The sequence below is a fragment of the Solibacillus sp. R5-41 genome (assembly GCF_002736105.1).
Classification (GTDB): Bacteria; Bacillota; Bacilli; order Bacillales_A; family Planococcaceae; genus Solibacillus.
This window is the reverse complement of sequence record NZ_CP024123.1, coordinates 297,672-413,014: the sequence shown is the minus strand read 5'-3', so window position 1 is coordinate 413,014 and position 115,343 is coordinate 297,672. Positions and strand designations below refer to the sequence as shown.

The following is a 115,343-nucleotide window of genomic DNA, read 5'->3' as shown; positions in this document are numbered from 1 at the left end:
TCCCCTAGTTGCATTGCAAGCGGAGCAAGAGAGAAAATAATCATAACTGGTAAACTAGCGAGAGACGCTTCCATAACCGTTTTTGTATATAATCCACAAATAATCCCCACTCCAATGTAAAAAACAGTTGATACGGCTAACGCCGCTACAAGCACTGGAATGTTTTCTGGTGTATAGCCTACTAAAAACATAGAGAACCCTAAAATAAATGCCGTTATTATAAAAACTAATACACTTTTGCCAAGTAAAATATCGGCGATTGACGCTGGAGACATCATTAAGCTACGTAAAGTATTGCGCTCCTTTTCTTCTGCAATTAAGCAAGCCTGCATATAGGCCGTTACCATTGAAAATGTCATATTAATCGGGAAGATATATGTCTGTATCGAATTGCTTCCACTTTTCCCATAAACTAACGCAAGGACCAGAGGAACTAACATGACAGATGAAACAGCAAAATTCCTTGAAAATTCCTTATAGTCCTTCATGAAAATGGCTTGAATTCGTTTAATTGAAATGTTCATTATAAGTCACTCCCAGTTAATTGTACGAAAATATCACCTAGTGATGGTTCGTTTGTGTTAATTCGCTCTACTTGTTGCGCACTCATCCAATTGAATAATCGTTGTGCGTCTTCTTGACCATTAAGTAAAACATGTTTCTCTCCATCGGTTAATTCAACAGTGAAGGAATTATCACTATATTTCTTTTTCAGCATCGCTGGATCCCCGATTTCTTGAATTTCACCTTTATGCAAAAACGCAACCCGGTCACATAGCGTTTCCGCTTCCGACATATCATGCGTAGTTAAAAAAATTGTCGTACCAAGTTCATTAAGCTTTCGCAACCCTTTATAAATATGCTGTGTATTTACAGGGTCTAATGCAGATGTTGGTTCGTCTAAAAATAATAATTGTGGTTTATGCATAATCGTACGCGCCAAAATTACTCGCTGTGTCATCCCTTTAGATAGGTTATTCACTTTTTTCTTGCGCTCATTTTGTAAATTAACAAATTGCAGTGCTTCATCAATTGCACTTTTTGGTAGCCCGTATAAGTTACAATACAGTAATAAGTTTTCTTCTATAGATAAACGTCCGTATAGTCCACTATTATCTGTAAGTATGCCAATCTTCTGCTTGTTTTTCACTTGATTCATGTCCGCTGCATTTTGTTGAAATACGGAAGCTTTCCCAGATGAATGCGTTAGCTGCGCAGTTAAGATTTTGATTGTCGTTGTTTTCCCTGAGCCACTTGGGCCAAGAAAGCCGAATATTTCCCCTTTCTCAACAGAAAAGGAAACGTCCTTTAACGCTTCTTCCTTCCCGAACTTCATTTGCAAATTTTGTACATCAATAATTTTTGACATGTGCATGCCCTCCTTCAATTTAGTTGTTACGTTAAATTTAAAGGTATTTCATAAAATGCGCATTATATTTCGGGTGAATGGTTGTGTTTTCATGTTGTATAGCGTTATTTCCTGATGAATGGTACCGATTATTCCCCAGGAAATAGATCATATTCCGACAATATCCTTTAATTCTGTGAGCTTATTTCTAGAAATTGGCACTTCAGCTTTCGCAAAGCCTTGCAAGGATAGGCTGTAACTATTACGTGTCCACGAAATTATTTCCCTTACCTTTTGTAAATTGACAATATAAGAGCGATGGCATCTAAAAAATCCAAATGGTTTTAAGCGATTTTCTAAGTCATTTAATGTCAATGTGCAAGGAAAGGACTCTCCTCCCACATAAACAAACACATCCCCTTCTATACTTTCTATATAATCGATTTCTGGCGGGTTAAAGAGGATAATTTTTTCATCTTTCTTTATTGGAATTTTTTCAATTTTTAATTGAACGGTATCAATTTTGGAAGGCTCATTTAGTTCTTCCTCCATTTGTATAGGATGTAAGCCTTGTTCATTCAACCTGAAAATTTCACCACTCGAAATAATTAAGTCTTCAAGATTATTCGATAACAAAATAATTTGTTTTTCATCGTTCTGTAGCAATGATAGTAAGTGCATAATAATTTTACGTTCTACTTGCTGCAAATTTTGAAATGGTTCAATGAAAGCGATGCATTGTTTTTGCTGTAAAAGAGGTTGAATAAAGCTCAATAAGCGTTTTTCACTTGAAGTTAACTCGCCTACTTTGTTTTTTAATTGTTGCTGAAGCCCAAATTCCTTCCAAAGCTGTTCTGCGGGAATCTTTGTCTCATAAAGCATTGTGTAATAACGAAAAGTTTCCTCTACTGTTAACCGATCGTATTGTCCATCTTCATGCATATGTACATAAATATTTTGTTCTTTTAATAATTGCTGCTTTAAATAATTTATCTTCGTAACATCGGTATTAATAGCCGTTATTTTATTTTCGATTTTTAAATTAATCGCTGGAATTAAAAGTTCTCCAGCCTCTATACAAGGTTTGAGTGAAATATCTATCAATGGGCAACCTCCTTCATTTATGTAAATTATGGTAATTACAGTATACTACAAGAACTTAACAAAAAAAAAGCAAGTCCTGTTCCTTTAAAATGGAACTGAACTTACTTCACTATTTTATAAAATCTTCCCTAACCGTTTAATTCCTTCTTCAATCATCTCAGGTGTCGCATTTGTATAATTCAAACGCATTGTGTTAACACCTGTTTTACTTGTATAAAAAGGATCCCCTGGAACAAATGCTACTTTTTGCTCCATTGCTTCATGGAATTTTTCGAGAGCCGATGCGCCATTTTCCATCGTTACCCAAATAAACATACCACCATCTGGCTTTGTATACGTCACATGTGGTGGGAAATATTTTTCCATTGCCGTAAGCATTGCATCTGATTGCGCTTTATAAAGTGCAGTAATTTTTTCAACATGCTCTTCGTACGCATTATTCGTTAAATAATCATGCAAAATGTATTGCGCGAAAATATTTGTATGCAGGTCAGATGCTTGTTTAGCCGTTTCGATATGACCTAACAGCTCATGATTTTTCGTTAAAATATAACCTAAGCGCATCCCCGGCGTCACCGTTTTTGAAAATGAACCAAGCACGACGCTATTTTCCATTTTTCCTGCCGCAATATATGGAAGGTTCTCCCCTGTAAAGCGTAATTCACCATATGGATCATCCTCGATAAAAATGACATCCTCACCCTTTACCGCTTCATATACTTCTTCACGACGCTCTTTTGTATACGTTAAACCAGTTGGATTTTGGAAGTTTGGTACGGTATACACCATTTTCACCTTTGGTTTTTTTAATGCTTCCTTTAATGCCTCAACATTTATACCCTCTTGCTCTAATGTCACACTGTGAAATGCTGGTTGGCGCAATGTGAACGCTTGAATTGCGCCCAAATAGCCTGGCTCCTCAATAATAATGCCATCGCCCTTATTTAATAATACTTTCGAAATGAGCTCCAATGCCTGCTGAGAGCCTGTTGTAATAAAAACATCCTCTGGTTTAAAATCCAATCCAGGCTGCTTTTGATTGTATTTATTCGCAATATACTCACGCAATGGTAAATAGCCTTGCGTCGTCGAATATTGAAATAATTTCGCACCATTTTCATCAATTGCATGTGCAATAGATGTTTTTAATTGCTCGATTGGAAATGAAATTGGATTCGGTAGACCACCGGCAAATGAAATGACATCTTCCGCATCGGTCACCTTTAAAATATTTCGAATGAATGATGATGGCGTGTACAAAATGCTATCAGAATATTGCATAAGTTTAGATCTTCCTCTTTTTTATAATTTTCGAAATTTTATCACTTTTTAAATTTCTTTACAAGTACGTTTTGGAATTCAAGCAGAACTAAGCAATAGTGAGTAAATGAATTATTAAAAAGTCCTTTAAATCGTTTGAACTTCTTTGCAATAATGCTGCGATTCGATGTGTGCAAGTGCTCTTGGCAATTGTCCGCGCGTTAAAAGGAATAGTTTCCTCGTTGCACGTGACGCGATCGTATATAGAAGATAGGCGTCCATTTCTTCCACGTATACATTTGCATTGGCATCCGCTAACACAACCGTTGTAAATTCAAAGCCCTTCGCCATATAGCCTGGCATAATGAGGATTCCCTTCATATACACTTTTTGTTTTTCTGTCACGAGCTGCAAATCGGGCACAAGTGGCTTTAAGGCTTCATATAACTGTTCGCAAGCTGCTTTATTTTTGCATAAAATTACAAAGCTATCCTCCTCCTTATACTGCTCCACAATAAGTTGCTGGATTGCTTTTGGGGATTGCTGTGTTTCAATAATTTGTGGTTTATCACCCGCTACACCAAGGGAAAGTGTCGTTGTATTTTGTAAAATCGCACTCATAAAATCAGTAATTTCATTTGTAGAACGATAAGATTTATTGAGTTCTACTACTTTAAAATGCTTAGAAATGGGCCCATCTAATGAATCTTTCATTTGGGGATGCACAATTTGATTGCGATCACCAAGTAACGTGTAATGCGCTTTTGGATGCATCACCTTTAGCGTGAGCAGCTGTAAATAAGAGTAATCTTGAATTTCATCAATAACGATATGCTTAATGATGTTATTCGCATATAGCCCTTTCACAACTGATTGTAAATACATCATCGGTGCCAAATCTTCATAATTAAGTACGTGATTTTTCAAATTTTGTGCTGTGCTCGCCTGTACGGCCTGTGTGAATAAATTGTCATTTGTATACGTTATTGATTGTAAATACATTTTATGAATATTCACAAAGCCGAGCTGTTCAATCGTTTGTTCAAGTCTGCCGAATCGCTTATTTAATTCATTATGTGCTTGCTGTTCAAGTTCTTTATCCGAGCCAATATAAGCGTTGACCGCACGTAATTCCTTCATGCGCACACTCATTTCCTTTTGCTTTCGTTCACGTAGCTTAGCGTGCAGCATTGTACGAATTTTTTTCAAACGGAAATCTAAATCGAGTTCGCCAAATTTCTCATAAAAAAGTTGGGATAGCTTGCGGGCTGAAATAAATACTTCCTCACCCATCTTCAAATTATAAAACGGGATACCCGCCTTTTTAACACTTTCAATATAGTTAAGCAGCTGTTTCGTATAAGGATGTGAGCCTTTAAAAGCGTAATGCTCCCGCGCCTCTGCATCCGCCTTTTGCAAGCGTTCAATATTCTCATAATTCGTTTCACATTTATATTGCGTCAACTTTAAATCGCGAAGCAAACGGAAATAGGTCGTATGCTGTACATTTTCCTCGCCTAACTCCGGAAGTACATTCGAAATATAATCATTAAATAAATCAGACGGTGAAATGAGTAAAATACTGCGCGCATTCATCGTTTGGCGATATTCATAAAGTAAAAATGCGATTCGCTGCATGGCAACCGATGTTTTTCCACTACCTGGAGGACCAAGCACAATTAAATTATCCTTGTTGGACGAACGAATGACGGCATTTTGATCGCTTTGAATCGTGGCAACAATCGACTTCATTTTTTCCTTCGCCGTATCTGCAAGCAATCCTTGTAACACTTCATCTCCAATGTAAATATCCGCATCGAATAATTGCAGCAACTGGTCGTATGTTATTTTATATTGGCGTCTTCCTTCTATTATTACGTCAATATATTCGCCATCTGGAATTTGATAACGAGAAGGTCCTACTTTATTTTCGTAAAATAGACTTGAAATCGGTGCTCGCCAGTCAAAAATGAGCATATCATCCGAAACCGGCTCACGAAATGTCGAGAGCCCGATATATAAATGCTCCGGCTCACCTAGTTCATTTTTTATAGAAATCCGTCCAAAATATGGACTTTTATATAAGATTTTAGATTTTGCTAATTGCTCATTCACATTCAAATATTCACGTTCACGGAGCTGCATCGTTTGCAACATTTGCGAAAATTGAATCGCATTCTCCCCTGAAACATCATTAAATTCAGAGGAAGCAAATGTACGCTCCTCGACAATTTCACCTTTTTGTTTTTTCAATTGAACTGTTAATGCTGCTATATGCATTTTAAGGAGTTCACTAATTGTTGATAGATGTGTCTGCTCCTGCTGCCAAATATTCTGTTCCATTTTTTGGCCCCCTTAATTTTTAGAACTGTTTGATTTTACACGAAATCTAATGCTACCTCAAAATGCCTTGCTGTTCAATCAACAGATGCACTTTATTTAATTGGCCTAATTTGGTTTATTTGAATTTCCTGGTAAATTTTAATCCTTCATATTATCCCTAAATGTAAAATTTCATGAGAACCTCATGTAGTATAGACACATTTTCTTCATATTTCTTCACTTTTACTGAAACGCAAATTTTTATTTAGAATTAATACCTTATGCCTAATTTTTAAAACTGTTTATTATTTTCAATTTGCGTTGTGGAATAAAGGAATTTAACTATTTCACGGAAAATATGTGATGCCAATGGTTTTTTTACTTTACCCTTCTCACAGTTGTTTTGAATCGTCTCAAAATACTAACAAACAGACAATCAATTATGCATCGGCGTAATTGCGTCCAGATTTTTTTGAGCTTGTTCGAAAAATTCCGCGAAAAATCTGTGACATCCACCTCGGGCATTGGGCCAACACGACGTTGGTCACTCAGGCGTTGCCGCACGACGCGGCGTCCTTAGCCTGATTTCCTCTGTTCAGCCCAGGTTTGAACCCCTACTGAATTAAGGGCATATTAGGTATTCGTCCACCACTTATAGAAGTGGTGGACTTCAGCTGAAGCAAGTTAAAATACAAATCCATTTTATTAATCACTACAAATCCACTCTACTTTAAAGACCAATATTTCGTATATCTAAGCATTTTTGTAACAATTCCGCTACATTTCCTACATACAACGCAATCATTACAAGTTATTATGGAAGTGAAATTCATAATTTGAAAGGAGCATTCTCATATGAGAAAAGTAATATTTTTTGAAGTACAAGGTGGAAGTGATAAAGGTTCAAATGGTTATCGTGGTGATACAATGCCTATGGTGGATGCACTAAAGCAGCGAGGGCAAAATTCAGAAGTGATATTTTTTGAATTGGAGAAACGTGATGAAATTTTTAACTATGTAAAAGAGCATGCAGCTGCCTATGTGTCTCGTATTAATCCTGGTAACTTAAAGTACGAAACCGAGTATTTTGAAATGCTTCGTGAATTATGTAATGAGGGTGTGATTGGTATGCCCCATCCTGATGCGATGATTGGCTACGGAGCAAAAGATGCGTTAGTAAAACTACGTCATACATCACTTGTACCTGAGGATACGTTTGCATACTACACTATTGAAGAATTTAAATCCGCCTTTCCTAAAGCACTTGCTACTGGCGAACGTGTATTAAAACAAAATCGCGGCTCAACAGGTGAAGGTATTTGGCGTGTACAAGTTGTCGATTCACTTGCAGAAAATGCTATAGAAGTACCCTTAACAGCACAAATTAAATGTACAGAAGCAAAGGATAATCATGTTGAATATCATACGCTGGAGCATTTTATGACGTTTTGTGAGCAATACATCGTTGGTGAAAATGGCATGCTTGTTGATATGAAGTTCCTTCCACGTATTAAAGAAGGCGAAATCCGTTTATTCATGCTGCGTAACAAACCGGTTAATGTCGTACATAAAAAACCCGCAGAAGATGCTGAAGCCTTTAGCGCTACTTTATTTTCTGGCGCACATTACCGCTACGACAAGCCCGAAGAATGGGCTACACTTGTAAACAGTTTTTTAGGCCAACTAGAGGAAATAACAGCGCTACTCGGTGGTCATGATTTACCATTAATTTGGACAGCTGACTTTATTTTAGATACAGATGAGAACGGTGCAGATACGTATATTTTAGGTGAAATGAATTGCTCATGTGTTGGCTTTACTTCTGAACTTGAACTTGCGCATGATGTTGCAGAAGACATTTTAGCTTGTCTTCACGAAAAAACGCCTAGCACCATCTAAACTATTACGATGTTTCACCACTTCAAATACAAAAATCCTGCATCCCCTATTTAAAGGAGATGCAGGATTTTTGTCATTTATATAGAAGCTTTTACTGCATATCAACCGGTTGCTTTGATAAAGTTTTACTCGCTTCGCAATAGTGAACAAATACACGTGCAAGTTCACGTAAACGGTTGTGTACGTCTTCATCAATAATTTTATTGTCTTGATCAAAATGATCTGCATGTGTATACACGTAATTTGGTGTTACTAAGCAGCGGAAATAATCAAGAATCGGGCGTAATTGATTTTCCAATACTAAATGATGCTGATAGGTCCCACCATTTCCAATAATTGCAGCTGGCTTATAGCGCAACGCTTTTGGCGAAATCATGTCGAATGCATTTTTTAATACGCCTGGGATGGATGCTTGGAAAATAGGAGAAGCAAAAATATAGCCATCTGCCTCCTCAAATTTCTGAATCATCGCTTTCATATCTTCATTAAGAGGGCTACCATCTAAAATTTGATGCTTTAAATTAGCGAAGTATAATATTTCTAGCTCTAAATCGGGATTAATCTCTTTAATATATTGTTGAACCTGCTCTAAAAGAACGCCGGTTTTGCGACCAAAAATTGTCCCATCGACAAGTAAGATTTTCATGTATGTTCCTCCATCTAACTAATATCTATACTATATTGTATCAGATGGACATAGCTGATTAATAGGGTTACTGCTTAAGAAACATGAATTTCAGTCTTTTGTCTGACTTTTTTACAATAGTATTTCATACAAATAATTCGTACCTCTATATGAGCATTTTTCTATGCTAAATTTACCATCTTAATAATCCATTGTCCCCCACCTATACGGATTTTGCGGTTCTCCGTCTATTATAAACTAAATTTAAGAATCCCTCTTCTAAAAATTCCCATAAAAAAGGGGGCGTTGATTTCCAATCCGGTCCAGACGCTTTCCGCGGGCACGGCTCCAACTAGCTTATTTCGAGATATATCTCGAAAAATAAGCGGATTTTCCACACGTGCTGTTCCCGCTGGAGTCGCCTCCCCTTCATTCCAATCAACTTCCTCTGATTAAATTTTCTGCCCCATAATGCAATCTAATTGGATTCACTTTAGCATCTATTACTTATCGTCTTTCCTATCTACTTCTTTTATTTTACTGCGATCAAATACGACGTCTCTATCAACAGGTGGGCAATCCTTGTCTTTATATTTGCCCCAATCAAATAATCCATCCTTTGAAGGTGCATCCCCGGTTTCCACTTCAGCTGGCATTTGCATTGCTGCTAATTGCTCTGATGTATAAATGGCTACGCTTTGTTTCCCCTCATTTAGCGCAATGATTTTCATTGCAAGTGCAATTTGATTTGCTGAAATGGATCGATATTTTGCCATTGGTCCAACAAATAACGGGTTCATTATTTTTAGCACTTTTGCTCCGATTAATTCACCTAAACGAAATTCTTGACGGTCTCCTATTATTAAGGATGGTCGAACGATTGATAATCGCGGGAAATTCATCTCGATTAATTCATTTTCCAACTTCCCTTTGACGCGGCTGTAATGAGCAAATGACTTTTCATTTGCACCCATCGCAGAAATGACAATGAAGTGCGGAACACCATGATTTTTGGCTAGTGCAGCTATTGATAATGGGTATTCAAAATCTACTTTCTCAAATTCTGATTGTGAGCCTGCTTTTTTGATTGTCGTCCCTAAGCAACAAAATATTTCATGTGCAAATTCCATGTCTTGATCCACAATTTGATCAAATTCACGAATCTTTACATTGAGCTTCGGATGCGTAAAAGATAGTTTTCTTCTCGAAATAACATTTACCGCAGCATATTTTTCACTATCACACAATAACTTCACAAGCGCCGAGCCAACTAAACCTGTTGCGCCTACCACTAAAGCTGAACGCATTCCTAACATTTAATTCACCCTCTCTTTATTATCGGAAAATTGAAATCACTGTTTTTATCTATTTCTATTTATACATACTTTCGGCAATTTCACCATATTTTATAGGGAATGTGGAAAGGATGGGATTGTGTTGCAAAAAAAGAAAATCGTATTTATTGTGGAGCATTGTGATATAAAGGGCACATATCCGTTTGAGCGCGCAGCTACTTTAGCGCAGTTATTGCAAGATCAAGGTGAAACGGTTTATCTATTTATTCGCACGGCCAATGAGCGTTTATTGGACAAACTGGCAAAAACGGATTTGAATGTACTTCTTTTTGAAAAGCCGCAAGAACTAAAAAAACATTTACGAAATTTAGAGCCGCATCTGGTGGTTCATGATGGAAAAGATACTCATATCGAACACATTGAGCTCATTCGCCCATTTTGTACGACCGTAGTTCATTTTGATGATTTTGGTCATGGAACACAGCTAATTGATTGTAATATTATTGCACTCTTTGAGGAGTCCCATGAACAACCTCTTGCGAATGAATTGGCAGGGAGCTATGCGTTTGCTGTATCACAAGAACTGGAGATGATTGCAAGTCATATCATCGACACTGGAGATATTTCCATCAAGCAAGATTTACCGCATATTGTTGTCGCATTTGAAGACGGAGATGTGAATAATTTAACGTACCGCACCCTCCGCCACTTAACGCAATTGCATATTCCGTTAAAAATTTCGGTGGCCATTGATGATGATTATTCACATAATGTAGAGGATTTGCAAATGATGGCATTAAGCCGACGCAATACTGAAATTGTTCGCCGTCCAGATGCCCTTCTCCACCTCATGCCTGAAGCGAATTTAATCATATGTAACGCAAACTATACGCCATACAAAGTGGCGGCAGCTGGTATTCCTTGTATTACTACTGCTCAGCATGAAAATGAGCTGAATTATGCATTTTCTCGTGAGGCAAATGGGTTTATTCATATTGGCCTTGGTCGAAAAATGAAGCAATCGATTATTCAAAATGCGGTGATGGAGCTGTTACTGCATGAACATCGTCGTGAACGAGCTGTCAAAAAGCAGCGCTCGCTCGATATTTTAACAAACAATGAAATTTTACAAACATTACTTCTAGATTTAGCTTATTCGCGCCATAATATTGCACATATTTAAAGACATAAAATATGTTCGCGATACTAACAAAGCATGAATGTACAACTTTCCCTTCCATTATTCGAACCTAAATTTAGACAACACTTATCCTAAATATTTCTCCGCTTACGATAATTTAATAATTTCCTTGACGACAAAAAAATCAATCGTATGATACAATATGTACAGATTAACTTGCTTCAGTGGGGTAAGTTAAAGCCTCTGCCAGATGTCACAGATTTTTAAGAGGAGCTTTTCGAGAATGCTCGAAAAAATCTGGACAAGAGTTAGCCGAGGCGTAATTGATTTTGGTTCGAAAAGGAGTAATTATTATGCCAACAAAAGGCCAGTTACAACAAGAAATCGCTGAATTAAAGATGGACTACATTAATCTTCAAGGCGATATGGAAAAGCTAGAATCAGTAGGTCATGCGGAATCAGTACAAAAGGCGCTTACCCGTCTTGAAAATATGGAAGCACAGCTTGCAGAACTAAATAAGCAGCTCGCAGCATTGTAATTAGCTTGCGAGTTTTTTTAATTTGAAAGACAACACCACAGCAAAATAGCGCGGAATGATGTTCTTTCTTACTATATTTTTTTAAAACAGACATCACTTTCTTACCCAATAAAAATTTCAAAATCAATCGGAGGATTATCTATGGCAATTTTAACAGTGGAAAATTTGGGGCACTCATTCGGTGACCGTACTTTATTTAAAGATGTTTCTTTCCGTCTCGTTGAAGGCGACCACATCGGACTTGTAGGAGCAAATGGTGTTGGTAAATCGACACTTATGGGTATTCTTACAGGACAAACAATCCATGATACAGGGAAAGTCGAATGGCTACCTGGAACACATTACGGCTATTTAGATCAGCATACAGTATTAACAGCTGGTCGTTCTATGCGTGATACGCTACGTGATGCTTTTTTACCCCTTTATAAAAAAGAAGAAGAATTAAATGAAATTACGATGCAAATGGCCGACCCAGATGCAGATTTAGAAAAACTATTAGAAGATATGGCAGAAATTCAAGATACATTAGATGCCGGTGACTTTTACACACTTGATATGAAAATCGATGAAATTGCGCGTGGTTTAGGATTAGATGCAATTGGTCTAGATCGCGATGTTTCAGCCCTTTCTGGTGGTCAGCGAACAAAAGTTTTACTAGCAAAGCTATTACTTGAAAAACCAAAAGTATTATTACTTGATGAGCCGACCAACTATTTAGATGAAGAGCATATCACATGGCTAAAAATGTATTTAAAAAATTATCCGTATGCATTTTTATTAATTTCACATGATACGGAATTTATGAATGATGTTGTAGACGTCATTTTACATTTAGAATTCACGAAAATGACGCGTTATACAGCGACTTATGAAAAATTTATTGAACTTGCAGAAATCAACAAGCGTCAGCATATCGATGCGTATGAAAAGCAGCGAGATTTCATCAAGCAACAAGAAGATTTCATCGCAAAAAATAAAGCACGCTATTCAACGAGTGGCCGTGCAAAATCTCGTGCAAAGCAGCTGGACCGTTTGGAGCGTATTGATCGTCCTGAAACTGCGGTGAAGCCAGAGTTTCAGTTTAAAGAGGCACGTACTCCAGGCCGTTACATTGTAGAGGCGGAAAACTTAGTCATTGGTTATGACAAAGAAAAACCACTACTTCCACCGCTATCATTCCAAATTGAGCGCGGTGAAAAAATTGCCCTTGTCGGAATGAATGGCGTTGGTAAATCAACACTATTAAAAACTATGCTTGGCAAAGTGAAACCACTTGATGGAAAAGTGACTTTAGGAGATTATTTATCACCTTCTTACTTCGAACAAGAGGTAAAAGCAGATAAAATTACGCCGATTGATGATGTTTGGAATGCGTTCCCTTCGATGGAGCAAGCGCAAGTTCGTGCAGCATTAGCAAAAGCTGGATTAAAAACAGACCATATTACACGCCCATTAAATTCCCTTTCTGGTGGCGAACAAGCAAAGGTACGTCTGTGTAAGCTTTTGATGGATCCTGCGAACTGGTTACTGTTTGACGAGCCGACGAACCACTTAGATATCGATGCAAAAGAAGAACTAAAGCGTGCGATGAAGGAATTCAAAGGCACAATCGTACTTGTATCACATGAACCTGAATTTTATGAAGGTCTTGTTACAAAAGTTTGGAACGTACAAGACTGGTTCACATCAGGCGAAACGAAAGAATTACAATAAGCTGAATTCAATAAACCCATTTAAAACCATCATTTTGCTTCTTTATGAAAATGGTGGTTTTTATTAACTAACTGCCTCTCTTTTCTCTACTCAATCAATTATGCCTCGGCATAATTGCGTCTGGAATCAACCGTGGGCATAGGCCAACAAAATGTTGGTCACACAGACGTTGCCGCAGGACGTGGCAATCTTAGCCAGAGTTCAACTATTTCAGCAGGTGTCCAAACACCCGCTGAAAGAAGTTAAATTTACAAAAATGTAATATAAAATTCCGAAACTTTTTCTTACAATAAACGTATAAATTTATATGACAGTGGGTAAATATTATAAAGGTGTAACTCTCACAAAAATAATGCAAGTTCATATATCTTCTTATATGGAATTCCTACTAATATATCCACCCTCATCTACTAAAAGAAAATACAAAAAAAGTATTGCATTCAAATTACCTTAGTAGTAAGATATAAGTATCAATAAATATCTTACAACTAAGCTATTACCAAATGAATATGGGAAAGCGAGGAAATTATTATGACAGTAACAATTTATACACAATCAAGTTGCTCTTCTTCACGAAAGGCATTGAAATGGTTAAATGAAAACGACATCTCCTATTCAGAAAAACGTACAACATCTCAACCTCTAACTTTAGCAGAGTTTAAACATATTTTAAGTATGACTGAAGACGGTACCGATGAAATTATCGCAACAAATTCTAATGACTTTAAAAACCTTGATATTGATATCGAACAACTATCAATTCAAGAATTATATAATTTAATCCAACAGCATCCTCGTATGTTGCGCAGCCCTATTTTACTTGATGAAAAACGCATTCAAATCGGCTATAACGAAATGGATATTCGTCGTTTCATTCCACGTAAGGTGCGTGCATTTGAGTTAAATGCCTTGCAAGAAATGGCCGTAGAATAGTGATTACATGTGGAGTTGACAATGAATGAGTGGAGTTAAACGCGAGCAATTGGCTATACTTTTTGAGACAATGACTTCTCTGGAACGAAGAGTTGCGAATGAATGGAATAGTCGTAATGAGCTAGGCTTTTCGAAATCGCATATTTTAATTTTAGAGTTTTTAGCAACGGAAGGACCGAAACGACCTTCAGCCATTGCGGAAAAGTTAAAAGTGACAACAGGTGGCGTTACCGTTTTAACGACAAAGCTACTCAAAGCAGGCTTTATCGAAAAAACGCAAAATGAAACCGACCGCCGCGCTTCGCAAATTCACATTACCGAATCAGGCTTGGAAATATTAGAGCGTTCTCGTCAGCAAGTTGAAACACTCTTTGAGCATCTTTTTGGCATGTTAACCGCAGATGAAATTAAAACACTTCGAGCGATTTTTGAAAAGTGCATGAGATTATAATAGTTGCTTTTTCAATCCATTAATACCTCGGAGTACTTGCGTTCAGATTTTGAATTGTACTTCTCTATAGAAAAACGTCATTTGACCCCGCGTCAAGTGACGTTTTTTTATGTATATAAATTGAACTAAAGAATCCCACTTTTAAAAATTCACCCCCAAAAAAGGGGGAGTTGATTTCCATTCCAGTCCGAACGCTTTTCGCGGGCGCGGCTCCAACTAACTTATTTCGAGATGCATCTCGAAACAAGTGGATTTTCCACTCGTGCTGTTCCCGCAGGAGTCGCCTCCCCTTCATTCCAATCAACTCCCTCTGATTAAATTTTTACCAACCTGACTTCTAATAATTTTCTTCCAAATATAAAATAAGTTTCATATATTAAATTCCTTTATTAAAATAGTAGTTCAACACTAAAATTTATTTTTCTAATATAGTCAAGCCTGTAATACATGCTGTTTACTCCCACTTTTATATCATATTTTTGTCACTTAAAAGGATCGAACAAGCGCAATTGTTATAAACTTCCTTTTCATCCACAGCTCCAAAAATAAGATGTTTTTTCCCATTGGGATGAAAATCTAATTAGGATGACGCCGCCCCTACGTAGCGGTGCAATTAATACAGAAAGATTCAGTAGCAAAACTTACACAGGAGAACTCAGGCTAAAATCGCCACGTCCTGTGGCAACGCCTTAGTGACCAACATCTTGTTGACCCGGTCTTGCACAAAGCACAAAGATTAATCGTACAGATTTGCGCAACAAAACTGTGTGACTCATTTGCTTAGCCAGCCAAAACATGCACAACATAATTAAAATCCATTATAGAAAACTTACAACAAAGGGATAGAAGCTTTTTTTTAACTTATATAGATAGTTGATCAACACAAAAAAACACCACTCTCTATGAATGGCGTTGGACATTTAAGCTGGTAATAATGTATCCGCTAGACTATCATCAGATAGTAAAATTTCTTTTAATCGCGCTTTTGCACGGAATAAACGTGATTTTACAGTACCGATTGATACTTTCATTAAATCTGAAATTTCTGCAAGGGAAAACTGATCAACATAAAAATACCAAAGTGTTTTTTGGTAAATCCCATCAAGTTGGCCCATTTTTTCTTGGACAATTTTTGTGATTTCCGTTTTTTCTATTTTTTCTTCTGTTGAAATCTCATTGTTGGGAACCAAATCTAAAATCGGTACGTCTAATTGTTCAGGTTGATTCATCATATATTTGCCACGTCGAACATTTTTGCGATAGCGGTCGCGGAATGTATTCATCGTAATCGTTGTAAGCCATGCTTTAACATGGTCAACATCTGCTACAGATGCTTCGTAGCGAACAACCTTTACCCAAACTTCTTGCATTAAATCTTCTGCCTCAACTTGATTGCGTGTTAATTTTAAACAAAGGTGATAAATATAACGGTTATATTCATCGTAAACGTTTGTTAATATTTCATTCATTTTAATATCCTCCGATAGATTTTTATTTATATGAGTTAAGTAATGTTTTTATTCATGAAGTGCTTTACTTCTTAACTCTATTTTGCCAAATTCATTACTTACACTCTATCGGATTGGCTTTCAATTTCCTTACAATACTGTAAGTTTGGATGTAATTGTTTGCACTATTTAAATGAACCCCTCCTATTGTTCAAGTAGTTACTGTTTAATCCCATATCTTACAACGTTTCCTTTACATAATGAAATAACTCACTGATCTTCTTAAAGTCTTTTTCGAAGTTTGGTTGGATTGTGCTAATTTGCGCGAGTTGGCGATGCTTTAAATAATCACTTGCACTGTGCAATAAATAGCCATTCAGTCCGCATATTGCGATGATTTCAGCCATTTTTAAATGCTGTATCGTTGCAATCATTGGATAGGCCTCTCCAACTAACAGGCTTGCAAATTCAGAATTCCTTACATCCTCAATGCGCTTTTGTAATAAAGCAAATCGTTTTGGGTACGCATTGAGCGCTTCATTTACGGCCATGACGAAATTATGTGGCAATGTAAAAGGAATTTCCTTTTCTATATAATAAGGTAAATTTAAGTACATCGGAGCATTGCTGTTTGTCGGTGCTTCCTTACAAAAAACAAAGGACAGTCCAGCAACCGTTCCGAGCGCTTTACCACTAACAGCTGTTGCATAATGAAGATTCGCCATCGAAAATGAAGTTGCCCCGAATGAGCTAATGCAATCTGCACAAAGCTTGATGTTATAACGTTTACCAAGCACGATTAAGCGCTCAAGCGGATTTATCGTGCTGTTTGATGTTTCGCCATGCACAAATAGCATATACCGATACGTTTGAAGTTGTAGTTTTTGTTCAATTTGCTCCAGTTCAAACGGTTGTCCCCAGCCGAATTCCATCATCTCAATTTGTAAACCCCACTGCTTTGCTTGTTTTGCTAAGCGATTGCCGAATTCTCCATTTACCAAAATAAGTCCACGTTCCTCATTGAATTCACTTTTCAACTGACCGAGCATCGCATCATTTGCCAATGTGCCTGTACCTACTAATGGAATCACAACATTTGTTTGTGCAAGATTTAGCAATTGCGCTTTCATTTGTTTGAGATCTTGTTGAAACTTTTCTGAACGATGTGATAACGTGGAATGCTCTAGTTGCTTCTCAAGTGCCACTGGTCCAGGATAAAAGATGTTATTTTGCTCGCGTAATCGCTCACGAAACCCCCTACTTGCCTCACGAGTTAACACCATTGGCAAATACAATGCCTCCTCTGTACCAACAGGAGGTGCGAATTGACGGAAACCCATTTGTGTATACAACTTTTCCTCACGCACAGTACCTGAAATAACACACGCGCTATATCCCTTATCATAGGAATAGCGGTAAATCGAGGTTGCCAGCTTTGTAAAAACGCGCCCATTACGATGTGCTTTTTTCACTGCGAGCAAGCGAAGTTCACATAAATAATGACAAAGCTCTTTATCCAAATGCTTCTCAACGTCTCCTATTTTTTGATCTAGTGAAAATGGTCGAGCATCTCGAAACGCCACCATCCCAACAATTTCTGTATTTTTATATACAATGAGATAAACGTTTTCTTCGTGAAATTTATCTATTAAACGACGAGCTGAGTTTGGTTCGTGTTGCGGAATTTCCTCTACAAACGTTTCATAATTTAAGGCAGCAATCGCGTCAAATTCTGCTTCAGTTGTTGCAATTTTACTCCAATACATCCGGCTTCACTCTCTCTAGTATATTTTTCTGTTGCTTCCATATGACAAGAAGAAGTGCCACACTCATGACCCATCCTGCTTCAAATTGGCTACTAATAAAAATTCCATATATTACAAATCCACTCACCATACTTAATGTTGCACTTTTTGTGATGAGCATACTGATTAAAAATCCTAATATAAATACGACGGCATGAACAGGTGAAAAGATCACCATTGCGCCGATTATTGTTGCGACCCCTTTTCCACCTTTTCCTTTATTCCAAAATGGATACAGATGACCGAGTACGACTGCAATGACTGCAAGTGCAATTGTTAATTCAGGTAGCTCCAGCATTCGTCCAATGAGCACAACTAATAATCCTTTTAATCCATCACTAATTGCAACGATGACAAAAGCTGATTTCCCAAGCGTTCTACCCGCATTACGTGCCCCTAAATTGCCACTGTTTGCGTTTTGTAAATTGACACCTTTTAGCTTTGCAACGAGCGCAGCAGTGAGTACCGTACCAAGGAAATAACTTGCAATGACATATAAATAAACCATTTCTGCTCCCCCCTTATAATAATTGTACGCATAATTGGCTGTGAATTTCTATTTCTTTTTGTATTTCATACTTATATGTATTTTCATGTCCGTGGATGCAAATGTATCGATTGCCATAAATAGGACGCACCCGTTCTTCTTATGCTATACTATTTCCAATACCGAAATAAAAGGAGGCCCTTTTAATGAGCCATTTAGAAAAATTAAATGTATACTTTACAGAAAATCGTGACAAACATTTAGCTGAGTTGAACGAATTTTTACGTATCCCAAGTATTTCTGCCTTGTCGGAGCATAAAGAAGACATGCGAACAGCAGCCAATTGGTTAGCCGATGCACTGAAAAAATTAAACATTGAAAACGTTGCTGTAGAAGAAACAGCGGGTCATCCAGTTGTTTATGGTGAATGGCTACATGCAAAAGATAAGCCAACTGTACTATTTTACGGACATTATGATGTACAGCCCGTCGACCCGTTAAATTTATGGGATTCTCCCCCATTCGATCCAGAAATCCGTGACAATAAACTATTTGCGCGCGGTTCTTCAGATGATAAAGGGCAAGTTTTTATGCATTTGAAAATGATAGAAGCGTTATTTGCAACAGAGGGCACATTGCCAGTAAACGTGAAATTTATTTATGAAGGAGAGGAAGAAATCGGCAGCCCTTCTCTTCCGCAATATACAGAAGACAATAAAGAAAAATTAGCAGCAGACTTAATTTTAATTTCAGACACAGGACTTTATGCTAAAGGAAAACCTGCTGTTTGCTACGGTTTACGTGGTTTAACAGGCGTTCAAATTGATATTCGTGGGGCAAAAGGTGACTTACATTCAGGTCTTTACGGGGGTGGCGTGCAAAATGCCATTCATGCACTGACTGAAATTTTAGCATCCTTCCGCGATGAGCACGGTACGATTCAAGTAGAAGGTTTCTACGATAATGTTCGTCCACTTTCTGAAGAAGAACGTCAAGCTTATCGTGACTTAAACTTTGATGAAGCCGCATTAAAAGAAGAAGTTGGCGTGCAGGAGTTATTCGGCGAGGCTGGATATTCTTACTTAGAGCAAACTTGGGCACGTCCAACATTAGAAATTAATGGTGTATTCGGTGGATTCTCTGGTGAAGGCATTAAAACGGTTTTACCAGCAGAAGCCGGTGCTAAAATCACATGTCGCCTCGTACCAGATCAAGATCCAGAAGAAATCGTGGCATTATTAAGAGCGCATATCGAAAAGCACAAGCCAGTTGGTGTAGACGTTGTCATTTCTGAATTTGACAAAGGAAAACCGTACTTAACACCATTTGACCACCCACTAATTCAAGCAGCTGGACGCTCTTATGAAAAAGTTTACCATGTACCAACTGCCTATACACGCGGTGGCGGCTCGATTCCTATCGTAGCAGCGTTTGATGAAATTTTAAATCTACCTGTTGTATTAATGGGCTTCGGTCTTTCAAGTGAAAATTTCCATGCACCAAACGAGCACTTCCATTTAGAAAACTTCGACCAAGGCTTACGTGTACTTGGCGATTACATGTTTGAAGTCGCGTCGTTGAAACTATAAGATAGCAAATCAAAAGGTACAGCACGAAATTGCGTAACGCAATCCCAAGCTGTACCTTTTTATAGTAATTTTCCGCATAGAAAAACTCCAATGCCACTGATGCATCGGAGTTTTTTAACCTTTTTTTGCAATTAAATATATAAACATTAGGGGAGGTTATATAAGTTGTCGAACATAGCATTTAAGGTTCATTGAGCTTGACTTATCATTATTAATGAAAGAGTAAGTTTGTCATAAAGCTGTTTCTTTAAGACGAGTTAATCATAACATCCTTTTCTTTCATAAAAAATAACCATCCTTTGAATGTCATATTTTCATCACAATTACTGTTCACAATTCTGTAAACTGTTATACAACAATTGACTTATCACCACAATTATGGATACAGGAAATACTAGTCCAAAAGGTGTAATAACATATATTCACAGTCCCTAACTTGGGTACGAATCAATTATTTTATTTCAAAATAAAAAGCACTTTGATATGAAAAATCAAAATACTTTTTAATATAATTTATAGTGCGTTTAAAATCATTCCGACTGTTGCATAAATAATGACCGTGCCAAAAATCGCCATCATATGGAACAGTGAGTAGGCAAACATTTTATTGGCCCATTTTTTCTGTTCTTTTTGCTTCGAAGCCGTAATACTCATCCATAGCCAAATCGCACTTAATATAATGGATACGATTGTCAGTCCTAAGCTTAAAGGTAAAAATAAAAAGCTCGATAAAATGAGTAATACTAAATAAATATTGGATTGGATATACGTGCGTCTCTCCCCTTTTGCTACGGGTAGCATCGGGATATTGGCAGCAGCATAATCTTCTTTTTTACGGATTGCGATTGCATAAAAGTGTGGCATTTGCCAAATAACCATAATTAAAAATAATGCCCAAGCAGCTGGATGCCAAATATTCGGCGCCACGGCAGCCCAACCAATTAGCGGTGGCATTGCACCTGAAATACTTCCCACTTCCGTATTCCAAATCGTTTTTCTTTTCGTCCACATTGTGTAAGGTACGACATAGAAAAACACACCTAAAAAACCTAAAAGACCTGCTAGTGGAGAAGCCAAAATGAGCAAACCTGTACCAATTACGAGCAATATAAACGCGGTAATTAATACTGTTTTGACGGATAACTCTCCTGTTACAGTTGGACGAGATTGGGTGCGCGGCATAATTCGGTCAATATCCCGGTCATAGACGTTATTAAATGCACCCGCAGCTGCAATTACTGCCGCTGAGCCTAATGTCGCAAAAATAATAGTTGGAATTTGTTCAACAAAATTTAATTCGTATGTGTAAAGTGCAAGCATGAGTGCCGCGACCATCGGGATTAAATTCGACTTAATAATACCCGTTTTCACAGCCTGAGCCCACAACTGTTTCTTCGATTGCGTTTGCATTTTCTCTATCCTACTTCCTCAATTAGTCACTTTATCTAGTATACCTTAAACTGTGCCTAAAGGGTTAGCTTACGCGCTTTTTTCTAATCTTTTCATGTTCATTTTCATATACATTTTTATGAAATCTCCAATAAAAAAACGGCTAACCTCGCGCTCCTTGTTAGCTACATGCGTCATTCAAAATGTTGACACAATTATAGTTTTTATGTGAGGATGCAGGGGAATTTTTGTTTATTTTATGATGGATTAATTTTAGGTGTATATGACAACCAACATAGATAGTAAAAAAAATCGAACTCTCTCCCTTTTTAAGGAAAAGAACTCGATTTTGTATCTATATCGAAACTGTACTTTTCAAAATTGTTGACACATCAAAATAGTAATTAAATGCCTTTAATACTTCTTCTTTCAACTCTTCTATCTCCATCATTGGTACCATAACAACCGGGTAATCTATTTTTACTCCAATATATTAATACACAATTTTATAACAAACAAAATAATTAAATATAGGAAAAATTAAATTCCATAATTTTTTTCCTTATTCTTTGTTCCTTCTATATAATATGGAGTAATACATAGGATTGGAAGGGTTCAAATTGAAAAAACAAATACATGTTGTTGGAGCCATTATAGAAAATGAACAAAACGAAATTTATTGCGCGCTTCGTAGCCCACAAATGTCACTACCAAACTATTGGGAATTTCCAGGTGGAAAACTTGAAAAAGGTGAAACTCCTCAACGAGCATTACGCAGAGAAATATTAGAGGAGTTTGCTTGCGAAATTTTAGTTGGAGAAAAAGTGGAAGATACTACATATGACTATGGGACATTTATCGTTCGTCTTGAAACATATATGGCTAAAATTTCAAAAGGAACCCCCACTACATTAGAGCATGCCGACGCCAAATGGGTACCGCGTAATATGTTATATACGCTTGATTTTGCACCGGCAGATATACCTGCTGTCGAAAAACTAACACAATAATAATCTTGGGGTGGAGATTTAATGGAACAATTAATACAAAAGCTTGAAAACTCATTATATAAAGGTTTCATCGATCAAAATAAAGCCGTTTCTTCTCAGTTTAAACCGAAATTATTATCTAATCAGGCACACGAAAATGTACTTTCATCTTTACTACAAGAAATGAAAACTTGCAAAGCATTCACCTTTTCCGTTGCTTTTATTACAGAGGGTGGACTTGCAACAATTAAAACAATGCTTTATGACCTTGAGAAAAAAGGGATTACAGGCCGTATTTTAACCTCTACATTCTTAAGTTTTAATCAACCAAAAATGTTTAAAGAATTATTGAAATTAAAAAATGTAGAAGTTCGTGTAACAGATGTAAAAGGATTTCATTCTAAAGGCTATATCTTTGAACACCAACAGCACTATTCCCTTATTATAGGAAGTTCAAATCTAACAGATAGTGCTTTAAAAGCAAACTTTGAATGGAATGTATATTTAACTTCTCTTGAAAATGGGGAAGTCATTCATCATTTTAAAAATCAATTTGAACAAGCTTGGCAAGAATCTACTACCTTAACAGAGGAATGGATTCTTCAATATAATGCATTATATGAAAAGCCAGAATTCCAAAATAAAGTAGCTTCTCCACCTTTATATGTGACCAATCCATTAAAGGAAAGCTTAGAGATTCGACCAAATAAAATGCAAATCGCAGCGCTCGAACAGTTAAGGTTACTTCGTCAAAGTGGAGCAAATCGAGGACTTATTATTTCTGCAACTGGGACAGGTAAGACCTATTTGTCTGCATTTGATGTTCGAAATGCTGCGCCTAAAAGAATGCTATTTATCGTTCACCGTGAACAGATTTTAAAGAAAGCTATGCAAGATTTCCGGAAAATTTTATTAGGTGACCCCGATGATTATGGTATCTTATCAGGTAATTCCAAAAATACAGATGCACGTTATTTATTTGCAACCGTTCAAACAATGTCGCGGGATCCATATTTGCAGCAATTTGCAAAGGATCATTTTGATTATATTTTAGTCGATGAAGTGCATCGTGCTGGAGCAGACTCTTATTTAAAAATAATCGATTATTTTGAACCTCAATTTTTACTAGGAATGACTGCTACACCTGAACGAACAGACCAATTCAATATTTATGAACTGTTTGATTACAACGTAGCTTATGAAATTCGACTGCAGGCTGCATTAGAGGAAGAGATGCTCTGCCCATTTCATTACTTTGGTGTAACAGATTATGAACTTGATGGTGAGTTAATTGACGAAACGGCTGATTTACAAAAGCTGATTCATAAAGAACGGATTGACCATATTATCGAAAAAATCTCTTACTATGGATTTTCGGGAGATAGAGTTCGCGGCCTAATGTTTTGTAGTACGAAAGATGAAGCACGCACTTTATCTAATTTGTTGAATATGCGTGGTTATAAAACGATTTCACTTACAGGTGATAACTCTCAAAATGAACGTGAAGATGCAATTGAAAAATTAAAAACTGGTGAGCTTGAATATATTCTAACAGTTGATATTTTTAACGAAGGAATTGATATTCCCTTCCTTAACCAAATCGTTATGCTTCGTCAAACACAATCTAGTATTATCTTTATCCAACAGCTTGGTCGTGGGTTACGAAAGCATGATGTGAAAGAATATGTGACGATTATCGATTTTATCGGCAACTATAAAAACAACTATTTAATCCCTATTGCTCTTTCTGGTGATAAGTCGATGAATAAAGATAACGTGCGCCGTAAGACGGTAAATACAGATTATATTCAAGGCGTTTCTACAATTAACTTTGAGGAAATTGCGAAGAAGCAAATTTTCGATGCTATTTCAAATGCAAAATTGTCTACTAAGAAAATTTTAGAAGATAACTATCATGAGCTAAAAAATCGTCTTGGTACTAGCCCAACTCTATTTGATTTTATAATACATGATTCATTAGATCCTGAAGTAATCATTAACTTCGCTGGTACCTATTATGACTTTTTATTAAAAATCAAAGAACCTATCTCATCTATCACTGATTATGAAAATGCAATTTTAATGATGATTGGAAAGGATTTATTATCTGGCAAACGTATACATGAAATACTTTTACTAGAGTTACTTATTCAACAAAAAAAGGTAACAAAGAAACAGTTTATAGAACTGCTAAATGCTAAATCCATTTACTATGATGAAGATACAATTACCTCTTTGGAAAATGTATTTTCTTTAAACTTCTTCGTAGAAAACGACCGAAAAAAATTTGGATTAAAACCTATTGTTATTAGTATTAAGGATGCTTATACGTTCAACGATGAACTTCAACAATCGTTAATAGACGATAATTTCAAACAGTATGTTGTCGATTTACTTAAATGTGCATTCACTAAAAATAAAGCATATAACAACAGCGAGCCTTTTACACTTTACCAAAAATATTCTCGTCGCGAAGTATGTCGTATTTTAAACTGGGATAAAAACGAAGAAGGTACACTTAATGGCGGTCGCCCTAAAAATGGCGACTTTCCTATATTCGTAAACTACCACAAAAAGGATGGAGATGGCTCAGAAACAAACTATATGGATGAGTTCCTTTCACCTGAAGCATTTAGATGGTGCTCTACAAAAAATAGGTACTTACATTCTAAAGAAATGGAAACTCTCATTCATTCCAAAGAAAATGGAACGAATGTCTATCTATTTGTAAAGAAAGATAATGGTGAAGGTAAGGACTTTTATTATCTTGGTAAAGGATTAGTAAACCCTAATTCTGCTCGACCAGATCAAGTAACCGAAAAGGGTAAGTCATATCCTGTTGTCACATTGGAGATGATTTTAGAGCAACCGGTCCAATACAATATTTATCATTACTTAGTAGAAGAATAAAAAACAAGCTATTGCTACGGATACAACCATAGCAATAGCCCATTTTTATATCCCCTCTTTTCTTCCTTTAAACACATTCCTCTTATGCCATTTAAAATACTTTTTGTTTTCTTCCACACGGTTAACACGCATTTTTTCATGAATCCCATATTTTATGTAATCCATTTTTTCAATTTCAGATGAAATATGAATTTTCCCCGTCCCATCAAAGGTGATAAAACCTTGATCGTATAAAACATCATGATTGCTACACAATAAAATACCATTATACGGATCGAGGCGTTCTTCATCTGTTGCGTCTTTCCATGGTTTTGCGTGACTTGCTCGTAACAATGCTGGCAATGTAATACCACACAAAGCACATTGATCGTTCCACAATGGGGTTAAGTGCTTTTTGAACTTTTGCTGCCCTTTGCGAATTTTCACCTTTGCTTCAGCTTCCGTTTCAATTAACACAGGTGCTAATGTATTGCGTTCTTTTAGTGCAATCATGCCTATTGCAAATTCAAGCTGTTCTTCATTTTCTTCATAAATGTTTACATCACTAATGAGCTCCAATAGCTTAATTGCAAGCATTTCATTACAAGGGTATAAGTAGCCTTGGTTACCATCACCAGTTGATTGAAATGGTGAGTATTTAACTGGTAATAACGGTTTAATGAAATTAAAATGTGCTTTAATATTAATGAAAATTGCTAGTTCCTCATAATTAGCTGCGAACATATTCCCTAAATTTTCTGATTCATTTATCGGATTAACTCCTTCAAAACAATTCTCTTGTGCGATACTTATCGCTACAATTTCACCTTTTACACAATGAAAAATTGCATCACCTTTTTTTACTTCTTTCATTCGTTCCCATGAATGTGGTGTTTTCCCACTATTATCGAAAATCGAACACCAAATCACTTGTTTATCTTTTGCCTCATCATATGTTCGACCTTGCATTACAATATAAAAATTCATACGGACACCCTTCGATCTATCGTTTTATATAGTTTACCACTTCTTTTATAGCTCTAATAAGATTTGAATTCATTTAAGAACTTCCATCATTTCGCCTCTCGAAAATTCCCCCACATAAATGCTATAATCTAATTAATAATCATTTTCACTGAAATATACTACATTTATCGCGCATTTAATTTCCGCGTGATAAACACAGAAAGGAACAGATATGCTTACAAGATTTTTTACATACTACAAACCACATAAACGCTTGTTTATCATCGACTTTTCGAGCGCAATTTTTGTGGCGGTGCTAGAACTTTTATTCCCAATGGCGGTGCAGTGGTTTATTGATAAGCTACTACCAACTGGCGATTGGGGAATGATTGTAAAGATTAGTATTTTACTGCTCATTACGTACATTATTAGTACGGGCTTGAACTATGTCGTCAACTATTTAGGGCATAAGCTTGGGACGAATATTGAAACGGATATGCGTCAGCAGTTGTTCAATCATGTGCAGCGTCAGCCGTTCACGTTTTTTGACAATATGAAAACTGGGCATTTAATGAGCCGCATTACGAACGATTTATTTGATATTGGGGAGTTTGCGCATCATGGGCCTGAGGATTTGTTCATTGCTGTTATGACCTTTATCGGGGCATTTACGATCATGTTCAATATCAATACAACATTAGCGCTCATTCTTTTAATTATGGTGCCGTTCCTTATTATTGTGATGTATATGAGCAATAAGCGCATGAAAAAAGGTTGGACAGTCATGTATAGTGAGATTGCCAACGTGAATGGACGCGTTGAGGATAGTTTTTCAGGTATTCGCGTTGTGAAATCATTTACCAATGAGGAGTTTGAGAAAGAGCGTTTTAAATCGCAAAATGGCTTGTTCCGAAAGGCGAAGCTTTATGCCTATAAAGTAATGGCGGGCACGCATTCAAGTATTTATATTGTGACGCGTTTAATGACGCTGACGGTGCTTGTTGTCGGAGCTTGGCTATCTTATCAAAATAAGTTGTCTTACGGGGAATTTGTTAGTTTCGTGCTATATACGAATGTATTAATTAAGCCGATTGATAAAATTAGTGCCCTTCTCGAAATGTATCCAAAAGGGATGGCGGGCTTTAAACGGTTTTGCGATTTACTTGATCAGGAGCCTTCGATTGTGGACCGTCCGAATGCACTTGAGGTGAATCAATTAAATGGCGATATTGAATTTAAAAACGTGAGCTTCAACTATGCGGATAGTAAGCAAGTGCTCAAGGATATGTCATTTAAAGTGCCTGCGGGGAAAACGGTAGCATTCGTTGGGCCATCGGGTTCAGGAAAAACGACGATTAGTGCGTTAATCCCCCGCTTTTATGATGTGACAGATGGTGAGATTACGATTGATGGAAATGATATTCGTGACCTTACGCAAGAATCATTACGTCAGCAGATCGGTACCGTACAGCAGGATGTATTCTTATTTACTGGTACAATTCGTGAAAACATCGGATATGGTAATCTCGAAGCAAGTTTTGAAGAAATTTTACAAGCTGCGGAAAAGGCGAATTTACTTGAATTCATCGAGCAGCTGCCAGATGGCTTTGAAACTGAAATTGGTGAACGCGGACTTAAATTATCTGGCGGGCAAAAACAGCGACTTGCAATTGCTCGGATGTTCTTGAAGAATCCACCGATTTTAATATTGGATGAAGCGACGTCTGCCCTTGATACGGCAACTGAGCGCGTTATTCAGCAGTCACTAAGCGATTTGGCGAAAGACCGTACGACCGTTATTATTGCGCACCGTTTGGCAACAATCCGGGATGCGGACTATATTTTCGTCGTAACTCCAAATGGCATTGAAGAGCAAGGTACGTATGAGGAACTATTAGAAAAAGAAGGCGTATTTGCCGGGCTGCATCATGCTTAACCATTAAATGAGTGAAGGCTCGTTCCATGTTCATTGCAATGGAACGAGCTTTCTTATTAAGTAAAGTATCCTTTTCTTTTTCGAATTAGTAAATTTGAATAGTTACGGCTAGTTCATCAACATTGATAAGATTTATGGTTTGAGAAGCGTTACTTTTAAATAAAAAAATAGAGGAACTGACATGTGGATTTTTCTTAGACTAGCAACAATTTTGTTTATTGGAATTTTATTATTAACACAAATAAATTCTTCATCCAGTACGGAGTTTTTACTTATTTTAATCGGTGTTGGAATTATTGCTTCATTTATTGGAACATTAGCTGGTGGTGGCGGATTAATTACATTACCTGCAATGATGCTTCTTGGGATTCCGATTCAATTTAGTATTGCAACAAACAAATTTTCATCTGGAATTGCCTCATTATCTAGTTTATTTGTTTTACTGAAGGCGAGAGAATTGAAGTGGACAACAATCAGAAAATACATCGTATATTCAATAATAGGCGGTGGCATTGGGGCATTCGTGACGTCTTGCATTCCTGAAAGTTGGCTGAATTCGATTGCGCTATTTTTACTTCTATTTGCATTAGGTCTTTCTTTAAAAAGCAATAAATGGTACAACGAGGCATCGAATCAGAATGAAGATAGTAAAGACCCCGCTCGCATCTCCATTGTTTCATTTTTTATCGGAATTTATGACGGTGGATTTGGCCCAGGTTCCTCTTCATTCAGTATTTTATATTTCCTGAAATCTGGCTTTACGTATGTTAAGGCGACACAGATGAGTCGAGTATTGAATTTCGGAAGTTGTTTAGGAGCATTTATTGTTTTTTATCAAACAGGTTTCTTACAATGGGATTATGCAATCGCTCTAGCTACTGGATCTATTATAGGTACACAAATTGCCTTACTCATCGTAGCAAAAATACCATTACGATTTGCAAAATGGCTATTGACTATTATTCTAGTATTATTAATTGGTCAGGTTGCTTTGGAGATTATTTAATATGTTAACAGCAATGTCATCTATTTAGTGAAGTACCTTTCTTTCACAGCACCGAAACTAACATACAATTAATATTGGAAAACCAGCATTATTAACGATTCTAAAGTCTCTTTTTCATTTCCTATAATCCCCATAAAAAATGCTTGAAATTTTTGTCAGAATATTTATAATATTTATTATGATTAAAATCGCATTGAAGAGAAGAGTAATTTGTGGAAGTTTGCATAAGAGAGCCTCGGTAGCTGAAAGGAGGTCAAACTAAAACAGATGAACATGGCCTCTGAGCGGCAAGCTGAACTTATAGTAGGCGAGACGGGTTGGTATCCGTTATCAATACCTAGGCATTCGCGTGCTGAATGGAGGCTGTTTCCAGTAAATTAAGGTGGTACCACGATGATAAATTCGTCCTTAAATACGCTATTGTTGCGTATTTAGGGACTTTTTTATTGTCCAAAATTCATGCATTCACAAAAAACAAGTGATGGAGGAACAAAAATGACAAAAAAATTATTAGTATTTCAATCGGATTTTGGTTTAAGCGATGGTGCAGTCAGTGCTATGTATGGCGTTTCTTATGGAGTCGATAGCAATTTGGCGATTTCCGACTTAACGCATCACATTCCGCAATTTAACATTTGGGAAGGTAGTTACCGACTTTTACAAACCGTGCAGTATTGGCCTAAAGGTACCGTGTTTATTTCGATTGTAGATCCTGGTGTTGGATCAGATCGAATTGCTGTTGTTGCCAAAACAACGGGTGGTCAATATATCGTCACACCAAACAACGGAACACTCACACATATTAAGCGTTACTTTGGCATTACAGAAGCTCGTGAAATTGATGAAACAATTAATCGTTTACCAAATTCAGGAGAATCACATACCTTCCACGGTCGAGACATTTTTGCCTATACTGGTGCTCGACTTGCTTCTGGAGTCATTTCCTATGAGGAAGTTGGTCCTGTATACAGCATTGATGAGATTCACGAGCTCCCTATTAAAGAGTCCATTCAAGAGGGAGAAATTGTGAAAGGGATTATCGATATTGTTGACAAACCATTCGGAAACCTTTGGACAAATATTTCACGTGAACAATTCAAAAATATCGCAGTCACGTATGGCGATCAATTTGAGCTAACCATTACAACAGACGGACGAAATATCTATAAAAATATCGTGACATACGGCCGATCTTTTGCTGATCTTCATATCGGTGAGCCCCTTGTTTACGTCAACTCACTAGATAACTTAGGTGTTGCTATCAATCAAGGCTCCTTTGCAAACGCATACAGAATCGGTTCGGGTACGAATTGGGAAGTTACTATTCGAAAAACACCCAAAATCTTATATACTTAAAATAAAGGAGGAGATTCATATGAAAAAATCTATTTTTAATACAAAAACAATCGTTGCTATTGGTGTAGGTACGGCATTATTCTTCATTTTAGCCCGTTTTGTCATTATTCCAACAGGGATTCCGAATACAGAAATTCAAACATCTTATGCATTTTTAGCGCTAATCGCAGCAGTTTTTGGTCCGATTGCAGGCTTCTTTGTTGGTTTCATCGGTCATGCACTAAAAGATATTACGGCTTATGGCTCTGCATGGTGGAGCTGGGTGATTGTTTCAGGTTTTATTGGTTTAGGTATTGGTTTATTCTTTAACAAATTCAAAATTGGTGCTGAAGCATTTACGAAAAAAACGATTATTTCATTTAACATCGTGCAAACTGTTGTTCAATTAATAGGTTGGGGATTAATTGCGCCAGTGTTAGATATTTTAATTTACGCGGAACCTGCGAATAAAGTTTTCACACAAGGTGTCATTGCAGCTCTTTGGAACATTCTTGCTGTTGGAGTTATCGGGACATTATTATTAATTACTTATGCAAAAACACGTACACAAAAAGGTAGTTTAAGCTACGAAGAATAGGCTGGTGAATTAGGTGCAACCTATCATTCATTTCGAGAATTTTACATTTCAATATGACAGTCAGCAAAAGCCTACTTTGCAAAATATTGATTTAACGATTTATGAAGGTGAAAAAATTTGTATCGTTGGGCCCTCTGGTTCTGGGAAAAGCACGTTAGCACATTGTCTTAACGGTTTAATTCCAGAGCGTTACAACGGTAAATATACAGGCAAGTTGGATATTATCGGAAAACCCGCAACCTCCTTTTCATTGTTCGAACAATCAAAAAAAATTGGGACAGTACTTCAAGATACTGACAGCCAATTTATCGGGTTAACGGTCGCGGAAGATATAGCGTTCGCTTTGGAAAATGATATGATTCCACAGCAACAAATGAAAGAAATGGTTATGCATGCTGCGAAACAAGTCGAAATCGAAGCCCATCTACAGCATCAAATTTTCGAACTATCAGGTGGGCAAAAGCAGCGTACAGCGATGGCTGGAGTGCTCGTAAATGATGTTGATATTTTATTATTTGATGAGCCACTTGCCAATTTAGATCCTGCTACTGGGAAATCAGCAATGGCATTAATTGAGCGTTTACATGAAGAAACCCAAAAGACGATTATTTTAGTTGAGCATCGTTTAGAGGATGTTTTATCCCAACCTATTGATCGCATTATTTTAATAAATAATGGGGAAATTATTGCTGATTTGTCTCCTGCTAAGCTATTACAAACGAATTTACTGGCTGAAAATGATATTCGTGAACCACTTTATATTCGTTTACTTAAATATGCTGGGGTGGATATTTCGACATTAAATCATTTAGACACTTTGCAGCAGCTCGACATTGAAGCGTATCAAACTGAAATTTCGAATTGGCTTCAGCTGGAGTCTAAGCAAAGTCTCGCGCAGCCAAATTATGAGGAAGTGCTGCGCTTACAAGACGTTACGTTTACGTATAGCAAGGCGAAGAAACCAACTTTGCGAAATATCGATTTTAGCGTTCAAGCTGGGGAATTTATTAGCATTGTTGGTACGAATGGAGCAGGAAAATCGACGTTAGCGAAATGCATTTGTGGCTTTGAAAAAGTAAAGCAAGGTAAGGTTTTAATAAATGGGGCCGATGCAAAAAAAGATTCATTGAAATTACGTGCTGAAAAGGTAGGCTTCGTTCTGCAAAATCCTAATCAGATGTTTTCACAACCGAAAATTTTCGATGAAGTGGCGTTTGGATTACGTCAGCGAAATGTAGATGAAGCAGAAATTGAAGTGAGTGTCTTGAAGATATTAAAAGTTTGTGGCCTGTACCCATTCCGCAATTGGCCGATTTCCGCGCTTAGTTATGGGCAAAAGCGTCGTGTTGCTATTGCCGCTATATTAGTACTTAATCCTTCCATTATCATTTTAGATGAACCAACTGCTGGTCAAGATTATAAGCATGCAAAAGAGCTGATGGAATTTCTACAATCCTTGACGAAAAATGGCACGACAGTCATCGTTATTACACATGATATGCATTTAATGTCTGAATACACAAACCGAACAATCGTTGTACATGATGGGCAATTGATAGCCGATAAAAAACCCTCACAAGTGCTGACCAATTTATCATTAGTAGCACAGGCAAATTTGAAGGAGTCTTCCCTTTTTACCGTTGCAACGAGATTGGGATTAACCGAACCTTTCGAACTAGTAGAGTGCTTTATTCAGTACGAAAGGAGAGTGCTTACAAATGGCTAATGAGATGCTTAGTTATATTGAGCGCGACTCTTTTCTCCATCGTTTAACTGGAGCAACAAAACTTATTTGTTTCTTATTATGGTCCACTGCAGCAATGCTTACGTATGATACGCGTATTTTAATTGGATTTTTAATTGTAAGTATTCTTTTATTTATCATTTCAAAAATTAAATTAAGTGAAATAGCCTTTGTGCTAGGATTTATTTTGTTATTTTTACTGTTAAATAACGTGGCGATTTTCATATTTGACCCGAATCAAGGGTTAAAAATATATGGCACCGAAACACTACTAACGGGTGAATGGGGTCGCTATAAATTGACGCTTGAACAGCTTTTTTATCAAATAAATATTACATTAAAATACTTTGTTGTTATTCCCCCTGCACTGCTATTTATTTTGACGACGCAGCCAAGTGAGTTTGCGGCTTCACTCAATAAAATTGGAGTTAGCTACCGACTTTCCTATGCAGTTGCGATTGCTTTGCGTTACATCCCTGAAATTCAACGTGATTATCAGACGGTTTCACTAGCGCAGCAAGCACGTGGTGTCGATTTATCACGAAATGAAAAATTCGGGAAACGCATAAAAAATATCGTAGCAATTATCGTTCCCCTTATTTTCTCGAGCCTTGAGAAAATTGAGACGATTAGTAATGTGATGGATATGCGTGGCTTTGGCCAAAATAAAAAACGTACTTGGTATTCTGAGAAAGCTTATTCTGGAAAAGACTTTATTGCGATTGGATTTTGTATTCTGTTATTCGCTGTGACAGTTACCTTTTTCTTTGTGAATAACGGACGATTTTATAATCCGTTTCACTAAAGGAGCTTCGATTCGTTCGAGGCTTTTTTCATTTAACATGCTATACTACTAAAACAATTACGAAAAGGAGAGATTCAATGAACGGGAAAAATCGAGGCGACGTGTATGCAGGCTTGCAAGTCGATATCGTACTCAAACAAGATCAACGTACAGGTAAAAAAACGCGTGGTGTTGTGAAGGATTTACTAACTAATAGTAGCTCACATCCGCACGGCATCAAGGTTCGCCTAACAGACGGACAAATCGGACGTGTCTGCCAAACGTATCCAACTGCAGTTAAATAAAGCACCTAAAAATAATTAATTGTTTCCATCAGAAAACACGCTATGTCTATTCAACAGTAGCGTGTTTTTATTATTGTAAATTTGAACGTCTTACAGCGCTATTTCAAACTGCGCCTCTGTTTTTGCTTGAACTTCCTCGAGCGTCACGCCTTCTTGTAATTCCACTAATTGCATTCGGCCATCGACAAAATCAAACACGGCTAAATCTGTAATGAGACGATTGACGACACCTTTTCCTGTCAATGGCAGTGTGCAAGCCGGCTTTACTTTAGATTCACCGTATTTATTTGTGTGCTCCATAATGACGATGACTTTTTTTGCACCGACAACTAAATCCATGGCGCCTCCCATACCTTTTACAACTTTCCCTGGAATCATCCAGTTCGCGAGGTCACCTGTTTCCGAGACTTCCATGCCACCTAAAACGGCCACATCTATATGACCACCACGAATCATGGCGAAACTATCTGCGCTATCAAAGTAGGCTGCTCCTGCACGCGCAGTTACTGTTTCTTTTCCGGCATTAATGAGATCCGCATCCACTTCATCTTCCGTGGGGTAAGGCCCAATGCCAAGCATACCGTTTTCAGATTGTAGCATGACATCGTATTGTGCGGGAATTTCATTGGCTATTAATGTCGGCATTCCAATTCCTAAATTGACATACATGCCATCTTCAATTTCCTTTACGGCGCGACGTATTATTGTTAAACGAGTATCCATTATGCGTCCTCCCTTACAATGCGACGTTCGATGCGTTTTTCATATGGTTGACCGTGAACAATACGCTGTACATAAACGCCTGGTAAATGAATTTCATCTGGATCAAGCTCACCTACTTCGACCAGTTCTTCCACTTCTACAATCGTTACCTTACCTGCTGTTGCAACAAGTGGATTGAAATTGCGCGACGTTTTGCGGAATACGAGATTCCCCGAGCGATCTGCCTTCCATGCCTTTACAAGCGCAAAATCGCCTGAAATCGCACGCTCTAATATATAGGCCTTGCCTTCAAAATCTTTTTCTTCTTTCCCTTCTGCAATGGCTGTTCCTACCCCAGTTGCTGTATAGAAACCTGGAATACCCGCGCCACCAGCACGAATGCGTTCAGCTAGTGTTCCTTGTGGTGTTAACTCGACTTCAAGCTCACCATTTAAAAATTGTTGTTCAAATAATTTATTTTCCCCTACATATGAAGCAACCATTTTTTTAATTTGTTTATTCGGGAGTAAAACACCTAAGCCAAAACCATCTACTCCACAGTTATTACTGACAACCGTTAATTGTTTAACCCCTTTTTCATATACAGCAGCAATTAAGTTTTCTGGAATACCACAAAGTCCGAAGCCCCCAACTAAAATCGTTGCGCCATTTTCTATATCATGAATGGCTTCTTGAACAGATGCTACTACTTTCCCCATCTTCTCGTGCCTCCCCTTTGACCCATTTTCTATATTGTACAAACGGAAAATTTATAAGAGAAATTCATATATTGCATAATACTCATGCCACTACGGAATATATTCATTGCGTAAAACTTAAAAATTCCTTTGAGGCAACGGATAAATAGGCATCCCTTTTTGTTATGATTCCTAAACGCCACAATAATTGCTCCTGTAATTCTATTTTTTGAATATCGTTATGTTTTTGCTTTTCATAAATCGAACGCGGTAATAACGTAATACCTAAACGAGAAGCGACAAGCTCAACGATTAAATCCCACTGTGAGCTTTTATAAGCAATTGTCGGAATAAATCCTGCCTTCGTACATGCATGAATGACTAAATCATGCAGCGAATATTCTTCTGAAAAAATAATAAATTGCTCCTCTTTTAAATCTTCTAATGAAACGACCTCACATTTTGCAAGTGGATGCTCCTTATGTACAAACAAAACAAATTCATCTTCTATAAATGGCTGGATATCAAATAACGACTCATTCGCAGGAAGCACGACAAAGCCTATATTCACGTCCCCATTGTCGACTAATTCCCAAATTAGTTTTGCGCCGCGTTCGGTTAAATCTAATTTTACGTGCGGATAGCTTTCATGGAATTTTCTTGCTAATTCCGGGAAAAATAACATGCTCACTAATGAGGGAATACCAATCGAAATACTCCCCGTATGCATTTGCTTTAAATCATTTAATAACACGGGCATTTCATCTAGTGCGAGCACAGCTTTTTTAGCTTGATCAAAAACAATCCTTCCTGCATCCGTCAATCGAACGTAGCGGGTCGAGCGTTCTAATAATTTTATATTAATCTCTTCTTCTAATCTTTTAATACTTTTACTAAGGGACGGTTGTGACACAAATGACTGATTCGCAGCCCTTGTATAACTACCGGATTGCACGACAGCAATAAAATTTCGTAAATCTCGTAATTCCATGCGAACACCTTCTATTCCTTTTTGTTATAGGACTCCCTCATTTATTCTCTACGGTTATAACTAAAACCTCTTTTATTCCATATATTATTGCTCGCAAACATGTTGATAAGATTGGATTATTGTGGATTTCTTCGTACAAAATTTCGACATATTTCTATTTTCCACAAAACGCCCATAACATTTAATTCTCGAATACACAGAATATTTCTATTTTAATTCGACATTTTTTTTAGTAGATTAAGAGTACGATACAAACAAAGGGGGCAACTTTTATGAAAGCAATTACACGTTTTACAAATACGTTGATGGAAAAATTCCTTCCAGATCCGTATATATTTGTAGCAATTTTAACATTCCTTGTGATGCTTCTAGGTGTAACTTTTACAGATTCATCGCCATTAGAAATGACGGTCCATTGGGGAAATGGATTTTGGGGATTATTAGGATTTACGATGCAAATGGTTATCGTTCTAGCAGCGGGTCATGTATTAGCAAATAGCCCATTGTTTAAAAAAGGTTTAACGAAAATAGCTTCTTCTATTAAAACACCGAGCATGGCGATTATTGTCGTAACATTCGTTTCGTTAATTGCTTGCTGGATTAACTGGGGCTTCGGTTTAGTAATTGGAGCAATTTTTGCAAAAGAAATTGCACGCCATGTTAAAAAAGTAGATTACCGCTTATTAATTGCAAGTGCCTATTCAGGAATGGTCGTTTGGCATGGCGGTTTAGCAGGGTCTATTCCGTTATCGATTGCGACAGAAAATCATCCATTCCAAGACATCATGGGTGTAGTACCGACAACTGAAACGATTTTCTCGACATATAACTTATTTATGGTCATTGTCATTGTATTAACATTACCGTTCTTCAACCGTCTATTAATGCCAAAAGATGAAGATATTGTGGAAATAGATTCAGCTTTATTAGTCGAGGAAAAGGAAAATTTCCCACTTGCTGAAAAAACATTCGCTTCAATTACAGAGCGTAGTTATATCATTACTGGCTTTATCGGTCTGATTGGATTAACGTATTTGGGTCACCATTTTATGACAAAAGGCTTTGTATTAGATTTAAACATCGTGAATACGATTTTCGTAATTTTAGGTATTATTTTACACGGTACACCACAACGCTTCTTAGCAGCAGCTCAGGACGCCATTAAAACTACATCAGGCATCGTATTCCAATTCCCATTCTATGCCGGTATTATGGGGATGATGACGGCTTCAGGCTTGGCCGCAGTTATGTCTGGTTGGTTTGTTTCTATTTCAAATGAACAAACATTCTATTTATTCACCTTTTATGCTGCAGGTCTTGTAAACTTCTTCGTGCCATCAGGTGGGGGGCAATGGTCCGTACAAGCACCTATTATGTTAGACGCAGCGTCAACTTTAAATGCCGACTACGCAAAAACGGCAATGGCAATTGCATGGGGTGACGCGTGGACGAACATGATTCAACCGTTCTGGGCATTGCCTGCACTTGCTGTTGCAGGATTACGTGCAAAAGATATTATGGGCTTCTGTGTACTTGTATTAGTATACTCAGGCATCATTATTAGTATTGGCTTCTTTTTCTTTTAATTAGCTAATGACTATTAGGTCATGAAAAGTTACCTTTAAATTTTGGATTAAATAAATCGTAAAAAATGACATTTTGGCTTCTAGTCAAAATGTCATTTTTGCGGATTAGAAACTATTTTACGTTGAAAACTTACGATTATTTGGCCTACCCGTTTTTATGAGGTGCTTGATAAATACCAAGCTCACCTGTCATCGGATCACGAATATAGCACTGATCATCCTGTAATGGACTTTTATCTTTGTCCGCTTTATCCCGAATGCCAAATTCGCCTGCAACAGCCATATCTGGCATGCGAGGAGCTCGTTGCGGTTTGAAGGTTACTGGATAGATTTCTTTTAAGCCCCAAATAAATAAGTTCGATGGATTTTTTTGATTCGTAATCCATTTCGTCAACGTATGCCCCGTCCACTCACTTTCATTAAACGGATCGGCTCCTGACACAAGTACCATACCTCCCTTCTTAATCACTTCCATATATTCCTTTTCTTCCTTTTTTGACAGCTGCATACGGCGAATTGCCTTTTCAATAGGTGTTTCTTTTGTAAACAATGCTTTTATGTGATTACGAATACCGTGTGTTGTGACAATTTGAATTTGTGTATCTCGCGCTAATGCATGAAATTCACTAACTTCATTCGTTATAATATAAATGGTGTTTTGCCTCGTTAAATCAGGCGTACGTAATTTCTGGAGCTTTTCGAACATCTCGTATTTGGAATAAGCAATATCAATCGAGCGTTTCACTTCATTTTCATACATATGAACTCCTCCAATGTTTTCGATACTTTCCTTTTTCCAAAATAGCGGGAATGAAACTTTTAACTTACTTCAGCAGAAATTCTCCACTTCAATAAGTGAGTGATGAATGCCGAATATGCATTAAATTTAGTGATGGTTCAAACCTTGCTAAATTAAGTTAAGTGAATACCTTTAATAGTAGTAAAAGAACAGTTCATTATATGAGACAAGCGAGTAAAAAAAACACTCTGAATAAAAAAAACACGCGCTTATCGTTCTGCAGCCAATAGACAAACCCCCACAGTATAGAACACTGAGGGGGTTAATTGGTTTTAATAGATTATTTCATACACTATCCTAAATTTTATAATCCTTCACAACACGATTTAATTGCTCTGCTAAATCGGATAATTGTTCCGTTGCCGTAGAAACCTCTGTCATTGTTGCACTTGTTTGGATTACTGTTGCTGTCGTTTCTTCAACACTTGCCGCTGTTTCTTCCGTAAGGGCCGTAATTTCCTGCATGGAATCATTAATTTCATTTCCTTCTTGACTCATTTCTTGAAGGTTATGGATCATCATTGTGATAAATTGTGCCATTTGTGTAACAGCATCTTGGATTTCATTAAACGTATTTGCCGTTATTTCTAGTTGTTCCGAACCAGTAACTACTTGACCATATCCGCGCTGCAATGACGTGCTCACTTCTTTTGAATCATGCTGAATTGTCGCCACAATCGATGTAATTTCCGTAACTGAATGGGCAACTTGCTCTGCTAACTTCCGAACCTCATCAGCTACAACCGCAAAGCCTTTGCCATGTTCTCCCGCACGTGCTGCTTCAATCGATGCATTTAATGCTAGTAAATTCGTTTGGTTGGCTACTTCTTCAATAATGGAAACGAAGGATGAAATTTGTACAGCCTGCTTATCAAGCTGCACCATTTTTTCCATAGACTCCTTCATTACTTGATGAATTTCTTGCATTTGCTCATTCGAAGTATTCATCAACTTTGCACCATTTTCTGATAAGGCTAGTACATTTTCAGATGTTACATTTAACTGATTGCCTTGCACTGTAGATTCCGCTAATTTGTGAGAAAACTCGACCATAATTTCTGATATTTCTGCAACCTCAACCGTTTGCTTTTCAACACCTTTTGATAGGTTTTCCATCGTTTCAGCAATTGCCTCAGAGCCTTTTGAAACTTCCTCAGTTGACTGTGCGAGCATGATACTTTTCGTCGTTACAGTCGTAGATGCTTGCGATATTTCTGAAATCGTTTTGTGTAAATGCTCCTGCATCTTCTTCATATCCGTCATCAGTATTCCAATTTCATCGCGTCGGTTATGATCAGCAATTCGACTCGCTAAATCACCACTACTCAATACATGCATCATCTGCGTCGTTTTAATAATCGGAACTGTTAACGTGCGGCTATAAAATATTGCCACAGCAATCGCTACTAGAACCGTAATAAGTAATGCAATGCCACTCGTCATTTTCATTTGATTAATAGCTGTCTGTGTTGTAGCAATATCTTGGACTAACAATAGTGTACTCACGACCGCTGTACTTGTTGGATCTTGAATAGGCAGGTAACTTTCAATTTTGAGTTGTTTTGAATCTGTAAATCGCGTTTTTTCCCCTGCCATTGCTTTAGCAAAATAGTCATTCGTAATTTTTTGTCCAATACGATCAGTATGTGTAGAACGAACAATTTCACCTGCTTCATTGATTAAGTCCACTTCCGTACTTGGGAATAATGCTTGGAAGTCCGTTAAAAATTCATTTCCAAGCCCTAATTGTAACGTACCAATTACTTTTCCATCTTGTTTAATCGGCGCAAAGGCACGAACAGATAGTCCACTTGAACCATATTCAAACCCACTAATTGCCTGTCCCTTTAATGCTTGTTGAATGGCCATTACATCGGCTTTACTGTCACCATATTTTGAAACATTATGACCGCGTAGATGAACATTGCCCTGTAAATCACCAAGTTCTAAAATCGTTAGCTGGTGTTCCTTTTGCAAGCTTTCAAATAACGCAAGTCCCTCTGTATCAAGAGTTGTACGGCTTGTTTCCTTTAATAATTGCTGCACACGCGTATCTTGTGCATACAGCTCTGCTATGTATTTCAAATCATTAGATACTTTATTAAGATGCTGCGCTACCGCATGTTCAATCTGCTCTTGTTTTTCATTCTGAACATTTTGATAGCTAGTAGAAGAGGTTAAAAAATTATAAGTTCCCGTAACCGCCACTGGAATAATTCCTACTAACAATAAAATTACAATGAGTCGTGTTTTTAAACTTTTGTATCGCATAGCTACTCCCTTATCCCTTTTACTTTGCTGTTATATTGCACGATGTCAGTCCGTTATCTGTCGTCACATGGAAGCGATCTATTTTGGATACCACACACTAAACGAAGATAAAAAAACGAATGCGTCTTGCAGTCAGCTGACATGCAAAATAGCATTCGCTTTTCTCTTCATTACGCCGAGGCGAAATCAATCGTATTTCAAAAGCTTTTACGCGCCAAAATCACTAACGAATTGCGATACTGCTTTTCGCTCTTTTGCCTTTGGTGCTTCATCATAATGACCAAATTGAAGCATCGCAATGACACGCTCATCTGATTGGGCGTTTAATGCTTCACGGAATTTTGGATTATCTAAGAAGCCTGGTGTTTTCCAGCAAGTGCCGATGCCTTTTTCCAAAGCTAATAATTGTGCGTTTTGTAAGAAGCAAGATGCCGCAGCATAATCTTCTAAACGTTCCTTTTGACGCATGTCTTCTTTCACTAACACGAATGCATAAGCACCTGCTAACGTAAATTTTTGCATCTGTGTAGCAAGTGCCTCTTCTGAAAGCTCCTGCCATTTTGGAACGGCTAAATCGCGTAGTAAATCTAATACGTGTGGCAACTGTTCCCCAGCCCCCATCACGACACGCCATGGCTCACGACCTCCGTGATTTGGCGCCCATTTTGCGTCATTTAAAATTTCTAAAACAGCCTCTTTTTCAACAAATTGTCCATTAAATTTCTTAATCGAGCGGCGTTGTGTGATTGCATCTTTTACTGATAATGTCATTTTAAATCCTCCTTCATTCATTAGCTTTACCATAACATAATTAGGCTTTTTTTTATATATTTTGTAAGATTAGTTACAACTTAAAAACATCATTAATTTTATAAAAATAGTATTGCATTTGTGGTGTGTAGGCTGTCGAAGTTTCGTAAGTGTATAGTCGGTTCGCACTGTTTGAAGTATGTGCATTTACATAGGGAATACCGTCGACTATACTCGTCACGATGGTGCTATGATCAATGCGACCGTTCCCTTGAAAATCGTAAAAAATGACATCGCCAATTTCTAAATCAAACGGGGAATCTGTTTGACTTGCTGCCAATCCTTTTTTGGACGTTTCTAAATACCAACGAAGTGAATGCGACACAGTCCAACTATAACTCCAACGCTCATTTAGACCCATCATCCACCAGCCGACCTCACGATTTGGGGGTGCCCCCCTCATTGGCGCGCCCCCAGCAAGCAAACACTGCGAAATAAAATTCGTACAATCGTCCTGAAAAACCGGAAATTGCGGATTATAATCATCCCACCAACGCTGTGCATAAGCAACTGCCGCTAATCGGTTATAATAAATGACGATATTTTTTTCTCCTTTTTTATTTTCTTTTTTATCGCATCATATGTCGAATATTTTTGGATTATGTTTTATCTTCGTATATTAGAAGATTCACTCCATAAATTTTTACTTGATCTTCATAATATTTGTATGAAGTTAGAGTGAATTTACACTGTTTTCTAAAATGTCTGCTACAATATTTTTAAGTATGTATTAACTTGCTTCAGCTGAAGTAGGAGAACTCAGACTAAGAACGTCGCGTCGTGCGGCAACGTCTGAGTGACCAACATCGTGTTGGTCCAATGCCCTGGCGGATGTAACAGATTTTTAAGGGGAGTTTTCGAGCATACTCAAAAAAAATCTGGATGCAAATACGCCGTGATGTATTTGAATTATTTTGGAGGGATTGATTGATGAAGCAACATGCAGAAAAGGAAATTTTGCAGCCAACGCCACTTTGTGATAAAAAAGGGAATTTAAATCCTGAGGCAATCGGATTTGCACGTAAACCGATTATCGATTGTAATCTATCGGGTCATTTCATGCGAAAGAAAAAATGGAATTATTGGTGCGTATACGGTGAGGATATTTTATTTTCTGCAACAATTAGCCATTTGGATTACGCTGCCGTTTGCTTCGTCTATTTCCTAGAATATGAAACACAACGTTATTTTGAAAAAACGATTACCATTCCTCTAGGTACAAAAGTCAAAATGCCCACACAAGTACTTGAAACCGTACAATTTGCTAGCAATGACATGTCAATTCAACTTACATATTTTAATGGCGATACGCATTTAACCGTTACTTCATCAAATTTTGACGGCGAACATTTACATGCCGAGTTAACGATACAGCATCCGAAAAATGATGATTCCTTAAATGTAGTCATTCCGTGGAATCGTCAAACTTTCCAATTTACCGCTAAGCATCACATTTTACCGACATCTGGCATTGTCAAAATTGGAGACAAACGCTTCACATTCCACCCAGAAGAAAGCTTTGCTGTATTAGATTATGGCCGTGGTGTTTGGCCACGAGAAGCCACTTGGAATTGGGGCATGGCTTCACAGCGTATTCGTGGTCGACGCATCGGTTTAAATTTTGGTGGTCAATGGACAGATGGCACAGGAATGACTGAAAATGCAGTATTTGTTGACGGTGTCATGACGAAAATTCATGAGGATGTCATTTTTAAATACGATCGCACCAATTTCATGAAACCTTGGAAAATAACATCTAAATTTAGCGATTTAGTACATCTTACTTTTACACCGTTTTTTGAGCGTGTTGCTACAACGAATGCAAAACTCGTCCGCTCCGAGGTGCATCAAATGATTGGCTATTATGATGGACAAATTACCTTATCCAATGGCGAAATACTAAACATCCAGCAAATGCTTGGTTGCATTGAGGAACATGCTGCGAAGTGGTAATGAAAAAGGATCAATAACCTACAAAAAAAACAGCGGTTACAACTCTTTATCGAAGAATTGTAACCGCTGTAAATTCCACTGCTGTTGATATATAGGTCTAGAATAACTTTACTTGCTAATAAAAAATAGAGAATATACATGACAGGAGGAATGACGATGGAACATCCTGAATTTGTAAAAGAACAAAAACGCCTTGCTGATACTGTACACTATATGGATTATATTTTGCAAAGTTCGAAACAAAATCTTCAAGCAGCGCAGGACAACATTCGATCAGCAATGGCCAACTTAGAATACATTGATTCTAGTGATAGCTTTTTAAATATCCTGACGAACACGCGCTTTTTTGAAATGGCTCGCAATCAAAAGGAAGGACTCGAAGCCGTTCGACAAAAGCCATATTTTGCTCGTATCCATTTTCAGCGTGATGGAGAAGATGAAGAATTTCTTTATATCGGAAAAACATCTTTATTCCATAGCGACACACATGAACCGATTATTGTTGATTGGCGTTCCCCTGTCGCAAATGTCTATTATGATGGGCGTCTCGGTGATTTAACATATGACGTGCGCGATGAGGCGCTTAGCGGTCATCTATTTTCGAAGCGACAATACAAAATTGAGCATAGCAAGCTACTCGATTTCCGCGATGTTGATTTAACGACAAATGACGAACTGTTGCAAGAGGCACTTGAAGGAAAGGCGGATGTACGCCTAACAGAAATCGTTTCAACTATTCAAAAAGAACAAAATGAAATCATACGTGCTCATTTACGCCAGCCGATTCTCGTACAAGGGGCAGCCGGTTCAGGGAAAACAACAATTGCGCTTCACCGAATTTCATATTTTCTTTATACGATGGGCGAGCATTTCAAGCCCGAGCAACTCATGATTTTGGCACCAAGTCAGCTATTTATCGATTATATTGGCGATGTGTTACCAGAGCTTGGCGTCGATAAAATTTGCCAAACAACCTATGCCGAATATGTACAAAACGCGACGGGCATTAAATTAAAGCTACAAAATCCAAATGACCAGCTCGAAAAAATTATTGCAAGCCAATCTGAAAATCTGGACACCTTTATTATTTCAAAAGAAAAAGGAAGTAAGCTTTACCAAAATATAATGGACCGTTACTTGCAGCGCTATGAACAGCAGCTTGCGGATTTATTCGATGATGTATATATCGAAAAATATCGAATTATGCAGGGCAGCTATTTAAAGAAGTTGTTTTTAATCGAATTCCAGTATATGCCGATTGAAAAACGCATTGAGCGTATTAAAAAGGTCATTCAAACCGAGGTTAAACGAAAATCAACAGCGGTTCTATCTACATTAAACGGACGCTATGAAGAGGCGATTGGACGTGCACTAAACGGCATTCGTGATGATGAAAAGCGTCGTCGCATCGTAACAAAATTTATCGATGAGCGTGATGAGCGTATTCCAAAAATCAAACAGGAAGCAAAAACGACTGCTTCCCTATATATGAGAAAATTCCAAAAGGCGAAAATAAAGCCGATGTATCGTGACATTATAACGAACCGAATATTATTAAATGAATTGGCACCTGAATGGACATTGGAAGAGGTCGAGCAATTTGTACAAGCCCATCAGAAGGAACAATGGGTCGTAGAAGATTTAGCGGCACTTCTTTATTTGCATGCCAAAACAAAAGGTATTGATGACAAGTGGAAAATGCGCGTCGTCTTTATCGACGAGGTTCAGGATTATAGTCTGTTTCAGCTGGCTGCACTTAAAGCAGGACTCGAAACAGATATGTTCACAATGGTTGGTGACCTCGCACAAGGGATTCATAGCTACCGTGCATTAACTGAGTGGGCGCCAGTGCTTGAGCTATTCCCACGTGCGACATATGCAACGTTACAAAAAAGTTACCGAACGACAATTGAAATTATGGCGCTGGCCAATCAAATTTTGGAACAAATGGAGGAGGATCTGCCTCTTGTAGAGCCGGTTGTTCGTCACGGCAAGGAACCCGAATTCTTCCTGCAAGATACATTCGATTTACAGGTTATTCAAGACACATATGCCCGCATTCGAGCAAATGGTCATCGCTCGATCGCACTTATTTGCAAGACTACAAAAGAAACCGAAGTGCTCGTGAAGCAATTGCAAAATGCACATCTACCTGCACAATTACTCGATGAAAAATCCGGTATTGATCAAGAAAGATTACTTGTTTTACCGAGCCATTTAGCAAAAGGGTTGGAGTTTGATGCGGTTATCGTTCTCGCCTTTGAAACACCATACTTCGACCATGCCATCGATCGCAAGCTGCTTTATGTTGCCTTAACACGCGCCATGCATGAGCTCTATTTAATCGGCCCATCAAGGGAAACGTTTTTATTGTAAAACAAAGCATTATTAACATCGGTTTTATTATAGTAAAGGGGTATTTTGTCTTTATAGGCAAAATACCCTTTTTATACTTCTATAAAGTTTTTCTTCGTTCAATCACCCAAATTATATCCTACTATACTCCTTTTGTTTTAAATATTCTAAATTTTCATTGACTTTCAAATGGCGCATCTTTATTATTTAATTCATATTATGTTTATAGGAATTATGGAATTATATTCAAAGGAGGAATAATAAATGTCACTACAGTTTGATCATTTTGTCCATTTAACACCTGACCCTAAGAAAGCGGCTGAAGCATTTCAGTCAATTAGTCTACACGCTGTTGAAGGAGGAAAGCACGAAAATCTCGGAACTTACAATGCACTAAGCTATTTTGGTTTGAGCTATGTAGAATTAATCGGTATTTTTGATGAAGCTTTAGTAAAGGAAGCCGCAAGTATCAAATATAGCTTGCGTGATACGTTTATCGAAAACCAACTACAACAAGGACCACAGCGTATCGCATTACGCTCTAATAATTTGGCGGCATTAGCAGAACATTTTCGTTCGCTTGGATTAGAAGTTAACGGACCTTCAGATTTTAGTAGAAAACGTCCAGATGGGACACTTGTGACATGGAAACTTTTATTTGCCGGAAAACCAAGTGATTCAATAACATTACCCTTCTTTATAGAATGGGATGAAAAAGACAACGAGCGCCTAGCAGATCTACAACAACGTGGTGTAATTGCCCCACATGTATTAGGTGATATTTCAGTAGATGGTGCAGCATTTGCCGTTCAAAATTTAGAACAAATCACGACCCTTTGGCAGGAAACTTTACAACTCGATAAAGGCATAATTTACGAAGACAAAGAATGGAATGCCAAAGCACAGCGGCTTTCATTACAAGGTGGCGATATCATTTTTTATGAACCACTTGGTGAAGGTATTGTTCAAGAAATTATTAATTCTAAAGGTGAAGGTTTATTCGCTCTTCAATTCAAAGGGAGCACCCCAAAAACAACTACCATTTCAAACGCAATCTATCGATTTATTTAGGAGGAAATAAGATGAAAAAATGGTTTACTACACTTGGAATTTTTCTTATTTTTACAATTCTTTCCGCATGTTCAAACGATAGCAAAGAACCTTCAAATACCAACGCAACGAGTAAGGTAGAAGAGCTAAAAACAGTAAACATTGGCTATCAAAAAGGAAATACCCTTCACATTTTAAAAGAATCAGGAATTTTAGATAAAGCCGCGAAAGAAAAAGGATTAACTATTAAGTGGGAGTTATTTACACATGGCAATACGCTAATGGAAGGTATCTACGCAGGGGCAATCGATTTCGGTCACGCGGCAGATGGCCCTGGAATTTTTGCGCAAGCATCAAATAAACCATTTTATTACGTAGGCGCAGACACACCAAATCCTGAAGGCGTCGGAATTGTTGCACTAAAGAAGTCAGGCATTACAAAAATTGAAGACTTAAAGAATAAAAAAATTGGTGCTTTAAAAGGCGGGAATCATCACTACTCAACCGTTCTTGCATTAGAATCAGTTGGTCTATCGACAAATGATGTGGAATGGGTATATCCAAAAGACGCTGCTCAAGGTCGTGCTTTATTCGAAACAGGACAAATTGATGCATTAGCTTCATATGATCCATTCTTCGCATCCGCAGAAATAGAAACAGACTCTATCACATTGATAAATGGAGAAATTGATGGCTATCCAAACCGTACATTTTACTTCGCAACGACAGAATTTGTTGACAAGCATCCTGATTTAGTTAATTTTATTTTAGAACAAATCAATGAATCCGATAATTGGGCAAACGAGAACAACCAAAAAGTTATCGACATTATGTCCAAAGCACTTGGTATTAACAACGACGTCATCAGTAAGCAAATTAATCGTCGTACGTTTGGCGCCTCTGAAATTACGAAGGATATCATCATTGCTCAACAAAAACAAGCAGATAAATATTTTGAAATCGGTTTAATTCCAGTGGAAGTTAATGTAAAAGAAAAAGTTTGGACGAACAAAAATTAAAATCAATAAGCAGATGGGCGTCCCCCCTTTCCATCTGCTTATTGATAGGAGGCTTATTAATGAAAAAAGAGACCTTTGATTTTCGACCTTGGGTAATCCCAATTGTCCTATTAATCATTTGGGAAATCATTGTGCGAATTGAAATTGTTTCCCCGTCACTCTTCCCTTCTCCAATTACGATTCTTACAACGGGATGGAACTTATCGGTAAGTGGCGATTTAACTACACATATTGGCGTAAGCCTTGGGCGCGCGCTAACAGGTATGTTAATCGGCGGTGCAATTGGCTTTGTGCTTGGAGTATTAAATGGTTTATCGAAGAATTTCTACATTTATTTAGACACGACTATTCAAATGATCCGTAACATTCCTCACCTTGCCTTAATTCCATTAGTCATCGTTTGGATAGGAATTGGCGAGGATGCCAAAATTTTTTTAGTCGTACTTGGTGTGTTATTCCCCATTTATGTAAACACATTCCACGGCATTCGAAATGTAGACCCCAACTTAGTAGAAATGGGCAGAATGTATAACTTAAAGGGCTGGCAACTATTTAGACATGTCCTTTTACCAGGGGCACTTCCTTCTATTTTCGTTGGGTTACGCTATGCACTTGGGGTTATGTGGCTTACATTAATTATCGCTGAAACAATTCCAACTCAAGCTGGACTTGGCTATTTAGCTACGAACGCACGTGAATTTATGCAAACCGATATCATTATTTTAAGTATTGTCATTTATGCTTTCCTTGGAAAATTAGCGGATGTCATCGCACAATTCGGAGAAAATCGTGCATTAAAGTGGAATGCCAGTTATAACAAATAAGAAAGGATATGAAACTATGAAACATGAACCCATTCAAATTGATATCCAGAATCTCCAAAAATCATTTGCCCAAAAAGAAATTCTTCATGACATTTCAATTACATTTAAAAAGGGGGAATTTATTGCCGTCATTGGGAAAAGTGGAAGCGGGAAAAGCACCTTATTACGTTTAGTAGCAAGTCTTGAGGAAATTACACAAGGAGAATTACTGTTTGATGGTGTTCCAGCCAAGCACTCCGATGCGAACGTCAAAATGATGTATCAGGATTCTCGTCTCCTTCCTTGGAAAAAAGTAATTGATAACGTTGGGCTTGGCTTAACGGGAAATTGGCCAGCACTGGCGGAAGAAGCATTGGATAAGGTTGGGTTACTACAGTTAAAAGATGAATGGCCCTCAACCTTATCTGGTGGTCAAAAGCAGCGTGTCGCGTTGGCTCGTGCCTTAATTCATGAGCCTTCCCTTTTAATGCTCGACGAACCTTTAAGTGCGCTCGATGCATTAACGCGTATCGAAATGCAAAATTTAATAGAAACGATTTGGCAAAAAAATCATTTTACGGCACTGCTTGTAACGCATGATGTGAGTGAAGCAGTACGACTAGCAGATCGTATTATTTTAATAGAAGATGGCTCAATTGCCTTTGATAAAACAATTTTAGTGCCACGTCCTCGAAAATTAACGAATCCACTATTAATAGAACTTGAGGAAAAAATATTAAATCGATTAATGAACGGTAGAGAAATTGCCAATATAAATAAAGAACAACTCCCAGTTAGCCCGTTAAATCTTTTAGTTAACCCATAAACGCAAGAAAAAAAAGATGGCATGAGTCCAAATTCATACCATCTCCTCTCTTAACAACTATATGATATTAAAGCTTATAAACTATCCGAAACTGGTTTTTCTTTAACAAATTAATTCTTAACAAAATAATCCATTTGAATCGATTTCATAAAGCCGGCTTTTTCGTAGACACGTAGCGCACTCGCGTTGTCAATCTCGACATCAAGTAGCACCATTTTTTCCCCATTTCGAATCGCGTAATCCTTAACCCACTGTAATATTTGAGTACCAATACCACGTCCTTGCATAGCTGGGGCAACCGCAAATGCTGTAATCCATTGTACTTCACCCTCTTTACGCGTTGTGACCGTGCCTACAACTTCTCCTTCATGCTCGACTGTCCACATAAATAAACCTTCAGTCGTTGTATTAAAGTCAATTAAATCCAGTGATTCTTCACGCATATCACCAAATGTCTCCATCAAAATTGACACAATTACCTCTGTATCCTTCTGCATAAACGGACGCACTGTCAAACTTTGCTCAACCTGTAAAATTTCTGCCTTTGCCTCTAGCGTTGCCTCTGAAAAACTATACAGATAACTGTTTTTTTGTAAAAACTCACGCCCAAAACTCGCACCTTCGACCATTAATGCAAGTTCACCATCACTACCGCGCTCTTTCATTCCCTCATGCAGTACATTAAAAATCGCACGCCCAATGCCAATTTGACGATACATTGGCGCCACGACCATTGACCACTCATACGTATTTAAACCCATCAAATCAATGGCTGTCCCTGCACCAACCAATTCATTTTTATCATCATCGTACACAAGCACATAAAAGCCCTTCATCTCATAGCTTTTCGCGACAGGTAAATTCATCACCTGCTGATATATTAGCCCGTCAATATACGCACAGGTTTTAGTTAATAATTGAATTTCCTCATACGTTTCTTCATCCAAAGGAAAGGATACTGTAATTGCCGATAAATTCATTCTTTCTACTCCACTTCTCTATACTTAAGATGTCCTTATTCTAGTAGAGCTACTACGGATTCGCAACTACCGAATCACTCCTTCACCATAAATCCTAACAATCTATTTTACAATAACGAGAAATTCACACTAAATTTTTATGAACTTGGGTGAATATACCTAAACCAATCATTTTATCAAAGTCATAAGTCTAACGAATATTCATCCAATCAATTATACCTATATATCTATCAATCCATAAAATTCCCTTTTGTTGTTTGATTTTACATATAAATTGAACTATAATTACCTTTTTAAACGGTTAGTATTTTTCTCATTGCTCAAATACGAAAATAGACTATTAATACTACTTCAATACACTTCATAGTTTTTTTTACTATATACAAGGATGACTAATGAACGGAATTCATTTATTATTATAGTATCAATTTATGAAATAGGGAGGCCAATCGCGTGACAAAAGAGCAAAATCTTACAACAATTAATGAACCAATACATATTTCCCCATTCCCTGTCTTCCTAGTATCGACAGACGGGCTTTTGCTTAACGGGCATTTTGGTGAGTTGGCGTATGCCACAACTGATATAGATGAATTAAAGTTCCAACCAATAACAGAGACACTATTTACAATGCTTAATACGGATGAATTGGAAACCATATTAAAAAGCGAACAATCTATGTGTTTTCAAAACATTGAGTTATCAATAAAAAACAATGATTTAATTCATTCTACGCTCTATACCAAACCTGTGATTTACCAACAAAAACAAGCGATTCGTATGATTTGTATCCCAACTGACGCTATTCGTTTAATGGATGATGATCAGCAAAATTTAATTGATTTAAAAAATGGCATTCAAAATTCATTTATGACTGTAACACTTGATAATGATGGCTTTATTGTGCAGACGAACCAGCGCTTTCTAACGACGAGTCATTGGACACCAAAGCGTGTGCTCGGAAAAAACTTTTGGCAGCTATTCCCGACTGACGAGGAAAACGTGAAAGAAGTAAAACAAGTTTGGAAGACTATCCAAAACGGTAATATATGGCAAGGTGCTATTCAAAAAATTACAAAGGATGAACAGCTATATTGGGTTCACCTAACAGCGATTCCAATGTTGAGTCAAAACCCAATCAACAATCGCTTTTTCTTTATTGAACAAGATATTACAAATGAAAAAATGTTACAAAATCGACTAGAGAAAATTGCTTATATTGACCCCGAAACAGGGATGATTAACGTACATCGCCTTGAACAAGTTATTACGCAAATGATTGAAGAAGAGCGCCATTTTTCATTCGTCTATTTAAGCATTGATAAGTTTTATACAATTAAGGATTTACACGGTGATTTCGCTGAGAATTCGCTTATTTTAGAGTTTACAAAGCGCATGAAAATGTACTTCCAAGACAGCACAATGGCGCGTATTAACGAAAATGATTTCGTTGTCATTACACCACTACCTGAATGGTTTACACATGGGTTTTTAAGCTATTTATTGCAGCATCCTATTTACAATGGCAATGTAGCAATTCCTGTTTCCATTAGTGGCGGTATTACACGCTTCCCTGAAGATCAATCGACATTTGCTCACATTATGAAAGCCTCCCTTGCTACAATCAATAGTGTTCGAGAAGCAGGCGGAGATAATATTATGTCGTTATCAAATGCCTCGCACAAAGCATTAAGCCGTAAATCTATTGTTGAAAAACGCTTACTACTTGCGCTCGACCAAAGAAATTTACACGTGCTTTATCAGCCTAAGCTTGACTTAAAAACGAAACAAATCACTTCAGTTGAGGCGCTTGTCCGTTGGGAAGATGAAGAAATAGGTGTCGTTTCACCCGATGAGTTAATTCCCATTGCTGAAGAGACAGGCTTAATTAATAATATCGGTTCGTTCATGCTCGAAAAGGCTTGTGAACAGGCAGTTGCATGGAAAAATGCCGGTCTTCCGATCACAGTGAGCATCAACTCCTCTGTTCGAGAGTTCCGCGATAAAAATATGGCCAAATCCATTTTAGAAACACTTGAACGCACAGGTTGTCCAGCAAATTTATTGCAAATCGAAATTACGGAGAAGTTCGCACTTCAAGCCGAAGCTGAAACGGGTATCATTAAACAAATGCGCGTATTAGAAGATGAAGGCATCGTCTTTGCATTGGACGATTTCGGTACTGGCTACGCATCGTTCCGTTATATGCAGCTATTACCAATTTCAATTTTAAAAATTGACCAGACATTTACAAATACACTATTAAAGTCTGATAAGTCACGACAGCTCGTTCACGGGATGGTACAATTCGGAAAATCAATGAATTTAACAATCATTGCAGAGGGCGTAGAAACTGAAGAACAGCAAAAACTGCTAGAAAGCTATGGCTGTGACGCGGCTCAAGGTTATTATATTAGTAAGCCTGTAACGAATAATGAAATCTCCAATATCATAAAGTAAGAAAAGGCTCGCCAAGTAAGGTTTCCCAGTACTTGCCGAGCCTTATTTTTTCACCTTTAAGAAGGATTGAATCGATGTTTTTCCTTTGCTCATCATACCTAGTAAAATTTGCACGATAACTTCTGCAAATACAAGTCCCATCGCAATCGCTCCCGAAATCATAAATGCACGAATTCCATTTTGTAAACCCATAATATAATCGAGCTCCATGAAATTACGCATCGCATTGTATGCAATCCCTCCTGGTACTAATGGAATAATTCCTGACACGCTAAAAATAATCATGGGCATACGAAATTTACGAGAAAAGAAATGAGCAACGAGCGAAACGACAAAAGCACCAATAAAAGAAGAACGAACATCATCCAAGCCCGATTCTGTCACAATATAATAAACGGTCCAACCAACTGCTCCAACAAATCCACAGGCCGGAATCACTTTCGTAGGCGCATTGAAAATAACCCCAAAGCAAGCGGTCGCAACAAAGCTTATCAAAGCTTGTAAAATAATCGTCTCCATATCCGAATGGCCTCCCTACTTCAATTATGCTTAAGCAAGTTAAAAGGATAATACTAGTGCAATACCTGAGCCAATTGCAAAGGCCGTTAAAAACGCCTCGGCTCCTTTCGCCATCCCTGCGATAAAATGCCCAGCCATTAAATCTCGGACAGCGTTGGTAATAAGTAATCCTGGAACTAATGGCATCACAGAGCCAATAATAATCTTATCCACTTCTGTGCCAAAACCAAAATAAACAGAAAGCGATGCGACCACACCAACACTCACCGCAGCTAAAAATTCCGAGAAAAATTTAACACGCGTCATGTTATGAATAATTGTTACAATATATAAACCCATCCCCCCTGCCACAAAAGCTGTCGGGATATCGCTGAACAGTCCTTTAAACAGAAACAAAAAGCAGCTACTCGCAATACTAGCGGCTAAAACTTGAAGTAAAATTGGTAAAAAATAATTCGTTTTTTGTATCTTCTTTAACTCGTCATACGCCCGCTCTAGTGTTATCATTTGAGATGTAAGCTTTCGAGATACATTATTAACAAGTGCAATTCGATGTAAATCTGTAATTCTTGTTGAAATGGATGTAATCCGTGTTGGTTGCGTTCTCCCCAGTGAAAAAATAATACCCGTTGGCGTTACATAACTTTGTGTATCCATCATATTTTGCGAACGAGCCATTCTAAGCATCGTATCTTGTACTCGATACGTTTCTGCGCCACTTTCCATCATGATGCGACCTGCTAATAAAAAACAATCTATGGCCATTTCATTCTGTTCATATTTCATTGCGTCGGGAACCTCCTTCAACTTCTTAGCTCATATTACTTGAAGCAAAGTACAAAAGACAACTTTTTTTCACCTTCAATTTGCTTCATCTTTACTGATGTTTTTCATAGAAAGGGGCGCATACATCATGAAAAACACATTTAGAAAAAAACGTGGTCCTTGGATTGACTTCCTACTGGTCGGAGCCATTTTAATATTAGGGGGAGCCATTGTTTTTCTTACTAATTTAAATGAAAAATCCATATTTCAAAAAAACCAAAACACAGGCTCCAAAGAAATTACTTCTGACATTTCCGAGGAAGAATCTACATTTCCTGGTGTAAAAATTATTTCCGACATTTCCAACGATGACAAAATGAGATTTGCCATTCAATACCCGTTGACTAATTTCGATGCATTAAACGAGGCAATTACTACTTATATCGATAATTCTAAAGAATATTACATAAGCATGATGCGACTTCAAAAAGATGTAAAAGAACATACAGGTGAGCTCAATATTCGCCTCGATACTTATCAATATGATCACTATTATTCATTTGTTTTAACGAATAAAATGATATTAAATAATCTCGAGCACCATACAAAAGTGAAAACATTTTTAATCGACAGTGAAACAGGTAAAATTTTCGATATCCGCACATTATTAAATGACGATATTAAAAGCTTAGAAACATTTGCATCACATATTCAATCAGAAATTTTAAAAAATCCGAAACTTAAAGGTAAAATTTCACAAGATAAATTAATGCTTGCAACGAAGCCGGAATGGTCGTCATTCAACCGTTTTGCATTAAAAGACGAATCGCTTATTATTTATTTTGATGAAGGCGAAATAGGGGATCCTTCTGCTGGATCACTGACTTTCGAAATGCCATTATCCTTTATTAATCCGTTACTCGCTTCTGACTTCCAAATTGCCATGGAGGCAGACGAGACGATTATTCCCAAAGTGGATTTAGATCCTACAAAAAAACATGTTGCTTTAACATTTGATGATGGTCCACATCCAAAAGTAACAAAGCAAATTTTAACTTTACTTGAAAAGTATGATGCAAAGGCAACGTTTTTCATGCTTGGTAGCCGCGTGCAGTACTATCCCAGCCTAGTAGGTGAGATACGAGATGCTGGTCATGAAATCGGCAACCATTCCTGGAGCCACCCTGTCTTAACAAAGCTTTCTGCAGCTGAAGTTACAAAGGAATTTGAGTCAACAGAACATGCCATTTTCAACGCGATTGGTCAGAACTCTACGGTTTTCCGTCCGCCATATGGTGCGATTAATGATTCGGTTAAAACAATGATTCCAATAACTTCTGTTAATTGGACGATTGATACGATGGATTGGAAGCACCGTAACGCGAACAGCTTACTGCCAATCATCCAAAAATCCATGCACAATAATTCCATTATTTTAATGCATGATATCCACCAATCCACAGCAGATGGATTAGAGTCTGTCCTTGCCTACTTAACAAATGAAGGCTATGAATTTCTTACCGTTTCAGAAATATTGAATTACCATAAATAAAACAAGATTCATATTTGCGGTGGACTTCTGCTGAATCAAGTTAAAAAATTCCGCTTCTGATGCATGTCATCAAAAGCGGAATTTTTCATTTTACAACGGTATTCCGGTCTGGACGCTCCAAAATAGGATTGGGTTTTCCTATCGGGATGAAAACATAATTAGAATTACGCCGCCTCCCACGGTAGCGGCACCCTAAATCCAGAAAGATTCAGAAGCAAAACTTTATATAGGCTGGCCTTGAACAAAGTAAAAAGCTGTGTGACTCATGTGCTTAGCCAGCCCAAACATGCACAACATAATTAGAATCCCTAATAGAAAACTTACATCAAAAGGATAGAATCTTCTGTTTAACTTATATGGAACATCTTAAAAACCAATCATTTGTTGTTTCTTAAATGTGTTCATTTCGTAGCTTGTAATTTTGGAAGGAGACACTGTATATAATGTATCTCCCGTATATAAAATTCGTTGGACTACATTGTATGAATCTTCGTATTGCTCACCTGGTCTTGCTGGCTCCATTAAATCCCCTGCAAGCTCAATTCCCGCTGCCGTCACTTTGTAAACTTGTGCGCCCGTACCTTTATACGTCAAGCGGTTTTCATCCTTGCCTGGCTCATAAATTGTAATTGGGAAACCAAAATAATTGTTGCGTGAATCTCTATATAGTGCCTTATGATCATGCTGCACGGCCGAGTACGTACCACGTCCACCAATAATAACCGCATCTTGCTCAATTGGATTGTTTAAATCCGTTACATTGAACAAGCTTAATTTCATTCCTTTTGTTAAAACCATTGGCTCCTTAGAACCCGGCTCCATCTTCACCTCAGTATCATATCCAATACCTAGTAAATGATTTTCCCCAATTGGATGCAAGTAATTACTAAATCCAGGTATTTTCAACTCCCCTAACACTTTTGGTGCTTTTGGATTTTTTGTATCAATTACAAATAATGGATCCGTTTCTTTAAATGTCACGACGTATGCCTTGTCTCCCATAAAACGAGCTGAATAAATACGCTCACCTTTTGCTAAATCATTAACTGCACCAACTTGCTTTAATGCATCATCTAAAATGAATAGGTGGTTTTTAGAGTTTGCCTCTGATCCCCATGCATTGCCCTCTGTTGTTGCAATACGGAAAAAACCGTTATGTTCATCCATTGAAAACTGATTTAATACGGACCCCTTTACCTTTCCTTGTGCCGCCAGACGTATCGCTGTTTTATCTACACATATTTTATATATCGTTGTTTCATTCGCCTCAGCTAGCATCAAAGATTCCGATGTCGCCTCAGCTTCACTACGTAATATTGGCATAGAGCTATAATTCATAGACGCCACATAAATTGCATTTTGCGACATGTACAGCTGCCCACTATTGCCCAAATAGCTTTCTGTATTCAATTTGGCAGAAGCAATTGTACTGACATCAATTGACGAGACGATTAAATAATTTGGCGTGTTGCTTTCTGGTAAAATACGAATTTTTTCAAATGGTAACGCTTGATCTACACCATTTGTATCATACGTATATGGAAGTAAATCCATATCCTCTACCTCATGCAGCATCCAATAATTTGGTGTTTGATTTGATACAATATATAGATAGTTCCCTGCTTTACGTAGGTTTGTTATATAGCCATCTTGACCAATTTCACGAATAAGCTTTGGATTTTTAGCATCCTTTACATCGTAAAACGCTACTTTTGCAACAGATTTCCCATCGTAATATGGCTCTTTACTCGTTTCTATATATGCGGAATAGGCTACAATGAGCGTATTTTGATGCAACATTAAATGCGATGGATAAACATCCTTGCTTACAATAAGTTTTTTTACAACTTTCATATTTTTCGCGTCAGTAATCATAATCTGATTGTCAACTACAGAATAAATATACTGCCCGTCGGTAATCGCAATATCGCCTTCTTCAATTCCTTCTACCTGATTATTTGTCGTTGAATACTCAGCGCCACCAGCACTACCGCTATCCATTGCAACTTCTGATGACATTTCTTTTTTTTCGCTTTCTTGAGGGACGGCATAGTCATTCATCGTTGTAAATGTTGAAAAATATTCCTTTAAATCTTTTTCTGATGTGATTTTCGTAATCTTATTCACTACTTGTAAATCAAATTGAAAATCCTTTTGCAACATTTTCTTGTTATGAAACGCTGCTTTTTTCACATGAACCATATAGTTCCCTGCCGCTAATCCTTTTATCGTCAACACTTTAGAAGTTTCATCCAAATGAAGTGTTGCCTTCACTGTATTGCCTTGTTGATCAACAATCAAAATCGAGTCATCTGACAAGCTTTTTGCAGTAAGTGCTTGATCGAACGATACGAAATAAGGCTCCCCTGCTTGCACAATCGTGGATGCATACGCTTCAATTTTTTTATCAAATAAAATATAGCTACATACAATGATTGAAACAAGCATCGCTACCATTCCTAAACAATATCTTTTACACTTATTCATCGAAATTTCCTCCCTAAATCACCTTTACCCAATTAGACTTAGTATTTTGCAATTCGTTTCACTTTTTATCGAATAATCAGAAATTTTTTTACGATTTCATAAACGGAATCTTTTATTACGATGCAAGGTTTTTTGTTAGAAAGATGTAGCTTACTCAAAATAGATTATTCATTCTCATTCACCAAGAAAAATGTCATTTCAACTTTAGTCAAAATGACATTTCTTCTACAAAATTTTAACTTAAGGATTTAATCCTCTACAAACGGCCAGCTTGGAAGCATACAACGCAGCTTCTTATCTTCACGCTTACCAAGTACGTATTCCGCTTGCATCATCGTATGAATTTCGCGGGTTCCTTCATAAATAACCGGTGCTTTCGAGTTACGTAAATAACGCGCAACAGGGTATTCATCCGAATAGCCATATGCACCATGAATTTGTAGCGCATCATCTGCTGCTTTGTTGGCAAAATCACAAGCCTGCCATTTAGCAAGGGATGTTTCGCGGGTATTGCGCACACCTTTATTTTTTAATTCCCCGACACGATACACGAGCAAGCGACTCATCTCATAACCCGCTTCCATTTTTGCGAGCATTTGACCGACAAGTTGATGTTCCCCGATCGGCTTGCCAAACGTTTCACGCACCTCACAATAATTGACACTTGCCTCGATACAAGCCTGCATTAACCCAACTGCACCTGCTGCTACAGTAAATCGGCCATTATCAAGAGCTGACATTGCAATTTTAAAGCCCTCGCCTTCTTCTCCGAGCAAGTTTTCAGCGGGAATGCGTACATTGTCAAAAAACAGCTCGCCCGTGTTGCCTGCACGAATCCCGTACTTCCCTTTAATCGCTTTCGAGCTAAAACCTTCCCACGTTCGTTCAACAATAAAGGCTGAAATTCCGTGATGCAGCTTTTCTTTATTTGTATAAGCGAAAACAATGAAATAATCAGCCACATCACATAATGAAATCCACGTTTTTTGCCCATTTAAAATGTATGAATCACCCTCGCGTTTCGCATTGGTACTCATAGCAGCAACATCGGAACCCGCGCCAGGCTCAGTTAATCCGAACGCACCAATTTTTTCCCCCTTTGCCTGTGAAACAAGATATTTTTGTTTTTGTGCCTCTGTTCCCCATTGCATGAGTGTCATACTATTCAAACCTGTATGCACAGAAACCGCGGTACGAAATGCAGTATCTCCGCGTTCTAGCTCCTCACAAACAATGGCAAGCGCGTTATAATCCATACCCGCTCCGCCATACTTTTCTGGCACGCATACACCCATCAACCCAAGTTCGGCTAAATGTTTCCAAATTCCTTGATCAAAACCACCTTGTGTATCCCATGTTGCAATATGCGGCATAATTTCCGTATCGACAAATTGCCGAACGGTTTTCCGTAATAGCTGTTGTTCTTCTGTAAAATCGAAGTTCATCAAATCACTCCTACCATTTCACAATCATTGTCGAACGGTGCGACGTTTCTTTAATTACGACACCGCGCTTTGCCATTTCTTCTATAAACTCACGCCCTGGTACGACCATTTCTGGTGCAAATACACCACGATCCGTAATGAGCCCTTTCCCAATCATTTGCGCCACAACGGAAATCGTATTTGCCGTCGCACGGGCCATCGCCGTTACATTTTTCTCTAAATCTTTACGCACAATCATTTCATATTCATACGTTATTTGTTCCTCTGATCGTTCACCAGAAATAATCGCACGTAATAATACCGCATCGGATTGTTTTCCTAAATCTAATTTTTTCTTCAATGCTTCACGCGTTACTTCCCGGACATTAATTTCATTGTCCCCGACTGCAACTGTATTCGTTTTATCAAGGAAACCTAAATCAGCAAGTAACTTAAATTTCTCCGCATGTCCTTTATAGCGAATTGTTTTGTATTCAAGCGTTTTTACATTGGGGAATGTGTGGTGCAACGTCGAAATTCCTCCTGACGTATAGAACGCCTCTAGTACGCCGAACTCATCAAAATAAATTGGCTCAATACCCGTTAAAGACTCGACCTCCTTTAATACGCCTTTAGATATCGTTTTTGATGGCTCGGTATAATGGTCAAATACCCCATCCAACGAAAATACACGCGTATAATTCAAGGGTGGTTTCGGCTCTGTTGGAATACCACCTACAAATAATTTAATCGACTCCACTGAATCTAATTTTGAAGCTCCATATCCCGTCAAAATATTAATCATGCCTGGTGCAACACCTAAATCTGGAATGACTGTAACGCCTTTTTTTACTGCATCTTCATTAAGAGCCAAGATTTTTTCTGTCACACCACCAATATGACCACCTAAATCAACAGAATGTACCTCCACATCAATTGCCGCGCGGGCCACACGTTCATTAAATGTATAGAATAGGGCATTAATCACGACTTGCCCCTTTGAAATGACCTTACGTAAATCCTCATCACAATCTGCATCAAGCTGTACTACTTCCACTTTATTTGTATTTAAAGTTGCGACAAATTCATTTGCCGGCTCTATCGATACATCCGCTAAAAATACCTTTTCAACTTGCTCACTCGCTACTAAATCGCGCGCAATTTCTTTTCCCATTAAACCTGCACCTAATACAACTACTTTCATGTAAACATCCCCTTTGTTTGTATTTAAGTAATTCTATTTATGAACACGCACCCTCTAAACGAAGATAAATGGGGGGCACGAATCATTCGTTGTTATCAATTTGAGCTCGTTGTAATTTCCCACTGAAGTCAACGTAAATACTTTTCCATTCTGTATACACATCAAGCGCGGCCTGACCGGAATCGCGGTGTCCGTTCCCCGTACCTTTTGTTCCACCGAATGGTAAATGAATTTCTGCACCCGTTGTCCCTGCATTTACATAAACAATTCCTGTATCTAAAAGTTGCTGTGCCTTAAACACTTTATTAATATCTTGTGAGAAAATAGAACTTGATAGACCGAATTTCACACTATTATTTACTTCAATCGCTTCCTCTAGGCTTGCAATTTCAATCATGCTAATAACAGGTCCGAAAATTTCCTCCTGCGCTAAAATGCTATCCGGTTGAACATCTGTAAAAATCGTCGGCTCAAAATAAAAACCATTTTCATAAGCCCCTGTATTTAAAATTTGTCCGCCAAATAATAAATTTGCCCCTTGTTCCTTACCAATTTGAACATAATGCTTAATTTTCTCGAGCGCCGCCTTATTAATAACTGGACCGATCTTAACCGATGGATCTAAACCATCTCCAATCGTCAGCTTTTTCGCCTCCTGAATGAGCCTTTCTTCAAGCTGCTCTTTCACATCACGGTGTACAATAACCCGGCTACACGCTGTACAACGCTGTCCAGCTGTCCCAAAGGCGCTCCATAAAATCCCTTCTACCGCCAGTTCAATATTCGCATCATCCATGACAATTACCGCATTTTTTCCGCCCATTTCAAGCGATACCTTTTTTAAATGCTTGCCCCCGAGTTCCGCCACCTTACTTCCTGTTACCGTTGAGCCGGTAAATGAAATAACACGAATATCTGGATGCTCGATCATTGCCGTTCCAACAGTAGGTCCAGAGCCAAATACGACATTCACAACACCTTTTGGTAAATCAACTTCTTCAAAAATCTTCGCCAGTTCATAGGCCATCATTGGTGTTTCATTAGAAGGCTTCCATACGACCGTATTTCCCGCAATTAGTGCCGGGAAGGCTTTCCAAGTCGCAATGGCAATCGGAAAATTCCACGGGGTGATGAGTCCCGCAACACCGATTGGAGAACGCACACTCATCGCAAATTTATCCGGCAATTCAGAAGGGACCGTTTCCCCGAACAGACGTCTTCCTTCCGCTGCCATATAAAGTGCCATATCAATACCTTCTTGCACTTCACCTCTTGCCTCTTCTATCACTTTCCCCATCTCACGGGTCAATGTTTGCGCGAGTTGTTCCTTTTTTTCTTTCAATTTAAACGCAATGTCATATAAATATTGTGCACGCTTTGGCGCTGGTATTTGTGCCCATACTTTTTGTGCCGCTTTTGCCTCACGTACAGCAAAATCGACTTCCACTTTCGTAGACAATGGTAGCGTTGCAAGTTCTTCACCATTTGCCGGATTGATTACAGGTATACTTTGCAGAGTTGATTCTTCTATCCAATTACCACCGATAAAATTTAAAAGCCTCATTCTCTCCCACTCCATTCAAAAAGTTATTTCATCTTTTTATTGTTTAAATATTCGACATTTGCTACTTTAAACCCTTTTTCTATAAAATATTTGTTTACATGAAAATTTATTGGAGATTTTGAAACTTCTTTTTAAATTGCAACGTACATATAATCAAGAATGTTTTATTTTCAGTTAGCAGTAATGACTCGCTAAACGAATAAAAAGCCGAGGAGGAATTTATCGATGAAAAATCACGAAATCGATTTCAAGTTATACGGGGACGACATGCAATTTGTAGAGGTTGAACTAGATCCACACGAAACGGTCGTTGCAGAAGCGGGAAGTTTAATGATGATGGAAGACAGTATTCAAATGGAAACAATTTTTGGTGACGGTTCAAATAATTCCGGTTCAGGCATTATGGGCAAGTTAATGGGCGCAGGAAAACGACTTATTACAGGCGAAAGCTTATTTATGACAACCTTTACAAACTCAGGCATGGGCAAACGCAAAGTGTATTTTGCAGCACCATACCCAGGTAAAATCATTCCAATGGATTTAAGTCAAATGGGCGGAAAAATTATTTGTCAAAAGGATTCGTTTTTAGCAGCTGCTAAGGGCGTGACAGTTGGCGTAGAATTTCAACGTAAACTAAGTACAGGCTTCTTCGGTGGTGAAGGCTTCATCATGCAAAAGCTTGAAGGCGACGGCATGGCTTTCGTTCACGCTGGTGGAACAATTTATGAACGTCGATTGCAGCCAGGTGAAACATTGCGTATTGATACAGGGTGTTTAGTCGCGATGACAAAGGATGTTAACTATGATATTCAAATGGTTAGTGGTGTAAAAACGGCTCTATTTGGCGGTGAAGGGTTATTCTTTGCTAATCTTTCTGGTCCTGGTACCGTGTGGGTACAGTCCCTACCATTCAGCCGCTTAGCAAGCCGTGTGTTCGCAGCAGCACCAGTCACTCAAGGTGGTGGTGGAAGAGGCTCCGATGAAGGTGGTATTGGCGGATTATTTAATTTGCTGAATAAATAAAAACGAAGGTCGAGTTTCTAGTAATATAGAAACTCGACCTTTTCCTATTATTAAATATGTATTTATAGACAAGTTCGCCACTTTCATAGATTAAATCCTCTACACATAAACCGATAATTTTCATTTGTAATAAACGATCCGGATCATTAATGAATATACCTACTTTGTTAGAATCCTCGGACGTCTCCATATTTCGAATTTTTTTTAAAGAGAACACTATCTCTCACCCCTAAACCATTCCCGTTTTCTTCCATAACCATTTTAAATATTGTGGAACTAATCACAGATGACAAGTGAGCTTTCTCACAATAAAAAGAAAAAACGTCAAATTTATTTAAAATTTGACGTTTTTTCCCGTATCAATTACACCTCGGCGTAATTGCGTCCAGTTTTTTTCGAGCGCGCTCGAAAAAAATCTGTGACATCCGCCGGGGCATTGGGCCAACACGATGTTGGTCACTCAGGCGTTGCCGCACGACGCGGCGTTCTTAGTCTAAGTTCCCCTGTTCAGCTGGTTATATACCCTTTTTGAATTAAGGGCATATTTGGCATTCATTCCCACTTTTAAAAGTTAAGGATTTCTGTACCTGTCGCTTTACTTACGGTACAAAAAAAAATTTGCTGAAGAAAGTTAGATTGCTAAAATGAAAATTAATACAGCTGCAAGCACAATTCGGTACATCGCAAATGGTGTTAACTTTACTTTGTCAATAAGCTTTAAGAAGAACTTAATCGAAATTAATGCAAATATAAAGGCACTAATAAATCCAACTGCATAAAAACTGAAATGATCCATATTAATTTGATCCCAGTTTTTGATTAATGACAAGCCACTTGCTCCCGCCATAATCGGAACTGCCATAATAAATGTGAAGTCTGCCGCTGTTTTATGATCTAATCCAAGCATTACCCCACCAGAAATCGTTGCACCTGAGCGTGAAAATCCTGGCCATAATGATAAACATTGAATAAGTCCAATTTTCAAGGCTTTTGCATAAGAAATATCGTCTAATGTTGTAATCGCTGGTCTTTTCGGTCCAAATTTATCGGCAATAATCATGAAAATTGCACCGATAATTAAGCCCACAATAACTGTTTCAATTCTAAATAAATTTTCATCAATAAAATCTTCAAATAATACGCCAAACACGCCAGCTGGAATAATACCGATCACGACATGTCCTAAATTAAAGTGTGATGATTTTTGTCCTTCTATTTTATAAAGTCCAACTAAGCTGAGCATTCTCTTCCACATGACAACTACAACTGCTAAAATCGAACCAAGCTGAATAACAATTTTAAACGTATTCGCTGAGCCCGAGCCTAAAAATTCCTTCGTTTGCAACCACATATCATCGACAATAATCATATGTCCCGTTGATGATACCGGCGCGAATTCAGTCATCCCTTCAACAAATCCAAGGATGAGTGCCTTTAGTAATTCAAACCATTCCATATTCTTTCTGCTCCTTCATACTCCTTAATTTTGCGTAAACTGTAAATCGACCACCCATAATTCAGAGCGACTTCCAATTCGTGTCGGTGGTCCCCAAAATCCGTAACCACTTGAAACGAGTGCGTGCATTTTTCCCTTTGCTAAATGTCCATAATCTAGTTCAAATATTCGCTGTGTAATGAGGTGATTCGGCCACATTTGGCCTTTATGTGTATGTCCTGAAACATGAAAATCAACACCTAGCATTGCTGGCTCATCTAAATCATTTGGCGTATGATTCATAACAAACCATGGCAGCTGTTCATTTTCTGGCTTTAATGCCTCCAGCGCCATTCGTTTTTTTTCCGTAACATCTTCACGCCCTGTTAAATAAAAACGATTATTAATTAAAATGGTTTCATCCATTAAAATTTGCACATGCGCATCCTTCATTGCCGTTTTAAACCTCGGTATTTCTTTTCCGTAATATTCATGATTTCCGAGGATTCCATAAACACCATATGTCGACTCGAGCTGTTTCATCACATCTCCCATACCGTTCGCCAAAAAGCGGCGCGGAGAATCATCCACAATATCACCTGCAAGCAGTACAACATCTGGCTTTTGCACGTTTGATAATTCTACAAATTTTTGTAAATGTCTTTTATGCGAAAGCGCCCCCAAATGGAAGTCCGATCCCATCACAACACGCATGTCTTCCCCTGGCTTGTCGATCTCAATCGTCAAATAGCGCACGACTGGTGAATACGCATTGTATGTACCTATTATAAATAAAATAAATAATGTTACAACTACACAGCTACCGACCAACTTCGTGGAAAGCGGCGTCCATTTAACAAGCACGTTAGCAAGGATACATAATACAATACCGTATTGTAAAATAAACATCCAATAGCTCCCAATCGCACTAAAAGGCGATAAAATGACGTGGTACCTTCCTATTATAAAACCAAATGCAACTAAAAATAAAATCAGCCAAAAAACTACTGGCCAGCGATATAGATGAAACGCTTGCAACAGCGCTCTTAAATTCCAACCAATATAAAAGGTTATCATGCTATAAATAGAGATGGCGAGTCCTGCATATAATAGTTTCATCCGTCAAGCACACCTTCCAATCTTTCACTGTTGTTAGAATGTAATTTTACTATATTTAGAGTTTAATATGTTCATTTTATTGTATATCAATTACGCCATACAAAAAAGCTATCACATGATGTTTTTCCATCATGTGATAGCTTTAAGTTAAGGGGAATTTATTTATCCGCTCTTACAGACACTGTAACTTTAAATAAGTCACCATCAATAGCAACGTCCAAATGACCACCATGTAAATCAACAATCGACTGTGCAATAGCAAGACCGAGTCCAGAGCCTTCTGTATTACGAGATGTATCGGCGCGTTTGAAACGCTCAACTAACTCCGTGGCATCTTCATTTAATTCATACTTTGCCACATTTTTTACTGTTAGTTCCGCTTCACCATTTACTGTTTTTAAGTTGACATACACTCGTGTACCTTCTAGTGAATATTTGCGGGCATTAATAATTAAGTTATCAATCACACGCCACCACTTTTGGCCATCGACATAGGCAAATATCGGTTGCTCGGAGATATTGACACGTAAATCAATTTTCGAAGCGGCAAAATCTTCTTCATGTTCACCTGTAGCTTGTTGTAACAGCTGTACTAAATCAATACGCTGCTTCGTGATTTCGATATTGCCACTCGCCATTTTAGATACTTCAAACAAATCTTCAATCAATGTTTTCAAACGCGATGATTTCGCATCTAAAATCGATATATATTTTGCACGCTCTTCTTCGGTAATTTCCGAATTTTTCAATAAATCCGTATACGTAATAATGGATGTTAGCGGCGTACGTAAATCATGACTCACATTTGTAATTAATTCCGTTTTCAAACGCTCACTTTTTGCCTGTTCCGTTACACTGCTGCGAACACCTTCACGCAAGCCATTTAAATGTTCGGCATGCTGAGCAAGTGGGGACTTCCCTTTCACTTTTAAATCATTCGTCAAACGCCCTTCTGCCATATCTTTTGTATGACTCATAATACGGTTTAAATAACCCATATAGCGCATAAAAATAAACAACGCTGGAATTAAGAACAGGACAAACAAGAAAACATAAAAGAGGAGTACTTCAAAGGACCCTGCCATAAACACTACGGCTAACCCAAACCCTCCAAGGTAAACAACAACAAGTAGAATAAGTGACTGAATACCGATTGTACGATTGCTAAACATGCCCATTCCTGCATGCACAAGTTTGGAAAGGAAGGTTGAATCCCAAATTTGATCAATTGCTGTGTTATTCGCCAGTCGATTCCAAAGCCACACGAATAAATAAACTGTTATGATAAAGCTGATGTAACCCATTACAGTTAATATAATTAGCTCAACCATATTAGCGTTGTACCAGTCCTCACCATAATAAGAGAAGTTGTGAATTGAACTAAGTACACCTGATAGGAACATACTTGATATCAATCCGATAAAAATCACTATAACAAGTGCCATATCAAGTGGAAGACGCTCAAAAAAGTTATATGCTTTTGACTGACTTAAAAACTGTTTCTTCGTAGGTTCCAGTCCCGTCATTAATAACACAAAGCTTATAAAGCCCAAGATCATTAAAACGTAATAACTATATTTCGTTAAATTAAATGCTTCAATACTTTTCCCAAATTCAGTTTTCGATAAAATTGATTTAGGAATTGTTATTTCTCCATAAAAATGTGAATTATCCTTATTTAGTTCAAACGAGTTACTCTCTAAACCTGTGTCTGCATACTCATTTAAGTTAATATAAAACGTCGATGTCGGCATGTAGTGATCCGTCCGATTAATTTCAAACGTATACACTGACGTTGCCTTTACATCACCTTTTTTAAATACCTCATCTGTTTTTTCATTCGTAATATTATAGGCAAAATAATTATAATTCCTTAAAAAATCCTTTTTATTTTGCTCATAGTTTGCTAATACGCCATCTAGCGCTTTCTTTTTTTGCTTTAAGATTTTCGCTTTTACATGTTCATCATCTTCAAAATTTTTGCGAATATCTGCAATTTTAGCATCTCGCTCTTTTTCAATTTCCGCTTTCACTTCTGCGTCTTGGGATCCATCAGCATCCATCTCATATTGATCTTTAATATTTTGAATTTGTTCTGCTAACGAACCGTAATACGTGCGATAATAGTTAATTTCTTCATCCGTAACCGTTAAGATTTCGCTTTTATCTTCTTCGGTTATCGGATTCAACACATACTTAGCTAGACCCTCCATAAAATCATATGTTTCACTGTCAAATGAATTTGTTTCATAATACGTTTTTCCAAAATAACGACTACCTTGCGTAAAAATCATAAGAACTGCTGTTGCTACAATAAACATAAGAAAAAGCTGGAGGTGCGTTTTTGATTTTTTCATTTTTTCCCCTCTTTCTATCAATTACACCTCGGCGTAATTGCGTCCAGATTTTGAATTGTGCTGAGCCCCGCACCATGCAGGGCTCAGCACAATTCATTCTTTTCAAAATCTGTGACATCCGCCAGGGCTTTTTTTTCGTTCAGCATGTATTGAAACACCCAACAAAAATGTGAATAAATCATACTTCTCACAATCTATAAAGGTGGCAGTTTGCCGCTGAATGATAATAAAAAGTAGCTGAACTGCTTTATCGTTGGTATAAAGCGTCCTGTTAAATATTCATAAAAATAGATTCCTAGAAAATACATACCGATTCCCGCGCCCAATACACCGAACAATGTGAACAGTTTATTTTTCAATTTTATAACCTAGTCCCCAAACGACTTTTAAATAGCGAGGGTTTTTCGGATCGACTTCAATTTTCTCACGGATTTTCCGAATGTGTACCGCGACAATATTTTCAGCATTGTACGCTTGTTCATTCCAAACAAGCTCATAAATTTCACTAATTGAAAAGACTCGTCCTGCATTTTTTAGTAACAGTTCGGTAATTTTATACTCGGTCGGCGTCAGCTTCACCGGCTCCCCTTCAACGCGAACTTCTCTAGCTGCCATATCAAGCTCTAACCCTACCACTTGTTCAGATGGTTCATCATACTCGCCCAAATCTACATACCGTCGTAGCTGCGACTTCACACGTGCCATCAACTCTAACGGGTGAAATGGCTTCGTAATATAGTCATCCGCACCTACTGATAGTCCATGGATTTTATCACTTTGCTCTGCCTTCGCACTTAGCATAATAATTGGAATATTACGCACGGCACGAATTTTGAAAGTCGCAGTAATTCCATCCATGTTTGGCATCATAATATCTAAAATAATTAAATGGACCTCGTTTTCCTCTAGCAGTCGAATTGCTTCAAGACCATCTGCTGCCTTCAACACATGATAGCCTTCGTTTTTTAAATAAATTTCAATCCCGTCACGAATATCCTGATCATCATCCGTTACAAGCACCGTTAGCTTTTTCATATGCTCACCCCACAACATTTTCTTATACCTTTATGTTAAATCGTAAATCTTAACTTCCGTTCATGCAAATTATGAAGAAATTCTTAAGATTTTTGATTATTTTAGTGTATTTCTTAAGGTTGTTTATTCATTTGACCTTGATTATACAGGTTTTTATTGAATAGCAATTTATTTTCAAATCGTTTCTTGTATTATCTAATGGTGGGGACATTGGGGGACAAGACATTTTTAATTGGGGGAAGTTGGGGGACAATTACAAGTACAAATTTCAGGACAGGTGCATATGGTAAATTTTAAGTGCAATAAACCTTACAGTACAGTAAAATATATCCAGACGAAGAAAGGTGGAACTTATATATGAAGAAACTAATTTTTAGTGCTGCATTAGTGTTAAGTTTGGGTTTAGCTGGGTGTTCAGAAGACAAAAAGGAAACACCTGAACCAATTAAGGAAGTTGAGAAAGTTGAAGATAATACAATAAACAAAGAAGAACCGCCGATTGTAGAAAATAAGATTTCTTGGGCTGAACAAATATCCTCATTGGCCACTAATGAAGATGCTACTTCAGACAAATTTTATGCTTTAGAAAAGTTGATGATGGAATACGAGGCAACAGCTGAAGATGTTGAGCAATTCAAAAATGACATTATAGATGATTATAATTCAGGTACATATTTAAGCGAATTAGAAAATCATGAACGTATGCTTACAAACATTTTTAAATCTTATATCGTTGAACGAAATAGCGATGGTACCTTAAAGGATTTTGCTTTCGATTACCATCAAAATTTGAAATACACATATCGTGGAGTCGATGCTACTGATAGTGATTCCGTAAAAGCTAATGAAGATCAGATGAATAAATCTTTAAATGAATTAAAATAAATAGGAGCCATCCACAGATTTTGTGGATGGCTTATTTTTTATACTGCATATGATTTAATTTGATATTCAACACCGTTAACCTCTGCATTCATTATTTCTGTTAATTTTACTACAATCTCTACATCTTCAAATCTAACAAATACCGCATTCGTAAATACCACTGGCGTTAAGTCGTCTATATGAAATTTACTCTCAAACTTTAAGTTCACACCGCAATTAGTTAAAAATTTGTACTTATGCATTATATCACCCCCCTTGTACTTATAAATTTATAATAAAATGTAAATATCTACACAACGTCCCAAAATTTTTTTAGGCTTATTTGGTTTCTACAAATAAAAATGACCAGGCACTTATCACTTTTAAAAAAAAGATCGTTAACCTTCAATTGGATATTTATGTTAACATTCTGTAATTAGGATTGTGAAGTAATGTACTTAAACTAACGGAGCAGATTAGTTGAAGTGCGTTGTTTAACTTTTGTTCAACAATCGGGCCATTTAATGGAATAATCCAGATTTAGAATAATATACGAATATAAAAGGATTTTTTTAATGTGAAAATCTATCAGTCGATGATAAAGTAAATCTGATTTCGAAGAAGGAACACTATAGGAGTCAAGAGAAAAAAATAAAGATGAATGTATTAGACAATAGTAAAGGGGGGAAGGATTTTAGTCATGTTTAATATCCTTCCCCCCTTTATGCTTTCGAACAAGGAAGTTCTGCCTACCTGAAAAATTATAAAAAGTAGTTTTGAGGATTTTTTAATGCACTTGCAATTTTCCTAATTCCTTCATCAATTCGATGGGCGTCAACATTTGAAACATTCAACTTCAAAATCCGTTCGTGGTAAAAGTCATCTAAATAATTTCTTTCAACTGAATCCAGATATATGCCTTCTTCATGCAAATGATAAACAAATGATTTCAAATTCACACGCTTGGGCAACCAAATATGACTATGCATTACAATTTCTGATGATGATTCGTAGTTAGGTATATGATCTTGTATTGATTGATGCAGAATTTTCGCGCGTTCATGATAGATATTACTGATTTTCGTTTTATTATGTTCAAACAAACCATTTTTCAAATAGAGATATAATGCGGCTTGTGAAATCATAGAGCTGTCGATATCCGTTGTCATTTTGTATTTTTGAAACATGTCAATTATTGAAGGTGGAAGAACCGCCAATCCAACTCTTAACCCGGGAAACATAATTTTTGAAAAACTTTTTAAATAGATGACTTTATCATGGTAATCATCTGCAAAAAGGGGATCGTTCTTCGGATTGTATTCGAAATCTGCTAAATAATCATCTTCTAAAATGTATACATTATATTGATCTGCTAATTGTAAAATAGCCTCTTTTTCTTTTTTACCGTATGAAGTTCCTAAAGGATTATGAAAGCGTGGCATTGTATAAAAAAATTTAATATCTTCTTCATGAAATATTTGCTCTAGTCGACCTAAATCAATGCCATTCGCAGTACGTTGAATTCCTATTGCTGGTAACTGTAAGGTTTTTAGCAGATCCATATATAAATGATAACTTGGTTGTTCAACTAGAATGGTGGAACGATTATTTGGAAAGGGCATAATACTTAATAAAGAAAGGGCCTGTTGAACACCTGTAGTGATGAAAATCTGTTCGTTATGCGTGAATACTTGGTAAGATTCTAACAGTTTTTTAGCTTCTGCTATAAGTGGCGGCCAACCTTTTGGCGTTCCGTAGCGAAATAATTCTTCTTGATAGGTATCAATTGCTTTATTTATGCAGTGTTGAAATTCTTTATAAGGAAATGCATGCAAAGTAGGAGATGCACTCGCAAAGTCAATTATGTCAGTGGAAAATGGCGTTTTGAAGACGTGATTATCCACAACATAATAACCACTTTTCGGTAGAGCATAAATAATATGTTGCTCCTCCAATTTCTTTAAAGCAGTCAATACCGTGCTTTTACTACAAGAATATTGCCCAGTTAAATTTCGAATGGATGGTAGTTTTGCACCGGTCGAAAATTTACCAGATTGAATTTGCATCAGAAGTAATTGATAGACTGATTCATATTTAAGCATCATAAACCTCCTTACACATCTGTATCGGTACAGATGTGTATTTTTTATATCGTAAAGGTTTTTATTATCCCTTACGATAATGGTACCGGCCGGATCAATATAAGGGGGGAATCGAAATGAATGAAAATAGAAATGCCTATATCGCAGCAACCATCTATGCACTCATTATCGGATTGTCATTTATGTTTGTAAAAGTGACATTAACGGTTGCAACACCGTTAGATACATTGGCTCATCGGTTTACCATTGCATGGATCGCAGCCACAGTGTTGTTCGTGTTAAAAAAGGAATCAATCAAAGTAACAAAAAAAGATGTACTGCGGATTGCCTTGTTAGCCATCTTTTATCCGACACTCTTTTTTGCTTTTCAAGTATTTGGGTTAGTGCATACATCTTCATCGGAAGCTGGTATTATTCAAGCAACATTACCAATTTTTACGTTAATTTTTGCAAGTATCATCTTAAAGGAAACATCTACACGTAGTCAAAAAATAGCGATTGGTTTATCAGTACTCGGTGTGATGTATATTATGTACATGAACGGGGCAAGGGGTACAAATACAAGTCTCATCGGGACTGGTTTAATTTTACTTTCAGCACTTACCGCCTCACTATACAACGTATTTGCTAGAAAGTTAACACAACGCTATTCGTTATTCGCTATCACATATATCATGACATTGTTTGGGTTTATAGCTTTTAATGGACTGGCACTGACAAACCATGTAATGAATGGAACAGTCCATCAGTTTATGCAACCTTTTGGTCACTGGGATTTTGTTCTTGCCATTTTATATTTAGGGATCCTATCGTCTTTAGGAACGGCCTATCTTTCAAATTATGCTTTATCAAAAATAGATGCATCGAAAATGAGTGTTTTCAGTAATTTTGCTACGCTCATTACCATTTTAGCAGGGGTCATTTTTTTAAAAGAGGAATTTCAATTATACCACATTGTAGGATCTATTATCATTATCATCGGTGTTGTTGGTACAAACTATTATGGTGAAAGGGGCAAATCAAATGAAAAAATATAGTCTCTTTCTAATCATAAGCCTCATTTGAGGATCTCAATTGATGTAGGTTCCATTTCGTTATCTGCTTTAAAGCACTGATCGGTGCACTTTGTTTATCAGTGATTAGTCTGTTCCAATCCAAGAAAAACCACACACTCAATAATAAACTATATTTTTGGATTGGACTTTTCGACTTTTTGAAGTCGTCTTGCCGTTTATTCTTAGCGGGATTGTTGCATAAGCGTCTCTGTTCTTATTCAACTAACGGGGGCTTTAGTTGAACAAGACGTTTAAAAAATAGATACAAAAAGCTGTCATTTTGATTATTCAAAACGGCAGCTTTTTATTTATTCATACGGCTTAATAACATATTTTCAACATGCGTTTTTATTGCTCTATTTGCGTAACGGATGGTTATATCTTCACCAGCGGTTGCCACAATCACATCACTGAAATGCTCGTCAATTTTAACCCATTTAACAACACGTATTTTATCTTTTGCCAGCAAACGTTTTTGGTTTAAATAATCATTACGCACACTTTTTAGTATGTTGTCGATAATCGGTAAATAGATTGCTTTCATTTTCAGTAGGTCCGTTTGTTCCACTTTACTGTAATCCGTTTGAAGTGATTGAACAGCTAAATCTATAACTAAGTAATCATGTACAAGTTGGCGTTGTTCACCATTAATCATATAACGCCACGCTCCTTATAAATGACTGGAGCGATAGCTAATACGTTATCAATGATAAAAGTCCGCTTTGCTTGTTTGGTAAAACAAAACGCTTGAAACTTATCACTAACCATTTTCATGATTTTAACTCGACGTTTTGATATTACTCCACTTTTAGATATATACATCACATCGATTATTTGATTACGCTGCATAGCTTTTATTAATTGCTCTTTCATCTTCCGCACCCCTTAATGAGAACGTTTGTTTGTACTTATAATAGAACAAATGTTTCCGTTTTGGCAAGTGCGAAATTTTGAGAAATAAAAAAAGACCAGACCAGGCTCACGAATGAGGATCTGGTCTGTATCTTTTATTTATTAAAACTACAATTATTTAGTCTAATATTCTGACAGAAAAATCAAAGTTCCCTGGACCACCATCATTTGATGTCACTAAAAATGTATACTCACCTACAGGGATGTAATCGAATTGCCCGTCCGCTATAGAAATTGATTGATTTCCTGGATTTAAAGCACCGCTAGACCAAGTTTGTCCATATGGGTCACGAATTTTCCATGTAAAAGCGTTATTACCTGTATTTTTTACGTAATACTTAACATCTCTATTTTTTGTACCAATATGGAAAGTAGCCATATACGTCCCATTTCCTAAAGCTTGATTTTTTAAATCAATTGCTGTTGATGATCTCAAATCGATTATAGGATCGTCACCGTTAATCGTTTTATGATTCTGTACATAAATATTTTCTTCTTGAGATTGGATTTCTGAATTAACTTGTTCTTCAGCCTTAGCGGGAATTAAACCAGTGCCAACTAGAGATAATGATAGTGCAGAAGCTGCTAAAATTTTTGTCATTTTCATATATACCACTCCTATTTTTAAAATTATAAGTATAGAACAATTTTTTAAGATGTCTAAACGCCATAGCTATAGTTGATGTCTTTATCCTCGAGTTACTTATATCATATACATAATTCCCTATAATTACCACAATCAATCTGTTTTGTATGAATATATTGTCATAAATAGAATTAAGTAACCATTTCTGACAATTATCTTACAAAATAGTCTTTCTTAATTATTTAGCTGTACGATTCACATAAGTAATTGAATGTAAACGTCATAGCCACAGCAGGCAATGTTTCCTCATGCTTCATCAGTTGCTTACTAACATTCGTATACAGTGCAAACATGAAACCTGCGCATAAAGCGAGTATTATGCCAAACGGATCAATCACTGCTTCCCCGTGATTAACGAATAACAGTACACAGCCAGTAATCGCAAGCCCCGTCGCCATTCCCCAAACTTGACTCGGACGCCCTTTCCAAAAGAGCCATTCAATCACACCCGCAAACACAGGCGCACTTCCTATTGTAATAACCGTTCCAACTGCCACGCCTGTATAGCGAACGGAAGCAAAAAATAAACTTTGGAATAGTGCAATTGTTAACGCAGCTAAAATCGTCCATTTCCACGACCATGTGCGAAAATTTATTTTTCGCATAGCCAAAACAATTACTAATAATAGCCCACCACCAATTGCCGAACGAACACCTGCTACGCCGAATGACGAAATCCCTTTCGTTAAAAAAGTTTGCGTCGTTCCAACCGTTCCCCAAAGCATCGCCGCAAACAATACAAAAACATAGGGTAATAAATTCACTACAAACACCCTCCAATAAATCCCATAAAATCAATATCATGCTATCATACCTCCCCCGTCAAATCGAGATGAAGTTTCCTTGAAAATTGATTATAATAAGGGTAACACCATCTAGAGGGAGGTCATCAATATGTATAAATCTGTTGAACAAACAGCACGTGATATCGGGATGCCCGAACATCAAATTATAAAATACATTTATGCAGGTCGTATTAAAGCCGTTCAAGACGGTGACGATTTTTTAATTAACAGTGCGCAATTTGATACGTACCATCTCCACCTCGAACGAATTAAAGAAGAAATTGAAATTTGGAAAAACACACCGATTCCTGAAGATATCGATGTGAAAGATGAGGATTAATTAAGAGAGCGTCTAAATACTGAATTCAATTACGCCAAGGCGTAATTGCGTCTAGATTTTTTTCGAGCTTGCTCGAAAAATCCCTCTGAAAATCTGTAATATCCGCCGGAGCCTTTGGGCCGACACGATGTTGGTCACTCAAGCGTTGCCGCACGACGCGGCGTTCTAAGCATAAGTTCCCCTATTCAGCCGGAGTTTGAACCACCACTGAATAAAGGCATATTTGGCATTCATCCACCACTTATAAAAGTGGAGGACTTCTGCTGAAACAAGTTAAAAAGGAATTTCGTTGCTCTAAGTAAGCCTACGAAATCCCCCTTTTTTTCTTTCTTTATCATGACGTTCTTAGCCTGAGCTCCCCTATTCAGCCCGAGTTTGAACCCCTACGGAATCAAGTTAAATCGTTACCGTAAATCCCACACGCTTCCCAATAATTTCAGCATAATCCTCTACCATTACACTTGCTGTTGGATACATGCCTGCACCAGGGCCTGTAATTGATAACGTTCCGATATAATTCGTTTCCATCGCTACCGCATTGAACACATCATCTACTGGATAAAGCGGGTGATCTTTACCGACTAACAAAGGAGATACCTTTGCATAAATCTCACCATCTGAGCGTTTTTCAACCTCTGCTACATGACGATAGCGTAGTCCTTTTTCTGTTGCCTCCGCTACTTGTGCTGCTGTAATTTTATCGATTCCGATAACTTCCACGTCCGACCAATTCGGTTGTTCTCCAAACGCGAGGTTCGATAAAATCATGAGCTTTTTAAATGCATCCTGACCAGAAACATCATTAAATGGATCTGCTTCTGCATAACCTAAACTTTGAGCCTCTTTCAACGCCTCGTCAAAGCTCCAGCCTTCTGCACGCATTTTCGTTAAAATATAGTTCGTCGTCCCATTCAAAATCCCTTGCACACGACTCACATCATTCACCAATAAAATATTTTTCATCGTTTTAATAATTGGTACGCCGCCTGCAACTGATGCCTCAAAACCGACGAATACACCGTTTGCCTTTGCAAGTGCCTCTAATTCCGCACCTCGCTTTGCAAACATCACTTTATTCGCTGTAATGACATGACATTTATGTGTTACTGCTTGCTTTAAATAGCTAAACGCTGGCTCTTCATTTACAATCGCTTCAAATACGACCTGTATGCCCTTTTCCGCAAGTACTTCATCGATGCTTTCCGTCATTAAATGCTTTGTTCCTGGTACCCGCTCACGACTTGCATCTGTTACTAAAATTTTTGTAACTTCCAACTCCACGCCCAACTTCTCGTGGAGCTCCTGCCTCTTTTCATTTAAAATATGGTAAATCCCTTGACCTACTGTGCCAAATCCTAAGATGGCTGCCTTGATTGTTGCCATTTCCTTTCATCCTCCAAATTCCTTTTAAAACATATCTATTTGAACTTCTCATGATTAAAACCATGAATATTCTCGCTCAGCGCAATATAGACGAACTATTCTAATAATTAATATATAAAAATTCTATCTTATATATTACACGAAAACAAGATAAATCTCTCCTACATGGACATTTGTTTTCTGTAAACGGTCAACTTTCATTCAAATCTATTTTTGAATGAGCATATTTTGTACTTTAGGTTGGATTAATTTTAACTATTTATAAAATGAAAAACGTATCCCGACTCGAAGCCAAAATACGTTTTTTAAATGATTGAAACTATTTTATTTACACCTTAACAGAATTAAACCGCTACCTTTACACGTTCAATATTATGTAAATGATATATGCTTATTATTTTCTTCATTAATAACTGTTCTTTTACTGTATAGTTTGGAATTGCGAATGGACGTTGCACGAGCTGGAACTCACCATATTTTAAATACCATTCTTTTGCTGGTACTAAAATATGTGCTACACCATGTTCCTTATATTCCACTGCTATTTCCTTCACGACATAGCCTGATTTCGATAAATGATAAGTTGTTTCAGAGAAAGCACAGTGTCCAAACACCTTTTGCCACATCAATTCTACATCCGCCAAAATCTCTTGAATTGTCATTGCGTTTACAAATTTCTTTAGATCATTTAGTTCATAAATTATATATGCTGCCACATTTTGTGCACTGTATACGTTTCCCATGTCAAACAAATCCTTCTAATTGATTAAGATAGAGCACTTGCTCAAAGGGGGGTTAACCATTTGCAAGTGCGCTATCTTCAAGTAATGTAAACGATGCTGCAACATTATTTACATTACTCAGTTTATAATCCCTATTTTATTACTAGGTTTTATCTTTGTCAATAAACCTTATAAAAATACTTGGTTTTAATTTTGGAAAGCTGCTCCCTAACGAAATGATGAAAGGCAAGCAAGTTTCTTCTATTATATTAAACTTGTGTTTCGATTTCTAAATTAGCGGCTACTTTCGCTAAAGCTTGTTCTAAATCTGCAATAATATCTTCTATGGCCTCCAAACCGATCGATAAGCGAATGAGCTCCTCAGATACACCAGCTACTTTTAATTCTTCAGCTGATAATTGTTGGTGTGTCGTAGATGCTGGGTGGATAATTAATGAGCGCGCGTCTCCTACATTGGCTACGTGTGAGAATAATTCCACGTTATCAATGACTTGGCGCCCTGCTTCACGTCCACCTTTAATGCCAAATGTTAAAATTGAGCCAAACCCGTTTTTCAAATATTTTTTCGCTAGCTCATGTGAAGGGAAATCTTCAAAGCCGTTATAGTTTACATATTCCACAAATGGGTGGTTGCGTAAATATTCCGCTACTTTTAACGTATTTTCATTATGGCGCACGATACGCAGATGAAGCGTTTCTAGGCCTTGTAAAAAGTTAAATGCTGCGTCTGCTGATAATGTAGGACCGAAATCACGTAAAAGTTGAACACGTAGCTTTGTGGCAAATGCAGCCCCTGCAGTGTCAATTCCATAACGAAGTCCGTGATAAGACGTATCTGGCTCTGTAAACCCAAGATGACGCCCTTGTGTCCAATCAAAATTCCCTGCGTCCACGACAATGCCACCAATTGTCGTTCCGTGACCACCTATCCATTTCGTAGCCGAGTGAATGACAACATCCGCGCCAAATTCAATTGGGTTCCCACCATATGGCGAAGCGAATGTGCTATCGATTAATAATGGTAGTCCGTTTTCATGTGCGATTGTAGCAACTGCTTCAATATCTAACACCTTTAAACTTGGGTTACCAATAATTTCTGCATAAACAGCCTTTGTTTTATCTGTAATTGCGTTCCGGAAATTTTCTGGGTTCGTTTCATCCACAAATTTCACTGTAATGCCGTAGCGTGGTAATGTTGTTGCAAATAAATTATACGTACCACCGTAAAGTGAACCTGCTGCCACGATTTCGTCCCCAGCACTTGCTAAGTTTAAAATAGAAAATGCGATAGCTGCTGCACCAGATGAAAGTGCTACTGCGGCTGCTCCCCCTTCTAATAACGCAACACGCTCTTCAAATGCACCAACCGTTGGGTTCATAATACGTGAATAAATATTGCCCGCCTCTTCTAATGCAAATAGTCGCTGCGCATGAGCAGTATCTTTAAATGCATAAGCCGTTGAACGATAAATTGGTACTGCAATCGCACCCGTTACAGGATCTGGCTTTTGACCTCCGTGTAATAATAGTGTTTCTGGTCGTAAATTTGTCATCAATAATAACCTCCAAAATAGTTTTCGATGGTGAAATCGGTGTTATAGAGGAGGAGTTTTTTGAATGAAAAAAACCCTCTTCAGCTAAGAAGAGGGTTTGCAAATGAGCAAGTTTGCCTCCTCTTATCTTTCAAAATGCAAATTGCATCTTGTAGGAAGTAGCACCTTAGTCAGTTCGTCACTCACTGGTTGCCGGGCATCTCAGGGCCTATTCCCTCCGCCACTCTTGATAAGAGTATGTGATTTATGTTCCATCGTTGTTTCACAGTATAAAACAGTTAATATCAGTTCGTCAACAGTTAATTTAAAATTTTCTGATTTTCATAATATTCTATTTAACAAAGCTGTTGAGTCTCATTTCAGCATTATCAATAGTCATCTGAATATAAATCGACTAGAATAAACTTAAAGGAACGTTCCTTTACATTGATTTTTTCATAAGGGGAGAAATTTACATGCAAACAAGAGAAATTTTACGAAGTCACTCATCTGTTCGAAAATATTCAGGTGAGCAAATTTCAAAAGAAACCATTATTGATTTAATCGAAACGGCGCAAATGGCTGCAAGCTCACATTTTGTCCAAGCATATAGCGTTATTTGGGTAACGGATGAGGAGAAAAAAGCAAAACTAGGTGAGTTATCAAAAAATGATTTCCAATTCAAAACTGCGGGTGCTTCTTTCTTATTTTGCGTGGATTTCAAACGTCTACAAGTTGCAGGTCAAATGCACGGCGTTGACATTGTGACAGATTCTGCTGAAAACGTTCTTGTTGGCGTTGCGGACGTTTCATTATTTGCACAAAACTTTGTTATTGCTGCTGAAGCGATGGGCTATGGGATTTGCTATATTGGCGGGGCACGCACAAATCCAGCTGAAATTAGTGAACTATTTAATTTACCTGATTATGTGTTCCCATTATTTGCGATGACAATTGGTACACCGACAAAACGTAATGAAACAAAGCCTCGTCTACCAGTATCGGCTGTGTTGCATGAAAACAGCTATGACGTAGATCAATATGAAACATTATTAGCTGACTATGATGCGATGATGGAAACGTATTACGCAAGCCGCTCTTCCAATCAAAAGATGGCAACTTGGACGAAGCAAATGGCGGATTTTTTAGTCGACCAAAAACGTCCATTTATAAAAGATTTCCTTGCAACAAAAGGCTTTACGTGGAAATAACCGCATGACCTACCCATCATTTTAGCGCTCCGCTAAAATGATGTTTTTTTGAGCTAAGAACATGCCTTCTTTACTAATTGAATCGGTACTTTACATCCATACGGATTTTTAGAATTATTTTTTTAGCATTTCATATTACTCATTATGACTTAGGTTTTTTGTTTCATATTTTGCTATTATGAAGAGACTGAAGTTGTTAGGAGGTAACATAAATGTCGACTCCATTTATTGCGAAATCATTAGAACGCCAACATTTGAAATCTGCTCGAAAATACCCTTTGTTAATTTCAGACATAAATATTGAATTAAATAAAATTCATCAACAAATTACAGATCAAATAGAGCACTCAAAATATGAAGCTGCAACCGCGTTCATCGACCAATATATTGCACATACATCAATTTGGCAACTTAAATTTGTTTGCAACTTCGAAAATCCTGAAGTGGTGCTTATGCAAATTTTCCATTTAGATTATATTTTCAATAATGAACCTTCTGATCATTTTTCAACCGAGCGAGAACTTTTAAACGTGCAATGGGAAAAATTCTTGAATGTAACGCTATACACAGAAGAAAAAATTGAACACCGAAAACAAAAAATGCTTCACTATATTCAAAATTACTAGTAAAAATGAATTGTAAAAGGCAGAGACGTTTTCAACAACATCCCTGCCCTTTTTACATGCTTTATAATCCTTCAATAATTACATTTTTTACAGGTTGGAACTGCTCGCCTGTTTTCGCATATGTCATAACGATGCGATCACCCTCTTGTAAATAAATCGCAAGCGGTACGATTTCTGAACTTACGATAAAGTTTTCACCCGATTTCAGTAAGAATGATACGAGTGTAAAATCACCCACACGCTCTTTATATACACGAACAACTTCACCTGTTACTGTTGCTTCCTCTGCATTAGAAGTGCCACCTACTGTACTACCACCACGACTTAATGCTGTTTTATATAGCTTTAACGCCTCATTTGGTGTGGAGGCAAAGGCTGAAATTTCAGGATTCGCTGCGGAAACGATGAAATAGTTTTGTAGGAAACCATTTGCATCAAGTACAGCAGTTAACCAGCTCGCCTCGCCGTAGAAGTTATAAAGAATTGGCATTTTGCCTTCCCATTTCTTCTCGATGAATTTCTTTTCAATAATTTGCAGTGCTCCTTGAGAATCCATGTATGATGCATCTAAATCACCTGTATAATACGTTGCCGCGCCCGTACGAGCATTTGTCAACGAATAACCAAGCATAGAATCAACACCCTCTTTTGGGCTTGTGAAATCTGTGAAGTAATACATTTCCCCATCTTCCATGAAAATCGGGCTTACATTCGCTTCCGTACCTTCATCACTCGGTAATTTCACATCTTTCTTTCCAACAACACTGTTCCAATAACCGTGCACATAGTTCCCATAATAGCTATTTTGCAAGCTCACTGTTTCTGGAGAAATTGCCCCATCAATATAGTCTGGTACATCTTTTAGCGCAAGCTTTTCTGTATGTCCCGTTTTTGCATCAACTATAACAATCCCTTTCACATCAAAGCCATTACGCGCAGATATAAATTCACCGTATGAACGAATGTAAAACGGCTTCCCATTCTCATCAATTTCCAATTGCGGTTGCCCGTAAAAAATGAGTGTAGGATATTGTAAACGTATGTGACGCTCTAAATTTTGATTTAAATAAGCGGATGGAATATAGCTCATTTCCGATTTAATAAATTTCGGATTATCACTTGAATCTGTCGCGCTCATCGTGAAATAACCCGGTGTTGTTTTTCCATTAAACCATTTGAAAAAGTCCGAAAACTCAACTGGTGCAATGTACACATACTCACCGTTTATTTTTTGAATTTGCAAACGACCTAATTCATAATAGCTTGTATTTGGTACCTGTCCGAATGCTTTTTTCATTTTATTTTTTACAAACTGTGGCGGTACACTCGCCGGCTTTTTCGTTTCATCGAATGGCTCGATTTCTACCTTTTCCTCCATTTGTGAGGACTTGAATTTTTGTTCAGCATTTAGTAATGGTGCACTTATCAAATAAGCGACCCCTAATATCCCCACTAGTACAATAGCTGATTTTAGTTTTTGCTCACGCCCTCCTGATAAAATCGCGCCAACTAACGCGGCTACAGGCAGCACATATAAAAATACTGTCCAATTCAAATCAATTTTAGATACATAAACCGTTACAAAAACCGAAATAAAACTAACTACAAAAGCGAACGTAGATGTTATGATTAGCTTCTTCGATAAAAATTTACCGTTTTTCACATGCCGAGAAATTGGTATGATTAATAATGTCATGATCAACGAACCGATTAAGGCAATTAATAAAAGTTGTTCCATGGTGACCATCCTTTCTTTGTACTATTTACGAATAACTAGCTTGAAAGATTCATAATTACAATAAAAATATGTTTTAGGAGGAATATTTATGGCGCGAAAAGTACTCATTTCATTATTTTTAGGGTTCGGCATTTTTTATGTGTTTTTCATTAACTCCATCGATTCATCTTTAATAATGGTCTTTAAGTTAATACCCATGTTATTACTTATTACGCTGGCATTCACGACGAAGCTCCCGGCCAAAATTCCGTATCACTGGCTTATTTCAATTGGCCTCATCATTTGCGCGATTGGAGATTATACGTTGCAATGGTTCATCGTCGGACTATGCTTCTTTTTAACAGGGCATATTTTTTATATTTTCGCGTTTCGAACGACAAATATAGCAAAAACACCTATTATCGTAAAAATTTTACTTGGTGTGTACGGACTATTTATGGTTGTGTGGATCGCAGGTGCTATTTTTAATCGAGGTGAAACCATTTTAGCGATTGCCGTTGTGGCTTATATGTTTGTTATTTTAATAATGGGCTGGACCTCATTCCGTACAGGTAGCACGTTTGCGATAACTGGCGCTATATTATTCATTATATCTGATTCTATTTTGGCAATTGATCGCTTTATGTTTGAAGTTTCCTACTCACATCAGCTCATTATGATTACGTATTATGGTGCACAATTTTTCTTCATGCTTAGCATTACTCAATACTTCAATATTCGAAATAAAGTGGTACAATAAAAGCAGTATTTCATCATTTAGTCCACATCAAAACGCCGACTGAATGATATATCTTGACGCAATTACGCCAAGGCATAATTGATTTTACTAAGGAGGCTTTTTCATGAGCATGAAAGAACAAGTAATTGAACGTTTAGTTCGCTACGTAAAAATTGATACACAATCGGATTTCAACTCAACAACAACGCCATCTACACAAAAACAATTTGACTTATTACACATTTTAAAAGACGAGCTTGCAGACATCGGCTTAACTGACATTACATTAGATGAAAATGGCTACCTTTTCGCTACACTTGAATCAAATACAGAAAAAAAAGTACCAACAATCGGCTTTTTAGCACATGTTGATACTACAACGGATTATACTGGTACAAATGTTAATCCACAGCGCATTGACAATTACGATGGTGAAACAATTACATTAAAAAATGGTTTAGTTATGGCACCCGATTACTTCCCAAATTTAAAAAACTATGTTGGTCAAACATTAATTACAACAGATGGCACAACTTTACTCGGTGCAGATGATAAAGCCGGTATCGCAGAAATCATGACAGCTATGGCCTACTTAGTGAAAAATTCTGACATTAAGCATGGTAAAATTCGCGTGGCTTTTACACCGGATGAAGAAATCGGACGCGGCCCACATAAATTTGACGTGGAAAAATTCGGTGCGGATTACGCGTATACGATGGATGGCGGTCCACTAGGTGAATTACAATACCAAAGCTTCAATGCTGCTGGTGTAAAAGTAACGACACGCGGTACGAACATCCACCCTGGTTCGGCGAAGGACAAAATGGTTAATTCGATTGCTTTGGCGATAGCCTTCCAAAATGAAATGCCAAAAGATGCCGTTCCAGAAAAAACAGACGGCTACGAAGGCTTTATTCATTTAATGCAATTTAATGGCGGCATTGAGGAAACGACAATGTCTTATATTATCCGTGACCATGACCGTGCTAAATTTGAAGAGAAAAAAGCATATATGGCTGAAATTGGCAAAAAGATACAAGCCGCTTATGGTGAAGATGCAATTACCGTTGCGATGGAAGATCAATATTACAATATGGGTGAAAAAATTGAACCTGTTATGGAGATTGTTGACATCGTAAAAGAGGCATTTACAAAGTTCGAAATTACACCAATTGTTGAACCTATCCGTGGTGGAACAGATGGTTCTCAGCTTTCATTCATGGGCTTACCAACTCCGAACATCTTTGCTGGTGGCGAAAACATGCACGGTAAATATGAATTCGTGTCAGGTGAAACAATGGAGAAAGCAACAGAAGTGATTATTGAAATTGTTCAGTTGTTCGAAGCACGTAACTAAGATTTATTCATGGAGTGATTCTATTCACTCCATTTTTTACCGCTATTAATATCAGAAAATTCTTTAAATAAACCCAAGTAAATAGAGAGAGGTGCATTATGAAGGAAATTTTTATCGGTATTATTGCAGCTCTATTTTTTGCTGTTACATTTATTTTAAATCACTCGATGGAATTAGAAGGTGGAAGTTGGCTATGGAGTTCTTCATTACGCTATTTCTTTATGCTTCCTTTTTTAATTGCCATTGTAGCGATACGTGGTAAAAATGGCTTTCGTGTCCTAGCTAATGAGGTTAAAGTAAAACCAGGAGCTTGGTTTATTTGGAGCTTTGTTGGTTTTGTCCTATTCTATGCCCCACTTACATTTGCTGCGGCATTTGGGCCAGGCTGGCTCGTTTCGGGGACGTGGCAATTTACGATTGTTGCTGGGGTTTTATTAGCACCCATATTTGTAACGGTTATTGCGGGAAAGCCTATTCGCTCTAAAATTCCGATTATTTCATTAGGCATTTCTTGTATTATTTTAATTGGCATTTTACTCATTCAAATTCCGCAAGCTAAAGTCGTTTCTACAGAAATTTTATTACTTGGGATTTTACCAGTGATTATCGCAGCCTTTGCGTACCCTTTAGGCAACAGAAAAATGATGGCTATTTGCGATGGGCGAATTGATACCTTTCAACGTGTGCTTGGCATGACAATCGCTTCGTTACCCGCCTGGATTATCCTTGCAATTTATGCGCTATTTACGGTGGGTTTACCTTCAGGAAGTCAAGTGCTCCAATCTTTATTAGTCGCTGTATCCTCTGGTGTTATCGCGACCATTCTATTTTTCATCGCGACAGACCGTGTACAACATGATCAAGGCAAACTTGCTGCAGTAGAAGCAACGCAATCCACAGAGGTTTTATTTGCTATGGCTGGTGAAATGGTTTTATTAAGTGTTCCATTACCCGCGCCTCTCGCATTAATTGGACTAGGTGTTATTATCGGTGGAATGCTGCTACATAGCTATCACACAATGCTGGTCGGAAAGAAGCAACTGCAATTAGAGAAAAATATTACTTAATTAAAATCAATTACACCACGGCGTAATTGCGTCCAGATTTTTTTCGAGCTTGGTCGAAAAAATCCTCTAAAAATCTGTGACATCCGCGGAGGCTTTGGGCCAACACGACGTTGGTCACTGAGGCGTTGCCGCACGATGCTGCGATCTTAGCCAGATTTCCCCTATTCAGCCGGAGTTTGAATCCCCACTGAAATAAGGCATACTTAGCATTCATCCCCCACTTATAGAAGCGGAGGACTTCTGCTGAAGCAAGTAAAAAAATACCTGTATCCTCAATTGGATACAGGTATAAAAGGGCCTCCCATATGGGAAGAAAACTAGAAGAAAAATAGAAAAAGTAAAAAAATCATTTGTTTGACAATGCTTGCCAAACCACGTTCCAAATGAGGGGGTTTAGAACGCTACCTTGAACTAGCTAACTTTTGGAGAAAAGGCGCTGAGTTCATTCTTATTTGTACTGAATTACAAATAAGATTACGCTACATGACAATGATAATCATTATCAGTTTGTTTGTCAATATTTTTTAAAAAAATTTCAATTGATTTTTTTGTCACTTTAACGACCGTCGATAAAAATAATTCATAAAAAATAGCTAAAATTCACGTTTGCCCTGTCACTCATACATTTCGTTCACCTTGACGCTTTCCCGCTCATTTATTAAGTAAAAATGGTATAGTAAGGTTATCCAATGGTGAGCCGTTTACTATCACCAAATAATTATTAATGAAAAGGTGAGATTTATGCCTGCACTTTCTTATGATCAAGTACGACAACTCAATTCATATAGTATTTTTACAGAGGAACCTACACGCCCATTATTTACGCTGGCGAATCTACATAAAGACTTTTATTTAACGGATTTTAGAAATTTAATGATGGGTGTGACAAATGCTGCAACAGAAGCTGCGGCTATTTCTCACTTTGGACGTCGCTATGGGATGTTTGTTGCTATGCAATTTTATATGTTGACGTCTTATGATGAAGTATGGGATGGGAAACCTGAAGATCTTCGCTTTGCCATCATAAACGAATTCGGAATCCATACATTAGGCATGTATATAAATCCAAATGATTACCGTTATGTAGAGGATGATGAGCGGGAAAAAGTAATGACGGACATATTATATAAAGCATCCGTCATCATTTCGCAGCTACGTAAAACAACATCGATTTCCCCTCTTGTTTTATGGGAAAATATTTTTGGTTATATGCTTTGGCACCTTCATACACTGCTCGATAATCCGGCTCTTTCTGATCGAGCATTTGAGGATTTAGAAATGCTAGAAGACAAAAATATTTGGCGCTATTTCTCAGATAAATCACTATTTCGAAACTACACGAGTGGTATAAACCCTTCTCAGCTCATCAATAATCCTGTAAGAAAAAGCTGCTGCTTCTCTAAGGATATTCCTGGCTTATTAGCTTGCGGCTTTTGTCCAATAAAATGAAGAAAAACGTCCTCGCTCTAATTATGCGAAGACGTTTTTAATTAACTTGTTGCAGCGTTTTTTAATGTCGCAGTTAACACCTTGGCGCCATCAAGTAGGCCTGAATGATCAAATGTCATATGGGGGTGATGGAGTCCCGGTGCTAAGTTTGCACCAACACCAATCATCGTAGCCTTCAATTGTGGTTGCTTAATCGTATAAAAATGGAAGTCATCACTGCCTGGTGTTGCAACAGCTGGCGCTAAATGCTCCATGCCTAATGCTTCAATAATTGAAGTTTCTGCTACTTTAGCAGCTTCTTTAGAAACTTCAGCACCTGGTGTGACATCCAGCCACTGCCAATTGACATCAATCGCAAATAATTGAGAAATTTGCTTTAAGCCCTCATTCACATATGCTTGAATTTGCTCAAGTACTTCATTTTTCTGAGCTCGCACATCAATAGAGAAGCTTGCATTACCTGGGATAATATTAATACTACCACCATCTGCAACGATTTTCGTCATTTTTGCTGAATATACTTCAAATGGATCGATGTATAAATTTTTCAACATTTGCTGAATAGCTACGGCAACATCAATCGCATTATTCCCTTGGTGTGGGCGTGCACCGTGCGCATCGATCCCTGTTATTGTACCGCTCAAAAACGCCGCTGCCCCGTGAAAAATTGCTGGTGATACTTTTCCAAGTGGTAACTCTTCTACTGGGCGTAAATGAACACCAAATAAATGCGATACATCTTTTAAAACATCACGCTCAATCATAGCTAAGGCACCGCCACCTGATTCCTCTGCTGGCTGGAAAATAAAACGGATACGCTTTTTTAATTTTTTGTCTTTTAATTCTAAAAGTGCTCCAAGTACCATCGAAATATTTGCATCATGTCCACACGAATGATTCGCCTGCATGACACCATCAACTTCCTGCCATAAAGCATCTATATCAGCACGAACTGCAATAACTTCCTTGCCTTCACCAATTTCGGCGATTAACCCTGTCACATCGTCAAATCGGGTATAGCGAATGTTCAAATCATCTAAAATCGTTGCTAATTTCTCTGTTGTATTATGTTCTTGCCAACTCACCTCTGGATGAGTGTGGAAGTAATGAAACCATTCAAATATCATTTCTTCCGTTTTCCTGACATCAATCATGAAACGCACCTCTAATATAATTTAATACCTCTATTATATAGCACAATTCTAAATTTACTAATAATAGGCGCCTAGCTAATTAGAAAAACAATTTACAAACGAAAAAAAGAACTATCCATTGCTTAGCGCAAATAGATAGTTCTAGTCGTTATAGACTTGAGAAAAAGCCTGCTGGATACTGTTCATATTGCTCAACTGCCTGTGTTTCGGTCTGCTCGACTACTTCCACGTCATGTTCTTCATCCAACAAATAAGTAGCAAACATAGATTTTAAAAATGTCATCATTTCAATCACTCCAATTTTCTGAATTTTATAATAATTTAATATTACACGTTCCTTTTCTTGTTCGCAACTGAAACATATCACTTATGCATAATAAGTATATAATCTATCTCAAGAAGAGATGAATGACATCGATTACGCCTCATTCCGACTGTATGAAAATAAAAAAACAGTCGACCCTCGGTATAGACCCGAAAATCGACTGCTTGGAGTTAATTACACCTTAAGAAACGATTACTTTTGGTACATTCCCTTTATTTTTAGTGTAAATTTGTAATGCCCACATTGCGAAGAATACAATCAGACCAATCGCATCCGAAAATGATTCTGGGTAAATCATTGCTAATCCGGCAGCAATGACAACTAATCGTTCCACAATCATTAGCTTTCGGTACCAGAATCCAATAACCCCTGCACCAATTGCAATCATACCCATTATCGCAGTAAATACTACCCAAATTATTTGTATAATCGTTACGTCAATCATCAATAGCGCTGGTGAGAATACAATCATATACGGAATAATAAATGCCGCAATCGCTAACTTAGCAGAGTCCACACCCGTTTTGATCGGGTCTCCACCTGATATTCCGGAAGCTGCGAAGGCGGCGAGTGCAACAGGTGGTGTAATATCTGCAATAATACCAAAGTAAAATACAAAGAAGTGTGCAGATAATAACACAACAATTGGCACAGCACTTTGAGGTACATCTGGCGCTAATAAAGCGATAATTGCAGGTGCTGCAATCGTCGATGTAATAACATAGTTAGCTGTTGTCGGTGCACCCATCCCTAAAATAAGAGATGCAATCATTACGAAGAATAATGTTAATAAAATGCTTCCTCCAGCTAATTTGACTAAGCTATTTGCTAGTGATAATCCAAGACCTGTTTTCACAACTACTCCAACAATGATCCCGGCACATGCAGTGGCTGCAACTACACCTAACGCTGTTTTTGCACCATCTACTAAAGCATCTAAAATATCTGCAAAACCTAGACGTGTCTCCTTGTTAAACATCCCTACTAAAATACAAGCTAAAATACCATATAAAGCGGAATGCATTACAGGTATACCAACTAACATTAATACAATAATTAACATGATCGGAATTAATAAATAAATTTTCATCAATACTTCTTTACGATTAGGTAATTCCTCATCCGATAATCCACGTAACCCTAAACGTTTCGCTTCAAAATGAGTCATAATCCAAATTCCTGTAAAGTAAAGTAATGCAGGGATTGCTGCGGCTTTGGCAATATCCCAATAAGTGATACCACGACCAATAAACTCTACCATTAAGAAGGCCGCTGCTCCCATAATCGGTGGCATTAATTGACCACCTGTTGAGGCTGCCGCTTCTACTGCTCCCGCAAACTCCTTTTTATAGCCTAGCTTTTTCATCATCGGAATTGTATAAGCACCCGATGTTACAACGTTTGCAACGGAACTACCTGAAATTGTTCCTTGTAATGCAGAAGAAAAAATTGCTACTTTAGCAGGACCACCAATTAATTTCCCCGCGATTGCTACGGCTAAATCATTAAAATATTGCCCTACTCCTGTTTTCACTAAAAAGGCCCCGAATAATAAGAACACAAAAATAAATGTAGCCGATACACTTAAAGGCGTTCCTAAAATACCATCTGTTGAGTAGAACATTAAATTAACAATGTTGTCTACACTTTGACCACGGTGGGCCATGAAGTCCGGCATATATGGACCAAAATAAGCGTAAAGCAGGAATAAACTTGCAATAATCGTAATAGGTAACCCAACTGCACGTCTTGCTGCTTCTAAAACTAAAATCGTCGCAAGAAGCCCAATGTAAAAGTCCATTGTTTCTAATCTCCCTAAACTTTGTACAAGACGCTCATAGTTAATTAACCAATACGAACCAACTACAATGGATAAAAGCGCTAAAATATAATCGTAAAATGGAATGGTATCCTTTTTCGTTTTACGTATTGCTGGAAATAGTAAAAATATAAAAGTTAAACCGAATCCTAAATGGACTGTACGCTGAATTTGAGCTGGGAATAATCCAAAAACAACCGTATAAAGTTGAAATAAAGAAAACAGTAAGAGTCCCACATAAATCACTTTTTTCATAATACCATTCACATTACGCGTGTTTGATTCAATATCGTATTTTTCTAACAATGCTTGCTGATCTTCAGCGGATAATTGTTCAAATTGGTTATCATCAATTTGATCATTCTTTTTTGTCATTCAATTTCACACCTTTCATTTTTTCATAGAATGATATTTTTCTTACCTCAGTAAAATAGGATTTCCCTTTTACTAAGTTCTTTTTTAAATTATATTCTTCGTCACCATATTGGAGTATTAGCTTTTGTTGAACCGCGCCAATATGTAGCGTAAAATTAGGCAATTTCGCATCATCATAGCGTAATGTATATACACCATTTTCATAAATAAGTGCTTGCCCTTCTTCAGCATGCCCCGGCATACCGATTGCAACATCTGAATATTTCATCGATACTAGTTGAAATTCATTGGATGTTAATACACGATAACTTTCGATGACATCCGATAGGTGAATAGAATGGGTAAATACTATTTGAAAATCATTTCCTGAATTCAATAATACATAGTTTACAGTCGGTTCCTCATTTCTTGTTTCCGTGAAAACCAACGCTCTTTGAAACGGAATAAAAACCGCTGCACAGCAAATAAAAAAAACACTTACCACGAACCATTTTTTCATAAGCTCTCACCATCAAAAAAGCCTCTGAAGCATTTTTCGCAACAGAGGCCTTTGCTTTGTGTTACTTGTTCACTTCATCAAAATATTTTTGAGCACCTGGGTGAACTTCAATACCGATTCCGTCTAAGCCCGTTTCAGCTTTGATAAATGCACCTTTAGCATGACTAATTTTATCTGTGTTATCATAGATTGCTTTTGTCATCGCATAAACTAAATCTTCCGGAAGATCCTTTTTAACTGCTAGCATTGCACCTACCGATACAGCTGGAATTTCTTTTTCTAATCCGTAAGTACCTGCTGGGATTGCATCTACTGCATAGTATGGATATTTAGCAATAAGCTCTTTTGCTTTGTCTGCTTCAACTGGCACAATGTAAACGCCCTTCGTTGCATTAAGTGCTTCTACCGCACCTGTTGGGTAACCTGCAGTGATGAACGCTGCATCAATTTGACCTGATTGGATTCCATCTGCTGATTCACCGAAATCTAAGTTTTGAGCTTTAATGTCATCCATTGTTAAACCGTGAATTTCTAATAATTGCTCAGCGTTTGCGTAAGTACCTGAACCAGGAGCACCTACAGAAACTTTTTTACCTTTTAAATCTGCAAATGATTTAATACCTGAATCAGCTAATGTTACAAGCTGAACTGTTTCTGGATATAATGCACCTAATGCTGAAACCGAATCAATTTTTTGACCATCAAACATTAATGTTCCATTTGTTCCATAATAAGCAATATCTGTTTGAACGAAAGCTACGTCACCCTCGCCATTTTGTAAAGCTGTCATATTTGCCGCAGAAGCTTGAGAAACTTCAGCAGTTGTTTTTACACCTGTATCAGAAGTAATTAAGTCTGCAAAAGTACCACCTAATGGATAATATGTACCTTGCGTACCACCAGTTAAAATACTTAAAAAATCTACTTTACCAAAATCTAATTCTCCTGTTGAACTTGCATCTTTATCAGCAGTTTTGTCTGTATCTTTACCTGAATCACTATCAGTATTACAAGCCGCTAATACTAATAGTAAAACACTTACCATAGTTAGAAATAATAGTTTATTCTTTTTAAACATAGTAAATCCCCCTTTTTTTTACATCTATAGTCTATTTTACATAAATAATAATTAAAAAGTCAAATAATTTTAAAATTACTATCTATTTTTACTATTTATAATTAACTTACTAACGCATTAATATCCTAGTAAAAATCAAATTTATCTAACCTAAAAATAGTACACGCATTAAAACACATATAAAAATTACGATTTAATGTATAAAAATAAATAGATTGTTTTTTTGAAAAGCAGGTATAACAAATAGGTAAAAACAGGCTTACTTCACTTCTTATGCACATAAAAAACTGCGTCCAAACATGGACACAGTTTTATTGAATGACACCACAAGCAATTCGCGCGCCAGAATTTCCTGAAGGGTCTGTTATATAGTCATCTGCCTTTTCATGAACGATAACTGTGCTACCATCAGCATCAAATAAGGAATTTTTCTCTCCTTTTTTCAATGTAAATTGTGGCGCAATAAAGTTTAATTGGACTTCACCATTTTTATCAGCTACCAAATTTGGTAAATCACCTACATGCGGACCAAGCGGATTTTCAATACCATGCTGCTTTTTCGTCGGATTATAATGAGCGCCAGCTGACTCAAAAGTAGGTCTTTCACATTTTCCAACCTCATGTATATGAATCCCATGTTCGCCTGGTGTTAAGCTATTTAATATGGCCGATAGTTCCACACCTTTTTCGTTCTCTTGAAAAGCCACCTCGCCAACGATTTCATTTTTCGTATTATACATAACGGCCTTTGCTGTCAACGTTTCTGGCGCACTTACTGGAACACTTTTCGCTTGAAAGAAATTACATCCACCTAACAGAAAAAGTGGCACTAACATAAGCAATAGTCTCATACTTCACCTCCTCGCAATAAGCGTCACCATGAAGGGAAGTTTTTATTCCCTTTTTAAGAACAATAATAAGGACAAGGCTCTAATTTTCCCGTTTTTTGACGATATAACAAGGAAAGGAGAGGATAAATTTGGATATTAATTCTATGATGTCTGCTCAACTTGCTTCACTTCAACAAACATTGCAAATGAGCATCTTAGACAAATCAATGAACAATGGCGCTGCTGGCGTAATCGAAATGATGGAAGATCTACCACAGCAAACTGCCGCAGCTCACCCTTATAAAGGACAAGTAATTGACGTACAAGCTTAACTTGTTTCAGCAGAAGCCCCTGCTGAGGCGTAATTGATTATGTAAAGACGTTCATTCATTTGGGCGTCTTTTTTTTAATATAGTAGGTAGTAACGGGAGTTGCGCAAAATACGCATTTTTTACAGCGGGATGTAAACCGCACGTAAAGTATTCATTAAAATGCTTTGAATTACTGGTTTTCGGGTAATATGAGTACTACAATGGTGTTAATCAAATGAAGAGGAGTGATTTTTATAGGAATTCATGCATTTTTTACAAGCTTAAATGATTTAGAGCGCATCATTCGTTGTCCAGGACGCTTTAAATATGAGGAGCATAATGTCGCAGCCCATTCCTGGAAGGTTTCTCAATATGCCATGTTTTTTGCTACACTTGAAGAACGTGCGGGTAATTCAATTGATTGGAAATCCTTATACGAAAAAACAATCAACCACGATTTTGCCGAAGTCTTTATTGGCGATATTAAAACACCCGTAAAACACGCGAGCGTCGAATTGAAGCAAATGCTTGCACATGTGGAAGAAAAAATGATGGAAAAGTTTATCTATGAAGAAATTCCACCTGATTTACAAGATGTCTTTTTAGCACGTATGAAAGAAGGGAAAGATGCCACGATTGAAGGGCGTTTACTTGAATTTTCCGATAAGCTCGATCAGTTTTATGAGTCCTTCGCAGAACTAAAGCGAGGCAATACGGATCAAGAATTTGTTTATATGTATCAAACTGCTCTAACTAAACTGCTTCAAATACCACTTAAAGTGAGTGTGCTCTATTTCAAGAACGAAATATTAGCAGACGTCATCTCGGAAAAAACAACGATCGATATTGCACAGCTTACCAATCAAATTTTACAACACCATAAGGATTAACACCGGAAGGCTTCCCCATTAAAAGAGGAAGGCTTTTTTTATTTGTATTTTTTGTAACGAATTAATTTATGATGGTACTAATGAGTTGAACGAAGAAATGGAGGTGTGCCAAGTGGACCGTTTAGAGCAAATATATCGTGAGTTGCAGCCAAAACTCTATACTTTCTTCTATATTAAAACGTCCAGCTTGGCAACCGCAGAAGATTTAACCCAAGATGTTTTTTATGAGGCCAGCAAAAATATTCATCGGTATCGTGGAGAAGCAACTCTTTCGACTTGGCTTTTTAGCATTGCAAATAACTTATTAAAGAAATATTATCGTTCGAAAAAATATGAGAAAGCTTTAATCGAACAGCTTGAGACGAAATCAAGTTTGCTTCCATTTACGACCGAGCAGTTAGTCGAACTTAAGGACGATGCCGAGCAATTGCTTTTACAAATCGATGCTCTCGAACCAGCTGCTAAGGATGTCGTACTCCTTCGTATTTATATTGAGCTCAGCTTTAAAGAAATTGGTGAGCTGATGGGCCAAAGTGAAAATTATGTTCGTGTTCTATTTCACCGTACAAAAATTAAGCTACAGCGAAAGGAGGAGTAACCGATGAACGAATGTCGAATTGTTGAAGATTTACTTCCATTATATGAAGAGAATTTACTGCAATCAGAAACTCAAAAATGGGTGGAGCAACATTTAGCTATTTGTGTACAATGCAGCAAGCTGACAAATATTGAATTTGAAACGTTACCGACACTACCAAAGCCTAAAAAATCAGCCGAACAAATGATGTATCAGGCACAGGTAAAATTAACGATTTACCAAATACTTTTCGTGCTCCTATCCTTTGTTTTTGCGATGAATACGTCCCTTTTAAATGAAAGTTTTGCTTTTATTTTATCGTATTTCATTTTAGGTGCAGTGACGTATTATTTTTATCAAAACCTTGTATTGACGGTGTTGTTGGCTTCTATCCCGATTTTCATTTGGGCAATTTTTGACAGTATCCAATCCTTTGGTAGTTTGCATGCATGGTATTCCGGCCAAATCGGCTATTATTCCTCCCCCTACTCCATGTTTACGCAGCTAGCTTTAGGCGGTTTAATGATGGCACTCATTCATACATTGTTTGCCGTTCTTGGTGCATTGACTGTATACCTTATAAAAAAAACAACGATCAATCAAAAATAACGAAAGGAAATTTTACTATGAAAAAATGGTTTTTTCGCATTGCCGCCCTTGTCATTATTGCCGGCGTCGTATTTTTATATGTTAGTTTTAATGGGAATTTCATTTCCAAAAAAATTGCCAAAAATAGCGCAGAAGAGTATTTGCAATTGCATTATCCTAACGGGAATTACACACTTGGAGATGGACATTTTAATTTTAAAGATAACTCCTACCTATTCAACTTTACGTTTCGGGACAACAACAATGCTTGGACATATTCGCTTAATGTTGGGCATGGCTTACGTCCAACAGAGGCAACAATCCTAATGCTTCACACAGATTCAGCTGATGATGATACGACCAAGAAATGGCGGGAAGCTGGGACGTCTTATATAAAAAATCTGTTAGCCGATTTCCCGATTGTTACGGATTTTAGCTACGATATCGATGTACCAAAAGGATTTACACAATTTACACCCGAATGGACCCCAAATGTAAACGTTCCAGTCGCTCCAACGCTCTATTTTGAAATGGCTTATGATGGAGAAACAGAAGAACAATTTTTACAGGCCGTGAAGGATATTCAAAAAAAAATCGATGCGGGTACTCTTTTTTACCGCTCTGCTTATGTTGCGATGTATGAAAAGGTGGATAATCGTGATGGTCGAAAAAAAGGTTACGCACCAATTTATTATGAGGAAAAGTATTCCATTCGCTTTGAACCACAGCAAAACCTAACAATAGACGCTATTTATTGATATTTTCTACGGCCGCAAATTAGTTGACTTTTTTTATAAAACAGGCTTTATTGCGCATCTCGAGAAGTTAATATATTATTACATTAAGGCTACGTTGTACGTACGAATATTAAGTTTTAACCTTTATGCTTATACAGGGAGTTTTACATCGAAGTACGAATGGCGCGCCCAGGTTTTTAACTTGGGATAGACAGGAATACTTTTGCGAACACCCACTTTGAGGAGTGGTGGTTTAAAACTTTCTATAATAACTACGGCAATGTGGCTTTATTACATAAAGCGCATACCAGCAATGGTTTATGGGCACTTTCACCTTTATTGGTGAGAGTGTTTTTTTGTGTCAAAATTTAGTTTTGGTGTTAAATTGGTGTTATTTTCAGTACTTAAATACAACCATTTCAAAACTCTCCATCTCTCCAATTACACGTAACTCACTTGTACTTTTATATACTGTTCGTTTGGAATTAAGTTTGATTAAAAAATGCTATTCAATCCTTTTTTTAACGCAAGGCAAATACACCATTTTGAAAAGAGAGTGATCAAAATGGTGCGTTTCGTTTTGGTTACGTATGAGACTTTTATAAAAAAAACTGCATTCCATACAGGTTTTTATCAAACTTTATTATAAATTATCAATCTTTATTAAAAGACCACATATACTTGGATAAACGGAAAATATCCCCTTATGTAAGATCCCTTTCATTCAAATTATTTATAATAAATCATTTATCAATATTTAAAATACATCAAATAATAAACATTTTTCATTCTAATTAGAATGTATTTTCAGTAGTGTGAGTATTTTCTTTATCAATACCCTCAAATGATAAAGTTACGATACCTTTCAATTTTTTATGTCTTGGTTCCATTTCATTTTGTTCCACTGCAACTTTCAGAAGACGAACATAACGTTCTAGGTTTATAATCGCGATATTTGCACGCTCTTTTTCTAATTTTCCCATAAATAATTTCCTCCTCCAACAAAAAATACCCTGTTTTGCGCATGTAAGTAGAACTAGGCTTGCTTAGCCTAGTCAACATGAACAGAACAGGGTATTCCTCTTGTATTTTACTGTATTTATTTTTATATTATACAAACTAACAAAGTTTTTATGAAATAATTTTTCAAACTAAAGTAACTTATTATACACTTAAAAAGGGTTTTACATATTAATACCTTCTAATATGTAAAACGCAATTAAATTTGTTACCGTACTTTATTAGTTTTCTTGAAACTTTAACGTTCTCGCTAAAAACGCTGCAAAATGTTGACGTTGAAGTGGTTCATTCGGTTTAAAGTATCCATTCGAACCTGTTGTAATGCCGTGTGAGGCTAAAATTTTTACATATTCTGCATACCACGATGAGTCTTCTACATCTTTAAAAGTTCTCATTTCTGCATCGTTGTTATACGTCAAGCCAAATGAATTAACAAGCATTTTCGCCATTTGAGCACGGGTAACCATGTTATTTGGGTTAAAGCCTGCTTCATTTTGATCGACAATTCCACCTTGTGCAAGCAAATGGATGTTCGTATAGTTTTCATGGTTTTTCAAGACATCTTTGAACTTAAATTCCATCGTCAATTTTTTTGGAATGTTCGGAGCTTCTGAGCGTACGAGCATCGCTGCCACATGATGACGTTTAATTAAATCTTTTGGCTTGAATGTTTTATCTTCGTAGCCTTTGATAACCCCTAATGCGTTAAGTTCCATAATGTCATTAAAATAGGGATATGACACGATCACATCTTTAAATATGGCTTTATAGCCTTTTTCCCAAAGGATATTATAAGCATTTTGCGTACTACCATACTTAATGCCAATGTAGTAAGTCCCCTGCTTTAATGTCGCCTGCTTTGCGGCATTCACAAAACCAGATAAAACAATCGTACCTTGTTCGTTTTCGACATAAACATAGGGATCTGTGTAGCCTTCTAGCTCTAAATTATTCACCTTAAAACGATATTCACCGTCTTGTTCTACTTTTATTTTGAATATGTCTGTATCATCCGGTTGTAGTAAATAGCCATGTGTTAATGTGGCAATTGGTAAAACTTGAGCAGTAAGTGTCGAATCGTTACTTTCATATTCAACCGGTTGTGCTTCATAATTAATAACAAAGCTACGTGGCTGTTCACTTCCAAAAACTCGCATATAATACGTTCCCTTTTGTAACCCTACAGAATGTACTGTGCCCTTTTCATGTAAATAAAAATTTTGCTTTTCTCCATTACTCAAACTGACTCGGCTATCTAAATGTGATGTTTTAACTGTTAGTACCCCATCTTCAGGAAGCTCTACTTTATATAAACTATTATACCGTAAACTCGTTGTCGTCACTTGCTGTATCTCTTGACCAAATGCAACAGGTTGCGCAAGTTCAATCGTATCATTTGGACTAACCGACGTATTTTCCACAGGCGTTGCTTTTAATTCAAGCGTATAAGGTGATGTAACTTTCATAAAACGTTTCATTTCAATCGTATATGTGCCTGGCTTTAATGCGACACGGTATGTGCCAGAATATAAATCGGATGATAAACGAGCCCCCATTTCATCATATAACGTAATCGACGGCTCAGATTCCATTTGTGATAGCTTCAAATCAATTAAGCTCGGCTCTTGAACTATAAATGTATACATATCGGTGTTATCGGTTTGTCCACTTAGCCGCCCTTTGTAAACCGTATTGAGTTTAATTTTTTGTGCTAACTTAACGGTATCATTTGGCTCCATTTCTACATACGGGTCAACCTGTTCAAATCGATATGAAAATGTATAAAGGTTTCCTAACGCTTCTAAATAATACGTACCAGGCTGAATTTGTAATGTAAACTCTTTTTGCGTTTCATCACTTTCAATGAGTGAATAGCCATATTCATTTTTTAAAGAAATTGCCGCATTATTTTTTTCAACGACAATTTTCGAAGGTTCCGTCGTTTCAAATTTATAAAAGTCTGCCAACACACTATTTGATAAATGCGGAAAACCTTGAATAATCGTATTCGGTGGAATGACAGCACTTGTCTCCATCGTATTGTTCGGTTCTGCATCGTAATGCTCCCCTTTTTCAAAATGAAGTTGTACGTCGTAATTTGTGTCGTTTGCTCCACTTACTTCAAACTTGTATTCACCTGCTTTTAATGCATACTGAATCTCGGTATTTTCTGACACAGCAAAGCCACCTACATACGAATTAAGTTTGCCAGAAGTATGCAAGCTGATGCTATACGTACGACCACTGTATGTCGCATCAAACGTAACGACACCTGCTTCGGGAACTGTAAAATAATACGTATCTATCCCTCTGTATTCCTCTGTCAGAATCGTATTGGTAACTTGCTCATCAAATTGTATATTTTTTGACACACTCGCTGATGCGGGCGTGATCATTATCACTAGTAAACTAAACAAAAAAACAATAAAAATTTGGTTGTGCATTCAATTCACCTTTCCTATAAGAATGACGAGTATTATAACATACTTATTTTTTATATTTCAGCTATTACAAAGAATCCATGCAAAATAACTAAAAGATTGCATAAAAAAGCACTTAGGCCAATACCTAAGTGCTGTTTATTAGTTATGAATATATAGCTCGATTGGGGTTAAAATTAATGTTAACCCTAAATGAGCAATTATTCACTAAAAATTTACCTTTAGTAATGGATTACAAGTTCTTCTACAATGTTGATAATGCAACGACTGAATAATCATTGTATTCTCCTCTTTATGATTTCTATCCGTCTGAATCAAAATACAGCCTACCTTTCAATTAAATTTATCTATTTAGTTACAATAATGAACCGGTACCCTGTAATTTCCCAACTAGTTGAAAACTTATAAATATTCAATTATAATAATATTTATAATTATATGTAAGAAAAATTCACTCTTGAAAGAGGTGTTTTAATGAGTTTGTATTTTGCGTATGTCATGATTGGCTTAGCAATTGCAATGCCTGTTGGTGCTATTACTGTCGAAATGACAAAACAAGGATTAAAAAATGGATTTATGCACGGGTGGGCTGTTGGGCTTGGCGGTATGACAATTGATGTTGTATTAATACTTGCACTGTATTTAGGGGTAGCAAAATTTTTAGCATTGCCATATATTCAAATGCCACTATGGATTATTGGGGCCATCTTCCTCTTTATGCTTGCATATGACTCTATCAAAAATGCAGATAAGGATATCACATTAGCAGGAGAAAAAGTGAACAAATCATTTTTCTCAACATATCGTAACGGACTATTAGTAGCCGTTTCACCAGGGAATTTAGTATTTTGGATTTCTGTATTTGGGGCTGTTTTAGCCGACTCTTATTCGGGAAATGGTGCCAATCAATTTTTAATTGTGGCATTAGGAATCCTAACAGGTATTTTGTTACATGATATTGGACTATTAACGATTGTTTCACTCTCAAGAAAAGTAATGAACCGAAAAATGATTAAATGGACTTCAATCATTGCAGGTCTTTTATTGTTTGGTTTTGGTTGTTACTTTATATATGAATTTTATATAGACTTAAAAGATTTGATTGTTTAAATCAAATACATAAAATAGCATTCAGACTATATTAAAAATCACTTCATTGACTTTTTACTTTTAGGAACTTTGAATAAATATAGTTAAATATTGTTCAAAAGCACCAGTAGTACACTCCTACTTTAGCCTTGCACAAAGCATACAGATGAGTCGTACAGAGTTGTGCAACTCATCTGCTTAATCAGCCTAAACAAGCTCAAACTTTATTAGAATCTAAAATAGAAAACTTACATCTGCAGAAGATTTCTTTATTTCACTTAACATTGTAAGTCCACATTACTCTGAATAGCTCCTTTGGAAAATCGGCAAAATGCTACCCACTCTCAACCTTTTATTAAGACATTGCCTTTAGACCGATTAACCCAATGACAATAGCTACCATGCTTAAAATGCGTGTTAAATTTTTGGCCTCATTAAAAAAGATAATATTAATAACTACCGCGCCAATCGTTCCAATACCAACCCAGATAACGTAGGCAATACTAAGTTGCAAATAATTAAATGATTGATATAAAAAGAAGAATGATAGTCCAAAACCACCTACATACAGCAGAAAATTCCATAATTTCTTTTGCTGGCTATAAAAGCGTAAACCAACAACTCCGACAATTTCGCATACCGCTGCAATCGTTACGAATAACCAGCCCATATTACGCCTCCTCCTGTTTATCACTTAATTTTAAGCCAATAATTCCAGCTACTAAAATTAGCATGAACATACTCATATACAGATCAAGCTGTTTATCAAATAACAAAATATCCATAAGTACTGTGCCCAGTGTTCCCACACCTGCGAAAATCGCATACACAGTGCCGGTCGGTAAATTTTCACATGCTTTCGCTAAAAAGTGGAAATCTAATGCAATTAACCCGACAATAAAAATCCAATGCCACCACTCATATGCAAGTGTAAATCCAAGTAGCCAACCAAGCTCAAAAGAACTCGTAAGTGCTACGTAAAACCAATCTTTTTTCATTTTACCCTCCATCTATGACTGACTATCAGTCATTTTGTTGTATTTTTTTAGGTATTCATTTTACTGAATACCTAATGCGTTTCTAATAAATTGTTTCAATAAGGCAATTCGTTGCTCCACATCTACTTCCTCTACAACATCCGCAAATAAATAAATTTGCTCTGCTGTTGATTCAATCGTACCAATTAATATTTTTGCAGTTGCAGAAGCCTCTAGACTTTTATGAATTTTATTTTGTTGTTGTCCTTGTTCGATAATTTGTGCCATCCACGTATAAAATGGCTCATAAATATCTTCCCATTGTCCAATAAATTCACTTTGTGCAAGTCCGGCATACAATAGTTGCAATCGTTCCTTATGCAATAAATTAAACTGCATGATCGCATCGACTACTTCTTCCAGTTGCTCTTCTGAATTTGCTTTGGCGTTCACTTTATCCTGTAAGAAGGCTAAAATATCTATGACAACATGCTTGGCAATTTCCGGCATTACCGCAAACTTTGTAGGAAAGTATAAATAAAAAGTACCTTGTGCTATGCTTGCTCGTTTTACAATATCCGATACTTTCGTTTTTTCAATACCATTTTCTAAAAATATTTGTTGTGCCGCTTCTATAATTAACTGTCGCTTGTCCGCCATGTATCCGCCTCCTAATCATATTTCATATCATAGCTAGTAGGTGACTGACTGTCAATCATTTAGGTTTTAAACTTTCTATTCGAGTATCTTTACTTCACACTTTCCCCCTAGTTTATTCCCCACTCAAAACAAAAGCCCACGAAAAAGGGTGACCTAACCGGCTTTTTCATGGGATTCTATTATTGTTCAGGTTATCGTGCGCAGACTCTCGGTTTCATACAGTTGCGCAAACTGATGTTTAATTAATTTGCAATCCATAAAAAACCTAACTGGCCCTCCTAAATCGTCCTAGTATTACAACAAAATTTCCCTAGTATTTTCAAACAACCTCATGATAATACATCGCATACAAATCACTTAATGTCACTTTTCCGAATGTAAACTCGGGTAAATTGTATTCTACTAGAAATTCGGTTATGCTGCTTAACACTTCTTGATTGAGTGCGCCAAGTGAAATGAGTGTCATCCCATTGATTAATGTTTGGGACGATAACGCTGGATGTTGCTGAAGAAGTGCTTGCTTTACATGCTCTGGCATATTTTTCACACGTATTGTCGTTACTGCTGATTCACTAAAAGTTGCAACAATTGATACAAAAAAACTCTAAAACAGGTACATAGAAAATACATACACTATTTTAGAGATGCTTTGTATGAAGAAATAGATGGCTGTTAAAAAAATCACTTAATTCCACTCTGTACTTTCACATATTGAAGCAACTGCTTCTTATCAATTTTACCAACCGCTGTTTTTGGTAATTCGCTTAAGAAATAAAATTGCTTTGGCACTTTATAATTGGCTAAACGCTCCTTACATAGTGTCCGTAACGTTTGTTCAGTCATTGGTGAATTTTGCTTGGAAACAATACATGCAACGATGCTTTCTCCCCATGTATGATGCGGAACACCAATCACTGCTACTTCATCTACAAAGCTTGCGGCAATTAAACACTGCTCCACCTCTTGCGGATAAACATTTTCTCCACCCGTAATAATCATTTCCTTTTGTCGCCCTACAATATAGTAATCGCCGTCCTCATCAAACTTCGCTAAATCTCCTGTTTTTAACCAGCCTTCGCAAAATGCTTTTTCTGTTTCCTCTACGTTATTCCAATAGTTTGAGAACATATGACTACCACGTAAATACAGTTCACCTACTTCTCCTTGCTTACAATGTTCACCTGCATGATTAACTATTTTCACTTCATTGAGCAGCATACTTTTACCAATCGCCCCTTTTTTCGTTACGGCGATTTCTGCATCAATCACAAAATTATTCGGTCCGGCTTCTGTTAACCCGTAGCCTTCTTTAAATTTCAAGCCACGCTTTATAAATCGATCATAAATTGGCTTTGGACAAGGGGCCCCACCCGATAAAAATGCTTTTATCGTTGGGAAATTCGATTCGTGAAAATAGTCCGTATCGGTCATTAGCTGATACATCGTCGGTACAAACAAAGAAAGTGTTGTTTTATAGTCATCTAAAGCACGAATTGCAATTTCGGGATCAAATTTTTTCCCGATAACGACCTGTCCACCTGCAAGTAAAATGGGTAAAGCAAGGGCATTAATACCACCCGTATGGAAAAGCGGCATGTAATTTAATGTGCAATCCTCCTCATTTAACCCCCAGCTAATGACTGTATTCATCGCATTCGCTGTCACTGCTTCATAAGAAAGAACCACACCTTTTGATTTTCCGGTTGTACCTCCTGTATAAATTAATAGCCAAGGTAGCTGTGGTTCATCTTGCCAATCATATGTGAAGTGCTCTTCTGTAAACGGTTTCTCGTTATACAATTGACAGCTAGCCATTAAGTTCTTTGCAAGCTGCTCATTCACTTTATCTGTCAGTAAAATACTTGGCGTGCAATCCGAAATAACATAATCCAACTCTTCTTGTGCCAGGCGGGTATTGAGCGGTACATAAATCAATTTTTTTAATCGACAGGCGAAGAGAATTGCAAAACTATGAATCGAATTTTCCATGAGAACCGCGATTCGTTCCCCTTCTTGAAATTGATTGACGCTAAAATGATGACCCCACCATTCGATTTGCTTCATGAACTGTCCATATGTCCACCGTTCATTCGTTTCAATTTGAATTAAAGCGGTTTTCTGTGGACATTGACGCGCTCTTTTAGCAATCCAAAAATCGAGCTGTTGCATATTCTCACCACCTTTTTACATCATAATACCGCCATCCACATGTAATACATGCCCTGTAATATAATCCGATTCATGTGAAGCTAAAAACAAGTATGCATTTGCAATATCATCCGGCTTACCTAAACGTTGCAAGCTCGTAATCCCTTCCATTTGCTTTAGCACCTTATCCGGCATTTTTTCGACCATACTCGTAGCCGTAAACCCCGGTGCAACCGCATTGACACAAATACCTTTACGCCCAAGCTCCTTCGACCATGTTTTTGTCATCCCTACAATCGCTGCCTTTGTTGCCGCATAATTAGTTTGACCAAAATTACCATAAACTCCACTCACAGAGGAAGTGTTAATAATTTTTCCAAAACCTTGTTCTACCATGTATGGAACGACTGCTTGCGTGCAGTAAAAGACGCCATTTAAATTCACTTGGATAACCTTTTCGAAGTCTTCTTCCGCCATTTTTATAAGCGTTGCATCGCGTGTAATGCCTGCATTATTCACCAATATATCAATCTTGCCAAAATGCTTAGCCGCGGCTTCTACCATTTCATTCACTTGCTGACGTTGCGAAACATCAACGGCATAAAATGCGACCTGCTCACCTAATGTTTCCGCCATTTGCTCTCCTACTACTTTGTCATAATCGACCATAATAACTTTCGCGCCTTCATCGACAAATCGCTTTACCGCTGCCAGTCCGATTCCGTTCGCTGCTCCTGTAATCATTGCTACTTTATTTTGTAAACGCATATTTTTTCTGCCCCTTTATGCTGAAATGAACTGTTCAATTGCCTCAGTAACTTCTTCTAAACTATCAACTAATGGTGAATGCCCACAGTTTGCTAGTTTTTTAACGTGTGCACGCCCTTTAAAATCTTCTATTATTTCATTGGTCATCAATTCTGGAACGACATAATCACGATCGCCGTATAAAATGAGTGTTGGAATTTGAATATCCTTTACCTGATTTGTTCCTGTGGCAATCTCATTATTTACCGCGCTTATGTTAAAAGTATTTAGCGCATGATACACATCTGCCAAGTTGCGTTGCGTCAACATATCATCCACATATTCCTCATAGCGCACATTTTCTGGTTGTTTATTCGTATAGATGGCGCTATTCCAAACCACTTTTAACCCTTCACGATTTTCTGTATCATACATATGCTGCATCGGAATCGTTTTCATCCCGTCCTGCTCCACTTCTTCAATCGTACCAAGTCTTTTGGAAAGGTTTGGTGAACCATCTTCATTTGATGCAAAAAATGGATAGCCGCGCGTTGAGCCCGAAGCGAATAGCACAAGCTTTTTGCATAACCCTTCATAATCAGCGCAAAACTGCATCGCCACATCTCCACCTGTTGACCAACCAATCATTGTAAAGTCCTTTAACTGAAGCTCATCAATCCAAAGCTTAACGTCATCACTAAAATCCTTTATTTTTGTAATACGGGTATTGTAGGTCGAACCTCCAAAGCCCCGCAAATCGACTGCATAAATTGTAAAACTTGCATCCATGCTTTCTAATAGTAAATCCCAATGTTTTGATGACGTCATATTGCCATGCACTAACACGACAAGCTCATCTCCACCATCACGTTTGCGATAAGTGAGCGTTTCGCCATTTGAAAGCTTAACTTCTTGCAAGGTATTTAATTGATTCATATTTATTCCCCCCACTTTACTGTAATTGCTCCCCATGCATAGCCAATTCCCGCACTAACAAGTGAAATAATCATGCCATCTTGCAATTTCCCTTGCTGTCTTGCTAAATAAAGTGATAAAATTTGATCAATTTGGCCGATATGACCGTAGTGAGATAAGTAAATCGAGTTATCCTCGGTTAAACCAAGTTCATGTAGCACAAAGTTATGCGCAGATTTTTTCATATGCAACATCGCAACATAAGCTACTTGTTGCTCGGTATAGCCACTTTTTTCGAGTGAACGGCGAATTACCTTTAAAAAATTTTCAAGCGATTTTTGCTCAAGTCTTCGTTTCATTCCTGCTGGATCTAACACATCTAAATAGTATTTCCCTTGCAGCAAAAGCTCTTGAGTTAATGGCTGCTTCGTTCCTCCAACAGGTATGACAACATCTTCTGAAAACGAACCATCTGTAATTAATTCTGACTCCAGCACAAGATTTTTTGTCGCGTGCTTTTGTAAAATCATTGCACCCGCGCCCGCACCGAGATTAAACATGAAGCGTGTTCTTTCATTCGCATAATCAATCAAGTCGTGATTGCGATAACCGCCTGCTAGTAGCACCGTTTGAATTGTCTCGTCTGCCTGCATTAAACTTTTGGCTACTTTCATTGCCATAATCGCCGTACCACATCTTAGTTGAACATCAAATGCCCACGCATTCACAGCTCCGACTTCCTCTTGAATCTTGATTGCCGCTGTCCAAATTGGATATTCTTTATGCTCCTCTCCAATATAAATCACAACATCAATATCTTTTGCGTCCAGTTTAGCCTCCAAGATTGCTTCACGCGCCGCCTTAATACTCATTTCGACAGGGTGATCATCTGGACCTGCGACGACTTTTTCAATAATCCCCATTTTTTCTTCGACAACTGATAGTGGAATATTCCCTAGCTGCGCAATATCTTGGCTAGACATTCTTCCTGTTGGTAAATAAATCCCCAGTCCTGTAATTCCAATCATCTGCTTCACTCCTTTTTTTCTATGAGCTTCGCAGCTACAGGATTTTGTTTTTTCTTCATTTTCCATTCGTTAAATTTTATATAAATCGTTCCAATAATTCCGCGCGGGAAGAAGATTACGGCCAAAATATAAAGAATTCCGAAGAAAATAATCCAACGCTCAAAAATCGGATATTGACGTGCTAAGCCGGATAAATAATGCTGTGTAAATTCAATAACACCTGCACCAAGTATCGGACCAATTAACGTCCCAACCCCACCGATAATCGTCATGAGCAAAGCATCCAGCGTAATATCCATCGCCATCACGCTTGTATTCACAAAACGTAGTGATATTGCATACAACGATCCAGCTAAACTTGCAACACCTCCCGCAACGACCGAGGCAATAATTTTATAGCTAAGCGTTTTAAAACCTAACGAGCGTGTACGTTGTTCATTTTCTCGGATTGCAATTAGCACCTTACCAAATGGTGAAGAGACAAAACGTTTTAACAACATAAATACGACGACTAGGCAAACAAGAACAAAGAAATAAAAGTACAAACGTTCACGGAAAATTTCAGGCGCTTTAAATGTGAAGCCGTCATTGCCTTTTGTCACGGTACGCCATTTTTCTGCGACGACTAAAAATAAGCCTGAAATCGCCATTGTAAACATCGCATAGAAGTGATTTTTTAAGCGTAATGTTAGGGCGCCACTTATGATACTTATTAAAACAGAGATGAAAATCCCTGCTACGATAGAAGCTAAAAAGATACCAACTGTCGGCTCAAAGCGGCTCAACATAATTGCTGTCATGTAGGCGCCAATTCCGAAAAACATCGCATGCCCGAATGAAATAATTCCCGTATAGCCTAGTAAAATATCATAGCTCATTGCTAAAATCGCAAAAATACAAAATTGTGTTAATAAAATCGTTAATGTACGTGAATCCATGACGAGCGGAAAAGCAATCATGGCAAGTAATAGCACTGAATAAACCGCATTTGTTCTTGATAATAATGTTGGTTGTTTCAACATTCATTTCACCCCTTTGCCAACGTGAATAAGCCTTGCGGACGGAAAATTAAGACAATAACCATCAGAATCATATTCACTGCCATTGATAGAAATGGTACATAGTACGCCATAAAGCTGCCCGCAAGCCCTACAAGAATGGCCGCCATTAAAGATCCTTGGAAACTGCCCATTCCGCCAATTACAACAACAATAAAACCTAAAATTGCGTATTCCATCCCCATTTCGGCATACACGACACCTGAGTATGGCGCCATTAGCATACCGCCTAATGCTGCCAGTGCGGCACCACACATAAAGACGATTAAAAATACACGCTTTATATTTATACCTAGCGCTTGTGTCATTTCCTTATTCATCACACCCGCACGAACAATTAACCCCACTTTTGTTCGTTTTAAAATGAACTGTAAAATTGAAAATAATATGAGACCAACGACAATAATAAAAATACGGTATTTAATAATCGTTAAATTGCCGATTTCCCAACTCCCAGCTAAATAAGTAGGCACTTTTACTGGAACACCATTTGGACCGAATACAACTTTAATCATTTCCTGCAACACCAACATAAAGCCAAGTGTAATTAAAATTTGCTGCACATGATTTCCATATACCGGGGTAATGATTAGTCTTTCCGTAACAAATCCAAGAGTAATACCTGTTAAAATGGCCGCAATAATGCCAATTAAAAAGCTATTGCTCCATGCATAAGAGAAAACACCCGTATATGCACCCCACACGAAAAGCCCACCATGCGCAAAGTTTAATACATCCATTAAGCCAAAAATGAGCGTCAATCCTGCAGCTAATAAAAAGATAAGCATACCCGTTGCTAATCCATTGATCGTTAGACTTACGATTAATTCCATGACTGTTCCCTCCTTTAGCCAATTCCTAAATATTTACGCTTTAGCACTTCATCTTCAATAAGTGATTGCATTGCACCCGATTGGACTGTACGCCCGTCATCAATCAATGTATACGTATCGCCGATTTTACTGGCCATCATAAAGTTTTGTTCAACTAATAAAATCGACGTATGCTTTTTCATTTCTGTTATCGCTTCCATTACCTTCTCCACGACAATTGGTGCAAGTCCCTTTGATGGTTCATCAATTAATAACAGCTTACTATCGTTCACAAACGCTCTCGCCATAGCCAACATTTGTTTTTGCCCACCGGATAAATTCCCACCGTTTTTCTTCCAAAACCTTTTCAAATCGGGGAATAGCTCTAAAATGTACGCTTGCTTTTCCATCACGGATTCCGTTTCTTTTCGAATCGCAACACGCATATTTTCTTCTACCGTTAAATGAGCAAAAATCCCTTGATCTTCCGGCACGTAGCCAATACCACTATTCGCAATATCATACGGTGCTCGTTTTGTAATCGTTTGATTATCAAAAATAACCGAACCTTTCGCAGCAGGTGTTAGCCCCATAATCGTACGTAATGTCGTCGTCTTTCCAGCACCATTTCGTCCTAACAATACAGACACTTCCCCCTTCTTTGCTTCAAATGAAATCCCCTGTAAAATATGATATTGTGAAATATACGTTTCTACATTTTCTAGTAATAAAATGTTAGACATTGGATAGCCCTCCCAAATACGCTTGTTGCACCGTTTCATTTTTCATAATGTCCTGTGGTGTGCCATCTGCTAAAAGCGCACCATTAAAGAGCACCATAATTGAATCAGATAAGTCGATAATCATGTCCATCTTATGTTCAATTAATAAAATTGACTTATCTCCACGCGCTTTAATCGAACGAATCACATCTAAAATGGCAGGCACTTCTTCTAAAGACATTCCAGCTGTTGGTTCATCGAGCAATAATATTTCGGTATCTAACGCGAGCAACATTCCAATTTCAAGCTTCCTTTTTTCACCATGTGACAATTGATTAGCCACTTGATTCATTTTGTCCGTTAGTAATACTTGCTCTAATATTTGCATAGCTTCATTTGTTAACTCTTTATATTGTAAAAAATGACGAAATACATCAAATCGCACTTTTCTTTTTGATTGCACAGCTAACCTAACATTTTCTAATACTGTTAAATTAGGAAATACATTTGTAATTTGAAAGGATCGCCCTATGCCTAGCCTTGTGCGGTCAACAGCGGTTCTCTTTTTTAATGACTCGCCCTTAAAAAACACTTCCCCTTCAGTTGGCTCTAGCTCACCACTAATTAAATTGAAGAAGGTTGTTTTTCCCGCGCCGTTTGGACCAATAATGGATTTAAAGTGCTTATGAGGCATTTCAAAGTTCACACGATCAACAGCCCTATGTTCACCGAATTTAATGGATAAATTTTCTGTTTTTAAAATAGGTTCCATCTTATCCCTCCTCCTTGTTCTTCTTAACAACCTTCCGCAGAAAGTTGTTAAGAAGAACAGATGACATATGCGTCATCTGCGCTTATTACGCTTTAATTTAAAATTGGCGGCTCTGTTTCGTCTGGGGATAACTCACGAATTAATACTGGAACTGGGTAATCAAATTCAGCAACTTTTTCTAGCTTAATTGAATACATTGGTTGTAATGCTTGATGATCTTCTTTACGGAATGTCATCGTGCCTTTTGGTGTTTCAAATGACATGCCTTCCATTAATGGAATAAGCGTATTGCCATCTGCTTCCCCTTCAGATTTTTTTAGTGCTTCGACAATCGCCACTGCTGCCGAGAATCCGCCTGGTGTGAATAAATCTGGCACTTCGCCATTAAATCGTTTTTTATGCTCCTCTACTAACCAATCATTCACTTTATTTTTAGGTAATGTATGGTGATATACAGTGAACCCTTCCATCCCAATTAAAGGCTCCATAAATTGAAGTGCGATAATATCCGGTGCTCCTGTCGAAACTTTGATTCCTTTTTCTTGTAGCTTTAAGTCTGCGATTTGATTCCAAGGAGAGTTCGCACCTGCCCACACTACGAAAAGGAAATCTGGTTTTGCCTCAATAATCTTTTGTAAATTCGATGTAAAATCTGTTGCTGCTGGATCTGCAAATTCTTCTAAAACAATTTCCGCCCCTAATTTTTCTGCCGCTGTCTTAAAGGCTGCTACACCGTCCCATCCAAATGAGTAATCTGGTGCAAATGTTGCGATTTTTACGCCGTCACCTGCAATGGCTGCTGCCGCTGCATATGCATCTTGTGATGAGTTACGCGCTGTACGGAAAATAAATGGGTTGAATTCCGAACCTGTAATACTATCAGCAACAGCTGGTTCAACAATCATAATTTTTTCGTATTCTTCTGCTAAAGGTAAAACAGCTAATGTATCACCAGAGCTTGATGAACCAACTAAAAAATCTACTTTGTCATCCTCTAATAATTTTGTTGCTTTTTGCACAGCTACTTCAGGTTTTGTTTCTGTATCTTCCCATACCACTTCAATTTTTTTACCCGCAACTTCCATTGTTCCTTCAGTTGCATACTCTAAACCTAATTCAAAACCTTTTTGTGTTTGTTTTCCATAAGATTCGAGTGCTCCTGTTAATGATGCAAGCACCCCAACTTTAATCGTTCCTTTTTCACCTTCATCTCCAGAAGAGGTTGTTCCGCTTTCATCTTTAACACCTGAATCTGTGCTTCCTGTTGTATCTTCAGGTTCACTTGAGTCACTATTACAAGCAACTAATAGAAATAATGCACATACTACGAAAACCCACCATAAATGCTTTTTCATTTATTGTCCCTCCTAGCAATAATTTCAGCATAGATTTCTGCCTTACCTTACTTTACTAAGAGCAAGTTACAAATGAGTTACATAAAAAAAAGACTACAAGTTTTCACTCGTAGCCTGCTTTACATTTTTAATAGTAGATCATAAAGTTGCTCCGTTGTTTCCATTGGTGCTAGCTGGTATTGCTCATCTAATGCTTTTACGCAATTGTCATACACTTTCAATGCTTCACGACGATTTCCTTTATAATAGTTTGCTAGCATCATTAAGCGATAGCCTTCTTCATGCCCTGGGTCCACTAATAATAGTTTCTCTGCCCAAAAAATGACCTGCTCAAATTGCTCTAAACGCACATAGTTTTGAGCAATTTTTTCGCTCACCTTAACTATTTGCTCATCATAAAAACTCCGCATTGGTAAAATCCAATCACGTTCATTGTCTGAACAAAATGGAGCAATTGCAAATGACATCGCTATTTTCAACCATTCATTTGAAACTTTCGGTCGCTTTTCTTCTAACCCTTTTTGTGCATAATAATCGAATAATGCGACATCACTTTGAATCCACGTGCTATCTAATTTATATAGTTGTTGACGACGAATGATAAAATTGCTTTCTTCCCGTGCTGTTCTCGCAGGTTCCAACGTTTTCAACATCGCATTATACACAACTTTAAAATCCCTTGTCATCGCTTCTTCATCATTTTGCCAAATCGCTTCACATAGCTGCTGCTTGGAAACAAATTGCCGACGGTGCATGTATAAATATAAAAATAACTCCTTTGCCTTCATACGCTTCCACTCTTTATCTTGTATCGAGTGATTTTCATGCATAATCTGAACAGGCCCAAACAACGCTAGTTTTAAAGATTCATCTGGATGCATTGCTTGTTGTAAAAAATCGAGCACCTCTTGTTGTCTACCTACATTTTTTGCTAGATGAAGGAACGCTAAAGGCCTTTGCGGACCAAATAACGTTCGCTTTTTCATGAAAAATGGATAGTCATTACGACAAAATTCCCAATACACGTTATAGTATTGTTGTGCCGTTTCTACATCCTGCATTTCATAAAAACAGGTCGTCAACCAAAACGAAATGACCATTTGTCCATATACATCTTCACTACGCTCAAAATACGTATAGGCTAGTTTTCCATGTAAAATCGCTTCCTCATGTTGACCCGCTTCCACTAAAACTTTCGTCAAAGCGCTGAGTAACAGTGCAGACATCCAGTAATCTTGCACCTTGTTCGTTTCTTTCAGTCCAAGTTGTGCGTATCTTTTCGCCTCTTTTACATTTTCACGATAGTACAAGATTAACCCCATATAGCATTCCGCTTTTACACGTTTTACATGAATTTGGCTCATTAGCTCGAGCGTTTCATCAAAGCATCTTTTTGCTAATGTCGAATCACTCAATTCCATATTGAGTAGCGCTAACCCTTTGCGGAGCTTTGTAATAGCTAGTGTAAAAGGCAGATCTATTAACTGCTCCTTATCACTTTCAATAATTCGCTGATACGCTTGTTCATTTTCACCCGTTAATACATCAATTAACACTAATAATAAATCGGTCGTTCGGTGAGCCTCTTCCCATTGAAATGGCTTCGCTACACGATGTTTTAACGTTTCTTTTGCCAGTTCCAATTGTCCTTGGCGTAAGTAAAGACGGGCATCAATATTATTTAATTTTAAGGACAATTGTTGCTCTTCACTCCACCGCTGCGCTTCACCTGCTCTCCCTAAATTCACAAGATTTTCTGTATAATAAATATTAATTTTTTGGCGTTCTTCATCACTTACTTTTGCCTCCTCTAATAAGAGAATGGCATGTTGCAAATGACCTTCTGCAAAAACAGGCTGCAATGTATCTAAATATATATTCGCCAAGCCAAATTGCGCACGCATCATAAACACAGAGTCTTGCTGAATTTGCGCCAATTCATAACACGCCAAATATGCATTTTTTGCCTTTTCATAATGCGCGCGATAACGCTGACTTTCCCCTTCATAATAAAGAAGCTGATAGCCTTTATTTGCATATGGAATATCTTTTATGCGCTCTATTAAATAATCAAACTGACCTGCTTCGATAAATTGCGGGGCAAATTGAAGCAATAGCCTCTCTAATAATTGAGAATTGGATAAGTAAGTTGCATGTGTCACCGCTAAAATCCCTAATTGCCCGTTCGCATAATAAATGGC

At 37.4% G+C, this 115,343-nt stretch carries 103 protein-coding genes, 1 other RNA gene, 1 riboswitch and 1 other annotated feature (2 of these 106 cut by a window edge); of the genes, 42 read left to right on the top strand and 62 right to left on the bottom strand.

All coding sequences use genetic code 11. The features are described 5' to 3' along the window. The 5 genes from CSE16_RS01970 to CSE16_RS01950 all read right to left on the bottom strand — a co-directional run. Positions 1-524: the 5' portion of an ABC transporter permease gene (locus CSE16_RS01970; protein ID WP_099422317.1), read on the bottom strand. It extends 187 nt beyond the left edge of the window; 524 of the gene's 711 nt are visible here — the first part of the coding sequence; it begins with the start codon at positions 522-524; its stop codon lies off the left edge, out of view. Beyond that, positions 524-1,369, bottom strand: a complete 846-nt coding sequence (locus tag CSE16_RS01965) for an ABC transporter ATP-binding protein (protein ID WP_099422316.1) — start codon at positions 1,367-1,369, stop codon at positions 524-526. Before CSE16_RS01965 ends, CSE16_RS01970 begins: the two co-directional genes overlap by 1 nt. Positions 1,370-1,516: 147 nt before the next feature. Next, positions 1,517-2,452, bottom strand: coding sequence for a response regulator transcription factor (locus CSE16_RS01960; protein WP_099422315.1), 936 nt, complete (start codon positions 2,450-2,452; stop codon positions 1,517-1,519). Positions 2,453-2,566: 114 nt separating this feature from the next. Beyond that, complete coding sequence (locus tag CSE16_RS01955; RefSeq protein WP_099422314.1) at positions 2,567-3,733, bottom strand: aminotransferase-like domain-containing protein; 1,167 nt, start codon at positions 3,731-3,733, stop codon at positions 2,567-2,569. A 126-nt stretch (positions 3,734-3,859) separates the two neighbouring features. Beyond that, positions 3,860-6,055, bottom strand: a complete 2,196-nt coding sequence (locus tag CSE16_RS01950) for a HelD family protein (protein WP_099422313.1) — start codon at positions 6,053-6,055, stop codon at positions 3,860-3,862. Positions 6,056-6,889: 834 nt separating this feature from the next. On the opposite strand from CSE16_RS01950, the gene CSE16_RS01945 reads away from it, so the two are divergent. Beyond that, positions 6,890-7,933, top strand: coding sequence for a Cj0069 family protein (locus CSE16_RS01945; RefSeq protein WP_099422312.1), 1,044 nt, complete (start codon positions 6,890-6,892; stop codon positions 7,931-7,933). A 91-nt stretch (positions 7,934-8,024) separates the two neighbouring features. Here the strand turns inward: CSE16_RS01945 and CSE16_RS01940 are convergent, their stop codons facing one another. Both CSE16_RS01940 and CSE16_RS01935 read right to left on the bottom strand, forming a co-directional pair. Further along, entirely contained in the window at positions 8,025-8,579 is a 555-nt protein-coding gene (locus CSE16_RS01940) for an NADPH-dependent FMN reductase (protein WP_099422311.1), read from the bottom strand. Positions 8,580-9,061: 482 nt separating this feature from the next. After that, positions 9,062-9,874: an oxidoreductase gene (locus CSE16_RS01935; protein WP_099422310.1), complete on the bottom strand. Its 813-nt coding sequence runs from the start codon at positions 9,872-9,874 to the stop codon at positions 9,062-9,064. A gap of 121 nt (positions 9,875-9,995) precedes the next feature. Here CSE16_RS01935 and CSE16_RS01930 point away from each other — a divergent pair, with 121 nt between their 5' ends. The 5 genes from CSE16_RS01930 to CSE16_RS01910 all read left to right on the top strand — a co-directional run bounded on the left by CSE16_RS01930 (position 9,996) and on the right by CSE16_RS01910 (position 14,630). Beyond that, positions 9,996-11,036, top strand: coding sequence for a CMP-N-acetylneuraminic acid synthetase (locus CSE16_RS01930; protein ID WP_099422309.1), 1,041 nt, complete (start codon positions 9,996-9,998; stop codon positions 11,034-11,036). A gap of 311 nt (positions 11,037-11,347) precedes the next feature. Continuing rightward, the gene (locus CSE16_RS01925) at positions 11,348-11,533 is read left to right on the top strand and encodes an SE1832 family protein (RefSeq protein ID WP_099422308.1); all 186 of its coding nucleotides are present in this window, start codon (positions 11,348-11,350) and stop codon (positions 11,531-11,533) included. A gap of 141 nt (positions 11,534-11,674) precedes the next feature. Further along, a complete protein-coding gene (locus CSE16_RS01920; RefSeq protein WP_099422307.1) occupies positions 11,675-13,246 on the top strand; it encodes an ABC-F family ATP-binding cassette domain-containing protein in 1,572 nt (523 codons plus the stop codon). A 531-nt stretch (positions 13,247-13,777) separates the two neighbouring features. Beyond that, complete coding sequence (gene spx, locus CSE16_RS01915) at positions 13,778-14,179, top strand: transcriptional regulator Spx (protein WP_099422306.1); 402 nt, start codon at positions 13,778-13,780, stop codon at positions 14,177-14,179. A gap of 25 nt (positions 14,180-14,204) precedes the next feature. Further along, positions 14,205-14,630 (top strand): MarR family winged helix-turn-helix transcriptional regulator, encoded by a 426-nt coding sequence (locus CSE16_RS01910; RefSeq protein WP_099422305.1) that lies wholly within the window; start codon positions 14,205-14,207, stop codon positions 14,628-14,630. A gap of 920 nt (positions 14,631-15,550) precedes the next feature. On the opposite strand, the gene CSE16_RS01900 is transcribed toward CSE16_RS01910, so the two are convergent. From CSE16_RS01900 to CSE16_RS01890, 3 genes are all read right to left on the bottom strand, one after another. Next, positions 15,551-16,099, bottom strand: a complete 549-nt coding sequence (locus CSE16_RS01900) for an RNA polymerase sigma factor (RefSeq protein WP_099422303.1) — start codon at positions 16,097-16,099, stop codon at positions 15,551-15,553. A gap of 218 nt (positions 16,100-16,317) precedes the next feature. Next, positions 16,318-17,844, bottom strand: a complete 1,527-nt coding sequence (locus tag CSE16_RS01895; protein ID WP_099422302.1) for an aminotransferase class V-fold PLP-dependent enzyme — start codon at positions 17,842-17,844, stop codon at positions 16,318-16,320. Continuing rightward, positions 17,831-18,391 (bottom strand): glycerol-3-phosphate acyltransferase, encoded by a 561-nt coding sequence (locus CSE16_RS01890; protein WP_099422301.1) that lies wholly within the window; start codon positions 18,389-18,391, stop codon positions 17,831-17,833. The genes CSE16_RS01895 and CSE16_RS01890 overlap by 14 nt, the downstream gene beginning before the upstream one ends. A gap of 185 nt (positions 18,392-18,576) precedes the next feature. Here CSE16_RS01890 and CSE16_RS01885 point away from each other — a divergent pair, with 185 nt between their 5' ends. Next, positions 18,577-19,959, top strand: coding sequence for a dipeptidase (locus CSE16_RS01885; RefSeq protein WP_099422300.1), 1,383 nt, complete (start codon positions 18,577-18,579; stop codon positions 19,957-19,959). Positions 19,960-20,472: 513 nt separating this feature from the next. Here CSE16_RS01885 and cyoE read toward each other — a convergent pair. Next, positions 20,473-21,369 (bottom strand): heme o synthase, encoded by an 897-nt coding sequence (gene cyoE, locus CSE16_RS01880; protein WP_099422299.1) that lies wholly within the window; start codon positions 21,367-21,369, stop codon positions 20,473-20,475. A gap of 599 nt (positions 21,370-21,968) precedes the next feature. Here cyoE and CSE16_RS01875 point away from each other — a divergent pair. Then, on the top strand, positions 21,969-22,358 hold the full coding sequence (locus CSE16_RS01875; protein WP_099425723.1) for a (deoxy)nucleoside triphosphate pyrophosphohydrolase: 390 nt from the start codon (positions 21,969-21,971) through the stop codon (positions 22,356-22,358). A 21-nt stretch (positions 22,359-22,379) separates the two neighbouring features. Then, on the top strand, positions 22,380-25,247 hold the full coding sequence (locus tag CSE16_RS01870; protein ID WP_099422298.1) for a DEAD/DEAH box helicase: 2,868 nt from the start codon (positions 22,380-22,382) through the stop codon (positions 25,245-25,247). A gap of 45 nt (positions 25,248-25,292) precedes the next feature. On the opposite strand, the gene CSE16_RS01865 is transcribed toward CSE16_RS01870, so the two are convergent. Beyond that, the gene (locus tag CSE16_RS01865; protein ID WP_099422297.1) at positions 25,293-26,213 is read right to left on the bottom strand and encodes an HNH endonuclease; all 921 of its coding nucleotides are present in this window, start codon (positions 26,211-26,213) and stop codon (positions 25,293-25,295) included. A gap of 211 nt (positions 26,214-26,424) precedes the next feature. Here CSE16_RS01865 and CSE16_RS01860 point away from each other — a divergent pair, with 211 nt between their 5' ends. From CSE16_RS01860 to CSE16_RS01830, 7 genes are all read left to right on the top strand, one after another. Beyond that, entirely contained in the window at positions 26,425-28,128 is a 1,704-nt protein-coding gene (locus CSE16_RS01860) for an ABC transporter ATP-binding protein (protein WP_099422296.1), read from the top strand. A 181-nt stretch (positions 28,129-28,309) separates the two neighbouring features. Continuing rightward, positions 28,310-29,134, top strand: coding sequence for a sulfite exporter TauE/SafE family protein (locus tag CSE16_RS01855; protein ID WP_099422295.1), 825 nt, complete (start codon positions 28,310-28,312; stop codon positions 29,132-29,134). A 184-nt stretch (positions 29,135-29,318) separates the two neighbouring features. After that, positions 29,319-29,547 (top strand) — a binding site (T-box leader). 82 nt (positions 29,548-29,629) lie between these two features. Continuing rightward, complete coding sequence (locus CSE16_RS01850; protein WP_099422294.1) at positions 29,630-30,490, top strand: SAM hydrolase/SAM-dependent halogenase family protein; 861 nt, start codon at positions 29,630-29,632, stop codon at positions 30,488-30,490. Positions 30,491-30,509: 19 nt separating this feature from the next. Continuing rightward, positions 30,510-31,067 (top strand): ECF-type riboflavin transporter substrate-binding protein, encoded by a 558-nt coding sequence (locus CSE16_RS01845; RefSeq protein ID WP_099422293.1) that lies wholly within the window; start codon positions 30,510-30,512, stop codon positions 31,065-31,067. A 13-nt stretch (positions 31,068-31,080) separates the two neighbouring features. Then, positions 31,081-32,793 carry an ABC transporter ATP-binding protein gene (locus CSE16_RS01840; protein WP_099422292.1) on the top strand — a complete coding sequence of 571 codons (1,713 nt, stop codon included), beginning with the start codon at positions 31,081-31,083 and terminating at the stop codon, positions 32,791-32,793. Beyond that, complete coding sequence (locus CSE16_RS01835; protein WP_099422291.1) at positions 32,786-33,616, top strand: energy-coupling factor transporter transmembrane component T family protein; 831 nt, start codon at positions 32,786-32,788, stop codon at positions 33,614-33,616. Before CSE16_RS01840 ends, CSE16_RS01835 begins: the two co-directional genes overlap by 8 nt. Before the next feature lie 77 nt (positions 33,617-33,693). Further along, the gene (locus CSE16_RS01830; protein WP_099422290.1) at positions 33,694-33,900 is read left to right on the top strand and encodes a YwbE family protein; all 207 of its coding nucleotides are present in this window, start codon (positions 33,694-33,696) and stop codon (positions 33,898-33,900) included. Positions 33,901-33,990: 90 nt separating this feature from the next. On the opposite strand, the gene CSE16_RS01825 is transcribed toward CSE16_RS01830, so the two are convergent. The 3 genes from CSE16_RS01825 to CSE16_RS01815 all read right to left on the bottom strand — a co-directional run bounded on the left by CSE16_RS01825 (position 33,991) and on the right by CSE16_RS01815 (position 36,291). Beyond that, the gene (locus tag CSE16_RS01825; protein ID WP_099422289.1) at positions 33,991-34,623 is read right to left on the bottom strand and encodes a 3-oxoacid CoA-transferase subunit B; all 633 of its coding nucleotides are present in this window, start codon (positions 34,621-34,623) and stop codon (positions 33,991-33,993) included. After that, positions 34,623-35,321: a CoA transferase subunit A gene (locus CSE16_RS01820; RefSeq protein WP_099422288.1), complete on the bottom strand. Its 699-nt coding sequence runs from the start codon at positions 35,319-35,321 to the stop codon at positions 34,623-34,625. Before CSE16_RS01820 ends, CSE16_RS01825 begins: the two co-directional genes overlap by 1 nt. 103 nt (positions 35,322-35,424) lie before the next feature. Further along, positions 35,425-36,291 carry a LysR family transcriptional regulator gene (locus CSE16_RS01815; RefSeq protein WP_099422287.1) on the bottom strand — a complete coding sequence of 289 codons (867 nt, stop codon included), beginning with the start codon at positions 36,289-36,291 and terminating at the stop codon, positions 35,425-35,427. 272 nt (positions 36,292-36,563) lie between these two features. Here CSE16_RS01815 and CSE16_RS01810 point away from each other — a divergent pair, with 272 nt between their 5' ends. Next, positions 36,564-37,877: a short-chain fatty acid transporter gene (locus CSE16_RS01810; protein ID WP_099422286.1), complete on the top strand. Its 1,314-nt coding sequence runs from the start codon at positions 36,564-36,566 to the stop codon at positions 37,875-37,877. A gap of 145 nt (positions 37,878-38,022) precedes the next feature. On the opposite strand, the gene CSE16_RS01805 is transcribed toward CSE16_RS01810, so the two are convergent. From CSE16_RS01805 to CSE16_RS01790, 4 genes are all read right to left on the bottom strand, one after another. Next, positions 38,023-38,637: a general stress protein gene (locus CSE16_RS01805; protein WP_099422285.1), complete on the bottom strand. Its 615-nt coding sequence runs from the start codon at positions 38,635-38,637 to the stop codon at positions 38,023-38,025. A gap of 336 nt (positions 38,638-38,973) precedes the next feature. After that, entirely contained in the window at positions 38,974-40,947 is a 1,974-nt protein-coding gene (locus CSE16_RS01800) for a methyl-accepting chemotaxis protein (protein WP_099422284.1), read from the bottom strand. A gap of 207 nt (positions 40,948-41,154) precedes the next feature. After that, positions 41,155-41,718: a nitroreductase family protein gene (locus CSE16_RS01795; protein ID WP_099422283.1), complete on the bottom strand. Its 564-nt coding sequence runs from the start codon at positions 41,716-41,718 to the stop codon at positions 41,155-41,157. Positions 41,719-41,791: 73 nt separating this feature from the next. After that, entirely contained in the window at positions 41,792-42,292 is a 501-nt protein-coding gene (locus CSE16_RS01790; protein ID WP_253896231.1) for an amidase domain-containing protein, read from the bottom strand. Between the two features lie 395 nt (positions 42,293-42,687). On the opposite strand from CSE16_RS01790, the gene CSE16_RS01785 reads away from it, so the two are divergent. The 6 genes from CSE16_RS01785 (at position 42,688) to CSE16_RS01760 (ending at position 49,763) form a co-directional block, all read left to right on the top strand. Further along, on the top strand, positions 42,688-43,710 hold the full coding sequence (locus CSE16_RS01785; protein ID WP_099422281.1) for a DUF2804 domain-containing protein: 1,023 nt from the start codon (positions 42,688-42,690) through the stop codon (positions 43,708-43,710). A 150-nt stretch (positions 43,711-43,860) separates the two neighbouring features. After that, the gene (gene helD, locus CSE16_RS01780) at positions 43,861-46,086 is read left to right on the top strand and encodes an RNA polymerase recycling motor HelD (RefSeq protein ID WP_172954342.1); all 2,226 of its coding nucleotides are present in this window, start codon (positions 43,861-43,863) and stop codon (positions 46,084-46,086) included. A 243-nt stretch (positions 46,087-46,329) separates the two neighbouring features. Beyond that, entirely contained in the window at positions 46,330-47,136 is an 807-nt protein-coding gene (locus CSE16_RS01775) for a VOC family protein (RefSeq protein ID WP_099422279.1), read from the top strand. Between the two features lie 11 nt (positions 47,137-47,147). Beyond that, positions 47,148-48,134: an aliphatic sulfonate ABC transporter substrate-binding protein gene (locus CSE16_RS01770; RefSeq protein ID WP_099422278.1), complete on the top strand. Its 987-nt coding sequence runs from the start codon at positions 47,148-47,150 to the stop codon at positions 48,132-48,134. 59 nt (positions 48,135-48,193) lie between these two features. After that, a complete protein-coding gene (locus CSE16_RS01765) occupies positions 48,194-48,958 on the top strand; it encodes an ABC transporter permease subunit (RefSeq protein WP_099422277.1) in 765 nt (254 codons plus the stop codon). A 16-nt stretch (positions 48,959-48,974) separates the two neighbouring features. Beyond that, on the top strand, positions 48,975-49,763 hold the full coding sequence (locus CSE16_RS01760; protein ID WP_253896147.1) for an ATP-binding cassette domain-containing protein: 789 nt from the start codon (positions 48,975-48,977) through the stop codon (positions 49,761-49,763). 110 nt (positions 49,764-49,873) lie between these two features. On the opposite strand, the gene CSE16_RS01755 is transcribed toward CSE16_RS01760, so the two are convergent. Then, positions 49,874-50,743, bottom strand: a complete 870-nt coding sequence (locus CSE16_RS01755) for a GNAT family N-acetyltransferase (RefSeq protein ID WP_099422275.1) — start codon at positions 50,741-50,743, stop codon at positions 49,874-49,876. 453 nt (positions 50,744-51,196) lie between these two features. Here CSE16_RS01755 and CSE16_RS01750 point away from each other — a divergent pair, with 453 nt between their 5' ends. Further along, positions 51,197-53,203 (top strand): GGDEF domain-containing phosphodiesterase, encoded by a 2,007-nt coding sequence (locus tag CSE16_RS01750; protein WP_099422274.1) that lies wholly within the window; start codon positions 51,197-51,199, stop codon positions 53,201-53,203. Positions 53,204-53,245: 42 nt separating this feature from the next. On the opposite strand, the gene CSE16_RS01745 is transcribed toward CSE16_RS01750, so the two are convergent. Both CSE16_RS01745 and CSE16_RS01740 read right to left on the bottom strand, forming a co-directional pair. Beyond that, a complete protein-coding gene (locus CSE16_RS01745; protein ID WP_099422273.1) occupies positions 53,246-53,722 on the bottom strand; it encodes a threonine/serine exporter family protein in 477 nt (158 codons plus the stop codon). A 39-nt stretch (positions 53,723-53,761) separates the two neighbouring features. Further along, positions 53,762-54,508 carry a threonine/serine exporter family protein gene (locus tag CSE16_RS01740; protein WP_099422272.1) on the bottom strand — a complete coding sequence of 249 codons (747 nt, stop codon included), beginning with the start codon at positions 54,506-54,508 and terminating at the stop codon, positions 53,762-53,764. Between the two features lie 127 nt (positions 54,509-54,635). On the opposite strand from CSE16_RS01740, the gene CSE16_RS01735 reads away from it, so the two are divergent. Beyond that, on the top strand, positions 54,636-56,039 hold the full coding sequence (locus tag CSE16_RS01735) for a polysaccharide deacetylase family protein (protein WP_099422271.1): 1,404 nt from the start codon (positions 54,636-54,638) through the stop codon (positions 56,037-56,039). Positions 56,040-56,405: 366 nt separating this feature from the next. Here the strand turns inward: CSE16_RS01735 and CSE16_RS01730 are convergent, their stop codons facing one another. The 4 genes from CSE16_RS01730 to CSE16_RS01715 all read right to left on the bottom strand — a co-directional run bounded on the left by CSE16_RS01730 (position 56,406) and on the right by CSE16_RS01715 (position 62,718). Beyond that, positions 56,406-58,526: a beta-propeller domain-containing protein gene (locus CSE16_RS01730; RefSeq protein ID WP_099422270.1), complete on the bottom strand. Its 2,121-nt coding sequence runs from the start codon at positions 58,524-58,526 to the stop codon at positions 56,406-56,408. 248 nt (positions 58,527-58,774) lie between these two features. Continuing rightward, the gene (locus tag CSE16_RS01725; RefSeq protein WP_099422269.1) at positions 58,775-59,971 is read right to left on the bottom strand and encodes an acyl-CoA dehydrogenase family protein; all 1,197 of its coding nucleotides are present in this window, start codon (positions 59,969-59,971) and stop codon (positions 58,775-58,777) included. 10 nt (positions 59,972-59,981) lie between these two features. Beyond that, positions 59,982-61,154: a saccharopine dehydrogenase family protein gene (locus CSE16_RS01720; RefSeq protein WP_099422268.1), complete on the bottom strand. Its 1,173-nt coding sequence runs from the start codon at positions 61,152-61,154 to the stop codon at positions 59,982-59,984. Positions 61,155-61,236: 82 nt separating this feature from the next. Next, on the bottom strand, positions 61,237-62,718 hold the full coding sequence (locus tag CSE16_RS01715; RefSeq protein ID WP_099422267.1) for an aldehyde dehydrogenase family protein: 1,482 nt from the start codon (positions 62,716-62,718) through the stop codon (positions 61,237-61,239). A 225-nt stretch (positions 62,719-62,943) separates the two neighbouring features. On the opposite strand from CSE16_RS01715, the gene CSE16_RS01710 reads away from it, so the two are divergent. Then, positions 62,944-63,741: a TIGR00266 family protein gene (locus tag CSE16_RS01710; RefSeq protein WP_099422266.1), complete on the top strand. Its 798-nt coding sequence runs from the start codon at positions 62,944-62,946 to the stop codon at positions 63,739-63,741. 631 nt (positions 63,742-64,372) lie between these two features. On the opposite strand, the gene CSE16_RS01700 is transcribed toward CSE16_RS01710, so the two are convergent. The 4 genes from CSE16_RS01700 to CSE16_RS01685 form a co-directional block, all read right to left on the bottom strand. Further along, entirely contained in the window at positions 64,373-65,197 is an 825-nt protein-coding gene (locus CSE16_RS01700; RefSeq protein WP_099422264.1) for an undecaprenyl-diphosphate phosphatase, read from the bottom strand. Positions 65,198-65,221: 24 nt separating this feature from the next. After that, entirely contained in the window at positions 65,222-66,295 is a 1,074-nt protein-coding gene (locus tag CSE16_RS01695; RefSeq protein ID WP_099422263.1) for a metallophosphoesterase, read from the bottom strand. 158 nt (positions 66,296-66,453) lie between these two features. After that, the gene (locus CSE16_RS01690; RefSeq protein ID WP_099422262.1) at positions 66,454-68,652 is read right to left on the bottom strand and encodes a HAMP domain-containing sensor histidine kinase; all 2,199 of its coding nucleotides are present in this window, start codon (positions 68,650-68,652) and stop codon (positions 66,454-66,456) included. 348 nt (positions 68,653-69,000) lie between these two features. Further along, on the bottom strand, positions 69,001-69,687 hold the full coding sequence (locus CSE16_RS01685; protein ID WP_099422261.1) for a response regulator transcription factor: 687 nt from the start codon (positions 69,685-69,687) through the stop codon (positions 69,001-69,003). Between the two features lie 357 nt (positions 69,688-70,044). On the opposite strand from CSE16_RS01685, the gene CSE16_RS01680 reads away from it, so the two are divergent. Beyond that, a complete protein-coding gene (locus CSE16_RS01680) occupies positions 70,045-70,572 on the top strand; it encodes a hypothetical protein (RefSeq protein WP_099422260.1) in 528 nt (175 codons plus the stop codon). A 38-nt stretch (positions 70,573-70,610) separates the two neighbouring features. On the opposite strand, the gene CSE16_RS01675 is transcribed toward CSE16_RS01680, so the two are convergent. Together CSE16_RS01675 and CSE16_RS01670 are read right to left on the bottom strand one after the other, a co-directional pair. Beyond that, positions 70,611-70,814, bottom strand: a complete 204-nt coding sequence (locus tag CSE16_RS01675) for a hypothetical protein (RefSeq protein ID WP_099422259.1) — start codon at positions 70,812-70,814, stop codon at positions 70,611-70,613. Between the two features lie 498 nt (positions 70,815-71,312). Continuing rightward, positions 71,313-72,653 carry an aminotransferase-like domain-containing protein gene (locus CSE16_RS01670; protein ID WP_099422258.1) on the bottom strand — a complete coding sequence of 447 codons (1,341 nt, stop codon included), beginning with the start codon at positions 72,651-72,653 and terminating at the stop codon, positions 71,313-71,315. Positions 72,654-72,769: 116 nt separating this feature from the next. Between CSE16_RS01670 and CSE16_RS01665 the strand changes: the two genes are divergently transcribed. Continuing rightward, positions 72,770-73,690 (top strand): DMT family transporter, encoded by a 921-nt coding sequence (locus tag CSE16_RS01665; RefSeq protein ID WP_099422257.1) that lies wholly within the window; start codon positions 72,770-72,772, stop codon positions 73,688-73,690. Positions 73,691-74,012: 322 nt separating this feature from the next. Here CSE16_RS01665 and CSE16_RS01660 read toward each other — a convergent pair whose 3' ends face one another. The 4 genes from CSE16_RS01660 to CSE16_RS01645 form a co-directional block, all read right to left on the bottom strand. Continuing rightward, positions 74,013-74,363 (bottom strand): YhjD family protein, encoded by a 351-nt coding sequence (locus CSE16_RS01660; RefSeq protein WP_099422256.1) that lies wholly within the window; start codon positions 74,361-74,363, stop codon positions 74,013-74,015. Beyond that, positions 74,360-74,581: a transcriptional regulator gene (locus CSE16_RS01655; RefSeq protein WP_099422255.1), complete on the bottom strand. Its 222-nt coding sequence runs from the start codon at positions 74,579-74,581 to the stop codon at positions 74,360-74,362. The genes CSE16_RS01660 and CSE16_RS01655 overlap by 4 nt, the downstream gene beginning before the upstream one ends. A gap of 157 nt (positions 74,582-74,738) precedes the next feature. After that, complete coding sequence (locus CSE16_RS01650) at positions 74,739-75,227, bottom strand: hypothetical protein (protein ID WP_099422254.1); 489 nt, start codon at positions 75,225-75,227, stop codon at positions 74,739-74,741. Between the two features lie 221 nt (positions 75,228-75,448). Further along, the gene (locus tag CSE16_RS01645) at positions 75,449-76,030 is read right to left on the bottom strand and encodes a DMT family transporter (protein WP_099422253.1); all 582 of its coding nucleotides are present in this window, start codon (positions 76,028-76,030) and stop codon (positions 75,449-75,451) included. 130 nt (positions 76,031-76,160) lie between these two features. Between CSE16_RS01645 and CSE16_RS01640 the strand changes: the two genes are divergently transcribed. Continuing rightward, positions 76,161-76,391, top strand: a complete 231-nt coding sequence (locus CSE16_RS01640) for a DNA-binding protein (protein ID WP_099422252.1) — start codon at positions 76,161-76,163, stop codon at positions 76,389-76,391. A gap of 396 nt (positions 76,392-76,787) precedes the next feature. Here CSE16_RS01640 and CSE16_RS01635 read toward each other — a convergent pair whose 3' ends face one another. From CSE16_RS01635 to CSE16_RS01625, 3 genes are all read right to left on the bottom strand, one after another. Next, a complete protein-coding gene (locus tag CSE16_RS01635; protein ID WP_099422251.1) occupies positions 76,788-77,774 on the bottom strand; it encodes a homoserine dehydrogenase in 987 nt (328 codons plus the stop codon). Between the two features lie 344 nt (positions 77,775-78,118). After that, positions 78,119-78,517, bottom strand: a complete 399-nt coding sequence (locus CSE16_RS01630; RefSeq protein ID WP_099422250.1) for a hypothetical protein — start codon at positions 78,515-78,517, stop codon at positions 78,119-78,121. A gap of 248 nt (positions 78,518-78,765) precedes the next feature. Beyond that, complete coding sequence (locus CSE16_RS01625) at positions 78,766-80,070, bottom strand: O-acetylhomoserine aminocarboxypropyltransferase/cysteine synthase family protein (protein WP_099422249.1); 1,305 nt, start codon at positions 80,068-80,070, stop codon at positions 78,766-78,768. A gap of 120 nt (positions 80,071-80,190) precedes the next feature. Continuing rightward, a riboswitch (SAM riboswitch) is annotated at positions 80,191-80,306 on the bottom strand. Positions 80,307-80,525: 219 nt separating this feature from the next. Here CSE16_RS01625 and nfsA point away from each other — a divergent pair. Together nfsA and CSE16_RS01615 are read left to right on the top strand one after the other, a co-directional pair. Beyond that, positions 80,526-81,260: an oxygen-insensitive NADPH nitroreductase gene (gene nfsA / locus CSE16_RS01620; RefSeq protein WP_099422248.1), complete on the top strand. Its 735-nt coding sequence runs from the start codon at positions 80,526-80,528 to the stop codon at positions 81,258-81,260. Positions 81,261-81,472: 212 nt separating this feature from the next. Next, positions 81,473-81,886, top strand: coding sequence for a hypothetical protein (locus CSE16_RS01615; RefSeq protein ID WP_099422247.1), 414 nt, complete (start codon positions 81,473-81,475; stop codon positions 81,884-81,886). A gap of 61 nt (positions 81,887-81,947) precedes the next feature. On the opposite strand, the gene CSE16_RS01610 is transcribed toward CSE16_RS01615, so the two are convergent. Next, positions 81,948-83,624 (bottom strand): ABC-2 transporter permease, encoded by a 1,677-nt coding sequence (locus tag CSE16_RS01610; RefSeq protein ID WP_099422246.1) that lies wholly within the window; start codon positions 83,622-83,624, stop codon positions 81,948-81,950. 88 nt (positions 83,625-83,712) lie between these two features. Between CSE16_RS01610 and CSE16_RS01605 the strand changes: the two genes are divergently transcribed. From CSE16_RS01605 to CSE16_RS01590, 4 genes are all read left to right on the top strand, one after another. Beyond that, the gene (locus CSE16_RS01605) at positions 83,713-84,363 is read left to right on the top strand and encodes a lysoplasmalogenase (RefSeq protein ID WP_099422245.1); all 651 of its coding nucleotides are present in this window, start codon (positions 83,713-83,715) and stop codon (positions 84,361-84,363) included. 109 nt (positions 84,364-84,472) lie between these two features. After that, positions 84,473-85,699, top strand: coding sequence for a peptidase T (gene pepT, locus CSE16_RS01600; RefSeq protein ID WP_099425722.1), 1,227 nt, complete (start codon positions 84,473-84,475; stop codon positions 85,697-85,699). Between the two features lie 98 nt (positions 85,700-85,797). Next, positions 85,798-86,766 carry a DMT family transporter gene (locus CSE16_RS01595; RefSeq protein WP_099422244.1) on the top strand — a complete coding sequence of 323 codons (969 nt, stop codon included), beginning with the start codon at positions 85,798-85,800 and terminating at the stop codon, positions 86,764-86,766. Between the two features lie 741 nt (positions 86,767-87,507). Beyond that, the gene (locus CSE16_RS01590; protein ID WP_099422243.1) at positions 87,508-88,215 is read left to right on the top strand and encodes a Fe-S oxidoreductase; all 708 of its coding nucleotides are present in this window, start codon (positions 87,508-87,510) and stop codon (positions 88,213-88,215) included. A gap of 41 nt (positions 88,216-88,256) precedes the next feature. On the opposite strand, the gene CSE16_RS01585 is transcribed toward CSE16_RS01590, so the two are convergent. The 6 genes from CSE16_RS01585 to CSE16_RS01565 all read right to left on the bottom strand — a co-directional run bounded on the left by CSE16_RS01585 (position 88,257) and on the right by CSE16_RS01565 (position 94,316). Next, on the bottom strand, positions 88,257-89,369 hold the full coding sequence (locus tag CSE16_RS01585; RefSeq protein WP_099422242.1) for an amidohydrolase: 1,113 nt from the start codon (positions 89,367-89,369) through the stop codon (positions 88,257-88,259). Between the two features lie 148 nt (positions 89,370-89,517). Next, positions 89,518-89,655: a hypothetical protein gene (locus CSE16_RS21505; protein ID WP_172954341.1), complete on the bottom strand. Its 138-nt coding sequence runs from the start codon at positions 89,653-89,655 to the stop codon at positions 89,518-89,520. A gap of 220 nt (positions 89,656-89,875) precedes the next feature. Beyond that, a complete protein-coding gene (locus CSE16_RS01580; RefSeq protein WP_099422241.1) occupies positions 89,876-91,888 on the bottom strand; it encodes a TRAP transporter permease in 2,013 nt (670 codons plus the stop codon). After that, positions 91,872-92,387 carry a DUF1850 domain-containing protein gene (locus CSE16_RS01575; RefSeq protein WP_099422240.1) on the bottom strand — a complete coding sequence of 172 codons (516 nt, stop codon included), beginning with the start codon at positions 92,385-92,387 and terminating at the stop codon, positions 91,872-91,874. The genes CSE16_RS01580 and CSE16_RS01575 overlap by 17 nt, the downstream gene beginning before the upstream one ends. Positions 92,388-92,448: 61 nt before the next feature. Then, a complete protein-coding gene (locus CSE16_RS01570; RefSeq protein ID WP_099422239.1) occupies positions 92,449-93,465 on the bottom strand; it encodes a TAXI family TRAP transporter solute-binding subunit in 1,017 nt (338 codons plus the stop codon). 311 nt (positions 93,466-93,776) lie between these two features. Beyond that, on the bottom strand, positions 93,777-94,316 hold the full coding sequence (locus CSE16_RS01565) for a superoxide dismutase family protein (RefSeq protein WP_099422238.1): 540 nt from the start codon (positions 94,314-94,316) through the stop codon (positions 93,777-93,779). A gap of 128 nt (positions 94,317-94,444) precedes the next feature. Between CSE16_RS01565 and CSE16_RS01560 the strand changes: the two genes are divergently transcribed. From CSE16_RS01560 to ssrS, 6 genes are all read left to right on the top strand, one after another. Then, complete coding sequence (locus CSE16_RS01560; protein WP_099422237.1) at positions 94,445-94,627, top strand: putative motility protein; 183 nt, start codon at positions 94,445-94,447, stop codon at positions 94,625-94,627. 233 nt (positions 94,628-94,860) lie between these two features. Further along, positions 94,861-95,496, top strand: a complete 636-nt coding sequence (locus CSE16_RS01555) for a YfbR-like 5'-deoxynucleotidase (RefSeq protein ID WP_099425721.1) — start codon at positions 94,861-94,863, stop codon at positions 95,494-95,496. 112 nt (positions 95,497-95,608) lie between these two features. Next, on the top strand, positions 95,609-96,094 hold the full coding sequence (locus tag CSE16_RS01550) for an RNA polymerase sigma factor (protein ID WP_253896146.1): 486 nt from the start codon (positions 95,609-95,611) through the stop codon (positions 96,092-96,094). A gap of 3 nt (positions 96,095-96,097) precedes the next feature. Continuing rightward, positions 96,098-96,682, top strand: a complete 585-nt coding sequence (locus CSE16_RS01545; protein WP_099422235.1) for a zf-HC2 domain-containing protein — start codon at positions 96,098-96,100, stop codon at positions 96,680-96,682. 17 nt (positions 96,683-96,699) lie between these two features. After that, positions 96,700-97,419 carry a YfjL-like protein gene (locus CSE16_RS01540; protein WP_099422234.1) on the top strand — a complete coding sequence of 240 codons (720 nt, stop codon included), beginning with the start codon at positions 96,700-96,702 and terminating at the stop codon, positions 97,417-97,419. An 83-nt stretch (positions 97,420-97,502) separates the two neighbouring features. Next, a non-coding RNA gene (gene ssrS, locus CSE16_RS01535) (6S RNA) lies at positions 97,503-97,691 on the top strand. A gap of 501 nt (positions 97,692-98,192) precedes the next feature. Here the strand turns inward: ssrS and CSE16_RS01530 are convergent. Then, positions 98,193-98,381, bottom strand: coding sequence for a hypothetical protein (locus tag CSE16_RS01530; RefSeq protein WP_099422233.1), 189 nt, complete (start codon positions 98,379-98,381; stop codon positions 98,193-98,195). Between the two features lie 258 nt (positions 98,382-98,639). Beyond that, positions 98,640-100,862, bottom strand: a complete 2,223-nt coding sequence (locus tag CSE16_RS01525; protein WP_099422232.1) for an S-layer homology domain-containing protein — start codon at positions 100,860-100,862, stop codon at positions 98,640-98,642. A gap of 471 nt (positions 100,863-101,333) precedes the next feature. Here CSE16_RS01525 and CSE16_RS01520 point away from each other — a divergent pair, with 471 nt between their 5' ends. Next, complete coding sequence (locus CSE16_RS01520; protein WP_099422231.1) at positions 101,334-101,969, top strand: LysE family transporter; 636 nt, start codon at positions 101,334-101,336, stop codon at positions 101,967-101,969. A gap of 334 nt (positions 101,970-102,303) precedes the next feature. On the opposite strand, the gene CSE16_RS01515 is transcribed toward CSE16_RS01520, so the two are convergent. The 14 genes from CSE16_RS01515 to CSE16_RS01450 form a co-directional block, all read right to left on the bottom strand. After that, positions 102,304-102,618, bottom strand: a complete 315-nt coding sequence (locus CSE16_RS01515; RefSeq protein ID WP_099422230.1) for a DMT family transporter — start codon at positions 102,616-102,618, stop codon at positions 102,304-102,306. Position 102,619: 1 nt separating this feature from the next. Further along, complete coding sequence (locus CSE16_RS01510; protein ID WP_099422229.1) at positions 102,620-102,946, bottom strand: DMT family transporter; 327 nt, start codon at positions 102,944-102,946, stop codon at positions 102,620-102,622. Positions 102,947-103,006: 60 nt separating this feature from the next. After that, positions 103,007-103,585: a TetR/AcrR family transcriptional regulator gene (locus tag CSE16_RS01505; RefSeq protein ID WP_099422228.1), complete on the bottom strand. Its 579-nt coding sequence runs from the start codon at positions 103,583-103,585 to the stop codon at positions 103,007-103,009. Positions 103,586-103,904: 319 nt separating this feature from the next. Beyond that, positions 103,905-104,123 (bottom strand): hypothetical protein, encoded by a 219-nt coding sequence (locus tag CSE16_RS01500; protein ID WP_099422227.1) that lies wholly within the window; start codon positions 104,121-104,123, stop codon positions 103,905-103,907. Positions 104,124-104,266: 143 nt separating this feature from the next. After that, the gene (locus tag CSE16_RS01495; protein ID WP_099422226.1) at positions 104,267-105,754 is read right to left on the bottom strand and encodes a class I adenylate-forming enzyme family protein; all 1,488 of its coding nucleotides are present in this window, start codon (positions 105,752-105,754) and stop codon (positions 104,267-104,269) included. 15 nt (positions 105,755-105,769) lie between these two features. Further along, positions 105,770-106,501 (bottom strand): 3-oxoacyl-ACP reductase FabG, encoded by a 732-nt coding sequence (fabG, locus tag CSE16_RS01490; protein ID WP_099422225.1) that lies wholly within the window; start codon positions 106,499-106,501, stop codon positions 105,770-105,772. 15 nt (positions 106,502-106,516) lie between these two features. Then, positions 106,517-107,416 carry an intracellular short-chain-length polyhydroxyalkanoate depolymerase gene (locus CSE16_RS01485; RefSeq protein ID WP_099422224.1) on the bottom strand — a complete coding sequence of 300 codons (900 nt, stop codon included), beginning with the start codon at positions 107,414-107,416 and terminating at the stop codon, positions 106,517-106,519. Positions 107,417-107,418: 2 nt separating this feature from the next. After that, positions 107,419-108,423 carry a 3-oxoacyl-ACP synthase gene (locus tag CSE16_RS01480; RefSeq protein WP_099422223.1) on the bottom strand — a complete coding sequence of 335 codons (1,005 nt, stop codon included), beginning with the start codon at positions 108,421-108,423 and terminating at the stop codon, positions 107,419-107,421. Between the two features lie 5 nt (positions 108,424-108,428). Next, positions 108,429-109,445, bottom strand: a complete 1,017-nt coding sequence (locus CSE16_RS01475; protein ID WP_099422222.1) for a branched-chain amino acid ABC transporter permease — start codon at positions 109,443-109,445, stop codon at positions 108,429-108,431. A gap of 5 nt (positions 109,446-109,450) precedes the next feature. Beyond that, positions 109,451-110,314, bottom strand: coding sequence for a branched-chain amino acid ABC transporter permease (locus tag CSE16_RS01470; RefSeq protein ID WP_099422221.1), 864 nt, complete (start codon positions 110,312-110,314; stop codon positions 109,451-109,453). Positions 110,315-110,328: 14 nt separating this feature from the next. Further along, on the bottom strand, positions 110,329-111,036 hold the full coding sequence (locus CSE16_RS01465) for an ABC transporter ATP-binding protein (protein ID WP_099422220.1): 708 nt from the start codon (positions 111,034-111,036) through the stop codon (positions 110,329-110,331). Further along, entirely contained in the window at positions 111,029-111,787 is a 759-nt protein-coding gene (locus CSE16_RS01460) for an ABC transporter ATP-binding protein (RefSeq protein ID WP_099422219.1), read from the bottom strand. Before CSE16_RS01460 ends, CSE16_RS01465 begins: the two co-directional genes overlap by 8 nt. A 92-nt stretch (positions 111,788-111,879) precedes the next feature. After that, positions 111,880-113,142, bottom strand: coding sequence for a substrate-binding domain-containing protein (locus CSE16_RS01455; RefSeq protein WP_099422218.1), 1,263 nt, complete (start codon positions 113,140-113,142; stop codon positions 111,880-111,882). A gap of 119 nt (positions 113,143-113,261) precedes the next feature. After that, positions 113,262-115,343, bottom strand: partial view of an AfsR/SARP family transcriptional regulator gene (locus CSE16_RS01450; protein WP_099422217.1) — the 3' portion only. 1,050 nt of this gene lie beyond the right edge of the window; the window shows 2,082 of its 3,132 coding nt (coding positions 1,051-3,132); the start codon falls outside the window, past its right edge; its stop codon occupies positions 113,262-113,264.

Coding starts and splice junctions, on each gene's coding strand:
- CSE16_RS01965 (WP_099422316.1), bottom strand. CDS start 1,369: ATGTCAAAAATTATTGATGTACAAAATTTGCAAATGAAGTTCGGGAAG.
- CSE16_RS01955 (WP_099422314.1), bottom strand. CDS start 3,733: ATGCAATATTCTGATAGCATTTTGTACACGCCATCATCATTCATTCGA.
- CSE16_RS01950 (WP_099422313.1), bottom strand. CDS start 6,055: ATGGAACAGAATATTTGGCAGCAGGAGCAGACACATCTATCAACAATT.
- CSE16_RS01945 (WP_099422312.1), top strand. CDS start 6,890: ATGAGAAAAGTAATATTTTTTGAAGTACAAGGTGGAAGTGATAAAGGT.
- CSE16_RS01940 (WP_099422311.1), bottom strand. CDS start 8,579: ATGAAAATCTTACTTGTCGATGGGACAATTTTTGGTCGCAAAACCGGC.
- CSE16_RS01935 (WP_099422310.1), bottom strand. CDS start 9,874: ATGTTAGGAATGCGTTCAGCTTTAGTGGTAGGCGCAACAGGTTTAGTT.
- CSE16_RS01925 (WP_099422308.1), top strand. CDS start 11,348: ATGCCAACAAAAGGCCAGTTACAACAAGAAATCGCTGAATTAAAGATG.
- CSE16_RS01920 (WP_099422307.1), top strand. CDS start 11,675: ATGGCAATTTTAACAGTGGAAAATTTGGGGCACTCATTCGGTGACCGT.
- spx (WP_099422306.1), top strand. CDS start 13,778: ATGACAGTAACAATTTATACACAATCAAGTTGCTCTTCTTCACGAAAG.
- CSE16_RS01910 (WP_099422305.1), top strand. CDS start 14,205: ATGAGTGGAGTTAAACGCGAGCAATTGGCTATACTTTTTGAGACAATG.
- CSE16_RS01900 (WP_099422303.1), bottom strand. CDS start 16,099: ATGAATGAAATATTAACAAACGTTTACGATGAATATAACCGTTATATT.
- CSE16_RS01895 (WP_099422302.1), bottom strand. CDS start 17,844: ATGTATTGGAGTAAAATTGCAACAACTGAAGCAGAATTTGACGCGATT.
- CSE16_RS01890 (WP_099422301.1), bottom strand. CDS start 18,391: ATGGTTTATTTATATGTCATTGCAAGTTATTTCCTTGGTACGGTACTC.
- CSE16_RS01885 (WP_099422300.1), top strand. CDS start 18,577: ATGAGCCATTTAGAAAAATTAAATGTATACTTTACAGAAAATCGTGAC.
- cyoE (WP_099422299.1), bottom strand. CDS start 21,369: ATGCAAACGCAATCGAAGAAACAGTTGTGGGCTCAGGCTGTGAAAACG.
- CSE16_RS01870 (WP_099422298.1), top strand. CDS start 22,380: ATGGAACAATTAATACAAAAGCTTGAAAACTCATTATATAAAGGTTTC.
- CSE16_RS01865 (WP_099422297.1), bottom strand. CDS start 26,213: ATGAATTTTTATATTGTAATGCAAGGTCGAACATATGATGAGGCAAAA.
- CSE16_RS01860 (WP_099422296.1), top strand. CDS start 26,425: ATGCTTACAAGATTTTTTACATACTACAAACCACATAAACGCTTGTTT.
- CSE16_RS01855 (WP_099422295.1), top strand. CDS start 28,310: ATGTGGATTTTTCTTAGACTAGCAACAATTTTGTTTATTGGAATTTTA.
- CSE16_RS01850 (WP_099422294.1), top strand. CDS start 29,630: ATGACAAAAAAATTATTAGTATTTCAATCGGATTTTGGTTTAAGCGAT.
- CSE16_RS01845 (WP_099422293.1), top strand. CDS start 30,510: ATGAAAAAATCTATTTTTAATACAAAAACAATCGTTGCTATTGGTGTA.
- CSE16_RS01835 (WP_099422291.1), top strand. CDS start 32,786: ATGGCTAATGAGATGCTTAGTTATATTGAGCGCGACTCTTTTCTCCAT.
- CSE16_RS01830 (WP_099422290.1), top strand. CDS start 33,694: ATGAACGGGAAAAATCGAGGCGACGTGTATGCAGGCTTGCAAGTCGAT.
- CSE16_RS01825 (WP_099422289.1), bottom strand. CDS start 34,623: ATGGATACTCGTTTAACAATAATACGTCGCGCCGTAAAGGAAATTGAA.
- CSE16_RS01820 (WP_099422288.1), bottom strand. CDS start 35,321: ATGGGGAAAGTAGTAGCATCTGTTCAAGAAGCCATTCATGATATAGAA.
- CSE16_RS01815 (WP_099422287.1), bottom strand. CDS start 36,291: ATGGAATTACGAGATTTACGAAATTTTATTGCTGTCGTGCAATCCGGT.
- CSE16_RS01810 (WP_099422286.1), top strand. CDS start 36,564: ATGAAAGCAATTACACGTTTTACAAATACGTTGATGGAAAAATTCCTT.
- CSE16_RS01805 (WP_099422285.1), bottom strand. CDS start 38,637: ATGTATGAAAATGAAGTGAAACGCTCGATTGATATTGCTTATTCCAAA.
- CSE16_RS01800 (WP_099422284.1), bottom strand. CDS start 40,947: ATGCGATACAAAAGTTTAAAAACACGACTCATTGTAATTTTATTGTTA.
- CSE16_RS01795 (WP_099422283.1), bottom strand. CDS start 41,718: ATGACATTATCAGTAAAAGATGCAATCACACAACGCCGCTCGATTAAG.
- CSE16_RS01785 (WP_099422281.1), top strand. CDS start 42,688: ATGAAGCAACATGCAGAAAAGGAAATTTTGCAGCCAACGCCACTTTGT.
- helD (WP_172954342.1), top strand. CDS start 43,861: ATGACGATGGAACATCCTGAATTTGTAAAAGAACAAAAACGCCTTGCT.
- CSE16_RS01775 (WP_099422279.1), top strand. CDS start 46,330: ATGTCACTACAGTTTGATCATTTTGTCCATTTAACACCTGACCCTAAG.
- CSE16_RS01770 (WP_099422278.1), top strand. CDS start 47,148: ATGAAAAAATGGTTTACTACACTTGGAATTTTTCTTATTTTTACAATT.
- CSE16_RS01765 (WP_099422277.1), top strand. CDS start 48,194: ATGAAAAAAGAGACCTTTGATTTTCGACCTTGGGTAATCCCAATTGTC.
- CSE16_RS01760 (WP_253896147.1), top strand. CDS start 48,975: ATGAAACATGAACCCATTCAAATTGATATCCAGAATCTCCAAAAATCA.
- CSE16_RS01755 (WP_099422275.1), bottom strand. CDS start 50,743: ATGAATTTATCGGCAATTACAGTATCCTTTCCTTTGGATGAAGAAACG.
- CSE16_RS01745 (WP_099422273.1), bottom strand. CDS start 53,722: ATGGAGACGATTATTTTACAAGCTTTGATAAGCTTTGTTGCGACCGCT.
- CSE16_RS01740 (WP_099422272.1), bottom strand. CDS start 54,508: ATGAAATATGAACAGAATGAAATGGCCATAGATTGTTTTTTATTAGCA.
- CSE16_RS01735 (WP_099422271.1), top strand. CDS start 54,636: ATGAAAAACACATTTAGAAAAAAACGTGGTCCTTGGATTGACTTCCTA.
- CSE16_RS01730 (WP_099422270.1), bottom strand. CDS start 58,526: ATGAATAAGTGTAAAAGATATTGTTTAGGAATGGTAGCGATGCTTGTT.
- CSE16_RS01725 (WP_099422269.1), bottom strand. CDS start 59,971: ATGAACTTCGATTTTACAGAAGAACAACAGCTATTACGGAAAACCGTT.
- CSE16_RS01720 (WP_099422268.1), bottom strand. CDS start 61,154: ATGAAAGTAGTTGTATTAGGTGCAGGTTTAATGGGAAAAGAAATTGCG.
- CSE16_RS01715 (WP_099422267.1), bottom strand. CDS start 62,718: ATGAGGCTTTTAAATTTTATCGGTGGTAATTGGATAGAAGAATCAACT.
- CSE16_RS01710 (WP_099422266.1), top strand. CDS start 62,944: ATGAAAAATCACGAAATCGATTTCAAGTTATACGGGGACGACATGCAA.
- CSE16_RS01700 (WP_099422264.1), bottom strand. CDS start 65,197: ATGGAATGGTTTGAATTACTAAAGGCACTCATCCTTGGATTTGTTGAA.
- CSE16_RS01695 (WP_099422263.1), bottom strand. CDS start 66,295: ATGAAACTATTATATGCAGGACTCGCCATCTCTATTTATAGCATGATA.
- CSE16_RS01690 (WP_099422262.1), bottom strand. CDS start 68,652: ATGAAAAAATCAAAAACGCACCTCCAGCTTTTTCTTATGTTTATTGTA.
- CSE16_RS01685 (WP_099422261.1), bottom strand. CDS start 69,687: ATGAAAAAGCTAACGGTGCTTGTAACGGATGATGATCAGGATATTCGT.
- CSE16_RS01680 (WP_099422260.1), top strand. CDS start 70,045: ATGAAGAAACTAATTTTTAGTGCTGCATTAGTGTTAAGTTTGGGTTTA.
- CSE16_RS01675 (WP_099422259.1), bottom strand. CDS start 70,814: ATGCATAAGTACAAATTTTTAACTAATTGCGGTGTGAACTTAAAGTTT.
- CSE16_RS01670 (WP_099422258.1), bottom strand. CDS start 72,653: ATGCTTAAATATGAATCAGTCTATCAATTACTTCTGATGCAAATTCAA.
- CSE16_RS01665 (WP_099422257.1), top strand. CDS start 72,770: ATGAATGAAAATAGAAATGCCTATATCGCAGCAACCATCTATGCACTC.
- CSE16_RS01660 (WP_099422256.1), bottom strand. CDS start 74,363: ATGATTAATGGTGAACAACGCCAACTTGTACATGATTACTTAGTTATA.
- CSE16_RS01655 (WP_099422255.1), bottom strand. CDS start 74,581: ATGAAAGAGCAATTAATAAAAGCTATGCAGCGTAATCAAATAATCGAT.
- CSE16_RS01650 (WP_099422254.1), bottom strand. CDS start 75,227: ATGAAAATGACAAAAATTTTAGCAGCTTCTGCACTATCATTATCTCTA.
- CSE16_RS01640 (WP_099422252.1), top strand. CDS start 76,161: ATGTATAAATCTGTTGAACAAACAGCACGTGATATCGGGATGCCCGAA.
- CSE16_RS01635 (WP_099422251.1), bottom strand. CDS start 77,774: ATGGCAACAATCAAGGCAGCCATCTTAGGATTTGGCACAGTAGGTCAA.
- CSE16_RS01630 (WP_099422250.1), bottom strand. CDS start 78,517: ATGGGAAACGTATACAGTGCACAAAATGTGGCAGCATATATAATTTAT.
- CSE16_RS01625 (WP_099422249.1), bottom strand. CDS start 80,070: ATGACAAATTTACGACCAGAAACACTATTATTACACGGAGGTCAAAAG.
- nfsA (WP_099422248.1), top strand. CDS start 80,526: ATGCAAACAAGAGAAATTTTACGAAGTCACTCATCTGTTCGAAAATAT.
- CSE16_RS01615 (WP_099422247.1), top strand. CDS start 81,473: ATGTCGACTCCATTTATTGCGAAATCATTAGAACGCCAACATTTGAAA.
- CSE16_RS01610 (WP_099422246.1), bottom strand. CDS start 83,624: ATGGAACAACTTTTATTAATTGCCTTAATCGGTTCGTTGATCATGACA.
- CSE16_RS01605 (WP_099422245.1), top strand. CDS start 83,713: ATGGCGCGAAAAGTACTCATTTCATTATTTTTAGGGTTCGGCATTTTT.
- pepT (WP_099425722.1), top strand. CDS start 84,473: ATGAAAGAACAAGTAATTGAACGTTTAGTTCGCTACGTAAAAATTGAT.
- CSE16_RS01595 (WP_099422244.1), top strand. CDS start 85,798: ATGAAGGAAATTTTTATCGGTATTATTGCAGCTCTATTTTTTGCTGTT.
- CSE16_RS01590 (WP_099422243.1), top strand. CDS start 87,508: ATGCCTGCACTTTCTTATGATCAAGTACGACAACTCAATTCATATAGT.
- CSE16_RS01585 (WP_099422242.1), bottom strand. CDS start 89,369: ATGATTGATGTCAGGAAAACGGAAGAAATGATATTTGAATGGTTTCAT.
- CSE16_RS21505 (WP_172954341.1), bottom strand. CDS start 89,655: ATGATGACATTTTTAAAATCTATGTTTGCTACTTATTTGTTGGATGAA.
- CSE16_RS01580 (WP_099422241.1), bottom strand. CDS start 91,888: ATGACAAAAAAGAATGATCAAATTGATGATAACCAATTTGAACAATTA.
- CSE16_RS01575 (WP_099422240.1), bottom strand. CDS start 92,387: ATGAAAAAATGGTTCGTGGTAAGTGTTTTTTTTATTTGCTGTGCAGCG.
- CSE16_RS01570 (WP_099422239.1), bottom strand. CDS start 93,465: ATGTTTAAAAAGAATAAACTATTATTTCTAACTATGGTAAGTGTTTTA.
- CSE16_RS01565 (WP_099422238.1), bottom strand. CDS start 94,316: ATGAGACTATTGCTTATGTTAGTGCCACTTTTTCTGTTAGGTGGATGT.
- CSE16_RS01545 (WP_099422235.1), top strand. CDS start 96,098: ATGAACGAATGTCGAATTGTTGAAGATTTACTTCCATTATATGAAGAG.
- CSE16_RS01540 (WP_099422234.1), top strand. CDS start 96,700: ATGAAAAAATGGTTTTTTCGCATTGCCGCCCTTGTCATTATTGCCGGC.
- CSE16_RS01530 (WP_099422233.1), bottom strand. CDS start 98,381: ATGGGAAAATTAGAAAAAGAGCGTGCAAATATCGCGATTATAAACCTA.
- CSE16_RS01525 (WP_099422232.1), bottom strand. CDS start 100,862: ATGCACAACCAAATTTTTATTGTTTTTTTGTTTAGTTTACTAGTGATA.
- CSE16_RS01520 (WP_099422231.1), top strand. CDS start 101,334: ATGAGTTTGTATTTTGCGTATGTCATGATTGGCTTAGCAATTGCAATG.
- CSE16_RS01515 (WP_099422230.1), bottom strand. CDS start 102,618: ATGGGCTGGTTATTCGTAACGATTGCAGCGGTATGCGAAATTGTCGGA.
- CSE16_RS01510 (WP_099422229.1), bottom strand. CDS start 102,946: ATGAAAAAAGATTGGTTTTACGTAGCACTTACGAGTTCTTTTGAGCTT.
- CSE16_RS01505 (WP_099422228.1), bottom strand. CDS start 103,585: ATGGCGGACAAGCGACAGTTAATTATAGAAGCGGCACAACAAATATTT.
- CSE16_RS01500 (WP_099422227.1), bottom strand. CDS start 104,123: ATGCCAGAGCATGTAAAGCAAGCACTTCTTCAGCAACATCCAGCGTTA.
- CSE16_RS01495 (WP_099422226.1), bottom strand. CDS start 105,754: ATGCAACAGCTCGATTTTTGGATTGCTAAAAGAGCGCGTCAATGTCCA.
- fabG (WP_099422225.1), bottom strand. CDS start 106,501: ATGCGTTTACAAAATAAAGTAGCAATGATTACAGGAGCAGCGAACGGA.
- CSE16_RS01485 (WP_099422224.1), bottom strand. CDS start 107,416: ATGAATCAATTAAATACCTTGCAAGAAGTTAAGCTTTCAAATGGCGAA.
- CSE16_RS01480 (WP_099422223.1), bottom strand. CDS start 108,423: ATGATTGGAATTACAGGACTGGGGATTTATTTACCAACAGGAAGAATG.
- CSE16_RS01475 (WP_099422222.1), bottom strand. CDS start 109,445: ATGTTGAAACAACCAACATTATTATCAAGAACAAATGCGGTTTATTCA.
- CSE16_RS01470 (WP_099422221.1), bottom strand. CDS start 110,314: ATGGAATTAATCGTAAGTCTAACGATCAATGGATTAGCAACGGGTATG.
- CSE16_RS01465 (WP_099422220.1), bottom strand. CDS start 111,036: ATGTCTAACATTTTATTACTAGAAAATGTAGAAACGTATATTTCACAA.
- CSE16_RS01460 (WP_099422219.1), bottom strand. CDS start 111,787: ATGGAACCTATTTTAAAAACAGAAAATTTATCCATTAAATTCGGTGAA.
- CSE16_RS01455 (WP_099422218.1), bottom strand. CDS start 113,142: ATGAAAAAGCATTTATGGTGGGTTTTCGTAGTATGTGCATTATTTCTA.